Here is a 115,343-nt window from a genome sequence, read left to right as displayed (position 1 = left end):
CAGCCGATCAATCACCGGCTTTGCAGCCACAGTCCAGCCAATACGTAGGCCTGGAGCTAAAGACTTGGAAATACTGCCAAAGTAAATGACGTTACCCGTTTTATCTAGTGCTTTTAAAGGTTGAGGTGGTTTTTGATCAAACCAGACATCTTGATAAGCCGCATCTTCTAAAATCGGGATTTGATGTTTTTGAGCAAAAGCCAGTACTTGCTGCCGGCGTTCTTGGCTCATGACAATACCTGTGGGGTTGTTAAAGGTCGGAATGGTATACATGATGGCACGGGAATCTTGAGACGGTGGCGTCATCTGCCAGTAGGCCATCCCTTGCGGATCCATCGGAATGCCTGATAAATGCGTCTGAGCGGACTGGAAAACCTGCAGTGATTTTACATAAGTAGGGGCTTCCGTATAAATTGTCGCATTTTTAGGAAATAACGAAACGGAGACAAGTTGTAAAGCTTGCAGAGAACCGGAAGTAATCAAAATATTTTCAGGATCCGCATGAATACCAACCCGGGTTAAATGACGGGCAATTTGTTGGCGCAACGCCAAAATACCTGCAGGCTCAGAGTAATTTAAACTAGTGAGTTTAGGGCCTAATTTTGCAAAAGCCTTTTGAAAGAGGGCTTGGGGAAATTGTTCAGGTGCAGGTTCACCGGTACTCAACCGAATAACGGCCTCAGTTTCAAATTGATTAATTTTTTGAATTGCGTGACTATTTGGCTTGAATTGACCGGCTTTAACATATTGGTTCCAGTTAATTCGTTCAGCCAATAAACTTGACCAATGATTCCCAGAGACCGTCATATTCGCGCCGGGGGTACTTGTGATTGAGCCAATCGCCGCTAATTCATCAAGTGCGGTCACGATCGTACTGCGATTAACATCAAATAAGGCGGCTAGTTTGCGCTGCGGTGGAATTTTTGTGCCCACAGGCCAATTGCCGGTTGTAATCTCATGTTGAAAGAAATTAATAATTTGTTGATATAAAGGTTCATTTGCATCTTTATCTGGATGCCAAGTAATCGTTGATAACATTCAAGAAGCCTCCTAGCGGTTGGGTATGAAAATATAATTGGTTGGTAAAATATTAGATGTAATCAATTATAATCTTTTTATGAAGTAAAGCCAATTAGCTTCTATTTAATTTATAAAAAAATAATTGGCTGGTAATGGAGGTATGATTGGATGACTATTTTTTTACAAGGATTAATTTTTGGCGTCGCTTATATTGCGCCGATTGGGATGCAGAACTTATTTGTCGTTTCAACCGCAATTGAACAGCCGATCAAACGAGCATTTAAAGTTGCCCTGATTGTCATTGCCTTTGATATATCATTGGCACTGGCCTGCTTTTATGGCATGGGGAAGCTGTTGCAGTCCACCACATGGTTGGAATTATTAGTGTTACTTGTGGGTGGATTGCTAGTCATTTATATCGGCCTACAACTATTACGTCAAAAAAACGTGACCATGGAAACAACTAATGAGCAATTTTCATATAAATTAGCAATTCTAACTGCATTTTCAGTCGCCTGGTTAAATCCCCAAGCCTTAGTGGATGGTTCTGTTTTATTGGGTGCGTTTCGGGTAACTTTGGCGGATAACGTGGCGCATCTTTTTATTATCGGCGTCATGGTGGCTTCTTTTGTGTGGTTTATAAGTATTACAGGCTTAGTTAGTAAGTTTAAACATTTAGTAAGTCCTAAAATTTTATTATGGATCAATCGAATTTGCGGCGGCATCATCATTTTATATGGCATCAAGCTGCTGGTTAATTTTGTTCAAAAATTGTAATTAAAAAAGTATCGCAAAAATTGAGGGCAGCCTCGAGATTTGCGATACTTTTTTAGTTAGATTAACCTTCGATAGTACTCCGTTTGTTAACAACATCTAAAGCTGGACTATTGTCTAAATCAGACCGTACAACAAGAACATCACAAGTAGATGTCCGAGTTACGAATTCAGTAACAGAACCAATTAATAGACGTTCTACCGCATTTAAACCAGTAGCACCGATCATAATTAGGTCGATTCCTTGTTTTTTAGGGAATTCACGACCAATAATAGTCTTAGGGGCACCGTATTCAATGCTGTAAGAAACATCGTCTAAGCCAGCTTCTTTAGCTGTTTTGATATATTCTTCCATGGTACTCTTGGACGTTTCAGTGACTTGTTCAACCATGGCAGAATCAAAACTAGAAACATTTTGAAAAGCACGGGTATCAATCACGTGAATCAAGAAAAGATGTGCTTTGTTACGTTTAGCGACTTCAACAGCTTTTCGAAAGGCCAATTCAGCTTCATAAGAACCATCGACAGCAACTAAAATCTTAGTGTATTGTTGTAACATAATAATCACCTCTCTATTTTCTTTTACATCTCTATTGTACTGTATTATTGCTCAAATTGATATGTAAAAATTTTATAATTATGACAACATCGAGACTCTGACTGCAAAAAATGCTGTAATGAAACTGGCTAAGAGTAATGTGATCAACTGCAAGTGGGTATCTTGGAAAAGTAAAAGGATAACACCTAAAAGACAAACGGCTATCAATAAATAAGCAGTGACTTTCATCAAAACACGAAGTTCAGGATTTTCGGCGGGAGAAAAGCTCAAAAACGGTTTATCTAAGTGACGTAATAAATAAATGGCTAATGTTAAAACGACTAAAATAAAAAAGGCCATAACAATTGTTAAAATGAACACAAAAAATTCTCCTTTATGACTATCAATAATAAAAGGCTGAAGCAAAACCTAAGTTTTGTCTCAGCCTCGAATAAAGCATAAGCTTTATATGAAAACTACGGATGCCGGTTCTTAATTTCCTTGTGTTGAACCCGCTATTCATTAAAGCAGGCGGCTTGGTTAGTTGCTGAATCAGTTTCCTCGTGAAAAGGCGTACTAGACTATCACAACATAGCCAATCCAATGTAAAATTACTTGATCGGTCAACCATAATTGGAAATCGTCGTACATCTTAGTAATCATACATTTAATGTATCACACTTAAATTGAGCATGCAACAAAGCGGTATAGATAACATAAAAAAATTTATTTAAGGAGCTTTTTTAATTTTTCATATTGAATTTTGAATGCCTGCTCATACTTACCATTTGTCTTAGGTTCATAATATTGTTTCTTTTTTAAGTTATTTGGTAAATATTGTTGAACAACAAAATCCCCTTTAAAGTTATGAGGATATTGATAATCGACACCGCGGCCTAAAGCCTCAGCCCCCTTATAGTGGGCATCTTTTAAGTTTTTAGGAATTTCACCGCTATGGCCGGTTTGAACATCAGTTAAAGCCGCATCTATTGCAGAAATCCCCGAATTAGACTTAGGGGATAAACACAATTCGATCACGGCATCAGCTAAAGGAATTCGGGCTTCTGGTAAGCCTAGTTTTTCAGCAGCCAATACGGCATTAACCGTACGGGCACAAGCCGGTAGATTGGCCATGCCAATATCTTCATAGGCGATGACTAATAAGCGTCGCATGAGGCTGACTAATTCACCGGCCTCAACTAAGCGGGCCATGTAGTGTAAGGCTGCATCGGTATCGCTGCCCCGAATGGATTTTTGAAAAGCCGAAATAACATCATAATGGGCATCCCCATCTGCATCATGGGAAAATGCTTTTTTCTGTAATGTCTCCTCGGCGATCGGTAAATCAATCGTGATCGTCTTTGTTTTTGGGTCTGGTGCAGTGGATAGCACGGCGAGCTCTAAGCCATTTAGCGCACTGCGCAAATCGCCATTTGTGGCACTGGCATAGTGTGCTAAGGCCTGAGGGGTTAAGGTTACGGAATAATGACCCAAACCGTTTTCTTTATCCGTTAAAGCCCGTTTTAAGGCGGTTTTAATATCAGCAGCAGCGAGGGGCTCTAATTCAAAAATCTGAGTTCGGCTGCGGATGGCCGGGGAAATATTAATATAAGGGTTTTCAGTTGTTGCGCCGATTAAAATAATACGGCCGCTTTCCAAATGGGGCAGTAAAAAGTCTTGTTTTGTTTTATCTAAACGATGAATTTCATCCAATAATAAAATGACAGTACCGCTCATTTTAGCCTCTTCAGCGACAATCTGCAGCTCTTTTTTAGTGTTGACCGCTGCATTTAAAGCACGGAAAGCATATTTTGTACTGCCGGCAATTGCGCTGGCAATACTCGTTTTACCAATACCTGGTGGACCGTATAAAATCATTGAGGACAGCATTTTAGCCTGAACCATCCGGTAAATAATTTTACCCGGACCGACTAAATGCTGCTGACCGACAATCGTTTCGATGGATGTGGGCCGCATACGATAAGCAAGTGGTTTTTGCAAATTAAGACTCCTTTCTTAGCATTAGGCTAGTCATGTACAATCAAGGTTGTGCAAGTTATAATAAAAGAAATGTAATATCGGATAAAGCAGGTGGAAGTATGTTGTCAGATTTTGGACAGAAAATTTTGGATAGCCATTTTTTGGCACAGTTGCTGCAGAGCAGTCTCAGTGTTCAAAAAAGTTTAGATCTTGTAAGTGATGATCATGGACAAAAAGTTTTAACGGCGGCTAGTCAGTTACCAGATCTCAAGAAGAATGTTTATATTAAGCGCCGATCAGCGGCAACACAATTGCAGATTAGTACTGATTTTTTCACAGATGTGCAAAAAACGTATGCCCAGTTAAAGGCGATTGACGCCGTAATTGCCCAAAATATTGCTGAAAATACGGTCATTTGGCCGACGAGTTATTTACCCGCTGAAATACAACAGCCACAAAATTATAATACACCTAGATCCGCAGCACAAATCAACGTTCGGTTTGTATTGCCAGAAAATCTATTGCAGTATCTTTTTGAAGGCGACTATCAAGGTCAATATGCAACTTATACAGATTTTAAAAATAATGTCTACATCCATTTGGCCCAAAATATTTATCGTAACTTGTACATATTGGCTTATTTTTTTGGTGCTACCCCCTCAACGCTTCCCGCCAATCAAGGCTTAAAACGGTCAGCATTGCAGGATCAGCGTTTTTTAAATTTAGATACGATCCAAAGCTTTGAAGCCTATTTAACGAGTTTGAAAAAGGCTGCAAGACAAATGGTAACGAGTGCCTTGGATGCGCCTTTATTTTTAAGACCCCAAGCAGGCGATCCTGAATTTCACAAAGGGGTTCAATATTTGCAGCTCAGTGTTTTTGATTTACAGCCTAATCAAGCAGATGGCTTGTTTGAGTATCAGCTGCAGTTTATTCAGTTATTTTTAATCAGCGCTTTGTTAGAAAACACGCCGACTCATGAAGAATTAAAGACAAACCGCAAATTATTCTTTGCGGTAACTGGCGAAGACCCTACAATGCCTAGCGCGCACGTTGAACCGATTAAAAATTATTTGACCCGGCTTAAAAATTTAAATGATCAATATTTAAAGAATACCGATTATGAACAGAGCTTGCAAAAAATGGCCGCGATTTTGCAAACACCAGAAGCACTGCCAGCGACGCAATTGGCACAAGCTTACCAAGACACCGGGGATTATAAGTATGGCCAGCAATTGGCACAAAAAAACAAACGAATTGCCCAGGGGACAAATTATCAGCTACGGGGCTATACCGCTAAAAATTTAGAAACCCAGCAAATTTTGAGTGGCAGTATTAAACAGGGTATTCATTATCGGTTTTTGAATGAAACAAGTGAAATTTTGCAGCTCAAATTAGGTAAACATCAAGAAATTATCAGTCAAGGTCAATGTACTTCCAAAAATCCTCTAGTGCTGCAGTCCCTGTTAATGGATCCAACAGCACTCAGTCAGTTGTTAGCCACAAAACAGATAACCACTATCAAAAGTTTTGTTTCTTCAGACTTATCAGCAGCTAAGGCGATTTTTGAACAGCATTTTGCCCACCAGGCGCTAGTTATTAAGCCGCAACAGACTTTAGAACCCAGTGCCACACAGATTTTTAAGCAGCCTATTGATTTAACCCAGTTCACAGCAGCTTTTTTGGCGGCCACAGATTATGATGAAAATGTATTGATTCAAGCTTATTTGCCAGAGTCTGTTTACGAGTTTTATGTACTAGATCAGCAGGTTTTGTCAATTATTGAAAAAGTACCGAGTAACGTGGTTGGGGATGGGCATAGTGACATTGCGGCGTTGATTGATCAAAAAAATGATGATCAACGTCGGGGGCATTTAGGCCAAAAACCATTGTTGACGCTGGAATTAAGCGCAGCGGTTCAAGCCTATTTGGCAACGCAGCAATTAACGGAGACCAGTGTGCCAGGCCGAGGCATTCAAGTCTTTTTAGATCAGCGCACAGCCGTTGCTGCAGGGGCGGATACGTATAACGTTTTGGATGAAGTGGATTACACTTATCAAACGCTGGCTTTAGAAATCGCCAAAATTTTAGGCTTAAATCAAGGGACCATTGAAATGGTGATTCCCAATATTTATCAAGCTTATCAACCGCTGCAGCAGCAAGCAATCGTCACCGAAGTTTGTGCGACCCCTAGCTTATTACCGCATCTTTTCCCATATATGGGGGCAACCGCTGATTTGACGAATGCTGTACTCAAGAGTTTATTTCCAGAATTGGAGCAAGATAGCCAATGATCACATATGAAGATTTTAATATTTTTGACGACCCGACTTTGGAAGGCCGCTTAGCAAAAATTCGAACACAGCTGGATCCAAAATTTGAGCGCATGGGCACCCAGATGATTGCAAATTTTGAAGCTGATGCCACCCAGAAGTTTTATTTACACATTGCCAAGCATTTACGCCGACATAAAAATCCGCCACCAGATACGTGGTTTGCCATTGGGGAAGGGGCTCGAGGTTACAAGATGCTACCGCATTTTGAAGTCGGATTATGGCCGGATCAATTATTTATTTGGTTTGCGCTATTGGCTGAAGTACCTGAGCGACAGCAATATGGCGCCAAGTTACGTCAGCTGGCCGCTGAGTCTACTTTATGGGCAATGTCAGATTTAGTCATTGCTAAAGATCATACCCAACCTAAAGCTTTGTCGTTGACACCAGCTAACTTTGAACAAGTGGTGCGTCGATTTGAAACTACTAAAAAAGGCGAATTTATGATTGGCCGTTTGATACCTAAAACAGCGGTAATCTTCACAGATGAACAGGCACAGCAACAATTATTGACGCGAACAATGACGGATTTATTTACCATTTACCAAAAGATCAGTTCGAACCCCGCATAACCGAATCTAAAAAAAACCGCCTGATCAGCGTAAGGCTGATTGGGCGGTTTTTGCTTACAGATGTATTAACAAAACGAAATTGCCGTGGTGAGCGATCTTAAGTTTGTATTAAACAGGCGCTTATTAAGTGACGTTTAGGCTGTAGATTTTCTTTCGCTAGGGAACTTGCTGTAAGGATTATTGGATTGTGACGATTGACATATCAACGATACATGTTAATATTAAAAAAACAAAATACAAACATTATTATTGTTGGTGATGCTATCGTCAAAAAGGGGAGTTATACCATGTCAAACTTGGAACGTAACAAAACGAATGTCACTGCTTTTTATGATCTGATGTTCAACCAGTCTGATCCGCGTGCAGCAATCGATAAGTACGTCGGTGAGACCTACATTCAGCATAACCCAGAAGTTGCTGACGGTAAGGAAGCCTTCATCGAATATTTTGAGCGCATGGCTCGCGAGTATCCGGGTAAACAGGTCACTTTTCATAAGGTGATCGCCGAAGATAACTATGTCGTTTTGCATTGCGAGCAGACTTGGCCTGGTGACCAAGACTATGCCGGCATGGATATCTTCCGCTTGGATGACGACGGCAAAATTCTCGAACACTTCGACGTGCTACAGATTGTCCCTGCCGCAGGCAAAAATACTAACGGTATGTTCTAAACGTGCTAATACAACTGGCCGCTATCTCAGCTAAATTGCTGTGATGGTGGTTTTTTTGTTCTGCTCAAAATATTTTTCAGAAAAACTCTTGCGAATTCCTAAATTGGTGTTAATATTAAAAGAACCGGTTAATGTTAAAACAACAGGAGAGAAAATAATATGATCGAATTCAAAGCTATTACCAAAACATATCCCGACGAAACGGCGTTGCAGGCCGTCGACTTACGCGTCGAATCGCGTGAACTGTTTGTATTGGTTGGACCGTCTGGCAGTGGTAAAACCACGCTACTCAAGACGGTTAACCGCTTGGTTGTGCCGACCAGTGGCCAAGTTCTCATCGATGGTGAGGATGTCGCAGCAGGCGACCTACAGACACTGCGGCAACACATCGGCTATGTGCTACAATCCAGTGCCTTATTTCCAAATATGACTGTAATGCAAAACGCTGCAGTACAGTTGGAAGCTCTCGGCTGGGAGAAACGCAAAATCCAGCAGCGTATCGAAGAACTGCTGCAGCTGGTCGACCTTGACCCAATGCTTTATGCCCAGCGCAAACCCGCCGAATTATCAGGTGGTGAGGCCCAGCGTGTCGGGATTGTCCGTGCGTTAGCTGCTGATCCAAAGTTGATGTTGATGGACGAACCGTTCTCTGCGTTAGACCCCGTATCCAAGCGTCAACTACAAGGCCTGATTTTGAAACTACATAAGGAATTGGATACCACTATTATTTTTGTCACTCACGATATGCAAGAGGCCTTGCGCCTTGCCGACCACATGGCGGTACTGCACAATGGTGTGCTGCAACAAGTAGGCGTTCCACAGGCGGTAATCGCCGCACCCGCCAATGCTTTCGTCGCAGATTTCTTCAAAGACGTGATTGCCTCCCAGCGCACGCTGGCCCAAGTGATCGCTGCAGGCTTCGGTCATGCTGCTGATAATGCCGCCACTAAAATATTGCCAAGCACGACGTCTATTTACAGCTGGGCTGCCGCCATCAAAGCTGACCCACATCTGGTCGTTCAGGTCGGTGAACAACAGCTCATGGCGAGTGATCTAATTGGCTACTTGGCGACCTTAGAGAAGGAGGACACACCTTATGTTTAATGAAACTCTGCGCTACGCCCAAAATAATAGCCATGAAATTCTCATTGCCTTAGGCCAGCACATCGAAGTGGCACTGATTGCCACAATCATCACCATCATTATTGCCATTCCGCTGGCGATTGCCTTGATGAACCATCGCCGTGCGGGTGAGTTTGTCCTTCAAGTCGCTAGTATCATTCAAACAATTCCCAGCCTGGCTATTCTTGGCCTCTTGATCCCATTTGTCGGCATCGGCACGGTACCCGCAATTATTGCCTTAGTGCTGTATGCCATCATGCCGGTGTTCCAAAACACTTACGCCGGTTTGACCAACATTGACCCGTTGCTCATTGAAGCCGCTGACGCGATGGGGGTCTCTCGGCGCTATAAACTCCTGCGGGTGCAGATTCCACTAGCGATGCCAATGATTCTGTCTGGGATTCGCATTGGCGTGGTTATGATCATCGGGACCGCTACGCTTGCGGCTTTGATTGGTGGCGGTGGCCTTGGGACGTATATCTTGCTAGGCATTCAAAGCAACAACAACGCTGCTTTACTGATTGGTGCGCTATTAGCGGCAGCTTTAGCACTGGTTGCCAGCTGGCTCATCAAACTGCTATCTCACACTTCCTTGAAGCGTATCCTGATTAGCTTAGCCGCACTGATCGTTATTGGTGGCGGTACTTACGGCGTATACACAATTGCCGCACCAAAAACTGAAACCATCACCATCGCCGGTAAAATGGGCGGCGAACCGGAGATCCTTATCAATATGTACAAGGATCTGATTGAAGACGACGATCCTAACATGAACGTTACCCTTAAGCGTAATTTCGGGGGTACCAGTTTCTTGTTCAAGGCCCTCAAATCTAAACAAATCGACATCTATCCCGAATTTACCGGCACGGTACTCCAGTCGTTGGTTAAGACCAACAAGGCGATTAGTCACGACCCAACCACTGCCTACCAAGACAGTAAAACGGCGCTATCAAAGCAGTTTGACATGACGTTGCTGCGTCCGATGGCTTACCAAAATGGCTATGGCATGACGGTCACTAAAGCCACCGCCGATAAGTACCAACTGAAAACGATTGCTGACCTTGCCAAACACCCAGAGTTTCGCGCGGGTTTTGATCCTGATTTCTACCAGCAAAGCGATGGTTACCCCGGTCTTAAAAATGCGTATGGGCTTAACTTTGGCAATGTTAAAACAATGGAGCCGTCTTTGCGCTACCAAGCATTGGCGCAAGGGGACTTAGAGGTTACCGATGCGTATACCACTGATCCACAGATTAAGAAGTATAACCTGGTGTTGTTGACGGATTCCAAGTCGTTCTTCCCGCCATATCAAGGTTCACCATTGATGTTGACAAGTTTTGCTAAGACGCATCCACAAATCGTGAAGAGTCTCAATCGTATTGCCGGCAAGATCTCGACAAAAGACATGCAACAGATGAACTACCAAGTGACCGTCAAGCATGAAAAGGCCGCTATTGTTGCCAAACAATATCTGCAAGCACATCATTTATTAAAGGCGGACTAATTACCCAACTGGAAGGCATGTAGCGTTCTTAAAGTGCAACTATCAGGCTGAATTTTAATATCTTGACGATAACTAGAAATTAACGTGTAGGTGCTTTAGGCTGGTAATAGAGGATTAAAGATGAAGTGTAACCATGAAATTTTCACACAAATTAAGTGACGCGGTGCATATTCTAGCGTACGTTAAAATTTATGCAGATGGGGACTTGTCTAGTGCCGCAATCGCTGCCAGTTTAGAAGACAATCAGAGTATAATTAGACGCATAATGCCCAAGTTAGTCAAAGCATAAACAAGCCCCGAAAAATACATGGAAGACATGTGTTTTTCGGGGCCTGTTTTATGCTCAGTACGGAAATAGGATATTATAGCGTATTTGCCTTTTAATTGTTGAACTGATTAAAAAGCAGCAAAAAAATAACTGCTTAATGTCAAAAAAAAAACACGCCCAAAATAGGCGTGTATCATACTGAATATTAAAGAATTTGGTTGTAATATTCAACGACTAAGGCTTCGTCGATATCTGGTTCTAATTCATCACGTTCAGGTAAACGAACTAATGAGCCAGTTTTAGCATCAGCATCAAAAGCTGTGTAAGCTGGATGTGCAACTGTTGCTTCAATAGCAGCATTAACAATATCCAAGTTTTGAGAACGTTCACGCAAGCCAATAACTTGGCCAGGTTCAACTTCGTAAGAAGCGATGTCCACGCGTTTGCCGTCAACAGTCACATGGCCGTGACTTACAAGTTGACGTGCTTGAGGTCTAGTTGTTGCTAAACCTAAACGATAAACAACGTTATCTAAACGTCTTTCAAGTAAGATCATGAAGTTAACACCATGCTTACCTTCTTTAATTTTACCGGCACGAACGAAAAGGTTTCTAAATTGACGTTCGTTTAAGCCGTACATCAAGCGTAATTTTTGTTTTTCACGTAATTGCATGCCGTATTCAGAGATCTTACGACGAGAATTGGGACCGTGGTCACCAGGAGCGTAAGGACGACGTGCTAATTCTTTACCTGTACCAGATAAAGAGATACCTAAGCGCCGGGATAATTTCCAGCGAGGGCCAGTATAACGAGACATAAATGAATTCCTCCAATAATTTTGTTGGAGTAAAATAATTCAATACAAGTTCAGTAGCCGTTCAGTTGATGTTACAACCTTCACCTTAGCAGCACCGTAAGGTTACACAGTTGAACGTTATTGAGTACATTTACATGTAGTGCCAACAACTGTTGCCGGATCTACCACTTGCCGCTGCATTATTTTACACAAGGGCTAGTGTAACATCTTTGCTTATGCAATAGCAAGGTGTTTCATCAATATTTTTGCAAATTCGCCTAAAATCTGTTCATCTTCTGCGCTGAAGCGGTCTAATATAGGCGCATCAATGTCTAAAACGCCATATTTGACATTGTCAACGGTCAGCGGGAAAACAACTTCAGAGTTACTCGCGCTATCGCAGGCAATGTGACCTGCAAATTCATGAACGTTTGCGATCCGCAATATTTTATTTTCCGCAAAAGCTGTCCCACAGACACCTTCACCAATTGGGATATGCATGCAAGCGACTTTGCCCTGAAAGGGACCTAAATCCAATGTTTTTTGTGCTGTATTGTAAAGATAAAAGCCAGCCCAGTTAATATCTGGTAAACTTTGCATTAATAATGCTGAGGCATTTGCTAAGTTGGCAATGTTATTTTTTTCATCGGTTAATAAGGCATCTAGCTGTTCAGGCAAGATGGCCAATGGGTTTTCAGTCATTAAATCAATCCTTTTCATATAATAGAAAGCAACTAAAAAAGTTTTTAATACTTAGAAGTGTCACAATCTGGTATAATTTAACGTAGATTTTAATATCAATTTCAAATATATGCAAATTTATAGAATTTTTATTTTGGAGGATGTGCTTTTTATGTTGTACTTTTTGGTAGCAGTTGCAATTCTTGCGCTGGCTGCTTATATCTTAGTGATCTATCAAATTGGGTCAAATCGAAAGAAAATAAAAATATTAGAAACCCGGCAGCTTGAGTTAGCGAATCATCCACAAGATGGTAAGATTCAAAAAATTGATGCCTTAAATTTGAGTGGCGAAAGTTTGAGCAGTTATCAAAAATGGGGGACAACTTATCATACCCTAACGACTGCCGGATTTGACAAAATTAATGAAATTTTAACGACTGCGCAAGATGACAATTCAATGGTTCATTTTCCTACCAGCAAGAAAGTAATTCGGCAGGCGGAATCGGCTTTAGGGGATGCCGAAAAGCAAATGGCTGAGGTTTCAGAAGCCTTTGACAAAATTTTAGAAAAGGCAAAACAAAATGAACAAAAAGTTGCGGCCTTAAAAGCGCGGCATCAGGATTTACGTAAACAGTTGTTAACGCAATCTTTTGCTTTTGGACCAGCTTTAACCGCCTTAGAAAATCAATTAACAACCATTGAAAATGGCTTTGATAATGCGGAAAAGTTAAACCACAGCAGCGATTACTTAGAAGAACAAAATGCTTTAAATCAAGTTGACAAACAAATCGATCAGCTAGAAGCACATATTATCGCCGTTCGGCCGCTGTATGCGCAAGTTGTTAATGACTTTACATCGCAATTAGACGAACAGCAGCAAGGGTTTGATGTGCTGCGTAAACAGCAATTTTTATTTCCGGCTGTAGATGTTCCCGGTGAAATTGCTAAATTGCGGCGCTTTCAAATGACAACGTTACAAATACTAGGACAATTAGATATTGATATGGTCAAAAATCGAAATAAACAAGAAGGCGAGAAAATTGACCATATTTATGAAGTGATGCAAACAGAAATTGACAGTCAGACTTTTGTTAAAGCAGAACAAGATCGGCTGAATCAATTTTTTGCCCACGCCCAACGACAAAATCAGAATTTGTTAAATGAATTAGATCATTTAAATCAAAGTTATATCTTTACTAACGATGAACTGACAACAACCCAAGCTTTGCGTCAAAAGCTGCATGAGCTTCAGAGCAGTTTTGATCAAGATATTCAAGCGGTTGCCGAAAAGAATGCCATTTATTCGGTGGTGGCGGCTGATTTTAAGAAATATCGAGAAACTTTGAAAGAAACTGAAACAACACAAGTCAGTATTCATGAAAAAGTAGCCGCGCTACATAAGGGTGAACAGCTGGCGCTAACAAGTGTGAAAGACTTTGAAGCAACCGTCCGGAACGTAAAACGGCGGGTAAGCCAGTTTAATTTGCCGGGGTTATCCAAAGACTATTTAGATTTTTATTATGTTGTGGTGGATGAAGTAAACCAGTTAAAGCATGACTTGAATCAGGTCAAAATTGATTTAGATCAGATTACAAAACAATTAATGCTGACGCAAAAAGATATTGATTTGTTAAAACAAAAAACAGAAGATTTAATTGACGCCGCCTACTTAGGCCAGCAAATGTTGCAGTACGCCAATAAATATCGCTCTGAAAATACCGACGTCGCCAACGCGGTTAGTGACGCCACCCACCTATTTAATATCGAATATAACTATTCAGCTGCCTTAGACCGTGTTGCCACAGTGATAGAACAACTCGAACCCGGCGCTTATAAGAAAATTGAAGACAGCTATTATCAAAGTAAAAAGAACTCGTTAGTATAAGCGCGTCACAAAAGATGGGGTGATTTAAAGCATAGCCTAACCCCCGCCAACAAAGAGAAGTTGACTCAAAAATTACTTTTGAGCCCACCTCTCTTTTTTTGTAGCGGCTTATTTGTTATAATTTGTAAGTAAATTTTACGATAAGAGGCTAAGATATGATATATTTTGATAATAGTGCCACGACGAAGATTGATCCAGCCGTATTAGACACCTATGTTAAAGTGAGTCAAAATTTCATGGGCAATCCATCTAGCTTGCATGCTGTTGGACAAAAAGCATTTGATTTATTGGAACAATCTCGGCAGCAAGTTGCGAATTTAATGCACTGTCAAATGGACGAAATCTTTTTCACCAGTGGCGGCACAGAAGGCGATAACTGGGTGATTAAGGGCACTGCTATGGAAAAAGCACCTTTTGGCAAACACATTATTACCTCCCAGATTGAACATGGGGCCGTTAAGAATACGATGAAGCAGCTAGAAAAATTAGGTTTTGAAGTAACGTATTTTCCTGTGAATCAAGAAGGCTTCGTTTCTGCCAAAAGTTTAAAGGCAGCGATTCGACCAGATACGATTTTAGTATCTATTATGGCAGTTAATAATGAAATAGGCGCTGTTCAGCCGATTCATGAACTGGCCCAAGTTTTAGAAGATTACCAAACCATTCATTTTCATGTGGATGCTGTTCAAGCGCTGGGAAAAGGTTTAGACGACTTACTCCAAGAACCAAGAGTAGACTTTTTGACTTTCTCTGCGCATAAATTTCATGGTCCTAGAGGCGTTGGGTTTATTTACGCCAAACGGCACCGGCTATTTCAACCATTGTTGACCGGTGGTGGCCAAGAACGGGATATGCGTAGCGGTACAGAAAATACACCAGGTATCGCAGCGATGGCGAAGGCTTTACGGATAGAATTAACGGATGAAGCTGACAAAGTAGCCCGTCAAGCAGCGGTTAAGCGCCGAATCAAAGAACATATTGAACAAAAGGCGAATGTTGTGGTATTCTCACAAGATACGCCGCAATTTGCACCGCATATTTTATGTTTTAGTATTCCTGGCGTTCGGGGTGAAACAATCGTTCATGCCTTTGAACTAAAGGATATTTATATCTCGACAACGAGTGCCTGCTCTTCGAAAAAAGGTGCTGAATCAGGGACCTTAAAGGCAATGGCTGTACCGAACAACATTGCAGAGAGCGCTGTACGGATGAGTTTTGACGAAAAAAATACATTAGCTGAAGCAGATGCCTTTATTGAAGCATTTGATGAGGTTTATGATCATTTTTCTAAGATTTATGACCAAGATTTTAAGAAATAGGAGTGACCAAATTTAATGAAATATACTGAAGTGATGGTCCGTTACGGGGAACTGTCTACGAAGGGGAAAAATCGAAAAGATTTTATCGGACGCTTAAACGGCAATATTACAAAAGCACTGCGTCCATTTCCAGAAATCCGCATTCATCCTAAACGGGACCGGATGCACATCGTTTTAAATGGTGAAGATGCCACAGCAATCATGTCAACGTTAGATCACGTTTTTGGTATTCAAACTTATTCACCAGTCGTTCGTGTGTCCATTGACGATTTTGAACAAGTCAAACAAGTCGCTTTAGAAATGGTGAATGAAGCTGCGCCAACTGCGGGGATGTCTTATAAAATTAACACCCGTCGCTCTTTTCATGACTATGAATTAGATACAAATGATGTTAATTTGGCTGTCGGCGACTTTATTACCGATGCTCGGCCGGATTTAGTTGTTAAAATGAAACAGCCAGACGTCAAAGTTCGGGTGGAAGTTCGCCGGGATGGCTTTTATGTTTCTTACTTGACGGTCCAAGGCGCCTTAGGGTTACCAGTGGGGACTGCGGGTAAGGGCATGTTAATGTTATCTGGTGGAATTGATTCGCCGGTTGCAGCCTATTTGGCTTTAAAACGAGGCGTTGAGATCGAAATGGTGCATTTCTACAGCCCGCCTTATACAACAAAAGATGCGTTGAATAAAGCTAAAGAATTAGCTGGTAAAATTGCAGCTTATGCTGGACCAGTGACCTTTATTCAAGTACCGTTTACTGAAATTCAAGAAACGATCAAAGAAAAAGTACCTGAAGGTTATTTGATGACGGTCCAACGGCGTTTCATGCTGCGGTTGACAGATCAATTGCGGGCGCAACGCCAGGGGTTAGCTATTTTTAATGGGGAATCTGTTGGTCAAGTGGCTTCGCAGACTTTGGAAAGTATGGCGGCCATTAATGATGTCACCACAACGCCAATTTTGCGGCCCGTAGCAACTTTGGATAAGACAGAGATCATTGATATTGCACGCAAGATTGATACTTTTGATCTATCAGTTCAACCGTTTGAAGATTGTTGCACAATCTTTGCCCCACCACAGCCTAAAACCCATCCAGATACGCAAAAAGCCCGGCATTACGAACAAGCATTGGCCATTGAAGATTTGGAACAACGGGCATTAGCCGGTGTAGAAATTACGAAGATACAAGCTGGTGAGAAATTCTTGCATCAAGATGATGCTGTAAATCAAGAAATCTCCGAGTTACTTTAAAGATTTTGAAAAGTCTGTTCAACATGGCGCTTTCTAATAACCATGCTGAACAGACTTTTTTTGTTCTAAAAGCTTTGAAATAGCGGGGATTTAAATGTTTTGATTAGAAATGTTGTCAGCGTTTGCATAAAGTGGTACTATATTATGTGAAATAACTTACAAACTGAGGTAGCCGTTATGAAAAATATCATCGATTTACCTAATGCAACCGCTGAACGAATTCCTATGTATTACCGGTATCTCAAAATGTTAGAAGAAAATCAGGTACAACGGATTAAGTCTCAGGAATTCAGTAAAATTGTTCACGTACCTTCTGCAACGATTCGCCGAGATTTCTCTTGCTTTGGTGAATTAGGCCGCAGTGGTTATGGTTATGACGTTGTTTTTTTGGAAAAAACTTTTGCAAAAGTTTTAAATATTGAACGCTTAGAAAAAATTGCTCTAATTGGTGTTGGTAACTTAGGACTAGCTTTAATTAAAAATAATTTTCGTCGCAACCCGAACTTACAGATTACTATTGCTTTTGAAGTTAATGAAACGTTGACAGATACGATTGTCAGTGGGGTACCGATTTATGGCATGGATTTATTAAAAGAGAAAATTAAAGAAAATGAAATTACCACGGCCATTTCGACCGTGCCTAGTTCTGATGCCAATCAAGTGCTGCAGAATTTAGCTGCGGCTGGTGTTCACGCTGTTTTGAATTTTGCACCGGAACGTTTGGATATTCCTGAAGGGATGACGGTACGTTACATTGACTTAACGTCTGAACTGCAAAATTTGATTTATTTGTCTAATCGCAATCAAGCTAGAATTGAAAATGATATGGTTGACCAATTCTAAAGTTCGCTTTATAATGATGAAAAATGCGATGAACAAGAGTGGTAAATTTTGAAAAAGCTTTAGAGAGAGAAATGCTGGGCTGAAACATTTCTTATTTTTTCAAATTAGAACTAGTAGCTTGGGAGCAGGTGATTTGAATTCAGTAAATTCACCCGGTATATTAGACCGTTATCTGATTGAGTTGGGTTTAGTTAAAACCAAGCTAGGTGGTACCGCGAGAGCATTCGTCCTATGTATATAGGGTGAGTGCTTTTTATTTTTCATTGAATCTAAAAAGGGGTGTTTTGTTTCGTGGAAACTAAGATGTCAACAAAATATGAACCGCAAAAAGTAGAGGCGGGCCGCTATCAAAAGTGGCTGGATGCCAAATTATTCAAACCAAGTGGGGATCAAAAAGCAAAGCCATATTCTATTGTAATTCCACCACCTAATGTCACTGGGAAATTACATTTAGGCCATGCTTGGGATACAACGTTACAAGATATGATTATTCGCCAAAAACGGATGCAAGGCTATGATGTTTTGTGGTTGCCCGGGATGGACCATGCCGGTATTGCCACACAGGCTAAAGTTGAGGCTAAGTTAAGAGAACAAGGTGTTACGCGCTATGATTTAGGTCGAGAAAAATTCATTGATCAAGTTTGGGCTTGGAAAGATGAATATGGTCAAACCATCAAAGATCAATGGGCTAAAATGGGGATTTCTGTAGACTATTCCCGGGAACGTTTTACTTTAGATGACGGCTTATCTAAGGCTGTCCGCAAAGTATTTGTGGATTTATATAAGCAAGGCCTGATTTATCGTGGGGAATATATTATCAACTGGGACCCAGAACTAAAGACGGCTTTGTCAGATATCGAAGTCATTCACAAAGATGATCAAGGTGCCCTTTACCATGTTCGTTATCCATTAGCAGATGGCTCTGGTTCAATTGAAATCGCCACAACTCGGCCGGAAACAATTCCTGGGGATACAGCCATTGCGGTTTATCCTGGCGACGAACGTTACCAAGATATGGTCGGCAAAAAAGTGATTTTACCATTATTTGATCGGGAATTAGAAATTATTGAAGATCATTATGTTGACAAAGAATTTGGGACTGGTGCTGTTAAAATTACGCCTGCCCATGATCCTAATGACTTTTTAGTTGGTAATCGTCATGATTTACAACGGATTAATATTATGAACGACGATGCCACAATGAATGAAAATGCTGGTAAATATGTAGGGATGGATCGCTTTACGGCTAGAAAGGCGATTGTTGCCGATTTAAAGGCAGCTGGCTACTTATTAAGCATTGAACCGATCACACATAGTGTCGGCCATTCAGAACGCTCAGACGCGCAAGTAGAGCCAAGATTATCAACGCAATGGTTTGTTAAAATGCAGCCATTAGCAGATGCAGCTTTAAAAAATCAAGCAACGGATCAACGGGTAGATTTTGTCCCTGCACGATTTGAAAATACATTCACACAATGGATGGATAACATTCATGATTGGGTTATTTCTAGACAATTGTGGTGGGGCCATCGTATCCCTGCTTGGTATCATAAAGAAACCGGCGAAATTTATGTTGGGATGACAGCGCCTGCTGATGCTGAAAACTGGACGCAAGATGCCGATGTGCTGGACACTTGGTTCTCTAGTGCACTTTGGCCATTTTCAACAATGGGCTGGCCTGACACGGATGCACCAGATTACAAGCGCTACTATCCAACTAATACTTTAGTTACCGGTTATGATATTATTCCGTTTTGGGTTGCTCGGATGATCTTCCAAGGGCTGAAGTTTACCGATCAGCGACCATTTAAGAATGTGTTAATCCACGGCTTAATCCGTGATGAACAGGGCCGGAAGATGAGTAAATCTTTAGGCAACGGGATTGATCCAATGGATGTGATTGCGAAATATGGCGCCGATGCACTGCGTTGGTTCCTATCTAATGGTTCTACACCGGGCCAAGATACGCGTTTTTCTTATGATAAAATGGATGCTGCTTGGAATTTCATTAACAAAATTTGGAATGCCAGCCGTTATGTCATCATGAATTTAGAAGACACGCCAGCACCAACAGATTTGCCAGATACAGCACAATTTGATTTGGCAGACAAATGGTTATTTGCACGGCTAAATGCAACGGTTAAAGAAGTGACCCGTTTATTTGAGAAGTTTGAATTTGGGGAAGCCGGCCGAGTGCTTTATAACTTCATCTGGAATGATTTTTGTGACTGGTATATTGAGATGAGTAAAGAAGTTTTAGCTGGTGAAGATGTGGCTGCAAAAGCTCATAAACGTTACAACCTAGCTTATGCGTTAGATCAAATTCTAAAATTAATGCACCCAATTGTACCGTTTGTAACTGAAGAAATTTGGCTGGATATGCCGCATGCAGGAGATTCAATTAGTGTGGCACCTTATCCTACAGTGCACGCTGAATTTGAAGATGCTCAAGCGATTGAACAAATGAGTGTTTTGATTAATGTTATCCGGGCGGTTCGGAATATTCGTTCTGAAGTGAACGCGCCGTTATCATCACCGATTGATATTTTGATTAAAGTCAAAGATGACAGTATTCAAAAAATCTTAGAAGCCAATCAAGAATATATTCAGCGCTTTGCCCATCCTAAAGCATTGACTATTGCCCAAACGGTCCAAGCACCAAAATTGGCTAAGACGGCAATCATTACAAATGCAGAAATTTTTGTACCGTTAGCCGAATTAATTAATATTGATGATGAAATTGCACGGTTGGCAACGGAAGCTCAAAAATTACAAGGTGAAATTGATCGCGTTGTTAAGAAATTAAGCAATGCCAATTTTGTGAAGAAAGCACCTGAAAAGATTGTAAATGAAGAAAAAGCAAAACAAGCAGATTACGAAGCAAAACAAGCAACTGTAAACGCTAGAATTGCAGAACTGAAGGCTAATAACTAAAGTTAGCCTGTTAAAAACAAGCCTCGGTGGACAAAAATTATTTAGTCTGCAGGCTTGTTTTTTTAGGATGACTTTATTTTGCCTACGGAACATAGTAAACTATTACGTAAGTGACAGAATTTGTGAATTTCAGAGGTTAGCAATGGAAACTTATCAAGAGGTTTTGAATTATATCCATAGTAGACCCAAGAAGCATCGGTCTGCGAGTTTAGCAAATATGCGGCGTATTTTGACGGCCCTTGGTGAGCCTCAAACGGCTTTTAAGGGGATTCATGTCACGGGCACCAACGGAAAAGGCTCAGTCACACAAATTTTGAGCGCTTTAATTTTGGATCAAGGCTTTAAAGTGGGGACGTTTATGTCACCATTTATTCAGCGATTCAATGAACGTATGCAAGTCGATTTAAAACCAATCTCGGATGAAGATTTAGTGTATTGGACAAATGAGGTTTGGCAAAAGATTTTATTAATTCGTCAAACAGAACCGACTTTTGAATTAACGGAATTTGAATTGGTAACGGCAATTATGTTCACTTATTTTCGGGCTGAAAAGATTGAAATTGCGGTTATTGAAGTGGGTATTGGCGGAACGCATGATAAGACCAATGTTTTTACCCCGCTGCTATCGGTGATCACCACGGTAGGCTTAGACCATCTACAGTTAATTGGGCCAACTTTAGAAGATGTGGCGATTGAGAAATCCGGCGTTATTAAAGCACAGCGGCCTGTAATTATTGGTAAAGTACCTGAAACGGTCAATAAGATCTTTCAAGATCGGGCCCAGGCTCAGGACAGCCCGCTTTATCAAATGGCACAAGATTTTCAAGTGAGTCAGGTGACTTTGTTGCCAGACTACAGTCAGACATTTAATTTTACCAGCGAAAATTTAAATTTAAAAACGATTAAAATTAGAAACATCGCCCGTTTTGAAGTAGACAATATGGCGGTCGCACTGATGGCATTTTCAGTATTTTGCCAAGAAATGCAAGTGACAGTGCCGGCTGCTGAGATAAAACGTATTTTAAAACAGGTTACTTTAATGGGTCGCTTAGAGGTTATCAATACAGAACCCTTTATTGTTTTAGATGGGGCCCATAATCCACCGGCGATGTCCGAATTATTAGCCAGTATTCAGCGTGATTTTCCGAATACACAAGTGCATGTTGTGGCGGCTTTTATGAAAGACAAAGCTATTGAAGAACTTTTGAAAATACTGCATCAACCGCGGCAGATGACTTTGTATCTAACGACGTTAGCAATGCCTAGGGCTGCTGAAGCAACGGACTTGACAGCTTATATGCGCTCAAGTGATCAGTATTTTGCTACTTGGCAAGATGCGTTTTATGCGGCTTACCACAATCTCGCTTCTGAAAATGAGCTCATTTTAATTTGTGGTTCAATCTATTTAGTCTCTGAAGTAAGACATTTTTTATTGGAAGGTGGACAAACTTAAATGTATAAAGGTATTATTTGGGATATGGACGGCTTAATTTTTAACTCTGAAGCAATCTATTTAAAGGCTAATGTCAAGGCCGGCGAAATAATGGGTACACCTGTTACCGCTGAGGAATATTATGAATTAGTGGGGGCGTCAGAAGAAGAGGCTCATGAATTTAACACCGCTCATTTCAAAGATACCGCGCAGCAGGCTGAATTTTATGCCCTAACAGAAGATTTAGTCTTGGAAATGGTTCAAGCAGGTGAAATGGCTAAAAAACCAGGCTTGGATGAATTGCTGAGTTATTTACAGCAGCAAGGGATTAATAGTATCATTGCTTCTAGCAACAACCAAAAAATGGTCCAGGCATTCTTAGGTTTTTATGAGCTAACGCCACAATTCCAGGCCATTATTACTAGAGAACAAGTGTCTGCTAGTAAACCAGATCCAAGTTTATTTTTAAAAGCACAGCAGGTTTTTGATAAACCGAAGCAAGAATTATTGGTTTTGGAAGACTCTAAAAATGGTATTATCGCTGCCAATGCTGCAGGTATTGATGTGTTGATGATTCCAGATTTAATTCAGCCAGATGCGGCTTTACGCCAAAAAACAGTGGCTGTTTTACCAGATTTAGCAAAAGTTATTGATTATATAAAAAATACAACGGTTAATTAGCGTAATTTAGTGAAAAAATAGGAGTTTTTTCACGATGGTTATGTCTTTAGAAATGATTCAAAAGCCCAGAGAACGGATGATGCTGCATAGCGCAGCTATTTTATCAGATCAAGAGTTATTGATGGTTCTATTAGGTAGCGGTACCCAAGATTTACCAGTAGAACTGCTGAGTGATCAAGTCTTAAAAACAATTGGTGACGTTGGTCAGCTGCAAAATATTTCTTTTGAGGCATTATGTGCGATTAGAGGTATTGGTCCCTCTAAAGCAACGATCTTAAAAGCTGCTGTGGAATTAGGACAGCGGGTTAATTTAGCACAGACTTTAAGGCAGGGGACAGTTTTGTCCAGTGAAGCTTTAGGGGATTGGCTTTTAAAATATTATCGCGGTTTAAAACAAGAACAGCTGATGGTGATCTTTTTAGATCATAAAAATCAGATTATTAGTCATGAAATTATTTTTAAAGGCGGTTTGAACACTTCAGTAGCCCACCCAAGAGAAATTTTTCATAAAGCGGTATTATTGTCTTGTGCGCGTTTTGTGGTGTGTCATAATCACCCCAGCGGCCAACCGAAACCGTCTAAAAATGATATTGCGTTCACTAAGAAATTAGTGGCGTGTGGTGAGCTGATGGGTATCAGCTGTTTGGACCATATTATTGTAGGCCATCAGAGCTACTTGAGTTTGCGGGCAGAAAACATTATATAATTATTAATTTATGTAAGTTTACATCACTGAATTATTTTTTTATTGATAACCTTATGTTATAATGCTACTTGACTTAAAAGAGATATGATATTGAGGAGAGAATCGATTTGTTTGGAATCGGAACAAAAAATATAGGCATTGATTTAGGCACTGCTAATACATTGGTCTACATCGATGGTAAAGGCATTGTTTTAAGTGAACCATCAGTTGTTGCAAAAAACGTTAAAAATGGCGATGTATTGGCCGTCGGTTCTGAAGCAAGAGACATGATTGGCCGGACACCAGGTAGTATCGTTGCCATTCGGCCCATGAAAGACGGGGTTATCGCAGATTATGATACCACCGCTGCTATGATGAAATATTTTATTGAAAAAGTAATTGGTAATAGTAAACCGCTTGTAATGGTTTGTGTGCCAAGCGGTGTCACTGAAGTTGAAAAAAGAGCGGTTATTGATGCCACTAAAATGGCAGGTGCTAAAGAAGCTTACGTGATTGAAGAACCATTTGCAGCAGCTATTGGTGCAGGGTTACCAGTCATGGATCCAACAGGTAGTATGGTTGTAGATATTGGTGGCGGGACAACAGACGTTGCCACGATTTCTTTAGGCGGGATTGTGTCCAGTCGTTCTATTCGGATGGCCGGCGATCGCTTAGATGAAGCCATTATTAACTATATCCGTCAAAACTTTAACCTCTTAGTTGGGGAACGGACAGCGGAACAAATCAAGATCAGTATTGGTTCGGCCTCTGTTGAAAAAGCACGGGATATCGAAGCAATGACGATTCGCGGCCGGGATTTATTATCTGGTCTACCAAAAACTATTGAAATTGAAGCAATTGATATTGCTCGGGCAATTCATGAAATTGTGGAAGAAATCATTGCTGCAATTAAAGAAACACTTGAAGAAACTTCACCAGAAATTGCCGCTGATATTATCGATCATGGGATCGTTTTGACCGGTGGTGGTGCTTTATTAAAGCATATTTCTGAAGTTATTTCTGATTCTACGGGTGTCCCTGTATTTATCGCGCAAGATCCATTGGATTGCGTTGCGATTGGTACGGGTGAATCATTGAAAAATATTGATGTCATGAGACGTCACTAAAAGTAGGCGCGGGGATGAGGGTACTCTAACCCGCTTTTATATTTTTTATTGCTAATAATTCAGCATCGAGGTTTGATATGCCCAAATTTTTTTCAAATAAAAAGCTTATTATTTTATTGATCACAATTGTGGCTATGATTGGCCTTATTGCGGTTAGTATTAACGTTAAGGATCGGCGTAATACACCGCCGGTAATTCAGCAAATTGGTAATGATGCAGCGGGTTTTGCGAGTCAAGTTGTAGCAGCACCAATCAACAGTCTGCACACTGGTTTTACAGCTATGGTTAACTTAGTTAATACATATCAAGATAATGAGCAGCTAAAGAAACAATTAGATGAATTGGATCAAGTTAAAGAAACAAATGCAACTTTAAAAAGAGAAAATAAAGATTTAAAACAGCAGTTAAAGTTAAATTCAACTTTAACGAACTATAAAAAGATTACGGCTGCCGTAATTACACGGTCACCGGCAAGTTGGCAAAATCAAGTTGTTATCAACAAAGGGCAAGTCAATGGTATTGTTAAAAATATGCCAGTTATGACTGGATCCGGTTTATTGGGCCGAATTGTTGAGGTCAATAAAACAAATTCCAAAGTTGAGTTAATTTCCACAAGTAATAAAAATACAAACAGTTTTGCGATTGAAGTTAAGACAGCATCCGGCACTTATGTGAATGGGATTATTTCCGGCTATAATGCTGACAAAAAGGAATTAATCATCAGTCAGTTGAGTAGTACCGATGACATCAAAAAAGGCAATGTGGTTTCAACCTCTGGGTTAGGCGGTTTGACACCGCGGGGCTTATATGTTGGGAAAGTTGCTAATATTCGTAAGGATAACTATGGTTTGACAAACTCAGTTTACGTTAAGCCAGCTGCGAATATTAATGATTTCACAGTGGTCACTGTTATCAATCGCTCAGTTGAAGGAAATTAATATGACAAGAATAACTAATAATCGCTTAAAATGGTTAATCCCTATTATTTGGGTCGTCTTATTTTTACTGGACGGTGTGATTAGTGTAACCTTTCAAGGCTGGTTATTTAACTATCCTTGGAGTGTTTCGATTCAAGCTTTTTTAATTGGTATTGTGATGACAACTTACCGTTTTCCAGAACAAAGATGGCTATTGTGGACGGCCCTTGTAATTGGGTTATTTTATGACAGCTTTTATTCTGGTATCATCGGTTACTATACGTTTTTGATGCCGGCAGCCGTACTTTTTGTAAGATGGGTTACCAATTATTTACCTAATTCAGCACTTTTTCAAGCAACAGTGTATATTTTAGTGCTGATTGGCTTAGAATTTAGTTTATATATTTTAAATGGCTTTTTTGGGGCTTCTACTGATTTTGCGCTATTTATTACCTACAACTTGGGACCCACAGTTGCTGTGAATACGGTTTTATTTGCGGCACTATATTATCCTTATTCCAAATTATTAGGCAAAATATCAGTTTAATTTTTTAGAGGGGAACTAGATGAATTATGGATAGCGTCAGTTTGAAGGGTCGTAAAAATGGCTATGAGATCAATTTAAATGCAAATGCAAATTTTGATGATAATATCACCGATCTACTAAACTTACTGCAAAGACTGTCTCAAAGTGAGCAAGAAGATCATGGAGATTTAGATTTTTTCTTAAATACCGGCCGACGTTTATTGGATGAACCACAGATTCAAAGAATTCAGGCGTTATTTGATAAGTTTCAACATTTTAAGCTGGCGCATTTAGCAGCGGATGTTTTGGACAAAAGCCAAGCTCAGACTCAAGTTCGTAAGCAGGGCATTCATGCAGAAATGTCGGTTATTCGAAGTGGACAAGAAGTTGTTTATGAGAGTGATGTCTTATTTTTGGGCAATCTACATGCCGGTGGTGTTTTAAAAAGTACGGGCAGCATTTTTGTATTGGGCCAGTGTGAAGGTATTTTATATGCGGGCTATCCAGATAATGATATGGCCGTTATTGTTGGCGATATTTCGCAAGCAACACAAGTTCGGATCAGTGATACAATTGAAATTATTGACCCAAAACGGCAGCATTTTTCCAAAGATACAATTGCTTTGATTAATGATTTGCATGTGCTGGATTTTGATACATCGGATCATCTCTTGGCGTTACGGCCAAAGTTATATCGAAAAATGGAGGATAATTTATAGTGGCAACTTCATTGGTAATCACCTCTGGAAAGGGCGGTGTCGGAAAAAGTACAACTGCTGCCAACTTAGGAACAGCATTGGCATTGATGAATAAACGTGTCTGCATGATTGATTTGGATATTGGCTTGCGCAATCTAGATGTAATTATGGGATTAAGCAACCGAATTATTTATGATATTGTCGATGTTGTGATGGGTCGTGCGCGGTTACACCAGGCGCTGATTAAAGATAAGCGTTTTGATGATAAGTTATACTTATTGCCGGCCGCTCAAAATACAGTTAAAAATATTATTAGCCCGATGAATGTGGTCGATATTGTAAACCAATTACGGCCAGATTTTGATTTTATTTTGCTAGATTGTCCAGCGGGCATTGAACAAGGTTTTCAAAATGCAATTGCTGGTGCAGATGGGGCAATTGTCATCTGTACGCCGGAAATTCCATCGGTTAGTGACGCAGATCGCGTCGTTGGCCTATTGGAACAGCGGGAGATGAAATTAGCACCGCGTTTAATTATTAATCGAATTAATCGTAGCTTAATGAACGAAGGCAATACAATGGACGTGGATGAAATTACAAAGCATTTGTCCATTGGCTTATTAGGCATTGTTTTTGAAGACAGCAATGTGATTTTGGCTTCCAATCAGGGCACGCCAATTGTGATGAATCCTGATTATAATGCCAGCCAAGGTTATCGCAATATTGCCCGGCGTATTTTAGGGGAATCCGTGCCATTAATGACGTTGAAAGAACATAAGCCCGGTTTGTTTGAACGACTCTTCGGTAAACGCAGTCGAAAACATTAAAGACTTGACAGTTTTCTCATTATGGTTTAATATTCAAAATATCGTAAGCAAGATTATAAAAATGCATAGATTAGGAAAAGTAATTGTTTGATTAAACCCTCAGAGAGGTATCGGTGGCTGCAAGATACCTAATTGGACAATGAACACACACCTAGGAGCTTGATTTCTGAACTTAATTTGTAAGTTATCACGGTTGTTCCGTTAAAACTAGCAGCTAAGCTGTATGAGGTATCTCTTTTTTAGAGGTATGAAGTTGAGGTGGGACCGCGTGTTTAAACGCCCTCTTGGATAATAATTATCCAAGGGGGCTTTTTTTTATTATTTTTTAGGAGGAAGTGCCATATGGACGGAGTATTAAAATACATGTCAGAAATTTTGCCCTCACTTTTACAAGGGACAAAATTAACACTAGGGTTATTCGCAATGACGTTATTGCTGTCATTGCCTTTAGGGGCGTTAGTTAGTTTAGGATTACGGTCACGATTTAAACCATTACGTTGGATTTTGAAATTTTATGTTTGGCTCATGCGGGGCACACCGCTATTATTACAATTAATTTTTATTTTTTACGGTTTACCAGTGCTGCATATTTACTTTGAACGTTTCAGTGCTGCTGCATTTGCCTTTGTTTTAAACTATGCCGCTTATTTTGCTGAAATATTTAGAGGTGGTTTTCAATCTGTGGATACCGGCCAATATGAAGCTGCGCGGATCTTACGTTTAAATTATGGGCAGACGATTCGCAAGATTGTTTTACCCCAGGTGACAAAAATTGTTTTACCTTCTGTCGGTAACGAAGTCATTAATTTAGTTAAGGATTCTTCGTTAGTTTATGTCATCGGCTTAGGCGATCTGTTACGGGCCGGGAATGTGGCGATGGTTCGAGATGTTACTTTAGTGCCACTGCTGATGGTGGGGGCGATTTACTTAATACTCACCGCCTTGTTTACGTACTTGTTACGCAAAGTCGAACAACACTATAGTTACTATCAATAATTAGGAGGGATCAAATATGTTAGAAGCAGCGAATATTAATAAAAGTTTTAATGGCGTTCAAGTATTAAATGATATTTCATTAGAAATAGATTCTGGCAAAATTTTATGTATTGTTGGTCCCAGTGGTGCTGGGAAAACAACTTTATTACGGATCATTACAGGTTTAGAAAAACCGGATTCCGGCAGTTTTAAGATTGATGGACAGTCCTTTAATCCCCAAGCTAATGAAACGGATGAGGCGATGATTGGGGTTGTTTTCCAAGATTTTAGACTATTTCCACATTTGAGTGTTTTGGAAAATATTACTTTAGCACCACAAATGGTATTACATCAGTCTAAAAAAGCAGCTCAAGAAAATGCGAATAATATTTTAGACCAATTAGGGTTAGCTGATAAAGCAGACATTTATCCATTCCAATTATCTGGTGGACAAAAGCAGCGGGTGGCAATTGCCAGAGCCTTAGCCCTAAAGCCAAAAATTCTTTGTTATGATGAACCAACCAGTGCGTTAGATCCTGGACTACGGGGCAGCGTGGCTCAAATGATTGAACGCTTTAAAGCCCAAGGAATGACTCAAATTGTGGTAACCCATGATATTGATTTTGCCAAAGAGATTGCGGACAAAATTTTAGAAGTCAAACCAAATCAGGAGTTGTAAGTTATGAAACGTTTAAGAAGGGTAATTTGTTTACTGCTAGGGCTGGCGGTTGTTGTAACGTTAACGAGCTGCGGTCGAGTAGATAACAATAAAGACAGCTGGTCTAGTTTGCAAAAACGGGGTAAAATTATCGTCGGCTTAGATGATAGTTTTGTACCGATGGGTTTCAGAGCTAAAAACGGGACTTTAAAAGGCTTTGATATTGATCTGGCCCGAGCTGTTGGGAAGAAATTAAATCTAAAGATGGACTTTCAAACGATTGATTGGAATATGAAGGAAACGGAACTTAAAAACCATACCATTGACTTGATTTGGAATGGGTATACCATTAATTCTGAACGGCAAAAGAAAGTTCTATTCAGTGAAACTTATTTAAATAATCGTCAGATTTTAGTAACTTTAAAGAAAAATAAAATTGATGGTTTTGCGGGGATGAAAGGTAAAGTTTTAGGGGTTCAAAATGGTTCTTCGGGACAGTCGGATTTAGATGGTCAACCTGCTTTGCTGAAGAACTCGATCAAAGATAAAACACCAATTTTATATGAAAACTTTAATGAAGCTTTTATTGATTTAAATGCTGGTCGGATTCAAGGCCTTTTGATTGATCGGGTGTATGCAGATTATTATATTGCCCATCAAAAAGACAGTAGTGCTTATGAAACGAATCCTGGGGAATTTGAAAACGAACACTTTGCGGTGGGGATGCGCAAAAGCGATACAGAATTAAAAGCAAAAATTGATGGTGCTTTAAAAGAGCTTTATGAAGATGGCACGATTCAAAAAATTAGTCAAAAATGGTTTGGTGCGAACGAAACGGTGCCGATCAAATAATTTGGACATAAAAATAGATCTGAAATACCTTAATTAAAGGGTTTCAGATCTATTTTTTAAAATAATTTAATCAATTAGATTTGTTAGATGAACTGTTTCATGATTTACGAAAGTCCTATATAAACTTTTAACAGCTAAATCTGCATCTTCTTTACGGACACCAATGGTAATAGAAACAGGTGAGGCACCGTGGTTGACCATGACAATAGAAACACCAGCTATGGCAACACTAGCTGTAGCGGCGGCCATAGTCCCTACGCGATCCTTAATTCCTTCACCAACAATCATCACCATGGCATAGTCATGCTCGATTTGAAAATCATCTGGTTGAATCGCTGCTTCGATGCGTTCTTGCACCAGCGCCTCTAATTCAGGGGTTAATTGGTTGCTGCGAATGATGACGGTTAAATCATCGATCCCTGAAGGCATATGTTCATAAGAAATATTTAAATCAGCCAAAACTTGTAAGATTTTTAAAGTGAACCCAACTTGTCGGTCCATTAAATATTTTCGAATATAAATCCCGGTAAAACCGTCATCACTGGCAATCCCAGAAACAACATTATCGTAATCAATTTCCTTTGTTTCAGAGATCAAAGTTCCAGGTAAATTAGGATGATTTGTATTTTTTACAACAACTGGAATTTTACCTTCAATAGCTGGAATTAAGGCCTCATCATGGAAAACTGAAAAACCAGCATAGGCTAATTCCCGCATTTCTCTAAAGGTCAGGTGGGTAATTTTACGGGGGTTCTCAACAACATTAGGATTTGCTGCATAAATGGCATCCACGTCGGTAAAGTTTTCATAACGCTCGGCAGCCACTGCCTTAGCAACGATGGCGCCTGTAATATCTGAACCACCTCTAGAAAATGTACAAATATTATTTTTGGCGTTATAACCAAAGAAACCGGGAATAACCAGCGTATCTGTATATTCAGATAATCGAGCCAACTTTTGATAGCTGCTAGGTAAAATCTGCGCATCATTAGCCACATCTGTCACCCGAAGCCCAATTTTTAACGGATCCATATAGTGGGCTTTGATGCCCTCGTGGTTAAATACCGCCGCTACTAATTTGGCATTATTATTTTCACCCGCCGCTTTAAAAGCAGCCATTTGATAAGATCGATTTGGAAAAACCTGTGTGGCTAACTGCCGAATACCAATTTCAATATCGGCAATGTTTTCTAAAGGCACACCAAAATGACCTGCGATGGATTGATACCGCCGAATAATTTTATCTTGAATACCGGTAACGTCACCGTCATTAATAATCACATTACAATATTTAATTAATAAGTCAGTCACTTTTGTATCTTCTTTATTACGTTTACCGGGAGCCGAAACCACGATGATTTTCCGGTTAGGATCAGCCTTTACAATATCAATTACTTTTTGTAGCTGTCCGCCACTTGCTAAAGAACTACCGCCAAATTTTGCAACTTTCATGATTTTAGCCTCACATTTTTATTAAATACTTTGTTTATTCTAATCTGTTCTTTAGAATATCAAAAAAACGTAGGTATATCAATTTCAAATTCTAAAAAAATTCTGAGATTCATTAAAAAATAGAAAATAAAAAGATCAAAACGCTAACTGACGCGTGTTGATCTCAGCATAAAGTCACCTTTTACGGTTGATGCACTAAAAATATTATTTTTTTCAATCTGGCCAATTTAAGTTAAATCAAGCACTTGAAAAATTAAATTAAGAAGACATTAATTGAACGGCTGCGCTAATAATAACACTGCCCAGCATGATGATTAACATCGCCCAGATAACACCTTTAGTGATTTTTGAGAAAGTACTTTTCTCTTGTTTTTTTTCTTTTTTCATCGTTGACCACCTTGTCGAAATTACGCTTGATAGTTTACTATATTAATGGTAAGAATGCAAAAAAAATGAGGAGCATTATTTTGTGAAATTAATTAGTTTAGGCATCCTAATACCAATGATTGGTTTAATCATCAGTATGGGTTTAAAAAAGATTTTTAAAAATTTAACGCATGTTAAAACAGTTGATTTTTTACCGCCGTTTTTAATAGCGGGGGTACAGCTGATTAGTTTAGGCCATGGACAACTATCTATGATTGAAGTGATGATCTTAGTGATTTTGTTGATGGCCATTGGTCTAGCTATCTTTTCAGCGATTAGAGATCATGAATTACTGTTGCCGCGATTTTTCAAAACGTTGTGGCGGTTGATCTTTATTTTGAGTTTATGCTGGTATGTTGGCTTTATTATACTCGTTATCGGCACCCAAATTTCGAACATTTAAAGTTATTTTTAGACAGAATTGGTACCGTAAATATATTAAAATAGAATTGAGACGTAATAATATCTGATAATTAGGTCAGATATTATTATTTTTTTTTAAATCTTAAGGGATTTGAAAGGGAATTCTGTGGTAGACGGTGGGGGATTGTGGTAGACTTAGAAATATGAGTACATAAGGGGTGTCAGCGGTGCTATTAGGGGAATATCACCACAATTTAGATGCAAAAGGCCGTTTGATTATTCCCGCTAAATTTCGTCAAGAACTTGGTACAGAATTTGTTTTAACACGAGGTTTAGATGGGTGCTTATTTGGTTATCCTATGACAGCTTGGGCAAAATTAGAAACAAAGTTGGCGCAACTGCCGCTGACGAAAAAGGATTCTAGACGTTTTGTGCGTTTCTTTTATGCCGCTGCCGCTGAAATGACATTTGATAAACAAGGTCGCATTAATATTCCCAAGTCTTTAATGACTTATGCCGACTTAGATAAAGCCTGTGTTTTAATTGGTGTTGCCAATCGCATCGAAATTTGGAGCGATACAAAGTGGGCCGAATTTGACGAAGAAATGGTTACAGATTTTGATGAAACAGCAGAAAATTTAATGGATCTTGATTTTTGAAGTGATGGGTGAAAGATGACTGAATTTAAACATAAAACAGTATTATTAGAAGAAGCAATTGAAATGTTAAATATTGATCCTGAAGGTATCTACGTTGATGCAACATTAGGTGGTGCGGGGCATACGAGTTTGATTTTAAACGCGTTAAAAGGCGGTCGGCTTTATGCATTTGATCAGGATCAAACAGCCATTACCAATGCGCAACAGAATTTAGCGGCACCGATTGCCGCTGGACAGTTAGTACTCATGCAAACAAATTTTGCAAATTTAAAAAGCGCCTTAGCCAATGTTGGGGTCACTGGTATTGACGGTATTGTTTATGATTTAGGTGTTTCATCACCTCAATTGGACGTGGCGCAAAGAGGCTTTAGTTATCGTTTAGAAGCACCGTTAGATATGCGTATGGATCAACGCCAGGCTTTGACAGCTAAGACGATTGTTAATGAGTGGTCATTTAATGATCTGCAACGGATTATTGCCCGTTATGGGGAAGAACGCTTTGCTAAGCGCATTGCCCGGGCTATTGAAAAATATCGAACAGAACAGGCGATAACGACAACCACAGAATTAGCAGAAATAGTCAAAAATGCAATTCCAGCAGCGACTCGCCGTACGGGTGGGCATCCTGCAAAACGGACTTTTCAAGCATTAAGAATTGCAGTCAATGATGAAATGGCGGTATTAGAAAGCTCTTTAGAACAAGCCATTGATTTGTTAAATCAAGGCGGCCGAATTTCGGCGATTACCTTCCAATCTTTAGAAGATCGGATTGTCGCAGATGCGTTTAAAAAACGGTCACGTTTGCCAGAATTACCTAAGGGCCTGCCCGTTATTCCAGATGATCTGCAGCCAGAATTAAAAATGATTACTAGAAAACCAATTATGCCAGCAGAAGATGAGCTAACTCAAAATCATCGCGCACATAGCGCTCGATTACGGGTTGCCGAAAAAAATTAAAATGTGATTAATCATGGAGTGTGAAAGGCAATGGACAATACTGCGAAACAAAATTACAATGAAGCACAGGTGTTACAGCCTGAGCAACCGCAACAGCAGCCCCAAATTGAGAATAATCCAAAAGCGGCGGGTGCCAAGGTACCGTTATCGCTTTTTGAGCGCCTAGCAATGGTGGTTGGCGGTTTAATTGTGATCGGCCTCATGATTAGTTTAGTGAGTGCTAAAATCGCAGTTGGGACAGCCCAACGCAATTTACAAAGTGTGAACACTGCAGTTTCTGACTTAAAGACTAAAAATGCAGATTTAAAGCAAGAAATTGGCACGTTAAACAGTTCAGATCGACTACAAGCCTTTGCTAAAAAGCATGGCTTAACTTTTAATGAAGAATCTGTAAGGAATATTTCGAAATGAGTAAATCTCCAAAAAAATTACATAAATCTAGTCGTATCCGTAGAAATCGAAAGTTATTTGGTGCAGTCCTACTAGTATTAGTTGTGGGGCTTTTTTTCGTATTCATTGGTCGCTTTTCATATATTGTTAGCTCTGGAAAGTTGAACAATGTCAATCTCTCTAAAAAAACAGAAACGAAGTATAATCGTGATCGGCGTTTAACGGCCGTTCGTGGGAAAATATACGACAGTAATCACAATATTATTGCAGAAGATTCTAATGTCTATAATCTTTATGCAGTTATTGATAAGAATCATGTTTCCACCGACAATAAACCGTTATATGTGACTAACAAACGTAAAACGGCCAAAGTTTTGAGCCGCTATATTCCTTTAAGCGAAGCTAAAATTTATGCGGTGTTAAATGATCAAAAAAGTGGGGCTTATCAAGTTGAGTTTGGTAATGCCGGTAAAGGATTAAGCCTGGAAGTCAAAAAAGAAATTGATGCTAAGAATTTACCAGGTATTTATTTCACTAAGAGCGTTTCTCGGCTTTATCCTAACGGTAATTTTGCTTCAAATATTGTTGGACTTGCCCAAACGGATAACAGTGATTCTGCCAGCAGCGGTACATTGACCGGTGTGATGGGCATCGAAAACTATTTTAATAATATTTTAACGGGGAAAAATGGTTATCGGCAATTTAAGACAGATTCTTTTGGCTATGAACTGCCTAATTCTCAGACAGTTGTGAAAAAAGCAGTTAATGGCTCGGATGTGACGTTAACATTAGATGCTCGATTGCAGTCGTATATGGAATCTGTCGTTAGTGAAGTGGCAGATACGTATGCGCCGACGAGTATGACCGCCATTTTAATGAATGCTAAAAATGGTAAAATTTTAGCCGCTACGCAACGGCCGACTTTTAATCCGAGTACTAAGGTCGGCCTGAATAATTCTTGGCGTAATGCTTTAGTTCAAGATACGTATGAGCCTGGTTCTGTAATGAAATTGCTAAGTTTAAGTGCATCAATTGATTCTGGTAATTACATGCCAAATGCTTATTATCAATCTGGCAGTGTGAATGTCGACGGTAGTATTATTAAAGATTGGAATACTTCTGGTTGGGGTAGCATCCCATTTGGGCAAGCCTTTGCCCGCTCCAGTAACGTTGGGTTCGTGAAAATGGAGCAGCAGATGGGTGCTAAAACTTGGAAGAAATATTTAACAAATTTTGGTATTGGTAAAAAGACCGGGATTAACTTGCCTGGTGAATCTGCCGGCAGCATTGCCTATACTAGAGCTGTGGATCGAGCAACAACCGCGTTTGGTCAAGGGGTTAATGTGACCGCTGTTCAAATGATGCAGGCCTTTTCGGCAGTTGCCAATAACGGTAAAATGGTGAAACCGCAAATCGTATCGGAAATCAGTAATTCCAGTACAGGAAAAGTTCAAAAAGAAAAAACAGAAGTGGTGGGCCATCCCATTTCCAAGAGCACGGCCACACAAGTGCGTAATGAGATGAAAGATGTCATCAACCAAACTTATGGTACTGGGCAAAGTTATGCGATTCCAGGCTACGAAATTGGGGTCAAAACAGGGACTGCACAAATTGCTTCTGGAACAGGATCAGGTTATCTCACTGGTAATAATAATTATATTTTCTCAGTCGTTGGGATGGCGCCGATTGACAATCCAAAATATATTTTATACATCACTGTCCGTCAGCCGCAAAAAATGACGGCACCAGCGGAAACAATTTTATCCAGTGCATTTAATCCGATTTTGAAACGCGCCTTAGAATATAGTACTGGGGCTAGCGTGGCAAATGTGAAGACTTCAGAAATGCCAAATTTAACCGGGCAATCTGTTGAGAGTGCCAAACAAACCCTAGAAGATGGAGGCTTGACTTATAGCCTGGTAGGTTCCGGCAACAAAATTGTTCAGCAATTGCCATTGGCTAAGGAACATGTTTTATCTGGGCAACGGGCCGTGTTATTGACCAATGGGGCGATGACAATGCCAAATATTAAAGGCTGGTCAAAAAATGATGTTTTAAAATTGGCTGAGATTAGCGGTATTAAAGTTAAATTCAAAGGTGACGGCTATGTGGTGAAACAAAGCGTTGCTGAAAATCAGCTATTAAACAGTACAAGTAAGTTAACTGTAAAATTGGCTTCTAAAAATTGATCAAAATTATCTAAATGAGGTTGGGGCAAAGCATTACCTCCCCTTTAAAAAAGGAGATTTTATAGATTTATGAATAGTTTACAGATCATTATCACAATTTTATCGGCGTTTATTTTAACCGTTTTAATAATGCCACGGCTGATTACTTATTTTAGACGTCATAAAGAAGGCCAAATGATTCGAGAAGAAGGGCCTAAATGGCATGAAAAAAAGTCTGGAACGCCAACAATGGGTGGTGTGGCCTTTTTAATCGTTGCCGTGATTGTCAGTATCATCATTGGTATTTGGACCAAACAATTAACCCATAGTTTGTTAATTACATTGTTCATCTTAGTCCTTTATGGATTAGTGGGCTTTTTGGATGACAGTGTCAAGATTTTTAAAAAGCGGAATATGGGCTTAAAAGCTTGGCAGAAATTTTTAGCCCAAATTGCTGGTGGTGTCATCTTTTTAGCTGTCTTTTATATGGATCGATTTGAGCATAGCTTGTTTATTCCAGGCCTTGGAATGATTTCTGCGAATTGGCTGTATATTTTATTTGTTTTATTTTGGCTGGTGGGTTTCTCCAATGCGGTCAATTTGACAGATGGCTTAGACGGCCTTGTTGGTGGGCTAAGTATTATCGCGTTTATGACTTATGGCGTGATTGCTTATCAGCAACAGCAATATGATATTTTAGTCTTAACCTTAGCCTTTATTGGCGGTTTAGCCGCCTTTTTAATCTTCAATCACAAACCTGCTAAAATTTTTATGGGGGATGTGGGTTCACTAGCGATTGGTGGGGTATTAGCTGCCATTTCAATTTTATTACATCGTGAATGGTCCTTATTATTGATCGGTTTAGTTTTTGTGCTGGAAACAGCCAGTGTTATTTTGCAAGTGGCCTCGTTTAAATTAACCGGCAAACGTATTTTTAAAATGACACCGATTCATCATCACTTTGAAATGATGGGCTGGTCAGAATGGCGGGTTGTTATCACATTCTGGAGTACCGGTCTAGTTTGCGCTATTATTTATTTGAGCCTATTTTTATAATTCAATTAAGGAAGTTAGATCATGAAAAAGATTACAACGTATGAGAATCAAAAGGTATTAGTTTTAGGTTTGGCTAAAAGTGGGGTGCATGCCGCACAGCTTTTGAAACGGTTAGGGGCATTGGTGACAGTTAATGATGTCAAGCCTTTTGAAGAAAATCCAGATGCACAAACATTACTAGATGAAGGCATTCGTGTAATCACTGGCGGTCATCCTTTAGAGCTTTTAGATGAAGACTTTAAGGTAATGGTCAAAAATCCGGGGATTCCTTATACAAACCCCATGGTGCAAAAGGCCATTGCTAGAAAAATTAAAATTATTACAGAACCAGAATTGGCTTATGAAGTCAGTGAAGCACCAATGATTGGCGTCACTGGTTCCAATGGGAAAACGACAACAACAACGTTAATTGCGGACATGCTAAACGCAGATAAAACCGCACCAAAAGCTTATTTAGCTGGTAATATCGGTATTCCAGCCTCTGAAGTTGCTGAAAAAGTCACACCAGCTGATGTGATGGTCACGGAATTATCTAGTTTTCAATTATTAGGGGTAGCCGCAATGCAGCCGCATATTGCAGTGCTGACTAATATTTATGAAGCGCACTTAGATTATCATGGCACTCGAGAAAACTATATAAACGCCAAAATGAATATTACTAAAAATCAAACCGCCGCTGACTATTTTGTTGTGAACTGGGACGAAGCAGAGTGGCAGAATTTAAGTCAAAGAAGTAACGCCCAGATTGTGCCATTTTCTCGATTGGCCAAATCAAAAGCGGGGGCCTATGAATTAGATGGAAAACTCTATTTTAAAGGCGAATATATTATGGCTGCTGATCAAATCAAAATCCCTGGCGCACATAATGTGGAAAACGCCTTGGCTGCAATTGCCGTTGCTAAGCTGATGCAAGTTGAAAATGCAGCCATTGTTAAAGTTCTAGAAACCTTTAGCGGTGTGAAACATCGGATGCAGTTTGTCGAAGAATGGCAAGGTGTTCGAATTTATAATGACTCTAAGGCCACGAATATGGAAGCAACTGAAGTCGCCTTAAAGAGCTTTAAACAGCCAATTGTTTTAATTGGCGGCGGTTTAGATCGGGGCTTTACCTTTGAACCACTGGAACCGTTATTTAAAGCCCATGTCAAAGCAGCGGTGGTCTACGGTGAAACGAAACAGCTGATGGCTAAATCGCTGAAAGCTGCTGGCGTAGCGCAAATCGAAGTTTTGGATACGTTAGATGAAGCCGTCAAAGCAGCAATGGCCATAGTAACGGCAGGGGATGTTTTATTATTATCACCGGCAGCAGCAAGTTGGGATCAATTTCATACCTTTGAAGAACGGGGCGACCGGTTTATCGAAGACGTACAGAAAAATATTCAAATAGGACGGGCATAAGCATGCGAGTAATTATTTCAGGCGGTGGGACTGGTGGTCATATTTACCCAGCACTAGCCTTAATTCAGCAACTAATTGACCAAAATATTGCAACGAAAGATGATATTTTATACGTGGGCACCCATAAAGGTCTTGAAAGCCGAATTGTACCTGAACAAGGGCTCAAATTTGAGGCGATTAAAATTCAAGGCTTTAAACGTTCTTTAAACTTAACGAACTTTAAAACCGTTTCACTTTTTATCCAAAGTATTAAACGTTCAAAAGACTTGATTCGCCAGTTTAAACCTGATATCGTTGTGGGCACCGGCGGGTATGTTTCCAGCTCAGTCCTTTATGCCGCAGCGCGCATGAAGGTACCGACGATTATTCACGAACAAAATTCCATCGCCGGGGTGACTAATAAATTTCTAGCACGTTTTGTGGATAAAATCGCAATTTCTTTCCCAGATGCAGCTAAAGAGTTTCCAGAAAAGAAAAAGATTGTTTTAACGGGGAATCCTAGAGCGCAGCAAGTAGCAGGCATTCAAAGCAATCAACGCTTGGAAAGTTATCACTTAGACCCAGCTGTACCGACGTTGCTGATTTTTGGCGGCAGTCGAGGGGCAGAGGCGATTAATCAAGCTTTTGTAGCGGCTTATGGCGAATTAAGTCAGCGGGCTTATCAGGTGTTATTTGTCACTGGACAAGTGCACTACGACAAAATTGCGCAGCAGTTGAAAAAACGGCATAGCAAAAATATTGCAGTCGTGCCTTATATTACAGATATGCCTAGCTTGTTAGTGGATATTACCGGGATCGTTGGCCGAGCTGGGGCTACGAGTATTGCGGAGATTACGGCATTAGGGTTACCAGCCATTTTGATTCCCAGCCCTTATGTTACCCACGATCATCAGACAAAGAATGCAGAAAGTCTCGTGCGTGCCGGCGCCGCTTTAATGTTGCGTGAAGATCAGCTTAGTCAACGCAGTTTGTTACGAAATGCAGATACGTTAATGCAAGATGCTGTTTTACGCAGGAGTATGGCGGCGGCTTCTAAGAAGCTGGGCACACCTAAAGCGGCTGATGATTTAATCAAAGTCATGCAGGAATTAGTGCATAAGAAGTAGGTGGAAAGTTTTATGGCCTTTTTTCGAAAGAAGCAGGCGCGAGCGCAAAAACAAGTTCAAAAAGAACCAACTGAAATTATCAAGCCTTGGCGACGTTATCTTGACAAAAAAGATCAAGCCTCTGAAACTATTCGTCCAGCGCGGCCTGTAGGCGAAGTGCTGCCAAAGTTAAAAGCTACCCGGAAGCGGCATTTAAAACGGAATTTAATCATTGTTTTAGTGCCACTGTGCCTTTTATTAATCTTTGTGGCGTATTATGTTTCACCGATTAGCAAAGTGGGCAATGTCAGCGTTCAAGGGACCGAGGTCATTGCGGATCAAACGATTATTGACCACAGTGGTGTTCAAAAAAATGATCATATTTTAAAATTATTACGTCAGAAAAAGAAGATTTCAGCTGCAATTTTAGCTGGTGTGCCAGGTCTAAAAACGGCTGAATTAAATATTTCAAATTTTAATCAGTTGACGTTTAACGTCACAGAGTATCGTCAAATTGGTTACTTGAATAAAAAAAATCATTATTACAGTGTTTTAAGCAATGGTACGATCTTAAAAGATGTCGTAGCCAAGCCGGTGGGTAATTTGCCGGTTTTAGAAGGTTTTACGGAAGGTAAAAAATTAAATTTCTTAATTAAAACATTTAAAAATTTACCATTAAGTATTCAAAATGATATTTCGGAGATTCATTTAACTCATTCAAAAATTAACCCCTATCAAGTACGGATTTATATGAATGATGAAAATGAAGTTATTGCAGATTTACGAACAATACAAAAGAAATTACCGAATTATCCGATTTATGCAAAAGCATTAAAGCAAAAAGGTGTTATTGATATCGAAGTTGGTGTGTTTGCTTATCCATTTAGTAAAGACACTAAAAAGTAAGGCTTTTTTAAAGGTTTTGCCATATGGTAGAATTTATGAGTGTGTTATGGTTAAAATATTAATAAGTTTACGTAAATCGTTTGTAAGGGGGTTCCATTTCAATGGACAATTCAGGAATATATGTTGGGTTAGATATTGGGACCACATCTATAAAAGTTATTATTGCTGAATCTGTTCAAGGTCAATTAAATATAATAGGTGTCGGGAGCGATCGTTCAAAAGGTATGAACCGCGGTGTTGTGGTGGATATAGACCAGGTTGCAGCGGCTATACAAAATGCCGTTCATCAAGCAGAGCAAAAGGCGAATGTTAGTATTTCTGATGTTTATGCTGGAATCCCTGCCAACATGCTTAGTATCGAGCCATGTCAAGGCATGATTGCTGTGAGTGACGAATCTAAAGAGATTACCGATCAAGACGTGCGTAATGTTGCAGCGGCGGCATTGATTCGTAACTTGCCACCGGAAAGAGAAATAATTGACCTTGTTCCGGATGAATTTATAGTTGATGGCTTCGATGGCATCAAAGATCCAAGGGGTATGATCGGCGTTCGCCTAGAAATGCACGGGATTGTGTTTACATCACCAAAAACCGTCATTCATAATATTAAAAAAAGTATTGCAAAAGCTGGTTTAAATTTAAAGAGTCTGATTGTAGAACCATTAGCGTTAGGCAAAGTTGCCTTGACAGATGGTGAGCAAGATTTTGGAACGATCCTAATTGATTTAGGCGGCGGTCAGAGTACTGCAGCAGTCATTCATGATCATAAATTAAAATTTACACAAGTTGACCAAGAGGGCGGCGAATATATTACAAAAGATATTTCAGTCGTTTTGAATACTTCTTTTGGCAATGCTGAAAAATTAAAGCGTGATTATGGTAATGCGAATACAGACGTCACCTCAGAAACTGAAGAATTTCCAGTAGAAACCGTCGGCCAAACAGATGCTGTTTTAGTCAGCGAGCATTATTTATCTGAAATTATCGAAGCTAGAGCAGAACAGATTTTGACCCGGCTAGGGACAGCCTTAGATCGTGTTAAAGCTTTCGATCTGCCCGGTGGGATTGTGATTACTGGCGGTGTGACGGCTTTACCGGGTATTGCAGATTTAGTGGCAGAAATGTATGATCGCAGTGTGAAATTGTATATTCCAGATCAAATGGGATTAAGACATCCGTCTTTTGCCCAGGCTTTTGGCTTAGTGACTTATGTTTCTAGGTTATCTGAGGTAGACCGTTTGGTGCATACACCAATTTCAAGTGCCACCGCAGATTATGTCAGCAGCACAAGAACGACGCAGACAACCACTACGGCCACAAATCAAACTGTCAAAAAAGCAAAACCTGCAGATCATACGATGAAAGATGATTTAACACCAAATGAAACCGCAACACAACAAAATGCTGACGCGACAGCAAAACCTAAAAAGGAAAAGAAAAAACGCGGTGAAAGTATTCGAAGTTTCTTAAATAACTTCTTTGAATAAAAATACGATACCCAATTATTGTAGGAGGAAATTCTATGGAATTCTCACTAGATTCACAGCAAGATACTGGCGCAATCATCAAAGTTATTGGTGTTGGCGGTGCTGGTGGCAATGCTGTTAATCGCATGATTGATGAAGGCGTCCAAGGCGTTGAATTCATCGTTGCAAATACAGATGTTCAAGCTTTAGAAAGTTCAAAAGCTGAAACTAAAATTCAATTAGGCCCAAAACTTACCCGTGGTTTAGGCGCAGGTTCAAATCCTGAAATCGGTGAAAAAGCCGCTCAGGAAAGTGACGAAGCGATCCAAGAATCACTTAAAGATGCAGATATGGTTTTTGTAACAGCTGGTATGGGCGGTGGTACCGGGACTGGTGCAGCACCGGTTGTAGCCAAAGCGGCTAAAGATCTAGGCGCTTTAACGGTAGGCGTTGTAACGCGACCTTTTAGTTTTGAAGGGCCTAAACGCGGTCGTAATGCGGCTGAAGGCATTGCGCAATTAAAGGAACACGTGGATACATTAGTTGTAATTGCTAATAACCGTTTATTGGAAACCGTCGATAAAAAGACGCCGATGTTGGAAGCTTTCCATGCGGCAGATAACATTTTACGGCAAGGGGTTCAAGGTATCTCTGATCTAATTACAGCACCAGGCTACGTCAACTTGGACTTTGCCGATGTTAAAACGGTCATGGAAGATCAAGGTTCTGCATTGATGGGCATCGGCTCAGCAACTGGCGAAAACCGGACAACAGAAGCCACTAAAAAGGCAATTTCTTCACCATTATTGGAAGCTTCAATTGATGGTGCAAAACAAGTACTGTTAAATATTACCGGCGGCCCGGACTTCTCCTTATATGAAGCGCAAGATGCTTCAGGCATTGTGGCACAAGCTGCAACGAGTGAAGTAAACATCATCTTTGGGGTTTTGATTAATGAGAATTTAGGCGATGAAGTGGTTGTTACCGTGATCGCTACCGGAATTGAAGATCAAAATGAATCTTTTAAAGCAAATACCAATATGTCAAAGCCTAATCCCGCTACTTTTCAAACTAAAAAAGTAGCGACACCAAAACCTAATATCGCACCAAATGGGGCCAATTCAACGAATAATGACCCGAATGCTGCGAATCAAAAACCAGACAATGATCCATTCGTTGGCTGGGATGTTCGACAAGAACCACAAAATAAACGGACAAATACCGCAAATCAAGATTTTAACAATGTTGAAAAAAAGAGCTTTGATATTTTTCAACGGGCTGACGAACCTAGAAGTGATTCTGGAGATGAAAGTGATAGCACGCCACCATTTTTCAAGAGACGTCATAAATAATTTATTTGCTTAGTGTATTGGAGGTCAGATTGTGGGATTTGAAAAAATTAGCCGCTTTTTCGGCATGAGCGATGAAGATTTTAATGAAGATATCAATAATGAACCAGCACAACAACAAGCACCCGTACAAGAAAGTACTGCCCGGGAACGCTCTGAAATGCGCCAAAAAGCACCTGTTGAAAATACGAATGTCGTTTCAATGAATCAAGTCAAGAATAATCAGACAAGCAAAATTGTTTTATTCGAACCAAGAGTTTATTCTGACGCCAAAGAAGTTGGCACGCATTTGTTAAATGGTCGCGCTGTAATTGTTAATTTTACAAGAATTGACGAAAAGCAGGCTAAGCGTATCATTGACTTTTTAACTGGGACAATCTTTGCAATTAAAGGCGAAATTCAACGTGTTGGTGACTGTATCTTTTTATGTACACCGTCTAAATTTGAAATTGACGGTAATATCAGTGACATTATTCGTGATAAGAAAATTAACTAGACCAAAATCAATGATGAGGTGACACGTTGCAATCTTTTCTTTACTTTTTATTTATAGGTATTCGCTTTGCTTTTGATGCGTTTACTTGGTTGATTATTATTTATACCTTGCTTTCTTGGATTCCAAATGCGTATAACACTAAATTTGCAGCCTTACTTAATAGAATTGTCGGGCCTTATTTAGGCGTATTTGATCGCATTATTCCACCAATTATGGGGATTAGCTTTTCGCCAATTGTTGCGATTATCGCATTGCAGTTCGTCGAAAGAGGCTTATTAATGTTTGTAAATATATTTATTTAGGAATTTTTATTTGGAGGGGCACATGGACTCTGGAATATATCAGCATTTTCGTAAAGATGAAGCACCTTTTATTGATCGGATGACCGAGCTGATCAATACCGCTTTAACAGAATATCGGCCTATATTGACGGAGTTCTTGGACCCAAGACAAATTTACATTGTTAATGCCTTGATGCACAGTGATGAAGTCAGCATTCATCAATTCGGCGGCTATCCAGCTGCAGAAAAACAACGTCTAATTATTGCACCAGACTATTTTGAACCGCAAACAAGTGATTTTAACATGACACCAATCTTGATTAAATATCCTGAAAAATTTGCTGAATTAAAACATGGGACTATTTTAGGGACTTTGGTTAACCAGGGAATCGATCGGGATGTTTTCGGAGATATCATTACAGATGGCACGGTTTGGCAGTTCTTTGTAGACACCAAAATTTTAGATTTTGTGTTGGCCCAAATTGATCATATAGGCCGGATTAAAGTTCGCTTGGAAGCAATTGATTTTCCAAATATTATTCAACCGGTTGTTGAATGGGTAGCTGAAAGTTTAACAGTTGCTTCGTATCGATTGGATACCTTGGTTTCTGACGTGTTTAAGGTTTCACGACAACGGGCAAAACAGATTATTGAAGCGAACCAAGTAAAAGTAAATTGGCAGATCGTTCAAAAACCTGATTTTGAAGTACGTTCATTGGACATGATTTCTGTACGACATTTTGGCAGAGTCCAAATTTTAGAAAACCAAGGCGAAACTCGCAAAGGGAAAATTCGCTTAGAAACTAGAACATTGCGCAAGTAATATTTGGAAACTTTTGGAGGCTAGAATTATGGCTTTAACATCGTTAGATATTCACAATAAGGAGTTTAACGTCCGTTTTAGGGGTTATGATCAAGATCAAGTCAACGATTTTTTAGATCAAATTATTAAAGACTATGAAGCATTAATTCGCCGTAATGAGGATTTAGAGCGGGCTTTAAAAGATAATCAAGAAAAGGTCGCTTATTTTACAGACTTAAAAGACGCATTAAATCAATCAATCATTGTAGCCCAAGATGCTGCAGATAAAGTGAAAGTTAATGCGCAAAGAGAGTCTGAGATCATTCAAGATGACGCGGAGAAACAAGCGCGGCAATTATTGAATGAATCTACTGACAAATCCAATCAGATTTTGCAAGATGCTTCTGAAAAAGCCCGGCAAATTACGGTTGAAACAGACGATTTGAAGAAACAAACTCGGATTTTCCGGCAGCGACTGCAAGTTATGTTGGAATCTCAACTAGAGATTGTAAAAAGTCCGGAATGGAATGAACTGTTAAATGACGATCAAATTGCCAATAACAGTCAAATTAACCAACAATTAAATTATAATCGTAATCCACAAAATGATTATGATCGCAATCAATATAATAACTACAGCAACGATAATTTGGCGCAAGACTATAGTTTTAATGATGCCGATGATAATCCTTATACAACTTTTGATCAGGCACAAAATGAAATGCCTGGCAATTCTGAGCCTAATAACGGGCCACAGCAACCTTATGCGCCACATCAAACCGCCTATCAGTTTGATGACACTACCGCTGCTAATGACGCCCAAGGGCAAGCAATAACACCGGATGAGCTTAAGGCAAAGGCACAGACCGCCGATCCTAAAATTAATCCTGGTGATAATAGTCATACGCAAATGAATTTGCCACAACAGGCACAACTGGATTCAGATTATTTTGAACAAAAACCAGATCAAAATCGACCGACGATCATCTTCCCAGATGACGCAACAAGTGGTACAATGAATAACAATAAGCCAAAAGGCAATTGAAGATCACATGATTAGTAAAGACTTTGCAGCGATTCGGTGAATGGTGAGAGACCGAAAAGGAACCTTTACTTTTGCATATCAGCTTCAAAAAAGTCTGCTTTTGATTTGAAATCATAGTAAAATCAAACGGGTCATAGCCGTTAAACTATGCTAAAGGGAAAAATTATTTTCTAAAATTTAGGTGGTACCACGAAGATCTCGTCCTAAGCGGCTAGGTCTTTTTTTGTGGTTTTAAAGCCTATAACTTATTGAGGAGGCGTCACATGCGTATTAAAGATACTTTGAACTTAGGTAAAACTAAGTTTCCGATGCGAGGCAATTTGCCAAATAAAGAACCAGAGCGTCAAGCAATTTGGAAAGAAAACAAGCTTTATGAACAACGACAAAAATTAAATGAAGGTAAGCCAACCTTTATTCTTCATGATGGGCCCCCTTACGCCAACGGGAATATCCACATGGGACATGCTTTAAATAAAATTAGTAAGGATATTATTGTCCGCTCTAAATCTATGAGCGGTTTTAGAGCGCCTTACGTTCCTGGCTGGGATACACATGGTTTGCCAATTGAACAAGAATTGACCAAACAAGGTGTTGATCGTAAGTCAATGAGCATGGCAGATTATCGAGAATTATGTCGCAAATATGCCTTATCTCAAGTAGACAAGCAACGTGAAGATTTTAAACGGCTTGGTGTTTCTGGTGATTGGGATCATCCTTATATTACATTGCAGCACGAATATGAAGCTGAACAAATTCGGGTTTTTGGTAAAATGGCCAATGAAGGCTATATTTATAAAGGTAAAAAACCTGTTTACTGGTCACCATCTTCTGAATCAACTTTGGCGGAAGCTGAAATTGAATACAAGGATGTAAAATCACCTTCAATTTATGTTGCTTTTAAAGTCGTGGATGGCAAAGATTTGTTAGATGATGATACCTCATTTATTATCTGGACGACGACACCTTGGACATTACCTTCTAACTTAGCAATTTGTGCCAATCCTAAATTTGACTATGTTCAAGTTGACGCTGATGGCAAGAAATATGTCATTGCAGAAGGTATGTTGGATCAAGTCAAAGAAACATTAGAATGGCAAGACGTTAAAATCTTAAAGACATTCAAAGGTAGCGACTTGGAGTACATGACGGCAAAACACCCATTTTATGATCGCACGTCATTATTGATCGTAGGGAATCATGTCACTTTAGATGAAGGTACTGGTTTAGTCCATACTGCACCGGGTCATGGGACAGATGACTTCTTTGTCAGTCAAAAATATCATTTACCTGTACTTTCACCAATCGATGGTCAAGGCCGTTATACGGATGAAGCCCCTGGTTTTGAAGGCATGTTTTATGACGATGCTAACAAGAAAGTGACCGATCTTTTAAAAGAAAAAGGCGCTTTGTTAAAACTTAGCTTCTTCACCCATAGTTATCCCCATGACTGGCGGACTAAAAAACCTGTTATTTTCCGGGCAACGACTCAATGGTTTGCTTCGGTAGATGCTTTTAGAGATAAGATCTTAGCTGCCGTTGAAAGTGTCACTTATAAACCTTATTGGGGTAAAACACGACTTTATAACATGATTAAAGATCGTGGCGACTGGGTTATTTCTCGGCAAAGAGCTTGGGGTGTCCCACTACCAATTTTCTATGCTGAAAACGGGGATGCCATTATTACACCAGAAACGATCAAACATGTTGCTGATTTATTTGAAGAATTCGGCTCTAATGTTTGGTTCCAAAGAGAAGCTAAAGACTTATTGCCAGAAGGGTTCACGCATCCTGGCAGTCCAAATGGTGCTTTTACAAAAGAAAATGACATTATGGACGTCTGGTTTGACTCCGGTTCTTCTCATCAAGCTGTTTTGAAACAACGGCCTGAATTAAGCTTCCCGGCAGATCTATACTTGGAAGGTTCTGACCAATATCGGGGCTGGTTTAACTCTAGTTTGATCACTTCAGTAGCGGTCACAGGTCAAGCACCTTATCGGCAAATCTTATCTCAAGGGTTCACTTTAGATAATAAAGGCCGTAAGATGAGTAAATCGTTAGGGAATGTCATTGTCCCTAATGATGTGATTAAGCAAATGGGTGCCGATATTATCAGATTATGGGTTGCTTCGGTAGATTCTAACTCTGACGTAGCTGTCTCAATGGATATTTTCCGGCAGACTTCTGAAGCTTATCGGAAGATTCGGAATACAATGCGTTTCATGTTGGCGAACACAAGTGATTTTGATCCAAAGGCTGATCATATTGCTTATGAAGATTTAGCTGCAGCCGATCGTTATCTAGAAGTTCGGTTAAATCAAGTTATTAAAACTTGTTTAGAAGCCTATGATGCTTACGATTTTGCGACAGTTTATAAAACAATTACAGCCTTTTTGACCAACGATTTATCAGCATTTTACTTGGATTTTGCCAAAGACGTTGTTTATATTGAAGCTGAAAAGAGCTTGAAACGCCGTCAAATGCAACAAGTCATGTATGATGTAGCTGTTGCCTTAACTAAGTTGTTGACACCAATTTTGCCTCATACAACAGAAGAAATCTGGGGTTATTTAAAAGAACCTGAAGATTTTGTACAATTAAGTGAAATGCCAGAAGTACAAACTTTTGACAATCAAGACGCATTGTTGGAAGAATGGACAGACTTTATGACTTTACGGGATGAAGTGCTTAAAGCCTTAGAAGAAGCTCGGAATGCCAAAGTTATTGGTAAATCTTTAGAAGCGCACGTCACAATTTATCCAAACGAACCAACAAAGGCATTATTGGACGTTATCAGCGACAATGTGAAACAATTGCTAATTGTTTCTAAGTTGACAATTGCGGACAGTAAAGCAGATGCACCAAGTGATGCCTTGAGTTTCGAAGATGCAGCTATTAAAGTTACACATGCGCCTGGTGAAGTTTGTGAACGTTGCCGGATGACAAAAGAAGATGTAGGTACCGATGCTAAATTGCCACATATCTGCGGCCGTTGTGCAAGTATTTTACATGAGAACTTCGAAGATGCTGTTGAAGCAGGTTTTGAAGAAAAATAAAGGTTAATTTAAAAATGCAGATTCAGCTGGTAGCAGCTAAGTCTGCATTTTTTAATGAAAAAATTCATTTTGTTTATGAGAACTTTATGATAAACTGGAAGCATTATCTTCTAAGGGGTGCACGTATGCAAATTAAGCTCATTAAAGTTCATGGCTCTGGAAACACATTCTTTTTGCTGGACACAACAAAATTAACACAACCTCTGCCAGAATCAGAAATCGTAAAATTAACCCAACAAGTCACGAATCGACAAACTGGTTTACTTGGCGGTGCGGATGGTATTTTGTTGGTGGAAAATAGTGATCATCCGGGTGTAGTTGGCCGTATGCGGGTGATTAATGCGGATGGTTCTGAAGCCAGCATGTGTGGTAACGGTCTTAGGACTGTGGCCCGTTACTTATCAGAAGCAACACAGCAAGATGAATTTAAAGTTCAAACAATGTATCAAGATTTACATGTTCAAAAGGACGAAGCATTAGCTGAAGGCGTAGCTGCATTTAAAGTGGAAATTTCGCCAGTCAGTTTTGCGGCCCAAGATTTGAAGATGCACTTTGATGGTAAAGATAAGGTGATTGATGAAATTTTACCGGCCTTATCAGATACGTTGCGTTTTACAGCAGTAGCCGTACCAAATCCGCATTTGATCAGCTTTGTAACACCAGAAGTCTTAGCTGGACCGGAATTAAAACGAATTGCGTCTTATTTAAATGGCAAAAATCCTTATTTCCCAGAAGGAGTTAATGTGAGCTTTGTCGTTTTACAAAAGCCGGGGACAATTTTTGTAAAAACTTATGAACGGGGTGTGGGCTTCACCAATGCCTGTGGGACAGCCATGTCAGCTTCTAGCTTATTGACGGCGTTATTGCGCTCTGAATATGCGAGCTTTGATCAAAAGTTGAATGTTTATAATCCTGGTGGTATGGTTAAGACGGTACCGCATGATGATAACGGCCGTTATTGGATTGATCTAATTGGTAATGCGACGTTCCAAGATAGAATTACTCTTGATTTAGACGCTGCTTTACAAGGTGATTTTACCAATGCAGCTGTGACACCAACTACGGAACAGACACAATATTTAGATTTTATCAAAACTATAAAAAGTTAGGAATCGATTATAAGATGATTGGAACAGTAAAGAGTTTTGACCAGCAAAAGGGCTTTGGCTTTATTCAAACTGCAGATGAAGGCGATATTTTTGTCCATTTTGCAGCGATTATGACGCCGGGCTATAAAACCTTAAATGTTGGCGATCAAGTTAACTTTGTGATTGCTGAAGGCTCCAGAGGCCCACAAGCTGCTCAAGTACAGCTTGTTAAAGACGAAGCACCGACTGAATTAGACGACGATGTGCAAGCTTAAGTTAGTAAAGAAATTCAATTCAATTTTGGGTTGAATTTTTTTTGTGCTAAAAGGGTTGACCCTGACAGGATGTGAGCGTTTATAGTACATAGTGTCTTAAAAAATGGTTCAGAGAGGATGAGGGCATTGACCTATACCATCAAACAATTGGCGGATTTGTCAGGCGTTAGTGTGCGGATGTTGCGGTATTATGATGAGATTGGATTATTAACACCAAAACGGCAGGCCAATGGCTATCGGATTTATACGACGGTAGAAATTGATCGACTGCAGCAAATCGGTTTTTATCGGACTTTAGGTTTTGAACTTTCTCAAATTAAAGCATTGATGAATGATTCAAACTATGATCCTGTAAGCGTATTGACTAGCCAATTAACCGCGTTACAACAAGAACGTCAAGTTTTAGATGGCTTAATTGATAATGTTCAGAAATCTTTACGGGCCGCTAAAGGGGCGTTAATTATGACGGATCAAGAAAAATTTGAAGCTTTAAAACAACAGCAAATATCTGAAAATCAACAGCAATACGGTGGTGAAATTGAAGCCACCTATGGGCAGGCAGTCGTTGCTGCCAGCAATGAAAAATTTTTGAATTTATCCCAAGCAGAATATGATCAAATTCAAACATTAACTGAAGCGATTAATGTTCAGTTAAAACAAGCTTTTGAACAAGGAGATCCCGCTAGTACAGCGGCTCAAGCTGTCTGTCAACTACATGAACAGTGGTTACGGCTATACTGGCCGACTTATTCCAAAGCGGCACATTTAGGATTAGCCCAAATGTATTTAGCTGATCCAAGATTTAAAAAATATTATGATAAAATTGAAATGGGCTGTGCGGAATTTTTAGTAGCCGCGTTACAAATTTATTTAAAATAAGCAATTTAAAGTAGCTGTAAACTTATAAAATAATTTTGAAATAAGATAAAAGACAGTAATGAGAAGGTGTGATTTTGTTTTAAGACAAGGTCGCACTTTTTTGTTGTTTATAATTAAAAAAATGCTTATACTTAATAAGTTATTGAATAGATTGGAGGATTTTTTGTGGCACAAGTTCAAAGTTATGTTGACGATAGCGACGTCCAAAAACACCGCTGGCTAATTTTAACGGCAATAGGTATGTTTACATTTATGGCTACATTGGATGGTAGTATTGTGAACATTGCCTTACCAGTGATGAGTAAGGATTTAGCAATTCCTCTCAATCAAGTAGAATGGGTCGTTTCCATTTATTTAATTGTGATCTGTGCGCTATTATTATTGTTTGGTAAAATTGGTGATAGTTTTGGTAAAATCAAAGTTTTCCGCTGGGGGACGTTGCTATTTGTCATTGGTTCGATATTGTGTGGCTTTAACCATAGTCTGTGGTTTTTACTATTTGGCAGAACTGTTCAAGCCATTGGTGCCAGCATGACGATGAGTACAAACAATGGGATTATTACCGAAGTATTCCCCATCAGTGATCGTGGGAAAGCATTGGGTTTAATTGGTTCTTTTGTGTCCTTGGGCAGTATTGCGGGTCCCGGGATTGGGGGTATTATTTTAGCCCATTTACCTTGGGGCTATATTTTCTGGATTAACATCCCCATCGGTGTTTTAACGATGATTTTAGGCCATTATGTTTTACCAGAGGATCGTTTTTTTGATCGTAAGAAAACAGATGTTAAGGGCTTTTTGACTTTTGCAATTGGCATTATTAGTTTCTTTCTAGCTGTTTTTATTGGTCAAGAAATTGGTTTTGGCCAAGTTTTAATTTTAGGATTATGGTTGGTAAGCTTAATTAGCTTTATTTTATTTTATCGTACAGAACGCCAGGCTAAAGATCCTTTAGTTTCATTTCATATTTTCAAAAATCGTAATTTTACAATTAGTCTGATAACGGCATTATTGATTTTTATTGTTAATTTCTTCTTTAACGTGGTCTCACCGTTTTATTTGCAAAACGCCCGGGGCTTAGCACCCAATTATGCCGGTTATATATTTATGATTTTCCCAATTGTTCAAGTCGTTGTGGCACCTTTATCCGGCGCAATTTCTGATAAGATTGGACCTTATTTATTAACGGTTATTGGCTTAGTTGTTATTTTAATCGCGCAAATAGGCTATGCTTTTATTCAGTTACAATCACCATTATGGCTGTTTATGATTTTGATTGGGGCTGTGGGTTTAGGCAATGGTATCTTCCAAGCACCGAATAATGCGTTAATTATGAGTTCAGTAGAAAAGCAAGATCTAGGGATTGCCGGCGGCCTAAATGCGTTAGCCCGAAATATGGGGATGATCATTGGGATTGCGTTGGCAACTACCGTATTATTTGGTGCAATGAGTCAAAAAGCTGGTCGACATGTGACCACCTATGTGGCTAAATCACCAGAATTGTTTATCTATGGCATGCACGTCGTCTTTATTTTAGCCACTGTAATTTGCGCCGTTGCTACAGTTGTCACGATAAATCGCTGGCGCAAAAGTAGAGCGTAAGTGCTTACGCTTTAATAATGCAGATACTCTAGAATTATACGTACAAACAAAAAAGACTAGCCCTCAGAAGTTCTTGAGCTAGTCTTTTAATATTTATTAAGTAGCTGGTTGAGGGTAAAAGCACTACCTATAGCGACAGACGTGGCGGACGAGTTTAACTAATTAACGTTGCGCCGAGTAGGGCCGCTTTGTGGATTTTGACCTTGGGTAATCTGTAATAATTGATCGTGTAAATCTTGTTCCATTCGATCCAATTCTTGTTCAGCATTGACCCGTTTTGCATGACCTTCTTGTTGAATCTTTAAGGTTTCTTGTAATGTTTCAATCAAATCATTTTGCGTCTTTTGCAAGGTTTCAATATCAACAACGCCGCGTTCATTTTCTCTAGCAGTTTCAATAGAAGACATTTTCAACATCTCACTGTTCTTTTTCAATAAATCGTTAGTTGTTTCAGAAACTTGTCGTTGTGCTGTGACGGCATCTTTTTGCCGTAATAAAGTTAAAGCAATGGCGACTTGGTTTTTCCAAAGGGGAATAGCCGTATTAATCGAAGCTTGAATTTTTTCAGCCAAAGCTTGGTTTGTATTTTGAATTAAGCGAATTTGAGGGGCTTGCTGTAAAGTAACTTGTTTTGCCAATTCCAAATCATAAGTCCGTTTTTCCAAACGATCTTTAAATTGATTTAGATCATTAACAGCCTGTACATCCAATTGATCACCGCTTGCTTGTGCCTTAGCTTGCGCTTCAGGAATTAGTTTTTCATCTAATTCTTGGGCCTTTAATTGACCAGCGGCGATATAAATATTTAACGCTTGGAAGTAAGTTTTGTTTTGTTGATAAAGTTCTTCCATCGTTACGTTATCTTTTAACAGCCCATCTTTTTCAACATTTAGCCGAGACCCAATAGAATCAATTTGCGCGCCGATTTTTTGGTATTTACCTTGTACTTCATAAATAGAACGCTTCACCTTACCAAACATCCGCTTGAAAATATTGTTGTCTTCAGCCCGTAGTTCATCAGGATTTGCCTCGTTTAGCCGATACATTAAATCGGTCAATGCATCCCCGATAGCACCAGTATCTTGGGATTGAACTTTATTTAAAATATTTTGTGAGAAGTCACCCAATTGTTTTTGCGCCTGAGCGCCATAGTTGATAACACTAGTTGTATTTGTTTCATCAATTGAATGGGCTAAATCTTGTGCTTTTTGTTGTTCATCGGGGGTTAATTTACGAATTAAGGATTCGCCATTATCTTTAGTAACCGCTTTTTGCGGCATATCAGGGGTTTGATCATTAAACGGATTGCTTAATAGATCGCTCATTAAATCTTGTGAATTTGTCTTAGAGTCTTCAGTATTGGCCATTAATGTTGCTCCTTATTCTTTTCATAGCTGGCATTAACTTTTGCTAATGCTTCATTCATTTTGATGGCATCCTTTTGGGCGTTTGATAAAGAATCTGTCGCAGCAGACATTTCTTGATCCATTTCATCCAAATCATCAGCCACAAATAGACTGTAGTCTTCACGAACTTGGTTTCCTAAACTCTTGATAACATCTAGACTTTTTGCTAAGACTTCCCAAGTATCAGTTGTCTTAACTTCGTGATGCGAGATTTCAATATAACGATCTGTTAAGCTTACTAAAGTTGGTAAGTGGCGGTATAAGAAATCACCAGCACTGGCTTCAGATAAACGTTGCGGTTCTTTGACAATAGCCGCAAACATTGATTTAGAAACCTTTACGAAGTCGATATTTAAGTCAATAGCTTTTAATTTAGGGGTATCCTCAATATTTTTAGATAATTGACGAATTTGAGTTTCTGCTTCGTTCATTGTTTTTCTGAAGAATACAACATCGCTATCAGAAAGGCCAGCTTTTTGATAATGGGCTAACATTTTCCGATCTAATTTGTCCACATCAACGGCCTCTTTTTTAGGGCTACGGGATTGCCGATGTTTTTGTAAGATATGAAAAGGTAAGGTGATTAAAAATACGGACAAGCTCAACGTGCCGACCATGGCCAAAATATGACTTACACCACCACTAACATCAGAAATCATTGAGAAAGCTAAAGTAATTAAGAAGAAACCAGCACAAATGTGCATGACTCTTTTGAGATTTTTATCCATCTTTGTCACTCCTAGATTTGATTACGCTTATTTATAGATTCATTTTAACATAGAGGCAAATCCAAAGAGTATAAGGCTAAAGATTGATTTTTTAGGGACCAGAGTATGTATTCTCATAAAAAAGCGCCGTACTGTAATTTACAAAACTGAAATTGCCTTGTAAGATAAGGAAAGAAGATAACTGGAGGTTAGCCTATGGACTTCGAAGAAAAAGTTCTAAAAACACAACCCTTATATCGGGGATCCATTTTAAATTTAGATTTAGAAGATGTTTTGCTGCCGGATGGCCGGACTGCGAAACGTGAAATTATTCATCATCATGGCGCTGTCGCCATCATGCCAATTGACGATGAAGGTAAAATGCTTTTTGTTAAGCAATGGCGGGCACCAATGCGCCAAGAAACCTTAGAAATACCCGCTGGTAAAATTGATTTAGGCGAGACAGATCCGCAAGCCGTTGCTTTACGGGAATTAAATGAAGAAACCGGTTTTTACACCCCGGATTTGGAGAAAGTAGCCGGTTTTTATTCAACGCCAGGATTTGCGGATGAATATTTACATCTATATTATACAAAAACTTTGAAACCAGTGGCCCATAAACGGTCTTTGGACGCAGATGAGTTTTTAAATGTTTACCATTTAAGTTTTGCTGAAGCAAAAGCGGCACAAAATCGTGGGGAAATTTGTGATGCTAAAACCATTATGGCTTTGTATTATTGGGAAATCCTTCGATTAAAGGGTGACGTTAAAGTTGACTAATATATTTACCAATTTGCGCAATAAAGTCGCGCAAGCAAAAGCAATCCGGCAACGTAAAAAGGCGGATCCAGCTTTTAAAGCAAATGATGATCAAAGAGTGGCCGTTGAAAAAGCATATGCTAAAAAAACATTCAAACAGCGCTGGGCGTTGACCGGTGAGTATGCACAGGAACGTTCCTATAATTTAAAATGGCGGTTGAACTGGGCCTTATTAATTGTCGGCTTTTTGATTGCTGGCACTTATATTGTTTTATTTTTTGCATAGAATTTATAAATTAATATTTGAGAAAAGAGTGTTTTGATGAAGATTGGTGTAATTTGTGCAATGCCTGAAGAAATTGCGCTGTTAGTTGCGCATCTTGAACATAAAACTGAAAAAAACGTGGCAGGTGTCAAAATTTATGAAGGTCAAATTAACCAGCATACATTGATCCTCTGCCAAAGCGGTATTGGTAAAGTTCAAGCCGCAATCACGGCTACCTTATTAGCACAAGTGCCAGAGCTTGATTTATTAGTTAACACCGGATCTGCTGGTGGGATTGGTGCCGGTTTAACAATTGGCGAAGTCGTTGTTTCCACAGGTGTTGCTTATACGGATGTGGATGTTACTGGTTTTGGTTACGAATTAGGTCAGCTGCCGGATCAGCCGTTAATTTTTAAAGCAGATGAAAAATTAAGTTCTGCTTTTGTGGCTGCCGCTGAAACGACTGGCTTAAAAGCGACCGCTGGGCTAATTGTTTCTGGTGATCAGTTTGTCAATGACCGCCAACGGATTGATGAAATCTTGAAACAATATCCGCAAGCTTTAGCAAATGAAATGGAAGGGGCGGCTGTTGGCCAAGTCGCCACTCAATTTAAGATACCGTTTGTCGTGATCCGGGCGATGAGTGATACGGCGGATCAAAACGCGGCAGTGAATTTTGATGACTTCATTATTGAAGCCGGTAAACAATCGGCACAAATGCTATTAAACTTTTTGGCAATGCATTAGTTAGGGGTGTACCTTGGAACATATATATTTAGATAACGCAGCGACCACACCAATGGCACCAGAAGTTGTGGCCACGATGACTGAACAGATGACCAATGACTTTGGCAATGCCTCTAGTACCCATTATTTTGGGCGTCAGGCACGGATGGTATTAGATGCCAGCCGCCATACAATCGCCCAAAGTATTCATGCTAAAGATGATGAAATTATTTTTACTTCCGGTGGCAGTGAAAGCGATAATACGGCGATTATTCAAACCGCTTTAGCGCACCAAGACCAAGGCCGGCATATTATCTCAACGGCAGTGGAACATCCCGCTGTTTTAAAATCCTTAGCTTATTTAGCGGATTTAGGTTTTGAAATTACCTATTTACCAGTGGATGAAACGAATCATATTGATTTGGCCGACTTTAAAGCCGCTTTACGGCCAGATACGATTTTAGTAACCATTATGATGGGCAATAATGAAACCGGTGCTAGAATGCCGATTCATGAAATCGGTCAGCTTTTAAAAGCGCATCCCGCCGTTTTCCATACAGATGCCGTTCAAGCATATGGCTTAGTGCCAATTGACGTTGAGGCAGATCATATTGATTTATTGTCCACATCAGCCCATAAAATTAATGGGCCAAAATTTATCGGCTTTTTGTATGCCCGGGAAGGTTTGAATTTTTTGCCTTTAATTAAAGGCGGCGAACAAGAACACAAACGTCGGGCCGGTACGGAAAATATTCCAGCGATTGCTGGTTTTGCCAAAGCAGTTGCCTTAATTGATGATGAGACACGGCACAAACGGCAATTGAAGTATGCCCAATTTAAACAACAAATTATAGACTATTTAACAAAGCATCAGCTCAATTTTTCAGTAAATGGTACTTTGGAAGCCACAGAATTACAGCACGTTTTTAATCTTTGGATTAAAGGGGTGCCAACAGATGTGTTACAAATGAATCTAGACTTAGCCGGTTTTGCAGTTTCTGGTGGTTCGGCATGTACCGCAGGCAGTTTAGAACCATCTCATGTTTTGACAGCGATGTTTGGTGCCCACAGTCCCCAAGTGGCCCAATCCATTCGGATTAGTTTTGGGGTACAAACCACAACAGCCGCAATTGATGCCTTTTGCCAGGCATTAGTGGACAGCGTCCAAAAATATTTTGAGCAGCAAGCTCGTAAAATCTAGGAGGAATAGAGCATGGCCTTAGCAGCAACAGCGAAAGTTTTGGGTGGCGCAGATACTTATGCCTTAAGCCCTAATGTGAAACGCTATACTTTAAGAGATACGGGATTTATGGAGACAAAAAATGGGAATTTCCAATTAGAACAGCCTTTAAATGGGGTTTCACCTTATGCCGGCGGTTTTAAATTAAAAATTACTGTGTCTAAAGAATTGCAAAAATTGAAAATGTCCGTCACGGATGCCAGCGGTCTGCATCCAATGAATATTTTTAAAGACCTCGAAAAAACCGGGACAATTGTAGAACAATTCAACTATGTAATACAGAATTTATTAGATCGAGAAGTTTTAATTGTAAAATAAGCTTGACACCTTTGTTATAATGAGTGGTACTGGTGTTTGCGACCTTCAAATCGTAGAAGACTAGAATCTATTTGAAATGATGGTGAAATGATGGATAACAGCAAAACACGTGTTGTTGTTGGCATGTCAGGTGGTGTGGACTCATCGGTAACGGCATTGCTTTTAAAAGAGCAGGGCTATGATGTGATCGGTGTGTTCATGAAGAATTGGGACGATACGGATGATTCCGGCGTCTGTACAGCGACTGAAGATTATGAAGATGTCGCTAAAGTTGCCGCTAAAATCGGGATTCCGTATTATTCCGTTAACTTTGAAAAGGAATACTGGGACAATGTTTTTGAGTATTTCTTAGATGAATACCGGCATGGCAGAACACCGAATCCGGATGTTATGTGCAATAAAGAAATTAAGTTTAAGTCTTTCTTGAATTATGCGACCGACTTAAATGCAGATTATATTGCCATGGGGCATTATGCACAAACTTATAAAGATGATCAAGGCACAGTGCATTTGTTAAGAGGCGGCGATGCCAACAAAGATCAGACTTATTTTCTAAGTGCCTTGTCCCAAGAGCAGCTTCAAAAAGCAATGTTTCCAATTGGCGGCATGCAGAAAAAAGATGTTCGGCAATTAGCCGAAGAAGCTGGCTTGGCAACCGCTAAGAAGAAGGATTCTACTGGTGTTTGCTTTATTGGCGAGCGGAATTTCAAGAAATTCTTAAGTGAGTTTTTACCCGCTAAAGCAGGCGTTATGCAGACACCTGACGGCAAGATTATGGGCCAGCACAGCGGTTTAATGTATTATACAATCGGCCAACGTTCTGGTTTAGGGATTGGCGGTAATGGTCAGTCTAATGAGCCTTGGTTTGTCGTGGGCAAAGATTTAGAGAAAAATATTTTGTATGTGGATCAAGGCTTTCATAATGAAAAGCTTTATGCGACGAGTTTAAAAGCCAGCGGTCTTTCATTCATGACCAACGAAACGAAGCCAGAGACGTTCCACTGTACCGCTAAGTTCCGTTACCGTCAGCAGGATGTGGGCGTTACTGTTCATTTATTAGCGGACAATCAGGCTGAAGTTGTTTTTGACGAACCTGTTCGGGCTATTACACCGGGACAAGCCGTTGTTTTTTATGACGGTGAGGAATGCTTAGGCGGCGGCACAATTGATGCGGCTTATCAAGCTGAAAAACAATTACAGTATGTTTAATTAAAAAATAAGTTAACGCTTAACTTTCGGATTTGAAGCAAAGACCTCATTTTGTTTCAAATCCTTTTTTTTGTGTGGACAGCTTGGCTTTTATCACCTTGTTTTTTTGGTATAATAAGAACAATACAGATTACGGGGTCGATCGACCAAAGAGGTTGTGCACATATGACAAAATGTTATTTTATAAGGCATGGTAAAACAGAGTGGAATTTAGAAGGGCGCTATCAAGGGGGGCAAGGCGATTCACCGCTATTGCCGCAAAGTTATCGCGACATTGTCAGTTTAGGGCATTACTTAGAGCCTATTCGGTTTTCGCGAATGTATGTCAGTCCTTTGCCCCGGACAAAAATGACCGCTATTTTTTTAAAAGAAGCTTTAAATCAAGATATGCCAATCATCATTAATGAAAATTTACGCGAATTTAATTTAGGCAAAATGGAAGGCATGCGGTTTACAGAAGTGAAGCAGCGCTATCCTGAAGAACTTCATGATTTTCGAAGTGCTCCGGCGAACTATAATCCCGCCCGCATTCAAGGGGAAACCTTTCAAGAATTGATCGAGCGGATGCAGCCGGTTGTAAAAAAGGCAGTGAAGCTAGATAAAAACGGGGATCAGAATCTATTGTTTGTTAGCCATGGGGCGGCTTTAGTAGCTTTAATTCAATCGTTATTAGGCACACCGATTGCCGATATTCGCAAAAATGGCGGTTTAACCAATAGCAGCGTCACCATTGTCGAAACATTAGATCATGGGCAGACATTTCAGCTGTTAAAATGGAATGATACCCAATTTTTACACCATAAAATCAGTCAATCAGATACGATCTAACAAGGGGGGCTTTAAAATGAATCAAAAAGCAGCTGCATTATTTAATATTGATCAAAAAGAGGCCGCCGTTAAATTATTAGTGCAGGCCATTGACGCACAACCGGATGATTTGGATAATTATTTACAGCTGGGCACTTATCTCACAGAACTAAAAGATTTTGAACAAGCCGAAGAACTTTTACAAAAAGCCTGTCATCGTTTCCCAAATAATGGGGACTTAAACTATGATCTAGGCATTGTTTATTATGAGGCAGAACACTTTGAACTAGCACTGCAGCAGTTTACCCAGTTGATTAAAACACAGCCTAAGTCAGAGAATTTTTTAATGCTAGCACGAATTTACTTTAAACAGCAGAATTATCCTAAAGCTGCCGCCTTTGCGCTGACAGCTCATGAAAAAGCACCAGATACAGCAGCGCCTAGTATTTTGTTAGGGGACAGCTTGTTGAGCATGGGGCAGCTGCAGTCGGCAAAAGACTTTTATTTGCAGGCTCATAAAGTAGACCCGGATAATTTAGACGCATTATTTGGCGCCGGAATGGTCACCTTTATTTTGGATAAGGATGATCGCTTGTTATTGCAAGTTAAAACAAAAAACGCAGCTTATTATGACAAACAGCAGCAGCGACTTAGTGAAATTGAAAAGTTTTTGAGGACAAAGTAAGTTAAATTAAGAAGGGGTAATTTCATAATGAACGAGCCAACCGCTCAGCAGCATTTTGTGACGGGGACAGTCACAAGCATCTTTTTTCAAAATCCAGATAACTTCTACAAAATTTTATTGATTAAAGTGCAATCCCATGACTTACCAGATTTTAAAGATGATGAAATTGTCGTCACAGGTATGTTTGGGGATATTAAAGAAGATCAAGTGTATACCTTCAAAGGGCACTCCGTAGATCATCCCCGCTATGGCTTTCAATTTAAAGCGCAAAATTATGAAACACAAACACCAACTTCTAAAGATGGCTTAGTCGGTTACTTATCTGGCGCACAGTTTAAAGGTATTGGGCCTAAAACTGCCGAAAGAATTGTTGCCAAATTAGGCATAAATGCGATTGATCAAATTTTAAAGGATCCTAGCAATTTAGCCGGTTTAGGCTTAAGCCAGAGCAAACGTAATAACTTAGTTCAAGCTTTGCAAGATAACGTGGGCATGGAAAAGGCAATTATTGGCTTAAATACTTACGGTTTTGGTAGCAGCTTGGCGACACAAATTTATCAAAAGTATAAAGAAAATACCTTAAAAGTTTTATCAGAAAATCCTTATCAGCTTGTTTATGATATTAATGGGATTGGTTTTAAGCGGGCCGATCAGATCGCTGAAAAAGAAGGGATCACCGCTGAAGCACCGGAACGGTATCAAGCAGGTATTTTACAGATTTTAAATGATTTAACGTTCAAAACCGGGGATACTTATACGGACGCCGATCAAGTGCTGGATGAAACGATTGCTCTGCTGGAAAGCAGTCGCCGTGTCCCCGTGGATACCCAACGGCTGATTGATCAAATGACGGTATTAGCTCAAAAAGGGCAGTTGATTTCTCAAGAACACCGCTTATATCCAGATTTTTTATTCCGCAGTGAATGGCAAATTGCAGAACATTTAAATCGATTGTACCAAGCCGATAAAGTGCATTTAGACGATGCCACCTTTTCGGCTTTAATTGAAAGTGCAGAACAGAATTTACAAATTCAATACGATCAGCAGCAAAAAGCAGCGATTCGCCAGGCGTTGGAAAGTTCGGTGAGTTTGTTGACTGGGGGACCAGGCACAGGGAAAACTACCGTCGTCAATGGCATTGTTTATTGCTTTGCCCAATATCATGAATTTTCATTAGATGTGAACGATTATCAAGATACCCCTTTTCCAATTTCATTAGCTGCGCCGACCGGTAGAGCTGCCAAGCGGCTTAGCGAAACCACTGGACTGCCCGCGGGGACGATTCACCGGCTGTTAGGCTTAAATGGCCGTGAAGAACGGGATCAGCTGGCGGTAACGAATGAATTAGAAGGTAAATTACTCGTTGTTGATGAAATGTCTATGGTAGATACCGGTTTGTTTCGGCAATTAGTCAAAGCAGTACCTTCAGGGATGCATTTAGTCTTGGTCGGGGATAAAGATCAGCTGCCTTCTGTGGGACCAGGACAAGTTTTTGCGGATCTTTTATCTGCTAAAGTTATTGCTGGACAAGCGTTAGAACGTATTTATCGGCAAAACGAGCAGTCCTCGATCATTGATTTAGCCCATGAGATTAATGAAGGTCGACTGACAGCAGATTTTTTCAAAAATAAAGCGGATCGTAGTTTCATTCGCTGCCCGGCCAACCAAATTCCTAATGTGATCGGACAAGTCGTGGCTAAAGCCAAAGCTCGAGATTTTACAAGTAAGGATATGCAGATTTTGATCCCAATGTATAAAGGCATTGCCGGCATTGACCATCTGAATCCTCTAGTGCAAGATATTATGAATCCTAAAAAATCAGAGCGGACTAAAGAAATTAGTTTTGGTAACTTTAAATATCGAATTGGTGATAAAGTGCTGCATTTGGTGAATAGTCCGGATCTAAATGTGTTTAATGGTGAAATTGGACAGATTGTTGCCATTAGTTTGGCTAAAGAAAATATCGATAAAGTAGATCAAATTACCATTGATTTTGATGGCAATGAGGTGACTTATAAGCGTTCAGAGTGGGCGCGGTTTACATTAGCTTACTGTACGTCAATCCATAAAGCCCAAGGCAGTGAATTTCCGATGGTAATTTTGCCGTTGGTGGGGCAATTTCACCGCATGTTAAAGCGTAATTTGCTTTACACCGCTGTGACCCGGGCAAAATCGCTTTTGATTATGATTGGGGAACCGGATGCGTTTGAAGCAGCCGTCACCTCTCTGGCCACTAACCGTAAAACCAGTTTGGTTCAGCGGCTACTAGAAACTTTTAAATCGACGCAATTAGCTACGAGTACTGAAGAAACACCACAGGCACCAGCAACCAATCCAGAAACAACTATTTTGACGATGACGCTCATTCAAAATCAAAGTGTGGATCCAATGATTGGGATGCAAGATATCACCCCATACACATTTAATACACAGGCCAAGGAGGCTCGTTAATTTATGATAAATGACCGTGAAGGGTTAGTGATCAGACCGGTTACTGTAAGTGATGTAACCCAGTTTAATGATTTATTGCGGTACGTCTTTCAAGTAACAAATCAAGATTTAATCGAAAGTGGCTATGAAGAAGGCGAATTAGTCCATGCTAAACAGCCTGTTTTAGAAAAATCAGATGTTATTGGTTGGTATAATCAAGAACAGCTGATTTCACAATTAGCGATCTATCCTTGTCAAGTCAATATTCATGGGACAATTTTTAAAATGGCTGGGCTCACTGGGGTGGGTACTTATCCGGAATATGCCGGCCAAGGATTGATGCATGATTTAATTAAAGTTGGGTTGGAACGGATGCGTGAAAACCAGCAGTGGATTTCCTTTTTATACCCTTATAGCATCCCGTTTTATCGCAAAAAGGGCTGGGAAATTATGTCTGATCATTTAACGTTTGATATCCGGGATACGCAATTACCGAAGCAAGTGAAAGTAACCGGCTTTGTGGAACGTAAAGAAATTGATGATCCGGATGTTTTTAAGACTTATGATGCTTTTGCCCACCAGACCCATGGCGCGATGATCCGCGATCAACTAGCTTGGGATGAATATTGGCGCTGGGAAAATGAAGAGGAACGGACAGCGGCCATTTATTACGATGAACATCAACAGCCCCAAGGTTTTATTATTTATTGGATCGCTGAAGAAGTTTTTCATATGAAAGAAATGATTTATTTAAATCAAGATGCCCGCATTGGTCTATGGAACTTTATCAGTGCCCACTATTCCATGGTAGATCACATCAAAGGCCATATTTACAAAGATGAACCGCTGGCCTTTTTATTAGATGATGGGGATATTAAAGAAACCATTGAGCCGTATTACATGGCCCGGATTGTGGACGTCAAAGAATTTTTAAAATCCTATCCTTTTGAAAAAGAAGGCATTGATTTTTACTTTGATTTAACCGATCCTATGGCCGCATGGAATAATGGTATTTTCAGCTTACATGTGGCGGAAGATGGTCAATTAGAAATTGGGGATTTACCAAGGGGTGAGCGGGTACAATGTGACATCCAGACGTTAACCACCATGTTAATGAGTTATCAGCGGCCATCTTACTTGGCAAAAATTGAACGGCTGCAGGCTAGCCATCGGGCAATTAAAAACTTGGAACGGATTATTCCTGTGGAAACACCTTATTTTTCCGATTATTTCTGAATCACTGTCGTATTTTCATGAAAACAACTAAGGGAATTCCCTTAATTTTAAACTTAATTTAGAAGAAAGCCGAAGCAGCAAGCTTGCTGTTTTGGCTTTTTTTTAGGCATTTTGCGGACTTCGTGAAATAATGAGGTTAGTTTGACGCCAGCACTTTTCTATTGAAAATTAGATTTTGATGAGTATTATTAATATTAACTAATTTATAGGCAACATTAAGGTGGTTGAAAAATGAACGCAAACGATAACTTACTTTATGATTCTCGGTATGAGCACGATGCTTGTGGCATGGGTTTTATTACCCAGATTGACGGCCAAAAAAGTCATCAACTTTTGGAAAAAGCTTTAACCATGCTACAGCGGATGAACCATCGTGGCGGGACTGGCGCAGAACCAGATACTGGGGATGGCGCTGGTGTATTATTGCAAATCTCTAATCCTTTTTTTCAAAAAGAAGCGCTGAACCATCATTTTGAACTACCTAAGGCTGGCTTTTATGCCATTGGTCAATTTTTTGTACCGCAAAAGCAATCCGAAAAAAAGGCGGTTATTCAAGCCTTGACGGAAGAAATTCAAAATGATGGCTTGACAGTTTTAGGTCAGCGGGATGTACCTTTTATTTACGAAGCCTGTGGGCCGACTGCACAAAAGACAATGCCCGGCTTTGTACAGATTTTTATTGATAAACCCGGTGATATAGAAGCCGGCCGTAACTTTGAAGATGTGCTCTTCAAGTTAAGACGCCATTTAGAGAAAACTTTTGAAAATGATGAACTCAGTATTGTGAGCTTATCCAGTCAAACTATTGTTTATAAAGGGATGCTTCATGCCTATCAAGTTGGCCTGTTTTATCCCGATTTACATGATCCGGAAATGGTTTCTGCCATCTGCTTAGTCCATTCCCGGTTCTCGACGAATACTTTCCCTAGCTGGGATCGGGCCCAGCCATATCGTTTCTTAGCACATAACGGAGAAATCAACACATTAAAAGGGGCCGAAAATTGGATGACGGCGCATAATGTAGAAATTTATAATGCGGACAATTCTGATTCAGCTAAGTTAGAAAATTGTATGGAATATTTGTATCGTCATGGCCGAGATATTCCAGAAGCCTTATTGATGATGGTTCCAGAGGCTTGGTCAAAAGCTGAAGATTTACCAAAAGCGCAACGGGCCTTTGATGAATACAACGAAAGTTTCATGTCACCTTGGGATGGCCCAGCAGCTTTATGTTTTACCGATGGAACACAAGTTGGTGCTGCCTTAGATCGGAATGGACTGCGACCAGCCCGTTATATTTTAGATGATCAAGGGGTATTGGTTGTGGCTTCTGAATCTGGCGTGGTCGATGTTGAACCTAAAACCGTTGTAAAAAAAGGGATTTTAGGCCCAGCAGATATGATTTTAGTCGATACCGCAACGGGTAAGTTTTACGATACAAAGATGTTAAAAGCCAAATATGCGGCTAAATATCCTTATCAAGCTTGGCTGAAGGAAAATCAATTGACATTAGCGGCATTACCGGCTGCCGAAAGTGCCGCAACTTTGAGTCATGATGATTTGGAGAAACTATGGCGGCGTCATGGGTATACGGATGACATTATTCGAGAAGCAATTTTGCCGATTGCTCAAAATGGCGAAGAACCAATTATTTCCATGGGGTATGATGCGCCCTTAGCCGTTTTAAGTGAACGGCCTCAATCTTTATTCACTTACTTTAAACAGCAATTTGCGCAAGTAACTAATCCGCCGATTGATGCAATTCGAGAAGACTTTGTCATTGGGACTGAAATATTTTTAGGCAGTGATAAAGATATTACCCGACCATTGCCAGAAAATGCGCAAAAAATTAAATTAAACGCCCCAATTCTAACCGCTAGTGAATTTGCAAAGCTTGAGAAATTAAATCAGCCTGGCTTTAAAGCCGCTGAAATTTCGGTGGCTTATGATAAAGATATGCCTTCAGAAAATCGATTGGATCAGGCGTTAGATGACATGTTCAAAGCAGCAGAAAGCCAAATTGATAACGGCGCCACACTGATTATTTTATCCGATCGAGAAGCTTCTGATAAAAAACTCTTGATTCCAATTTTATTAGCCGTTTCCGGATTAAATAACTATTTAGTTAAAAAAGGCAAACGAGGGAAAGCTTCCATCATCGTCAACAGTGGTGAACCATGCGAAATTCATCATTACGCCACCTTGTTAGGTTACGGGGCTTCGGCAATTTGTCCGTATGGTGTTTATGAAACAATCAAGCGCTTTGATATTAATGAAGATGCCATTGATCGTTATGTTAAAGGCAGTATTAAAGGGATCGTTAAAATTATGAGTCGTATGGGGATTTCCACAATTAATGGTTATCAAGGGGCCCAATTATTTGAAGCGATTGGCTTGGATCATAAAGTCGTAGACACTTATTTCTCTGGGACATCCAGCCGCATCGGCGGGATTGGTCTAGCTGAAATTGAAAATGAATATTTCACGCGCTACCAAAAAGTTTACGGACCGAATCGCAAAGATGATTTGGCGTCCGGCGGCAGTTTTAAATATCGGGTGAATGGCGAACATCATCTGTATAATCCTGAATCGTTATTTAAATTCCAAGATGCCATTCGAACAGGCAATTACGACTTATTCAAAGAATATACGCAGGCAATGAATGCAGCTGCGGAAAAAACGCCCACCACTTTGCGGGCTATGTGGTATTTTGATACGTCACAAGAAGCGGTACCTTTAAGTGAAGTCGAACCGGTGGAAACAATTGTCACGCGCTTTAAAACAGGGGCCATGAGCTATGGTGCTTTATCTGAAGAGGCTCATGAAACGATTGCGGAGGCGATGAATCGTTTAGGGGCTAAGAGCAATAGTGGTGAAGGCGGCGAACATGAACGGCGTTTTAAAGTTCAGCCGGATGGCCGGAATTTAAATAGTAAAATCAAACAAGTTGCTTCGGCACGGTTTGGCGTTAATGCGGCTTACTTGATGAGTGCCGAAGAAATTCAAATTAAAATGGCGCAAGGGGCAAAACCTGGGGAAGGGGGTCAATTAGCGGCCAATAAAAACTATCCTTGGGTTGCGGAATGTCGCGGCGCCACACCAGGTGTTCGGTTGATTTCACCGCCACCCCATCATGATATTTATTCAATTGAAGATTTAAAACAACTGATCTTTGATTTAAAACAAATTAATCCTTATGCCAAAATTACGGTGAAATTGGTTGCTAGTACTGGCGTTGGGACAATTGCAACAGGGGTTGTAAAAGCCGGGGCAGATAAAGTCACGATTTCTGGTTACGATGGTGGTACCGGGGCAGCACCACGGACGTCCGTTCGAGATGCGGGTATTCCTTGGGAAATGGGTGTTGCTGATGCCCATCAAACGTTATGGCTGAACAACTTGCGTCAACGGACAACCATTGAAACCGACGGAAAGCTGATGACTGGTCGAGATATTGCCATTGCCGCTTTGCTAGGGGCCGAAGAGTTTAATTTTGGCTCATTAACCCTTTGTGCCATTGGCTGTATTATGATGCGGGTGTGCAGCTTAAACACTTGTCCTACCGGAATTTGTACACAAGATCCAAAGTTGCGGCAGCATTTTGCAGGCAAACCGGAAGATATTGAAAATATGATGCGCTTTTTGGCAGAAGATTTAAGAGAAATTATGGCACAGTTAGGTTATCGGACGGTTGACGAAATGGTAGGCCATACAGAACGGCTAAAATCTAAATTTGTGGCTAAAGGTAAAGCGCGGCATTTGAATTTTGATCGTATTTTGGGCACCTCATTTGGAATTAAGCGCAAACGGACGGATCCCTTTGCGGCAAAATATGATTGGCCAGAATTGGATGATTTTGCTCAGTTAGCCTTACAAAAATCAGGTGAAAGTCTTATCAAACGGCCAATTGATAATACGCAACGAGCAGTCGGCAGCCGTATGGGTGGTTGGATTGCCCAGCATTTTGGCAATCATGTATTAGCCCCTGGCAAAATTAAATATGAATATACTGGTGTGGCTGGTCAAAGTTTTGGGGCTTTTATAACCCAAGGCTTAGAATTAAAACTAATTGGAGAAGCTAACGATTATGTGGGCAAAGGTTTAAGCGGTGGTCGTTTGATCGTTGAAGCACCAACAGATGCTAAAGATTTATACAGCCAAGCAACCGTTGTAGGGAATGTGGCTTGTTTCGGGGCAACGAGCGGGGAAGCCTTTTTCAATGGTCGTGCCGGGGAACGTTTTTGTGTCCGCAACTCCGGTGCCGATGTGGTCGTTGAAGGTATTGGCGATCACGGCTGTGAGTATATGACGGGCGGCCATGTGGTGATTTTAGGCACAACGGGTCGTAACTTTGGCGCCGGTATGTCGGGGGGCATTGCCTATGTTTATGATCCAGTTCATGAATTTGCCCATAATTTAAATTTAGAAATGGTAGATTTAGTGAAGTTGGAATTAGCTGATGAACAACGCCTTAAGACAATGTTAACGAAGCATGTTGACTTTACAAAATCCGCAAAAGCCACTCAGATTTTAGATGCCTTTGAATATGCTAAAAAAGATTTTGTCAAAGTTTATCCAAAAGATTTCCATCGAATTAATGATATTATGGCAGCGTTACGTGAAGACAACAAACAAGTGCCTCAAGCAAAAATTATTGAACAAGCTTTTGAAATTGCCACGGCTCAACATTCATAAGGAGGTTACAATTTATGGCAGATCCATTTGGTTTTATGAAATATGACCGTAAAGATAATCCTTACCGGCCGATTTCAAAACGCATTCAAGATTTTGAAAAAATGGAAGTAGATATTAGTGAATCACAGCGGCGGCAGCAGGCAGCCCGCTGTATGAATTGTGGGGTTCCCCATTGTCACCATGGTATTTTTTATGGTGGCGGTCGCGCAGTGGGGGGCTGTCCTAATGATAATTTAATTCCAGAATGGCAAGATTTAATCTATCGTGATGAAGATAAAATGGCCTTTGATCGCTTAACTTTGACAAATCCATTACCCGATTTTACCGGGTTGGTTTGTCCAGCACCCTGTGAATTGAGCTGCAATGAAGCTTTAAATGGTCAAGGGATCACCATCCGGAATAATGAACATTTTGTGATTGAACAAGGCTTCAAAAATAACTGGGTCAAAACCCAAGGCACACCAGCCAGCCGCAATGATTTTAAAGTCGCTATTGTCGGCAGTGGCCCTGCTGGCTTAGCGGCTGCATGGCGCTTAAATCAATTAGGCTATCAAGTGACTGTTTTTGAAAAGGCGGACAAACCCGGTGGCCTATGTATGTATGGCATCCCGAATATGAAACTGCCAAAAGAAATCATTGCCCGACGGATTACGGTAATGCAGGCGGTGGGGATTGATTTTAGAGTCAATACCGAAGTTGGGCAAACGATCAGTGCTGAAGATTTGAAACGTCAATTTGATCGTATTATTGTTTGTATCGGTGCCGGCACACCCCGGGATCTACAAGTCGCTAATCGGCAATTGACAGGCATTGATTTTGCAGTAGATTTCTTGACCGCCACGACAAAAAAAGTGCTTAAAAATGGGCCTAAAGCAGATCAAAGTTTAGCCGGTAAGCGGGTGTTAGTTCTCGGCGGCGGCGATACGGGCAATGACTGTGTGGCGTCTGCTTTGCGTCAAGGGGCTCGTAGCATTAAGCAATTGGAAATCACACCAGAACCACCAACAACCCGGCCAGATGGGAATCCTTGGCCAGAGTATCCAGCAACTAAGCGGGTAGGTTATGGCCAAAAAGAAGCTGAAGCGGTTTATCAGCAACCTATTACGGAATATGAAAAAACCATCACCGCCGTAGCTGGCGAAGATGGTCGGTTAACACAAGTAACGATTCAAAAAGTTAAAAATTTTCAGCCCCTTGCAGGCACTGAAGAAATTTATGACGTGGATTTAGTATTAATTGCCATGGGCTTTACCGGTCCCCAAAAAGCTATTTTTGAACAATTTGGCATTGAACAAGTTACTGAAGATTATCGGACAAATGATGAACAGATCTATGTTGCCGGTGATGCAAAAAGAGGGCCCTCTTTAGTCATTTGGGCCATTCGTGAAGGCCGGTTAGCCGCTCAAAAAGTTGCGGACTCTTTAGATAAAATTGAAAAACGTCAAGTTATTTGAGCCAAAAAGGATATTGGGTCAAAGTGACTTTAAAATCAAAAGCGTGGTGACCTAATTCTTCACCATCAATTTGACCATACTCCAATTGATTGGTTGTTAATTGGAATTGGCGGCCTTTGAAGTAATGAACGTGCTTATCTTTTAAATGTGTGCCGTCTTTAAAAACACGATAAAACAAAGGCGCTAGCTGATGAAACGGCAGTTTTTCTACTAACACAAGTTCAATACTACGGCTATAAACATTGGCATGGGGTAAGATTGGCACACCGCCGCCGAAGTAAGGTTCATTGCCGAAAGTCACTAGAAAAATATTTTTAAAGGTTTGTTTTTGATCTTTGGTTTTAACCGTAACTGAAAAGCTTTTTTGCTGGCGATAAGCCCGCAGTAAATTTGCTAAATAAGAAAAAGTACCTAATTTTAAGTGATTCAAAACTTTCTTTATTTTAGAATGATTGGTTAAAAAAACGGTTCTGGCATCAATGCCAATGCCGATATTATTGACGAAAATACTTGTATGCCCATTAGTTTGGGTGAACACCCCGATATCTAAATTTTGCGGTGCTTTGGCCTGTTGAATTTGCTGCAGATTTTTAATAGGATCAGCGCTTAAATTTAAACTGCGACTAAAATCATTACCAGAACCACTGGGGATGTAGCCCACCGGAATTAGCGGTGACTGTGTATTTTGGCGGAGGCCTTTAATGACTTGATGCAAAGTACCGTCGCCGCCAATGACTAGAACCAGATGCTGGTATTGATCTTGCTTGGGGATGATTAGCGCCTGGGCAATTTTAACAGCATGGCCGGGATAATGCGTTTTATTCAAGGTAAATTGGATTTGTTGCTGGGTTAAATATTGAACCACTAACTTGGTATTGGTTTTTCCGTGATAAGCACCAGCGATTTCATTAGCGATAATATGAAAGAAATAAGGTTTCATGAGTTAGCTCCCTATAATATAAACGGCAAAATGCCTTTAGATTTAAAATAAACGAATCTTAAGCATTATAGCACAATAAAAAATACGATAACGACCAAATAAATGGTTATTATCGTATTTTTTATTAATTTGCAGAAATAAGCATTGGTAAGATCATTGGATGACGCTCAGTCTGATCAAATAAAAAGTTTTGTAGACTATCAATAATCGCGTCTCTTACTTTCGCTTCAGTAACATGTTCATTTTGTTTAAACGTATTGCGGATAACTCTAAAGATACGGCGTTGAGATTCTTTAATCAGCGGACCAGATTCACGCATATAAACAAAACCACGAGATAATAGATCAGGCCCAGCTAAAATTTCACCGGTTTTATAGTTAATCGTTGCTACGACAACTACAAGACCTTCTTCAGACAAAATCCGACGATCATTTAAGACGACACTGCCAATATCGCCAATACCGCTGCCATCCACATAAACATCCCCAGCAGGGAAGTGGCCGGCACGACGGGCAGTCTCACTAGTTAACGCTAACACATCGCCATTTTCCATAATAAAGACATTGTCCTTAGCCACACCACAAGCTTCAGCTAATTCCGAATGAATACGCTGCATGCGATATTCCCCGTGAACAGGCATAAAGAATTTAGGTTTCATCAAGCGTAGCATCAATTTTTGTTCTTCTTGGCCACCATGACCGGAAGTGTGAATGTTATTGACTTTACCATGAATGACTTCTGCACCAGCTTCAGACAATTGGTTGATCAAATGATTTACTGAAGTGGTATTCCCTGGAATAGGATTACTGGAGAAAATGACAGTATCCCCGGGCTGGATTGTGATTTGACGATGGGTGCCCGCAGCAATCCGGCTTAAAGCCGCCATTGGTTCACCTTGAGAACCCGTACATAAAATCATAACTTTATCAGCAGGGGTACTATTTAAAGTATGTGCGTCAATCAAGACATCATCTGGAATATTTAAATAGCCTAATTCCCGGCCGTTGACCATAGCAGCTTCCATACTTCGACCGAAGACGGCGATTTTACGACCGTGCGCCATAGCAGCATCAACAGCTTGGGCAATTCTAGAAATATTGGACGCAAAGGTAGCAAATATAATTCGACCTTCGATACCTTCAAACAGGTGACGAATGGACTTGCCCACAAAACGTTCAGATTTCGTAAAATTAGGAATTTCAGCATTGGTACTATCAGACATCAGTAATAAGACGCCTTTTTCACCTAAGGCAGCCATGCGCTGTAAGTTTGGCGAAGGCTGATCACCAACAGGTGTTAAATCAAATTTAAAGTCCCCAGTTTCAACGATCACACCTTGGGGCGTCTCAACAGCGACACCCAGCGTATCTGGAATCGAGTGGGTCGTTCTGAAAAAGGATACTTTTGTCTTACGGAATTTTAAAACAGTATCTTCATTAATTTCATGAAGCGTTGTTGTTTTTAACAAGCCATGTTCTTCTAATTTTCCTTTGATCAAAGCTAAAGCCAAAGGACCGGCATAAACGGGAACATTTGGGACTTGTTTTAATAGATAAGGAATCCCACCGATATGGTCTTCGTGACCATGGGTGATGACAAGTGCCTTAATTTTTTGCTGATTTTGGGCTAGATAAGAGTAGTCAGAAATGACATAGTCAATGCCTAGTAAATCATCTTCTGGAAACTTAATCCCAGCATCAATCATGATGATTTCATCTTGAAATTGAACACCATACATGTTCTTACCAATCTCACCGAGGCCACCAATTGCAAAAACGGCTGTTTCATTGTTTTTTACTTTTAATTTCATTTAGTAGAGAACTCCGTTAATTTAAAATCGGGTTCATTTTGTTCGAATTCTAAGAATTTGCCGCTTAATTCTTGGATGAATTCGATATTGTAATCCGTATTCTTTTCGACAAGTGCCCGAGCCTCTACGATGCTGCTGGCTTCTAAATAAATTGAATTTGTTGTTTCTCTTTTTGGTGATAAATGTTTATCCTCTTGGAACAAAACTTTAAAAATCATATAAAATAACTCCCTTATAACAATATTATTTAATTAAAAAATGAATGGAACAAATTAATGTTGCAATTAAAAAAACGTTTTGCAACGCCGATTCCAGATGTTGCGATCAAACAACAATTAGGCTTAATATATCATATTTGAGCTTTAAAGTACATTATTAATACGTGGTAACAGTGGTAATATTCTGCTATTATTAACTTATACCGCTGTTTATAAACAGCTCACTAAGGAGAACGACTCATGGTTATTGTACTTATAACTTTAGTTAGCGTGATTTTGATCATTGCTATTTACTATATTATTAAGCGTATCCGCCGTAATGCCGCATTGCGCATCTTATTACGCCATAGTCAAAAGTTAACGAATAAAACATTGCTGCAGACATTAAATGATGAAACCCAGGACTATCAACAAATCTTTGACTACAAAAATGATTTGACCTCAGATCCTGTACAAGATATTTGGGGCCGCGGGATCATGGTTTTTGAATATAGAATGCTTTTAAAAGCAGATCACGAAGATGATGCGCGTTTGTTTGATCAAAAATTTTTACGTCAGTTTGAAGCGACATTGAATAAACATGCATTGGAAAATGGTATTATTTCATCAATGCCTAAATATCCGCCATTTATCATTAGTGATTCATGGGTATTGACAGGCTGTTTTCATCTAGATATTGCTTTTATGACAAATAAGCCTACTATAGAGTATGTTAAAGATATGCGTAAAGCAGATTTGGAAAAGTTAAATTAAAGCTAACGAGTGTTAATGAAGAGGTTGTTGATAAAATTACTTTATCGCCAACCTCCTTTTATGTGGTATAGGGAGGTTAATTATGAAATTAATGGTTAGGTATGCTTTGAAATATAAAAAGCTGCTACTTTTGAATTTACTTTTTGTTTTTGGATTTGCTCTGATTGAATTGGGGTTGCCTACATTGTTAGGACAAATGATTGATCTGGGTATTAATAAACACAGTTTTAAAAATATTTATCAAATTAGTTTAATTATGTTTATTGTCATTGTCGTGGGGATGGTGGGGCTCATTGGACTGGCTTTCACCGGTGCTCGGCTAACAAATAATATCGTTCGTGATATTCGGGATGATTTATTTGAAGCTGCTCTGAATTTATCCCAGCAAGAATACAAGCAAATTGGTGGGGCTTCTTTGATTACCCGCACAACAAATGATGCGTTTCAAGTGATGAACTTTTTACAGATGGTTTTACGAACCGGTTTTATGACGCCGATGATGTTTATTGTTTCGGCAATTATGATGCTGCGGACCAATGCGGCGTTGTCCGTTTATGTCTTTTTGGCAATTCCCGTCTTATTTTTAGGCATCATGGTTATTGCCCATTATTCAGAACCGATGTCCGTTGCCCAGCAAGGTAATTTGGATAAAATTAACCAAAATATGCGTGAAAATTTATCTGGTGTTCGGGTCATTCGGGCTTTTGTACGAGAAAAATTCCAACAAGACCGCTTTGGCAAAGTAAACACTGCCTATCAAAAGAGCTCTACGCACTTGTACACGTTAATGGCGGTAGCCCAACCTGGCTTTTCTTTTATTTTTAATATTGTCTTTGCCTTAATTCTTTGGCAAGGGACATTAGCAATTAGCGCAGGTAACTTAGAAATCGGCCGTTTAATTGCATTTGTAGAATACATCTTCCACGTTTTATTTTCATTCTTGATGTTTTCTAGCGTTTTCATGCTCTATCCTAGAGCAGCTGTTTCAGCCGGCCGAATTCAAGAGATTATGGATACTGAAAGCGAAATCAAAGCTGTCAAAAAGCCGGTTACAGCTAAAATAAAGGGCGGTATTACTTTTGAAAATGTCGCTTTTTCATATCAAGATTCTGAAGAACCTGTTTTGAGAGATATTAATTTAACGATTAATCCTGGACAAACAACGGCCTTTATTGGGAGTACCGGCAGCGGTAAATCCACGCTAATTCAATTAATTCCACGATTTTATGATACGACATCTGGTCAATTATCCATTGATGCTCAAAATATTCGTGATTATGACATCGCCAAATTAAGAGCACAAATCGGATTTATTTCACAAAAAGCGGTCCTATTTAATGGGACTATCCGTGAGAATTTACAATATGGTCAAGCAAAAGCAGATGATGATGCGCTTTGGTCAGCTTTAGAAATTGCCCAAGCCAAAGATTTTGTTGAAAAATTACCGGATCAGCTAGATACGATTTTATCGGAAGGCGGCAGTAATTTATCTGGGGGACAAAAACAGCGGCTGTCCATCGCACGGGCGATTGTACGACGCCCGGCAATTTATGTGTTTGACGATAGTTTTTCAGCACTAGATTACAAAACAGATTTAGTTTTACGGCAGCGGCTCCATGAAGCAATTACCGATGCAACCATTATTATTGTGGCACAGCGGATTAGTACGATCATGAATGCGGCTCAGATTATTGTTTTGGATCAAGGTACCATTGTTGGCAAGGGCACCCACGAAGAACTATTAGCCCACAATAAAATTTATCAAGACATTGCTTACTCGCAATTATCAAAGGAGGAGTTAGCATGAGCGAAATGATTCGATCCCTCCGACAGCTAAGACCCTTTTTAAAACCGAACCGGCGCAATCTCTATTTATCGCTACTTAATGCGGTCTTATCCATGATTTTTAACGCGTTATGGCCAGTGACTATGGGCTTAATTGTGACTGAAATTACCAATGCATTGACACAACATCGGGCGATTAATTTTAGTTATATTTTACAAATTATTGCGTTGATTTTAGTGTTTGCCTTTGGGTACCAAATAACCATGTTTTTATCGCAATATTTAATGACACTTGCCGTTCAGCGTTCAATGAAGGGCTTACGCCAATCGTTAGATACAAAATTGAACCATTTACCGGTTAATTATTTTGATACCCGGCAATTAGGAAATTTGCTGTCACGCTTCACCAATGATGTGGATGCAATCACCAATGCATTGCAGCAGGGCTTAATTCAAGTTGTCAATTCAGTTGTAGGGATCACGGTTGCCGTGATTATGATGTTTACGATCAATTGGATTATGGCTTTGATTACGTTATGGATGATTCCAGCAACATTAATTATTTCTAGAATTATTTTAGGAAAATCTCAAAACTATTTTGAAGGTCAGCAGAACACACTAGGCCGGTTAAACGGGGTTGTCCAAGAAAGTTTTACTGGTTTTACAGAAATTCAAGCTTATGGTCAAGAAGAAAATACGTTGGATAGCTTCAAAAAAGTGAATCATCAATTGTCAAATTATGGCTTTAAAGCAGCGTTTATCTCAGGTATCTTGATGCCTTTAGTGTCTTTAATTGCTTATTTGACTTATGCGGCTATGGCGACTGTCGGCGGTATTTTTGTATTAAAAGGTGTGATTCCAGTGGGGAATTTACAAGCTTTTATCCAATATATTTGGCAAATTAATCAGCCGTTATCTTCACTAACACAAATTTCTAGTATTTTACAGTCCGGCCAAGCAGCAACTAAGCGGGTGTTTGAGATTTTAAATGAGCCTGATGAACCGGAGCAAGCGACTGAAGCGGTATTGCCAAAACGGGTCCAAGGCGAAGTTAAGTTTGAAAATGTGTCCTTTAGCTACACTAAAGATAAACCACTAATTAAAAACTTGAATTTCACTGTTAAACCGGGTAGTACTGTGGCTATTGTTGGGCCAACCGGAGCTGGTAAAACCACGTTAATTAATTTGCTATTACGTTTTTATGAAATTAATGGCGGCAAAATTCTGTTGGATGGTGTAGATACGAAGCAATTAAGCCGGCAAACTTTGCGGCAGCAATTTGGGATGGTTTTACAAGATACATGGTTATATAAAGATACAATTACGAATAATATTCGCTTTGGCAAACTGGACGCTGAAGAATATGAAGTTGTTGATGCAGCAAAAACGGCAAATATTGACTATTATATTCATACTTTGCCAGCAGGCTATCAAACCGAAATTTCTTCGGAAGCAGATAATATTTCTCAAGGGCAAAAGCAGTTGATGACAATTGCTAGAGCGATTATCGCCAATCCAGCGATTATGATTTTAGACGAAGCCACAAGTTCAGTGGATACGCGTTTAGAACAAATGCTGCAGCAAGCGATGGATAAAATTATGGCGGGTCGTACAAGTTTTGTAATTGCACATCGACTGTCAACAATTCGTAATGCCGATTTGATTTTGGTATTGCAGCATGGCGAAATTATCGAACAAGGCAATCATGAAAGCTTAATGGCCGAAGCTGGTTTTTATGCCCAGCTGTATAATAGTCAGTTCGAAGATGCAGATGCTTTAGAAAATTAGTCAAATAAAAAGCGCCGGATCAAACTTGCTTTCAAGTCTGATCCAGCGCTTTTTTTAGCTGGTTTTATTCTAATAAGACTGTATTTTCAGGTAATTCAAATGGATTTGTTGAATTAATATGATCATAAAACAAAATACCATGTAAGTGATCAATTTCGTGCTGGCAGACAATTGCTGGATAATCTTTTAATTTCAGCTTTAAAATGTTACCGTCAAAGTCTTGGTAGCGAATCGTAATGCGTTCGTGTCTCGGTACATAGCCAGGAATATCACGATCTACAGATAAGCAGCCTTCACCTTCAGATAAAGCCGCATTTTTAACCGAATGGGCAATAATGGTCGGGTTGATTAAGACTGTTTTTAAAACGGGTTCTTCATCGTCACCGCCAGGCACTAAGACTGCGCTCATTTGTTTTGAAACACCCACTTGTGGTGCGGCTAAACCGACACCAGCACGGAGCTGATGTTTTTCAGCGATTTCAGGATTTTGACTATTTTCTAAAAATGTCATCATTTCGGCAGCTAATTTTTTATCTTCGTCAGTTAATGGAAACTCAACTTTTGCGGCTTGTGCACGTAAAACTGAATGACCATCGCGGACAATATCTTTCATTAAAATCAAAATGTACCCCTCCGTAATTTCTTTTCGTTACAAATAGTATCACAAACAAAGCGGCATTGCTATTTTTTCCAGAAAGGTGTTGACTTTTTGATATTAATTGATAAACTAGTATTAGTGACGCTATGCCTATAACAAGAATTTTTAATATATCCCGTTAGGTGAGGCTCCTATATGAATATACGCTGTTGCTCAGAAACATCGAGAGATGCCAACGAGTCAACTGGAACTGTCTAAAAAGGCTTTTTCTAATACAGCTGATTTTAATCTACGTCATATAGTGCTAAAACTAAACGATTGGGAATCTATCAACGACACCCAATCATTTTAGGTGTCTATTTTTATTTTTTACAAAAAACCAAAACAAAGAGAGGTGAGTAGAATGCATACAGATTCTAAACCCGGAGCGACAGACAAAGGTGACCAGCAGAGGAAGTTAGACGTTTTACCCACCTTTAGGCGATTTTAAAATTTAATAGCTGTGGTTGAACAAACAACTTCTTCTGTAAAAACAGAGGAGGATAGAATTATGTTCAAGAACATGTTTGTAATTTCAAAGAATGAATTTACGACAAAGCAAGCCCTAAAAAGACAAACAAGTCATGTTAGCGGCTTGACTATTTCTGAAGTACACAAGCGGATGCACCGCTTTGGCTTAAACCAATTCACAACACTTGAAAAAAGTGCGATTTTAAGAAGCTTGTTTAATGATTTAAAAGCACCAGCTACTTTGATTTTGCTATTTGCAGTCGGTTTATGCAACTTGCTGCACCAAAATATTTTGGCAGCCATTATTTTAAGCTTAGTAGTGTTGACTTTTATCACTAAAGCAACGGCTCTAGTACGTTTTAACCAACAAGTTGTTGCCGCACAAGCAATTTTAGCAGAAGATTTCTTAGTGATCCGCGAAGGCTTAGGCCATCGGGTGAACGCTGCAAGATTAGTACCAGGTGACATTGTTTTCTTAAGTGCTGGTGACGATTTACCAGCAAACATGAACCTGTTTGATGACAGCACTTTACAATTAGATACAAAAACAGCAACTTTCGGTGCAAAGGTTGTCGCTGGTGAAGGCTTTGCGATTGTAATGGCTACTGGCGAAACAATTATCGCACAACCTGAATTACAACTGACTTTTGTAAAAAAAGTTTACCAAGTAATTCAAAACATTTGGATGAGTATTCGAACTTTATCACAAGCAAAAAGCCAAACTAAAGTTGCAACAGTATCAAGTAATGTTAACGCGACACGCGTAACATCTGAAATTGTGACAGCAACAGATGCTCAGGTACAAGCTGTAATCGCTGCAGATCTAAGTGAGCGAGAGCCCAGCCAGGTCACGCAAATCAGTTTAAAGTATGAACAGCCGCGCTCGTAGGGGCAAAGTTAGCAATTCAATAAGCAGTCTAAATTATAAAAATAAAGATCTCCCAAGGCCTTTAATGCTTGGGGGATTTTTTTATGCGAAAGGCTGTGAAATGAGGGGTTAAATCAATACAGAAAACAAATTTTGTATAGAACAGAAAAAAATTGAGGCTGTTTTGGCATGCTATTTGCTGTGAGATAGTTATATTATTCACTAATTAATAACTTATAGGAAAGCTAAGAAATAAATTTTAATGCTTGCAAAAGCGTTTGCATAATGCTAAATTTGTTAGTGTAGAGATAGATAGTGATACAGTTTTCTAGACAGTATTGCTACAGAACTATTAAGAAGGGAACTGAATATCTATGGCAACTAAAAAAAATTCCGAATTGCTAGATTTTGCAGCATTAGTTAATGACCAAGAAAAAGATTTCAAAATGGTGCAAATTCTCAATGAAAAAGGTGAAATCGTTGATAAAGACCATGTACCTGACTTAACAGATGATCAACTCATCGAATTAATGTCTAAAATGGTCTGGGCTCGCGTTTTAGACCAACGCTCTACAGCATTAAACCGGCAAGGCCGCTTGGGCTTTTATGCACCAACTGCAGGTCATGAAGCCAGCCAGATGGCCAGTGTTTATGCAATGGACAAAGCAGATTTTGTACTGCCGCGTTATCGTGACGTTCCAGAATTAATCCAACAAGGTTTACCATTATATAAAGCTTTCTTATGGTCTAGAGGCCATGTGGAAGGCAACAATTATCCAGAAGATTTACATGCATTACCACCACAAATTATTATCGGGGCACAATATGTTCAAGCTGCCGGTGTTGCTTTAGGGCTTAAAAAGAAAAAAGCTGAAAATGTTGTTTTCGCTTATACCGGTGATGGTGGGACTTCTCAAGGGGACTTTTATGAAGGCATGAACTTTGCCGGACACTTTAAAGCACCTGCCTTATTCATCATTGAAAATAATGAATTCGCTATCTCTGTGCCAAGATCTGCGCAAAGTGCTGCTAAAACTTTAGCACAAAAAGCAGTCGCTGCTGGGATCCCAGGGGTTCAAGTAGATGGGATGGATCCATTAGCGGTTTATGAAGTGATGCGCGAAGCACGGAATTGGGCAATTGCTGGTAACGGACCTGTTTTAATTGAAACGATGACTTATCGTTATGGGCCACATACACTTTCTGGTGATGATCCAAAACGTTATCGTTCTGCTGAACTAGATGAATTATGGCATCAACGTGATCCATTAAACCGGTTCAGAACTTATCTAGAAGGCAAAGGTTTATGGACACAAGAAAAAGAAGACGCTTTAATTGAACAATATAAAGCTGAAATTAAAGAAGCGATCAATCAAGCGGATAAGGTTGAAAAACAAACCGTAACGTCATTCTTAAAGAACACTTATGAGGTACAGCCTCAAAATATTGTGTCACAAATTGAAACTTACAGCAAGAAGGAGTCGAACTAATATGGCAAAGAAAACAATGATTCAAGCGATTACTGCTGCGTTGGGTCAAGCCATTGAACAAGACGACAAAGTTCTGATCTTTGGTGAAGACGTTGGTAAAAACGGCGGTGTCTTCCGGGCAACAGAAGGCTTGCAAGAAAAATACGGTGAAGATAAAGTTTTTGATACACCGCTTGCAGAATCTGGTATTGGTGGTTTGTCAATTGGTTTAGCTTTAGAAGGCTTTAGACCAGTACCTGAAATTCAATTCTTTGGTTTTATTTTTGAAACGATGGATTCTATTGGCGGTCAAATGTCTAGAATGCGTTATAAGATGGATGGTACGCGGCAAATGCCAATCACTATTCGGGCACCATTTGGCGGTGGTGTGCATACACCGGAAATGCATTCAGACAACTTTGAAGGTTTAATTGCACAATTTCCTGGGATGCGGGTTGTTATTCCAAGTAATCCTTACGATGCAAAAGGGCTATTATTAGCTTCAATTCATTCTAATGATCCAGTGATGTTTTTGGAACATATGAAATTGTACCGTTCTTTCAGAGAAGAAGTACCAGATGAAGCTTATGAAGTACCTTTGGATAAAGCAGGCATCAGCCGTGAAGGTAAAGATATTACAATCGTAACTTACGGCGCAATGGTACGGGAAAGTTTGAAAGCAGCCGATAACTTGGCTAAAGAAAATATTGATGCTGAAATTATTGATTTGCGGACAATTGCCCCATTAGATATGGCCACTATTTTGGCTTCTGTTAAAAAGACCGGCCGGGTGGTTGTTGTGCAAGAAGCCCAAAAAATGGGTGGTGTCGGTAATACCGTTGTTTCTGAGATTTCTCAAGAAGCCATTCTTTCTTTAGAAGCACCAATTGGTTTTGTAGCGGCACCAGATACGCCGTTCCCATTTGGTGAAGCCGAAGGTATTTGGTTACCAAATGCAAATGATGTGGAAGCTAAAGTTAAAGAAATTATGAGTTATTAGGGCTTAACAGAAAGGAAGAACGTTATGGCATACCAATTTAAATTACCAGAGCTAGGCGAAGGTATTGTTGAAGGTGAAATCGCTAAGTGGGACGTCAAAGTCGGCGATAAAATTAACGAAGATGATACATTAGTTGAAATTCAAAACGATAAATCTGTGGAAGAAATTCCATCCCCAGTCACCGGGACCGTGACCAACATTGTAGCTGCCGAAGGGGATACAGTTGAAGTCGGCGATGTAATTGTCGAAATTGATGCTCCTGGCGTAGCTGGTAATGACGCGCCTTCAGCAGCACCCGCTGAAAAAGCAGCACCCGCTGCAGCACCTACTGCCGGTGGTGCCAAAGTTTATCAATTCAAATTACCAGAATTAGGTGAAGGTATTGTCGAGGGTGAAATCGCTAAATGGGACGTTAAAGTCGGCGATAAGATCAATGAAGATGATACATTAGTTGAAATTCAAAACGATAAGTCTGTGGAAGAAATTCCATCTCCAGTGACTGGGACAATTACGAACATTGTGGCTGCTGAAGGGGATACAGTTGAAGTCGGCGACGTTATCGTTGAAATTGACGCACCTGGGCACAATGATGCTGCTCCCGCTGGTGCTACTGAAGCTGCACCAGCACCTGCTGCTGAAGCACCCGTTCAAAATGCCGCTAGTGGCAGCGCTGCAATTGTACCAACAGCAACAACGAATAATGTTGTTGCTATTAGCGATCCAAATCGCGAAATTTTAGCAATGCCTTCAGTTCGGCAATATGCTCGAGAACATGACGTGGATATTTCACAAGTACCAGCAACTGGCAGTCATGGCCGTATTACGAAACAAGACGTGGATAACTTTATTGCTGGCGGTACTGCTGCACCAGCTGCAGCACCCGTAGCATCTGCACCGGCAGCACCAACTGCACCAGCACCAGCACCAGCACCTGCTGCTGCACCACAGCCATTTAAGTCGACAGAAGCAGATCGTGAAGTCCGTGAAAAGATGTCACCAATGCGTAAAGCCATTGCGAAGTCTGTGACAAAGAGTAAGTATACAGCCCCACACTTTACAATTTTTGATGATGTTGAAGTTTCTAAGTTGATGGCACATCGTAAGAAATTTAAGAATGTTGCCGCAGATCGTGGCATTCACTTAACTTTCTTGGCCTACGTTGTCAAAGCTTTAGTGATTACGATTAAACATAATCCTAATCTAAACGCTTCTATTGATGATGCTACCCAAGAAATCGTGCATAAAAACTACTTTAATATTGGGATTGCCACAGATACACCAAATGGCTTATACATGCCAAATATTAAAGATGCAGATACAAAGAGTATTTTTGAAATTGCCAAAGAAATTTCAGACAACGCCCAAGCTGCTAAAGACAATAAGTTGAAACCAGAACAAATGAGTAACGGGACGATTTCAATTAGTAATATTGGTTCTTTAGGCGGCGGCTGGTTTACACCAGTTGTGAATCATCCTGAAGTGGCTATTTTAGGCTTTGGTAAAATTGCCAAGGAACCTTATGTCACTGATGATGGCCAAATTGCCGTTGGCGCAATGATGAAATTATCCTTGTCTGTAGACCACCGTTTAATTGATGGGGCTTACGCACAAGGGGCAATGAATGAATTAAAACAATTATTAGCTGATCCTGAATTGCTATTAATGGAAGGATGACGATAGATGGTAGTAGGCGATTTTGCAATTGATTTAGATACAGTCGTAATCGGTGCTGGACCTGGTGGCTATGTGGCCGCAATTCACGCCGCTGAATTAGGTCAAAAAGTAACCGTAATTGAAAAAGAATTTGTTGGCGGTGTCTGCTTAAACGTAGGCTGTATTCCATCTAAAGCTTTGATTAATGCCGGTCATCGTTTGCAAGCTGCAACAGATGCTTCTACTTTTGGTATTAAAATGGCTGGTGCTCCAACGATTGATTGGGCACAAACACAAGACTGGAAACAGCACAAAGTTGTTGAACGGTTAACCGGTGGCGTTGGTATGCTGTTTAAAAAGCATAAAATTGACTTGATTATGGGGGATGCCTTTTTAAAGGACAGCCATAGTCTACGGGTCATCCAAAAAGATAGCGCTCAGACTTACACTTTTAAAAATTTAATTATTGCAACTGGTAGTCGGCCAATTGAAATTCCTGGCTTCAAATTCTCAGGTCGAGTTGTCGATTCTACAGGTGGTTTGAGTTTGCCAGAAGTACCTAAAGAATTAGTTGTTATTGGTGGCGGCTATATTGGTTCAGAATTAGCCGGTGCTTATACAAACTTAGGCACTCATGTCACAATTCTTGAAGGTATGCCATCTATTTTGCCAAACTTTGATAAAGACATGGTTTCACTTGTTTTGAACAACTTTAAGAAAAAGGGTACAGACGTTATTACAAGCGCCATGGCCAAAGAAGCTGTTCAGACTGATAAAGATGTCACTGTTAAATATGAAGTAGACGGCAAAGTTGAAAGCATCAAAGCAGATTACGTCATGGTTACCGTTGGTCGGCGGCCAAATACCGATGATATGGGCTTAGAACAAGCGGGTATCAAAGTAGGCGATCGAGGCTTAATTGATGTTGACAATCAAAGCCGGACGAATGTGGCCAATATTTATGCAATTGGCGATATTGTTGCCGGATTAGCTTTAGCCCACAAGGCATCTTATGAAGGTAAAGTTGCAGCTGAAGCCATTTCTGGTAAAAAAGCAGCTGTTGATTATAAGGCAATGCCAGCAGTTTGTTTTGCAGATCCTGAATTAGCAACAACCGGTTTGACTTTAAAAGAAGCTAAAGATAAAGGTTACGATGCTAAATCATCTAAGTTCCCATTTGCCGCTAACGGCCGGGCGATTTCATTAGATGAAACTGATGGTTTTGTGAAATTAATTTCTGATAAAAAAGATGGTACTTTAATTGGCGCACAAGTTGCCGGTGCCGGTGCCAGCGATTTAATTTCTGAATTAACGGTTGCCGTTGAAGGCGGCTTGAATATTCAAGACTTAGCTTTGACGATCCACCCACATCCAACTTTAGGTGAAGCAATTATGGATGCGGCAGATGTCGCAGAAGGTTTCCCAACTAATATTTAATTTCGAAATTAATCTTAAAAATCAGTTGTCGATAAAAATCAGACAGCTGATTTTTTTTGTGTTATCGTTGTATAATAGTAGATTGGTAGAATAAAAGATCAAGAGGGAGTGCTTAAAATCGCTGAGACAAATTATAGCTATCCATTGGATACAAGTTGGACCACCGAAGAAATTATTGTGGTGATTGGTTTTTACAATAATGTTGAAAAGGCAAATGAAAAAGGTATTACAAAACAAGACCTTTTAGCAAGCTATGAACAGTTTAAAAAAATTGTACCTAGCAAAATGCAAGAAAAACAATTGGGGAAACAATTTGAAACTGTGTCCGGCTATTCAATTTATCAGACGGTACAAGCTGCAAAACAATCACAAAACAAAATTATCTTGATGAAGAAGGGACTATAAACGATGGCGACACTAAATACTTGGCGGTTAGCACTAGATATTAAACAATGGGTTGTCACGGCTGCGGAAGCCGTTAAATTACATTTGCATGATGATTTAAAGGTGAATACAAAATCTGGACGCAACGACTTAGTAACAAATATTGATAAAACCACAGAACAATATTTGGTTCAAAAAATTCGGGCACAATATCCCGAAGCAAAAATTGTCGGTGAAGAAGGCTTTGGCGATCAAGTAGAGGATTTGACAGGGCTTGTTTTTTTCGTGGATCCGATTGACGGCACAATGAACTTTGTCAAAGCTCGAGAAAATTTTGCCATTATGATTGGCGCTTATTTAGACGGTAAAGGTATTGTAGGGGTTATTTTAGATGTGATGAAGGATGAACTATTTTGGGGTGGCCCAGAGTTTGGTGTTTATAAGAATAATCTGCCATTGCCCAAACCTAAGAATATAACTTTGTCTGAAGGACTTTTAGGGATGTCTGGGCCATTACTCGTCCATGACGTAAAACACGTTGCAGCGGCCGTTACAGCCAGCTCAGGCGCCAGAATTTTTGGCAGTGCGGGCATTGAATTTACAAAAGTTATTCAAGGCTTTGAAAATGGCTATGTTTCAAAACTCATGCCTTGGGATTTTGCGGCCGGTAAAGTGATGGCTGAAACCTTAGGATTAAAGGTCACAGATATTGACGGTGAGCCTTTAAGTATGTTATCATCTAAAATTGTGCTAATTGGAACGGAACGGACACATGCACAAATACTTGCTTTACAGTAAATTGGTCAAGAAAACATCACTTTTTTTGACTTAGTGCAAGTAATTTGCAGCTGTTTGAAATTAAATGGGATAAAGATATAAAAGATGCGACAAAACGTTACATCAAGGTTTGGCCCGTTTCGTTAGAGCGTAGCGCTAGCATTCTGGCTAAACATGAAAGGAAGTTAAGCAACTTTGAAAACAAGAGACGATATTCGTAATATTGCTATTATTGCCCACGTCGACCATGGTAAGACTACCCTTGTCAACGAACTATTAAAACAATCAGATACATTGGACGAACATATTCAATTACAAGATCGAGCTATGGACTCTAACGCCATTGAAAAAGAACGTGGTATTACAATTTTGTCCAAGAATACGGCAGTTGATTATCAAAATACAAAAATCAATATTTTAGATACACCAGGACATGCGGACTTCGGTGGTGAAGTAGAACGGATCATGCGCATGGTTGATGGGGTTTTATTGGTTGTTGATGCCTATGAAGGGACAATGCCACAAACACGGTTTGTTTTGAAAAAAGCTTTGGAACAACATTTAACACCAATCGTTGTGATTAATAAAATTGACCGTGAAGGCGCTCGTCCAGACGAAGTCGTTGATGAAGTTTTAGAATTATTCATCGAATTAGGGGCTGATGACGAACAATTAGAATTCCCAGTTGTTTATGCTAGTGCGGTTAACGGGACTTCTAGTTTAGATCCTGATATTGCAACGCAAGAACATACAATGAAGCCAGTTTTTGATACGATCATTGATACAATTCCAGCACCAATTGATAATAGTGACGAACCACTTCAATTCCAAGTGGCTATGTTAGATTACAACGATTATGTTGGTCGAATTGGTATTGGCCGTGTTTTCCGGGGTTCAATCAAAATTGGCGACAGTGTTTCCGTATTAAAATTAGACGGCAGTACTAAAAACTTCCGTGTGACTAAAATCTTTGGTTTCTTTGGTTTGAAACGGATTGAAATCAACGAAGCAAAAGCTGGGGACTTAATTGCGGTTTCTGGGATGGATGATATCTTCGTTGGTGAAACTGTCACACCTGTCGATCACCAAGATGCGCTACCAATCTTACGGATTGACGAACCAACACTACAAATGACCTTTTTAGCAAATGATTCACCATTTGCAGGTAAAGAAGGTAAATTTGTAACTGCACGTAAATTGGAAGATCGTTTGAGAAGTCAATTACAAACCGATGTTTCTTTGCGTGTTGAAGATACAGATCAACCTAGTGCCTGGGTTGTTTCAGGTCGTGGGGAATTGCATTTATCAATCTTAGTTGAAGAAATGCGGCGTGAAGGTTTTGAATTACAACTTTCTAGACCAGAAGTTATTTATCGTGAGATTAACGGTGTATTGTCTGAACCTTATGAATCCGTTCAAATTGACACACCGGATGAATATGTTGGTTCCGTTATTGATGCCATGTCTCAACGTAAAGGCGAGATGCAAAACATGGAAAGTACAGGTAACGGCCAAACACGGTTAAACTTCCTAGCACCTTCAAGAGGTTTGATTGGTTACTCTAATGAATTTCTTTCTCAAACGGGTGGTTATGGGATTATGAACCATACCTTTGAAAAATACGGTCCAGTCATCAAGAATTGGACACCTGGTCGGCATACCGGTGCTTTAGTTTCTATTAATGGCGGTCCAGCAACCACTTACAGTTTGCAATCTGTTGAAGATCGTGGTCAATTATTTATTGACGCTCAAACTGAAGTTTATGAAGGGATGATTGTCGGTTCTAGCAGCCGTGATCAAGATATCTCTGTTAACGTTACAAAGGGTAAGAACTTAACAAACACCCGGGCTTCTGGTAAAGACCATGCTGCGGCTATTAAGACGCCAAAAACAATGTCTTTAGAAGAATCCATTGAATTCTTAAATGATGATGAATATTGTGAAGTAACCCCTGAAAACGTCCGGTTACGTAAAAAGATTTTAAATACCGGCGAACGGCAAAAAGCATCTAAGAAACGTAAGATGGCTGCACAAAAAGAAGCCTAAATAAAATTAACTTATAATCAGTCAATGTCAGATTTAAAACAGCTAAATTCAGAGTTAAAACTGAATGGCCGGTTTAGATAAGGCGTTGGCTGTTTTTTTATTTTTAAAGCTATCTTGAAAGAATAGGCTTTGATGTCCCAAAATAGGCGGGGAAATGATATAATGACGTATGTTAAAAATATTAGGCAAAGATAATTTGGAGGCATTTCCATGGATAACCTTAAACAAAAGAACGGTCTGGAGATTCTTAAAGCCGATGGTGAAAAAATTCGGCAAGACTTGACAGGCCAATTCGGTGACTTATGCCTGATGCAATGTCCAATCGTAGAAGAAATTATTGATACACAAATGCTAGTTTATTCTAAAGAAGTAGATTTTGCGAAGCGCTGTGGCTTGATTTCAGAACAGGTTGCTACAGATTTAGTGAATGAACTAAGTGTGGAGATTGAGGATTTGTATCAAGCAATTACACAAAATCAGGCATCACAATTAGATAAAAAGGATTGAAGCAGTCTTGGGGATTCGTAAGAAGTTTTCGTACCTGGATTACTACATCGCGATCCCGTTTTTATTACTGATCGCAGTCGGTATCGTGATGGTTTATTCAGCGAGCTCAGATATTTTATCTGTAAATAAAATAGATCCAACAAGTTATTTACGTCGGCAATTTTTTTGGGCCTTGGCAGGGCTCTTTTTTGCCTTATTAGCATTTCTAAGCAAGCTTTCATTTTGGCAGAATCGACGGGTCGTGATGCTAGGCATTGGGATCACCTTCGCGCTATTAATTTTCTTAGTATTCTTAAAAATTGTGCATCCCAGTTCAGCAATTAACGGGGCAGTCTCTTGGATTCCGTTAGGGCCTATCAATATCCAACCTTTAGAAATTGCAAAAATAACGGTAATCATCTATTTAGCCTTCATCTTTAATAAACGAGGGCAGAATTTAGAACGGGGTCAAATTTTTAACAATTTATTGGGCCCGGTTGTTTTAGTTGGCTTAATCACATTACTGATTTTATTACAGCCAGATACTGGTGGGGCTTCTATTTTAGCGTTAATTATCATGATTATGATATTTTCTGCGGGCATTCCAATTGGTTTTGGATTGTCCTTTATCGTTGCGGTATCCGGATTATTACCGTTACTGATCAACATTTTGAAAAGATTTCCGATTGCAGTTTTGGAAAAAAACTACCGGTATCAGCGGATTTTATCTTTTCTTTACCCTTTTCAACGGGAACAATCTGGGGGCAGTCAGCTAGTAAATTCTTATTTAGCTATTAACAATGGCGGCTGGTTTGGCCGAGGTTTAGGCAATAGTATTCAAAAAAAGGGCTATTTACCAGCACCTTATACGGATTTTATTTTAGCAATTATTTCAGAAGAATTAGGTGTTATTGGTGTCTTAGTCGTTTTAGGATTGCTATTTTTCTTAATCAGCCGCATTGTTTTAATTGGTATGCGGGCCCATACCACCTTTAGAACTTTAGTTTGTTACGGGGTGGCAACGATGTTATTTGTCCAAGCGTCGTTTAATATTGCAGGGGTAATTGGGATGTTGCCAATTACTGGGGTAACATTGCCCTTTATTAGTTATGGGGGATCAAGCATGTTATCTGCCTGTGCAGCCATCGGCTTAGTTTTAAACATTAGTGGGACTGAGAAAGCTGAAAAACAGTTTCAAGAAATGCGTAAGGTACAATAAGGATGCCTTAAACCGCAATGTAGCGTTATACACATTATAATGGTATTATTCTAATAATCGCTTAATGAGACTATCATGACATTAAGTAGACTATAAATTTAAATAAAGGAGCGCGCATTTATGCAAAAAGTATTGGTTGCCAATCGCGGTGAAATCGCTAACCGAATTTTCCGTGCCTGCGAAGAATTAGGCTTAAAAACGGTAGGTATTTATGCAAAAGAAGATGAATTGTCTATTCATCGTTTCAAAGCACAAGAAGCCTATTTAGTAGGAGCGGGTAAAAAACCGACTGACGCTTATCTTGATATTGAAAGTATTATTGATATTGCTAAAAAAAGTGGTGCGGATGCCATCCATCCAGGTTATGGCTTTCTATCAGAAAACGAGCAGTTTGCAAAACGCGTTCGAGAAGAAGGGTTAACTTTTGTTGGCCCAAAGACGGAATTATTACATATCTTTGGTGATAAGATTACAGCAAAAAAAGCAGCGTTAGAGGCAAAAATTGAAACTATTCCCGGTACAGATCATCCAGTGGCTTCATTAGATGAAGTGCGGGAATTTGGGGCAACTTATGGCTATCCTATTATGATCAAAGCCGCATTAGGCGGCGGTGGTCGCGGCATGCGGATCGTTGATGACGAAGCAGATTTAGCCGAAGCCTATGACCGGGCTAAAAGTGAAGCAAAACAGGCTTTTGGTGGCGATGAATTATACGTTGAACGCTTTATCGCCCATGGCAAACACGTTGAAGTTCAAATTTTAGCGGATGAACATGGCCATGTGATGCATTTATTTGAACGGGACTGTTCTGTACAGCGCCGTAATCAAAAGGTCGTTGAAGTGGCGCCATGTGTCATTTTAACGCCAGAACAGCGGGCTGCCGTTTGTGGTGCTGCGGTTAAATTAATGCAACACGTTGGTTACAGTAATGCCGGGACGGTTGAATTCTTGATGGAAAGAGATCATTTTTATTTCATCGAAGTTAATCCACGAGTCCAAGTAGAACATACTATTACTGAATTAATCACCGGTGTAGATATTGTTCAGTCGCAATTAAGTATTGCTGCTGGTGCAGATTTGCATCAAGATTTAGGCTTACCACAACAAGCAGATTTGCACTTTGATGGAGCAGCGATTCAATGCCGAGTGACCACTGAAAATCCAGCGAATAATTTCTTACCAGATACGGGCATGTTGGATACTTATCGTTCACCAGGTGGTAATGGGGTCCGGTTAGATGTGGGTAATGCTTACACGGGCGCTGTTGTAACACCTTATTTTGATTCCTTGTTAGTTAAGGCCAGCGTTCATGCCAGAGATTTTGAATCTGCCTGTCATAAAATGGATCGGGTTTTACATGAATTTGATATTCAAGGGGTCAAGACCAACATTCCATTTATGATTAACGTAATTAAAGATAAAGTGTTCATGTCTGGGGCAGCGTTAACTACGTTTATTGAAGATCATCCTGATTTATTGCGGGTGAAAGTCGTCTCTGATCCATCCCTTGTTTTGATGCATTATGTTAGTGATGTGACGATTAATGGTTACGACGATTTACCACGGCATAAAAAGAAAACAGCCAGCTTGGTAGAAATACCAACATTACCGGCTGACTTACCTAAAGCGACTGGGGAAACGGCAAAGCAGATTTTGGATACAAAAGGGCCAAAAGCAGTTGCGCAATGGTTGTTAGCTCAAGATAAAGTAATGTTGACAGATACTACATTGCGGGATGCGCACCAAAGTTTATTTGCCACAAGAATGCGGACCCATGATATGGTGCGGATTGCGGAAAGTATGGCTGCAGCAATGCCAAACCTATTTTCTTATGAAATGTGGGGCGGTGCGACTTTTGATGTGGCTTATCGTTTCTTAAAAGAAGATCCATGGGAAAGATTGGCTCGGTTACGGAAATTATTCCCGAATACATTGTTGCAAATGCTCTTTAGAGGCAGTAATGCGGTAGGTTATAAGAATTATCCCGACAACGTTATTAAGGAATTTATTGATCTGTCGGCACAAAGTGGGATGGATGTTTTCAGAATTTTTGACAGTCAAAACTGGTTGCCACAAATGGAACCAAGTATTGATACGGTTTTGAAGAATCATAAAATTGCTGAAGTGGCGATGTGTTACACCGGGGATGTGGCTAATCCAAGTTTACAAAAATATGATTTGAATTATTATAAACAATTAGCTAAAGACATCGAGTCCACCGGGGCACATATTTTAGGGATTAAAGATATGGCCGGCTTATTGAAACCACAGGCAGCCTATGAATTAATTTCAACCTTAAAAGATACGATTTCAATTCCGATTCATTTGCACACTCATGATACTGCAGGTAACGGGATCTACACTTATGTTCGAGCAATTGAAGCTGGCGTCGATGTGGTAGATGTGGCGCAAAGTGCCTTATCCGGCGGTACCGCACAACCAAGCATGAGCAGCCTTTATTATGCGTTGGCTCAAGGCGATCGGCAACCCGATTTGAATATGCCGGCCGTTGAAAAAGTAAATGAGTATTTCCAAGATTTAAGACGAGTTTACCAACCATTTTTCACACGAGTTACGAGTCCGCAGACGGATGTTTACGCTACTGAGATGCCAGGCGGTCAATATACAAACTTATTCCAACAAGCAAAAGGGGTAGGTTTAGGCGATCGTTTTGATGAAGTAAAAACAATGTACACCCAGGTGAATACTTTGTTTGGCAATATTATTAAAGTCACACCATCTTCTAAAGTTGTCGGCGACATGGCCTTGTTCATGGTTCAAAATGAATTGACGCCAGAAGCTGTTTTGCAGCGGGGTCAAGATATTGACTTCCCACAATCTGTGATTAACTTCTTTAAAGGAGATTTAGGACAGCCTGTCGGTGGTTTTCCAAAGGCTTTACAAAAGATTATTTTAAAAGATGTGGCACCGATTACGGAACGGCCAGGCAGCTTAGTGAAACCAATTGATTTTGAAGAAATCAAAAATGAATTAGAAATTAAAATTATGCGGCAGCCGACACCAAAAGAAGTGATCAGTTACATCTTGTATCCCGATGTCTTCTTAGATTATGAAAAAAATCATGAGACTTTTGGGGATGTGACGCATTTAGATACGCCAACTTTCTTTGAAGGTATGCGGATCGGTGAAACAACGCATGTCCAATTTAAACCAGGGAAAGAATCCATTATTACCTTGGATGAAATTGGGGAAGCAGACGTAGATGGTATGCGGACGATTTACTTTGAACTAAATGGTCAGCGTGTTCAAATCTCAGTTCAAGATAAGTCTGTCAGTGAAGGTGTCGTCGGCAATCAAAAAGTGGAACCAACAAATCCAGATCAAGTGGGTGCGGTGATGACTGGTACGATTGCCAATGTCTTGGTGAAGACGGGTCAAAAAGTGAAGAAGGGTGAATCCTTAATTGTGACAGAAGCAATGAAGATGGAAACTTCTATCCCAGCGCCATACGATGGGCAAGTCGTTCATATTTATGTGAAGGCCGGCCAACCCGTGGATGCGGATGACTTGTTAATCGAAATGACACCGTCCGATTTAACGCATAATTAGGTGATAAAATGATTTATAATGATCAGATGGTGGCCATAGAAGATGCCGTGGACCAGTTGATTGCAGCTTTAAAAGCATCAGAAGTTTTTAAAACTTACCAAGCAAAGCAAGCTCAATTGGCGCAAGATGCAAAAGCACAAGCGTTGATCCAGTCATTTCATGATTATCAGCATAAATTAGCTGCAATTGAACCTTACGGTAGCTATGTGCCCGAAGCCGCAACTTTAAAAAAACAAACGTTAGCGGCCAAACGTGACATGGACTTGAACCCCAGTGTCGCAGCCTATAAATTGGCTAAGCTGCAATTTGAGACGGTGGTGGACACATTGACGGTGGCCATGACGGATAAAATATCCAGCAGAATTAAAGTTGCAACACGCAATCCCTTTTTTGAAACAAAACGTAAGCCACATAAAATGTAAAAGGATGATTAAATGTTTGAAATTAAACCCAGAATAGGCATCGCCGTATGGGTCTATAATCTACACCAAATTCGGCAGCTGCGCCGTTTTGGCTTGATCTATTACACATCTAAGAAAATGAAATATGTGTATTTATATGTGGATCAGGCGAATGCGGAGGCTGTTAAAAAGTCGATTGAAAAATTACACTTTGTGCGTAAAGTCGAGTTTTCTCATCGGCCAGAAGTTGCGACAGAATTTGGTGATAAAATTGAAAAACGCCCTCAAAAAGACCCGCTGCTTAAAGACGGATCCTTGGCAGCGACTTTAAAAACGACTAAAAGTGAATCTAACCAAGGGAGTCACGCAGATGCGGATCATATCGGGTGAATATAGCGGTCGACGGCTTAAAGCTGTACCAGGTCGTAAAACAAGACCAACGACTGATAAAGTAAAAGAAGCATTATTTAATATTATTGGCCCTTATTTTGATGGTGGCCGGGTTTTAGATTTATACGCGGGGACTGGCGGTTTAGGCATCGAAGCTGTTTCTAGAGGATTATCTGAAGCTTATTTGGTTGATCGACAATATGCGGCAATTAAAACCATTGAAGAAAATGTGGCGGTTACTCGCGCAGCAGATAAATTTCATATTATGAAAATGTCAGCCACTAAGGCGTTAAGTAATTTTGAGTTGCAGAAACTGCAGTTTGATTTAGTTTTACTAGATCCGCCGTATCAAGAACAGCAGATTGTTAAATTATTAAATCAATTACGGGATAAACAACTTTTAAAGCCAGGGGCACAAGTTGTTGCTGAAACTGACGTTACGGTCCTTTATCCTGAAATTGCGGATTATACGCTATTGGGTCAGCACCAATATGGTATTACCGAAGTCAGTGTATTTTGTTATGCTGAATCTAAGTAATTTGTTTTAAAGATATATTCTAAAAATCGAGGGTTTATTAAGATGACACAAAATATTGGCCTTTTTCCAGGTAGTTTTGACCCGTTTACAAATGGGCATTTAGCAACGGTAAAAAAGGCACTGACAATTTTTGATGAAGTATACATTGCAGTTGTAACGAATACAGGTAAAAATGCGTTATTTACAACTGATGAAAAGGTCGCATTGATTCAAACTGCTATTCAAGATATTGATCATGTGAAAGTGATTGCTGCGCCTAAAATGTTAACTGTTAATTTAGCAAAGCAACTGCATGCAAAGGCTTTAATTCGGGGGTTACGTAATGCTAACGACTTTGAATATGAAGCCGGTATTGCCCAAATGAATAAAGTTCAAGATAGCGATGTTGAAACTATTTTCTTTGTGGCCGACCAGAAGTATACCTTTATTTCATCCAGCATGATTAAAGAAGTGGCGAAATTTGGCGGAGATGTCAGTGCTTTAGTGCCTGCCAATGTGGAACAAGCTTTATTAGTCAAATATCAAAAGGTATTGGATTAAATTATGGCACAAACACAACCGCATTTTTATCAAAAACGCTGGTTTAATCGGTTTGTCTGGATTATCGGGACGCTATTTTTAGCCTGGCTGGTGTTATTTCCAACAAATTATTTTTTAGAAAAGCCGGGGACAGCGGAACAAGTTTCCAAGTTTGTAACGGTTAAAGGTCATGAAGATAAAACAAAAGGTAAGTTTTTGTTGACAACCGTCCGAGTTCAGCAAGCAACACCGATTCAGTTAGTGATCGGTCATTTTCAGCCATTTACGGAAACGTTAAGCCGAGAAGCGCTAATGGGCAGTGCCAGTAGTGCGGCTTATGATAAATTGCAAGATTACTATATTGAAAATTCAGAGAATATGGCTATTGCACAAGCTGCTAAAAAGGCAAAGGTAACCTATCAGCAAAAGTTTATTGGTGTTTATGTACTAGATGTGATTAAAAAATCGGATTTCTACAAACATTTACAGCTGGGTGATACGGTAAATGCGGTTAATCAGCGGCAGTTTGAAAGTACGACTGATTTTCAAAAATATATTCGACAGCATAAAGTTGGCGATAAAGTAACGGTGACTTATCAGCGAGATAAAAAGACAAAGCAAGCAACGGGTAAGTTAATCACGTTGCCAGGGACAAAAAAAGCGGGTTTAGGGATCACTTTAACTGATCATACAAAAGTAACGACAAAAATACCGATTAAAATTGATGCTGCAGATATTGGCGGTCCTTCCGCTGGTTTAATGTTTACGCTGCAAGTCTATGACCAATTAACAGGACATCATTTGCGTCAAGGCCGGACGATTGCTGGTACGGGGACGATAGAAAATGATGGTACTGTGGGGGCCATTGGCGGTATTGATAAAAAGGTTGTCGCAGCTTCTGAAGCCGGTGCGACCGTGTTCTTTGCGCCGGATGATCAGCTGACTAAAGCTGAAAAGAAACAATTACCGAACTATCAAAATAATTATCAAATTGCTAAAAAGGCCGCCAAGAAAATTCAAACAAAAATGAAAATTGTGCCGGTTAAAAGTTTAGATGATGCAATTAATTATTTAAAAAAATCCAATTCATAAAAAGCGTCCGCCTATATTTTGCGTAATGTTAGTTAAGTAGAATATAAGGAGGCGTTTTTTTTGAGTTTAAAATTATGGTTGAAGCAATATTATTGGGTGGCATTGGTCGGTTTATTACTAGTAGGTGGCTATTTTTGGCAACATCAAAAAACACAGTCAGCAGGGCTAGAAACAGAAACGGAAAAAATTGCGTTGAAGGAAGCTACTCCGGCGTCGATGTCACAAACAAATACGACGGGTTCTGAAAAACAAGTGACTCAAAAGACAGGCAATACGGTGGTTGTCGTTGATATTAAAGGGGCCGTTAATCATCCCGGAATTTATCATTTAAAAAGTGATGATCGAATTAATGATGCTGTGAAAAAAGCGGGCGGTTTAACCGCTGAAGCGGATGAAAATCAGCTTAACTCAGCACAGAAGGTTCAAGATCAAGATTTAATTTATGTCCCGATAAAAGGTGAAACCCCGCAAACGCCGTCAGCAACAACCAGTGGTGCAGAAAGCACTGCTAAAATTAACCTGAATACGGCAACGGTCACCGATTTACAGCAATTGGATGGTATTGGCCTTAAAAAGGCCGAAAAGATTATTAATTATCGCGAAAATCAAGGCCCTTTCCAATCAGCTGCTGATTTAAGTAAAGTAAACGGGTTTGGTGAAAAAACAGTGGCTCGTTTGCAAGATCAAATTGTTGTTTAAGCCATGGCCCGTCTTTGGCAAGATTTGCATGGGACTTGGTTCTTTATAGCGAGCAGCTGTAGTTTAGTTGCCTTTTTAGTACTCGGCCAGCAGCCATTTCTAGCTGCAATTTTGTTGGGACTTGTATTGTGCCGAATTTATGTCACTAAAAATTTTCAGCTGTTTAAGACATGTTTGAGCTTGAGTATCTTGTTTGCCGGCTATTGTCTTTTACAGCAGCCGATACCTATAAAACAATTGCCAGCCGCACCAGCTCAGATTTTGATTCAAAGCGACACGATTCATGTGGCTGGTGATAGTTTGACCTTTCAAAGCCGTGGTCAATTAAACGGGAAGACTGTTAAATTTGCGGGGATGTATACGTTAGCCACACCGGAAGAAAAACAGTATTTTCAGCAGAATTGGCATAATTTGGAAGCAAAAGTAATTGCTGATTTAGAATTACCAAAACCAGCCACGAACCATGGTCAATTTGATTTTCAAAAATATCTATGGCAGCAAAAAAGAATTCGCTACAGTCTAAGAATCAAGCAATTTCAAAGTTTAAAGCCACAAACTACCGGTAGCTTCAAAGATAAGTTAAGTGCACTACGGCAACGGTTATTGCAATACTTTAATCAAGCACCACCGGCTTTGAGCACTTATTTGAAAGGCTTAATCTTAGGTCAATTTCATGATGATCCCAATTTACGGCAGGATCTAAGCAGTTTAGGGGTGATTCATTTATTTAGTTTGTCCGGGTTGCATGTTTTTATTCTATTGGAAATTATTTTTGTTTTAGGCAGTCGCTGTCATTTACCAAAAGAATATTTGGAATGGGGCTTGCTAGGTTTACTACCAATTTATGGCTTATTAGTGGGGAGCGGCACCGGTATTCGCCGAGCGGTGAGTTTGGTACTCTTAACGATTATCTTAAATAAATGTCAGCGGCCAATACCACCTTTAGATAAAATTAGTTTGGTTTTACTCAGTCAACTGTGGGTCAATCCATATACATTATTTACATTAGGGGGTCTGCTGAGCTATGTTTTAGCGTTTAGCTTAGTTTTTAATCAACATCGGGGTTTAATAGCCCAGCAGTTAATGCTTAGTTTCAGTAGTTTACCGATTATTTTGTATTTTCAATATGAATGGCATCTATTATCAATTTTGTTAAATTTGATGATGATTCCATTATTTGAAATGGTGGTAATGCCCTTAATTTTAATTAGTAGTTTTTTGCCAATGACCGGGACTTGGGCTTTTACACTGAATTCAGGCTTAACCCAGTTAAATCAAAGTTTGCACTGGCTGACAAATCTTGATCAGCTGCAGTTTGTCTTTGGTCGACCACCGCTTATCGTTACTTTGAGTTTAGTTCTTTTGAGTTTTGCGGTTATGAATCAACGCCTACCAAAAATTAAGCAACGGTGGTTAATGGGCTATTTAGGGGTACTTGGCTGTGTCTTTATAGGTTTACATAATCCTATTTATGGACAAGTAACGCTGCTAGATATCGGACAAGGTGACAGCCTGTTAATTACCACACCACTACGACGCAAAGTGATCCTCATCGATACCAGCGGCAAGCTAAATTTACCTAAAAAGCCTTGGCAGCAGCATCAAACGACGAACAATGCACAAAAGATTACCGTGCCTTATTTAAAGATGCAGGGGATTCATCAAATTGATACGATCTTCCTCACGCATCAAGATGCGGATCATCTTGGGGATTTACCAACAATTTTAGCCAAGTTTAAAGTTAAACAGATCGTTTTTGCAGCGGGGTTAGAGGCTAATCCTCATTTTTATAAAAAATTAAGGGGTTATGCGCAAACGATTAAATTAAAAAAGGTATTGGCTGGTGCCACAATCAAAGTCGGCGCTTTAAAATTTTTGGCAGTACATCCCTTTCAGCCAGGAAGTGGTAAAAATGAAGATTCTCTAGTTTTATTGAGTCGGATTCATCATAAAAATTGGCTTTTTATGGGGGATTGTTATCAAGACGGGGAACAGCGCATTTTACAAAATTATCAAGTGCAGGCGGATTATATTAAATTGGGACATCATGGTAGTAAGACATCCTCTAATAAGGCCTTTTTAGAAAATACGCAAGCCAAATTAGCTTTAATTTCTTCCGGTCGGCACAACCATTACGGCCATCCCAGTCCCGAAACAATGGATACTTTAAAACAACTGCAGCTGCCATTTTTAAATACACAAACGTCAGGCATGATTAATTGGACATATGGGCCGTTTAGAGATAGCCGACTGCGCACTTTTGGCCTATAATGAAAAGAGCCTTTGAAATTCTAGGCAAGGAGGTGTGTTGCTAAGATAAAATTGTCTAAGATAGGGCATACTTATCGGCAACTTTAAATGAAAGTTTCAGAATTGCAAAAATCACTTAAAAAAGGCGACGTACAGCCTGTTTATTTAGTATTGGGACAAGAGGATTATTTAATCCAACAAGTCAAAACCGCGTTCATGGCGCTATTAGATGACGCTGAACGGGCAATGAATTTTGCCAGCTATGATATGACGGTAGATCCGTTAGGGGCGGCTTTAGATGATGGGACTTCAGTGCCTTTCTTTGGGGATCGGCGTTTGGTCTTTGTGACCCAGCCCTTTTTTTTGACCAGTGAGACGCCTAAACTACCGATAACCCATGATATTGCGGGCTTAGAGGCTTATTTAGCACATCCATTGCCAACAACAGTTTTTGTCCTATTTGCGAAAGTAGCGAAGTTGGATGGCCGTAAAAAAATTAGCAAGCAACTTCAAAAACAAGCAACCGTAATTGACGTTCAAAAACTGAACGGTCGTGACGTGGATCAGCAGTTAATGCATTTAATTCAAACAAAGGGTTATGATATTGATGCAGCTTCCCGGGAGTTATTGGTTCAGCGGTCTGATGGGGACTTTTCAGCTATTGTAGCGAATTTACAAAAGCTATTTCTAGCGGCGGATGACAAAAAAATCACCAAAACGATGGTAGCAGATTTGGTGTCGCCTACTTTGGAAAATAATATTTTTGATCTAGTTGATTACGTTTTACACAAAAATACACAAGCGGCAATTATGCTATATCGAGATCTACTTTTGAATAAAGAAGAACCGATTAAAATCAATAGTATTTTGTTAAATCAGTTTCGATTACTGCTGCAAGTAAAGATTTTAGCCCAAAAAGGGATGACTCAAGGCAGCTTAACAGAAATCTTAAAGATTCATCCTTACCGGATTAAATTAGCGTTGCAGTCTGTACGCCAATTTTCCATGTCAGATTTGACAGCGGCTTTTTTAGGACTTCAAGAAAACGACTATAAAATGAAGTCCGGTCAAGCCGATAAAGTCTTATTATTTGAATTATTTATGTTAAAATTTGCCAATATTCGTTCATAATAATTGCGTAGTTGGGCCAAAGTGTCCAACTTTTTTTGTGGCCATAACTTTGAATTGCCGAGAACACGGTGTTGTATGAGCTTAGATAATATTTTGACCTGAAATATCTTTAGCGTTATAATTGTGATAGTTTTAACAAACTATATTTCATTCACTGGAGGTTTTTACAATGGGAAATCGGCTACAAGAGAAAGTTGCGATTGTTACAGGTGGTACTTTAGGGATTGGTCTAGGTATTGCCCAGCGTTTCGTGGACGAAGGCGCTAAAGTTGTAATTACAGGACGTCATGAAGATGTCGGTGAAAAGGCAGCCAAAGGTATTGGCGGTACAGATGTTATTCGTTTTATGAAACACGATGCTTCAGATGAAGCTGGCTGGACAAAACTATTTGACGATACAGAAGCCGCTTTTGGCCCCGTAACCACAGTAGTGAATAATGCCGGGATGGCCATCAATAAAAATATCGAAGAAACGACAGCTGAAGATTGGCATAAATTAATGGCCGTCAACTTAGATGCGGTATTTTATGGGACTAAGATCGGTATTTTACGGATGAAAAATAAAAATTTAGGTGCTTCAATTATTAACATGTCTTCTATTGAAGGCTTCATTGGCGATCCAACTTTAGCAGCTTACAATGCTTCTAAAGGTGGCGTGCGGATCATGTCTAAATCTGCAGCACTACATTGTGCTTTAAATGACTATGATGTTCGGGTGAATACTGTACATCCAGGCTACATTAAAACACCATTGGTTGATAATTTACCAGGTGCTGAAGAAGCAATGTCTCAACGGACTAAGACACCAATGGGGCATTTAGGTGAACCTGATGATATTGCTTACATGTGCGTTTACTTAGCTTCTAATGAATCTAAATATGCCACTGGGGCAGAATTTGTTGTTGATGGCGGTTACTTAGCACAATAATCATTAAATAAAAAAAGAACTGAGCTTATTTGGCCATTGGCCTAAGTAAGCTCAGTTTTTTTGACGCTGATTTGAGTGGATTTTAGGGCAAAAAAAAAGAGACTGTTGTCGAAATGCGCCAGTCTCTGAACTAATAAAATTATTTGTTTAATTTAGTTAGTCTTGATTTTGTGTTTGCAGCTTTATTCGCATGAATTAAGCCTTTAGAAGCAGCTTTGTCAACAGCGCTGATTGCGTCTGTATATAAAGCTTGTTTGTCATCGCTACCTTTGTCAGCAGCAACTTCAAACTTCTTAATAGATGTCCGCATTGCACTTGTTTGTGCTGTATTTCTTAAGTTAGCTTTGCGATTTGTTTCGACACGTTTGATAGCTGATTTGATTTGTGGCAAGAAAGTCACCTCCAGCAGATTAATTTACTAATACTTAATTAGTATGCAACGAAGTTATTATACAGAATTGTTGCCATTAATGCAATATAAAGTTGTAAAGTAAATATACTTGATATCAAAAAAAGCTTGTGTTTTTGGTTGCTTTTGTTTATGATAAGTATTGTGTTTGTTGCTACGGTATTCTTAGTTTAGCGAATCACCAACGTTTTACCAAGATAACCGCGAATAACAATTGAAAGGGTGAATAATTTGGCAATTACACAAGAACAAAAAAATGAACTTATTAAGAAATATGCGCGTCATGAAGGCGACACAGGTTCCGCAGAAGTACAAATCGCAGTTTTAACTGCAGAAATCAATGCGTTGACACAACATATGCGGACGCATAAAAAAGACCACCATTCTTATGTTGGTTTAACTAAAAAAATTGGTCATCGTCGTAATTTACAAGCATATTTGCGTAATAAAGATATCGTTCGTTACCGCGAACTTATCAAGAGCTTAGGCTTACGTCGTTAGTCAAAACTGCGGGATCGGATTTGCGATCTCGCTTTTTTTGTATACTTTTTGGATTGGGAGTGTAGAGAATGGATCAAACTAAAAAAACATTTAAGTTGCTTTTTGGCGATCAACCTGTGACTGTTGAAATCGGTGAGCTTGCGCAACAAGCAAATGGTAGCGCTTTAGTCCGCTACGGTGAGACGGTTGTTTTAAGCACAGTTGTAATGGATACAACCCTTGTAGAACGAGATTTTTTCCCGTTAACAATACAATATGAAGAAAAAATGTATGCCGTCGGTAAAATTCCCGGTGGCTTTATTAAGCGTGAAGGTAAACCCAGTGAACACGCAACTTTGACAGCGCGGTTAATTGACCGACCTTTACGGCCTTTATTTCCAGAAGGTTTCAATAATGACGTACAAGTTGTTAATACGGTATTGAGTGTGGATCCAGATGCTTCGCCAGAATTGGCAGCGCTTTTAGGCAGCTCAATTGCGTTAGGTATCTCTGATATTCCATTTGATGGCCCGGTTACTGGCGTTAAAGTCGGCCTTGTGGATGGTAATTTTGTTTTGAATCCAACCGTAACCGAGCTGGAAGATTCAGAGATGGATTTGACGATTGCCGGGACACCAGAGTCCATTAACATGGTAGAATCTAGCGCTAAAGAGGTTGGCGAATCTGAAATGGTCGCTGCATTATTGTTTGGATTTGAAGCCATTCAAAAAATCGGCAATGCCCAACGTGAAATTATTGCGGCGGTGGGCCAACCTAAAATTGATTTTGAACCACCTAAGACAGACGAGAAGTTACAACAAGAAGTGACTGATTTATATGAGGACGCTTTAAAAACAGCGGTGAAAAATCCTAAAAAACAAGAACGGGATGAAAATATTGCCGCAGTTAAGGCATTAGCTCAGGAACATTTTGCAATTGAGTTTCAAGACGAACCAAAGCAGTTGAAAGCTGTCGCTCAATTTTTAGATGATTTAGAAAAAGAAATTGTCCGTAAGATGATTGTCGAAGAAAAAATTCGACCCGATGGCCGCCAATTAGATGAAGTACGGCCATTATCTGCCCAAGTCGGCTTATTACCAAGAGTGCATGGCTCTGGTCTGTTTTCTAGAGGTGAAACCCAAGTTTTATCAGCATTGACCTTAGCGCCACTAGGTGAAGCACAAACTGTAGATGGTTTAGGCGTGGAAGAACAAAAACGCTTTTTACATCAGTATAATTTCCCGCCTTATTCCGTTGGCGAAACGGGTCGTTACGGTGCGCCAGGTCGCCGAGAAATTGGGCATGGGGCATTAGGTGAAAAAGCACTGCGTTATGTGATTCCTTCAGAAGCAGATTTTCCGTATACCATTCGCTTGGTAGCTGAAGTTTTAGGCTCCAACGGATCTTCTTCTCAAGCTAGTATTTGTGCGGGTACTTTGGCATTGATGGACGGCGGTGTGCCGATTAAAGCACCCGTTGCTGGGATTGCCATGGGCTTAGTACAAATGGCCGATCAAAAAGTAATTTTAACGGATATTCAAGGGATTGAAGATCATCTTGGGGATATGGACTTTAAAGTTGCTGGGACAGCCAATGGGATTACAGCTTTACAGATGGATATTAAAACGGATAGTGTTGCAAAGTCACTGTTTGAAGCGATTTTAGCCCAAGCTAAAAAAGCAAGATTACAAATTTTGGATGTCATTCAACGGACAATTCCAACACCAAATCCAACTTTAAGCCCATATGCACCTAAAATTACGACGCTGCAAATTGATCCGGATCAAATTCGGACAGTTATCGGTAAGGGCGGCGAAACCATTAATAAAATTATCGCTGAAACCGACGTTAAAATTGATATCGCTCAAGATGGGCGTGTTGATATTGCCAGCACAGATCAAGCAGGCATTGATGCTGCCGTTAAGATTATCAAGAATTTGACATTAAAAATTGAAGTGGGTGCGGTTTATTTAGGTAAAGTGGTACGGATTGAGTCTTTTGGCGCGTTTGTGCAGTTACCAAACGGTAAAGATGCATTAGTTCATATTTCTCAGTTATCCCCGCATCGTGTGGAAAAAGTCAGTGATGAAGTAAGTATGGGTGATGAAATTTTAGTTAAGGTCACTAAAATTGATGAACGCGGTCGAATTAATGCTTCACGCAAAGCGTTACTAGATGATCCAGTAGCTTAGCTTTACTGTGATTTCAATTAGAAATAAATTACAAAAAATGAAATAATTTATGAATAAATTACTTTTAACGGTTTACCTGCTCTATATTTTTGTGTAAATTAGTGGTAGACTAAAAAACATTAAAAGAATCTAATTTAATTATTATAAGTGAGGTTATTCTATGTCTGGTTATAATGTAGCAGTCGTTGGCGCAACAGGTGCAGTTGGTTCTCGTTTTATTGAATTGTTGGAAAATGAAGCAGCTTTTCCGATTAAATCGGTTAAACTGTTGGCATCTAAACGTTCAGCTGGTAAACAAATTAAATTTAATGACCAGATGTTGACCGTTGAAGAAACAACGCCTGAATCATTTGCGGGTGTTGATTTAGCCCTATTTTCTGCTGGAGGTTCAGTATCCGCAAAATTTGCGCCTGAAGCTGTAAAGCGTGGGGCGGTTGTCGTGGATAATACGAGCCATTTTAGAATGGATCCAGATGTGCCGTTGGTTGTCCCTGAAGTCAACCCTCAAGCGTTAAAACGGCATCATGGTATTATTGCCAATCCAAACTGCTCTACCATTCAAATGGTGGTTGCTTTGGAACCGATCCGTCAAAAATTTGGTTTGGAACAAGTAATTTGTTCCACTTATCAAGCTGTTTCTGGTGCGGGTCAAAGTGCGATTAATGAATTGTACAAGGAATCGCAACAAATCATTAATAATGAACCTGTATCACCACAAATTTTGCCAGTTAAAGGCGACAAAAAACATTATCAAATTGCGTTTAATACACTGGCGCAGATTGATGTCTTTGAAAATGAAGATTATACTCATGAAGAGTGGAAAATGATTAACGAAACTCGAAAAATTATGGAAACAGATGATTTGAAAGTTACAGCAACTTGTGTTCGAATTCCGGTAGCTTTAGCGCATTCTGAGACAGTTTACTTTACAACAGCCGATAAAGATGTTACACCAGATGATATCCGGACTGTTTTGCAAACTGCACCAGGGGTTGTTGTTGAAGATGATCCTAAGCATCAAATCTATCCACAGCCTGTTAATGCTGAAGGTAAAAAAGATACTTTTGTCGGTCGTATTCGTCGAGATATGGACAATAAGGGTGCTTTTCATATGTACGTTGTTTCAGATAATTTATTAAAGGGTGCCGCATGGAACTCTGTTCAAATTGCTGAAACATTGCATAAAATGGACCTAATTCATCCTGCTAACTAGATGGACGTAGCAGCTTTTACGGAGGTAAATGATTTGTTGTTAGATGATGTTTCGATTATTACAGCGATGGTCACACCCTTTACAGATGACAATACAGAAGTTGACAAAACAAGATTGTCACTACTGGTTGAACATCTTTTAGCTACTGGGACAGATGCGCTGTTAGTAGGGGGGACAACTGGGGAAGGGCCCACTTTGTCTCAAACTGAAAAATTAGATTTACTTAAAGAAACAATCGCACTGGTTAAGCATAGAGTGCCGATTATTGCTAATGTGGGTACAAATAACACAAAGCAAACAATTGATTTTATGAATCAAGTTGCTGAAATTGAGGGTGTCGATGCAGCCTTAGTTGTGGTACCTTATTATAATAAGCCCAATCAAGCGGGATTATATGCACATTTTGAGGCAATTGCTAAAAATGGTAAGTTACCATTTTTGATTTATAATATTCCTGGGCGAACTGGCGTGGAAATTGATGTGGCGACGATTTTACGTTTGGCATTACTGCCAAATGTGATTGGCGTCAAAGATTGTACGGGCATTACAAATCTAGGGGCCTTGATCAAAGGTACAGAAAACTTAGATTTCAGTGTCTATACAGGTGAGGATAACTATGCCTTTGCAGCTAAAGCAATGGGTGCAAACGGTGTAATTTCAGTTGTCAGTCATTTATATGGTGATGAATTAGCCCAAATGTATCGATTGATCGAATTGGGTAAAGTTAAAGATGCGGCGAAAATCCAAACTGCTTTAGATCCTAAAATTGCAGCGTTATTTTCAACGCCATCACCTAGTGCGACAAAAGCGATGCTTGCAGATCGTAATTTGCCAGTAGGTGGCGTTCGTTTACCTCTAGTCATGCCAACTTCAACGGAGTTTGCGGCAGTTAAAAATATTATGGATAATTAAAAAGAGGTGAAAAAATGAGTCAAAGTATTAAAGTCATTCCTTTCGGCGGCCTACGTGAGAATGGTAAGAATATGTACGCTGTTGAAGTGGATGACGAGATTTTTATTTTAGATTGTGGTCTAAAATACCCTGAAAATGAACTATTAGGGATTGACGTAGTCATTCCTGATTTTTCATATTTAGAAGCGAATGTTGATAAAATTGTCGGCATTTTTCTAACCCATGGACACGCCGATGCGATCGGTGCTTTGCCCTATTTTTTGAAGGGGCGGGATATTCCAGTTTTCGGTTCCAAATTAACAATCGAACTAGCTAAAATTAACACCGAAAATGACCCTTTAACTAAAAAGTTTAAAGATTTTCATGTGGTTGACGAAAAAACAGCGATTGATTTTGATAAGGCAACGGTTTCATTTTTCAAAACGACCCATTCAATTCCTGGTTCTTTTGGGATTGTGCTTAAAACAGCGTTGGGTCAAATTGTTTATACCGGTGATTTTAAATTTGATCAAGTGGCTAAACCGATGTACCAAACGGACTTTGCCCGCCTGACACAGATCGGTTCAGAAGGTGTCACGTTACTGTTAAGTGATTCTGCCAATGCTGGGTCAACGGTAAATACAGATAATGAATTAAAAATCAGCAAATATGTTGAAGAAACGTTTAAATATCACGACGGTCGTATTATTGTAGCTTCAGTGGCTTCTAATATCACACGAATTCAACAAGTTTTTGATGCGGCTTATCATACTGATCGAAAAGTAGTCTTGACCGGCCTTGATTTGGAACGGACAATTCGTACGGCTATGAGATTAAATTATTTAACGGTTAAAGCCGATGATTTGATTATTCCGGTAAAGGATATTCGAAAATATGATGACGATCGATTGGTCATTGTCGAAACTGGCCGAATGGGCGAGCCTTTAAAAGCGTTACAAAAAATGGCGCAAAAACGCAGCCGGATTCATATTCAAGAACATGATTTAGTTTTCATCACCACTACACCGTCTTATGCTATGGAGACAAATGTTGCCCGGACAAAAGATATGATCTATCGTGCCGGGGCAGAAGTGAAGTCTATTTCTGACGATTTACACGCTTCTGGTCATGGTAATAAGATGGATCTGCAATTGATGATCAATCTATTAAAACCTAAATATTTAATGCCTGTCCAAGGTGAATATCGGCTGTTAGATGCACATGCTGAGGTTGCCCACGAAACAGGGATGCCTTACAAAAACATTTTCTTAGCACAAAATGGGGATGTTTTAGCTATTGAAGCAGATGGGGTTCATTTAGCGCCAGCTGTAGATTCAGGGAATGTGATGATTGATGGCAGCGGTGTTGGTGACATTGGTAATATTGTGTTGCGGGACCGTAAAGTTTTATCTGAAGATGGTATTTTTGTAGCTGTTGTGACAATTAATCGTAAAACGAAGAAGATTGTTGCTAAGCCTAAAGTTATTACAAGAGGCTTTGTTTATATTAAAGCCAATCGTGATTTGATGGCAGAAAGTATTGAAATTGTAAATAGTACTATTCAAAATAATCTGGATCATAAAGAATTTGACTGGAGTACCTTAAAACAAGATTTAAGGGAAGATTTAGGGCATTTTCTTTATGAGCAGACCCATCGTCATCCCGTGATTTTGCCCGTGATTATGGAAATCAATCAAAATAAGATTCGTTCCCAAAATCACAAAAAGGCTGCTAAATCAGCGGATTAATGATTGAGGTGGCATATTGACGGCTGATAAAAATGGCGCTCCTTCTGAAGATTTTCAAAATCTGCTGACAAAAGCAGATCGGTATTTTGAAGCAGAAAATTGGGCTGCTGCCTTAAATTATTATCAAAAAGCTTATGACTTAAAGCGTAGTTTTGGTTTGAATTTTGCATTGGTCAAGACGTTGTTGGCATTGTCAGAAGTAAATACCGCGGTAAAGGTCGCTCAGGAATATGAAGATCTATATATCGAGGATGGTTCAGAAAAGCTGCAGGTATATTGTAATTTATTGGGGGATGATCACCAATTTATTGCAGCGCTGCGACTGCTACCTAATTTGACAACAAAAATGCTGCAGCAGATGACACAAACGGCAATTGAAGCGATGATGGCTGATTATCAGCAAATCGCAAGCGCTAAAATTGAACGGACGATCAAGGCGAGTTTTGAGCTAGTCAATGGCACTAATGAAAAAAATCTGGCGGTGATCGCTGAATTAAAACGGCTGCCACTGTCAGATTATGTAGTGGCTTTGCGTCTGGTGACGACGAATACTTATATTCATCCGTTATATAAAGCAGAGCTACTGAGCTTCATTGCACCGTTGAAGGTGGCAGAAACCATGCCAATGCAATGGTTTGGTGAAGATAAGACTGTTCGACTGGATAAGCTGCCAGAAAGCCATCAAACACCGGCTTTAACGGCGGCTGTAAAAGAAATACAAACTCAGGCACATTTGGATCTATTTTTAGAAAAAACAGCTGTGGAGACGTTGAATCTACAATTCTTATTATTGTATCCATTCAGTGACACGGTGGTTACCGATCCTCAAGCTTGGGCTCAGGTTTTATTACAGCAAATTCAAGCTTTATCCGGTGTAAAAACACAAAATCAAGGGTATACGACTTTGATTCAGTGGCAAAAACGGTTGTCGGATTTGATAGATCAACTAATTTATTGAACTTTTTTAATTTTCTTGGTTTACAAATCTTTTATAACCACGTATAATGCAAAGAGGATATTTTTAAGAATGAAAACTTTAGTTTCTATCTTAAAAGTAGTACAATAAAAGATAAGATTTATCAGCATAAACTTATGTGGACTGCTGATATTTTCTTGTTAAAAATACAGGAGGTTTCTTTTAATGGCTGAAAAAGAACATTATGAAAGAACTAAACCCCATGTTAACATTGGTACAATTGGCCACGTTGACCATGGGAAAACTACATTGACTGCTGCAATTACTAAGGTATTGGCTGCTAAAGGCTTAGCTAAAGCTGAAGACTACGACCAAATCGATGCAGCACCAGAAGAAAAAGAACGTGGTATTACAATCAATACTGCCCACGTTGAATATGAAACTGAAAAACGTCACTATGCCCACATCGACGCTCCAGGTCACGCGGACTATGTTAAAAATATGATCACTGGTGCCGCTCAAATGGACGGTGCTATCTTAGTTGTTGCTGCAACTGATGGTCCTATGCCACAAACGCGTGAACATATCTTGTTAGCACACCAAGTAGGTGTTGACTATATCGTTGTCTTCTTAAACAAGACTGACTTAGTTGATGATGATGAATTAATCGACTTAGTTGAAATGGAAGTACGTGAATTACTTTCAGAATACGATTACCCTGGTGATGATATTCCTGTTCTTCGTGGTTCTGCTTTGAAAGCTCTTGAAGGCGATCCAGAACAAGAAAAAGTTATCTTGGAATTAATGGACGTTATTGATGAATACGTTCCAACTCCAGAACGTGATAACGCAAAACCATTCTTAATGCCTGTCGAAGACGTCTTCACAATTACTGGTCGTGGTACAGTTGCTTCTGGCCGTATCGATCGTGGTGAAGTTAAAGTCGGTGACGAAGTAGAAGTTATTGGTTTGAAACCAGACATCTTGAAATCTACAGTTACTGGTTTGGAAATGTTCCGTAAGACACTTGATTCTGGTGAAGCCGGCGATAACGTTGGTGTATTGCTACGTGGTGTTAACCGTGATCAAGTTGAACGTGGTCAAGTATTAGCTAAACCAGGTTCAATCCAAACTCACACTAAATTTAAAGGTGAAGTTTACGTATTAAGCAAAGATGAAGGTGGCCGTCATACACCATTCTTCTCTAACTATCGTCCACAATTCTATTTCCATACAACAGACGTTACTGGTGTTATTGAATTACCAGACGGCGTTGAAATGGTAATGCCTGGCGATAACGTTACTTTTGAAGTAGACTTAATCGCACCAGTTGCTATTGAAAAAGGGACTAAGTTTACTGTCCGTGAAGGTGGCCGTACTGTCGGTGCCGGCATGGTTAACGAAATCTTAGACTAATCTCTAAGTAGCTTAAATGTGAATTTAAACTTAACCCAGGATGGTAATCATTCTGGGTTATTTTTTTCTTAAAATCCGATGCAAAACGGTTTAAAATACGGTTTTTTAGGAATAAATTAGGCATTTTCATTTACTTTTTAATACAGATAAGTTACTATAGTTTAGTATGCTAAAATGCAAACTTAATTTAATAATATGAATTAATAATTGAAATCCGGAGGGTTATATATGGCTGCAAAATGGGAAAAAAAGGGCACTAACGATGGTGAATTAACCTTTGAAATTGACATTAACAAAATTAACGAAGGTTTAGATAAAGCATTCCAACGTGTACGTAAAAACTTAAACGTGCCTGGTTTCCGTAAAGGTAAAGTACCTCGTCAAGTATTTAACCGTATGTATGGCGAAGCAGCACTTTATGAAGATGCATTAAACATTGTTTTACCTGATGCTTACGATAGTGCTGTTGAAGAAGCAAAACTTGAACCAGTTGATCAACCAGAAATTAATGTTGAAAAAATGGATATGAACGAACCTTGGGTGATCAAGGCTAAAGTAACAGTTAAACCTGAAGTTAAATTAGGCGACTATAAAGATTTGACTGTTTCAAAACAAGATCGTGACGTAACTGCTGCTGATGTTGATGCAGAATTAGAAAAACGTCGTGAAGATCAAGCAGAACTTGTCTTGAAAGAAGACGGCAAGTCTGAAAAAGGCGATACTGTTGTGATTGATTACAAAGGTACTGTCGATGGCGAAGCTTTTGAAGGCGGCTCAGCTGATAATTATTCATTAGAATTAGGCTCTAACTCTTTCATTCCAGGCTTTGAAGATCAATTAATCGGTCATGCTGCAGGCGAAGATGTTGATGTTAAAGTGACATTCCCTGAAGATTACCAAGCAAAAGACTTAGCTGGCAAAGAAGCTATTTTTGCAACTAAGATTCATGAAGTTAAAACAAAAGAATTACCTGAATTAGATGATGAATTTGCTAAAGATGTTGACGAAGAAGTTGATTCTTTAGACGAATTAAAGAAAAAAATCGAAGACGATTTAGTTCAAAAGAAAAATGAAGCTGCAGACGGTGCAATCCAAGACGAAGCTATTGCTAAGGCTGTTGAAAATGCAACAATCGAAGACTTGCCTGAAGCAATGATCGATCAAGAAGTGCATAGCCAAATGAACAACTACTTGGGCAATATGCAACGCCAAGGTATCAGCCCTGAAATGTACTATCAATTGACTGGCACATCAGAAGCTGATTTGCACACGCAATTCGAAAAAGATGCAGATCGTCAAGTTAGAACGAACTTAGTATTAGAAGCAATTGTTCAAGCTGAAAAAATCGAACCTTCAGAAGAAGAAATCGATGCAGAAATCAAAGACTTAGCTGAAGAATATAACATGGAAGAAAAAGCAGTTCGTCAAACATTGACAAACGACATGCTTGCTCATGATATTTCTGTTAAAAAAGCAATTGAAATTGTAACTGATTCAGCAGAAGAAAAATAAAAGCTAATTAGAAGTATTTAGGCAAACGGTGAATCAAATTTTGTCGTTTGCTCTTTTTATCGGACAATATGCTTTACGAACCTCTGTTTCTATGCTATCGTTTTTATAGCGTTAGATGTATTATTTAGTGCTAAAAAAGCCTAAATAATGAAAGGGTTGATAATAAATGTTTGATAATATGGAGACATCTGGACCTGTGAAATGTTCTTTTTGTGGTAAAACACAAGATCAGGTTAAGAAGATCGTTGCCGGACCCGGTGTATATATCTGTAATGAATGTATCGATTTATGTAAAGAAATAATCGATGAAGAGTTTAAAGAAGAAGCTTATAACGATTTAGTAGACGTACCAAAACCACAACAAATTTTGGATGTCTTAAATCAATATGTTATCGGTCAAAATGATGCTAAACGTGCATTATCGGTGGCTGTTTATAATCACTACAAACGTGTCAATCAAATGCAAGTTGCTAAAGATGATGATACAGAACTGCAAAAAAGTAACATTGCCTTAATTGGGCCAACTGGTTCTGGTAAAACTTTCTTAGCACAAACATTAGCACGTATTTTAAATGTCCCATTCGCGATTGCTGATGCTACAACATTGACTGAAGCAGGGTATGTGGGTGAAGACGTTGAAAATATTTTACTCAAACTTTTGCAAAATGCTGATTATGATGTAGAAAGAGCCCAACGTGGCATTATCTATATTGATGAAATCGACAAGATTGCCAAGAAGAGTGAAAATGTATCGATTACCCGGGATGTTTCTGGGGAAGGTGTCCAACAAGCACTCTTGAAAATCTTGGAAGGGACGATCGCTAATGTGCCACCTCAGGGGGGCCGTAAGCATCCACAACAAGAATTCATTCAAGTAGATACAACAAACATTTTATTCATCGTTGGTGGCGCTTTTGACGGTATTGAACAAATTGTTAAAAACCGGATGGGTGAAAAAACAATTGGTTTTGGTGCCAATAGCAATACTAAATTTGATGATAGTGTTAGTGTGATGCAACAGATCATTCCTGAAGATTTAATGCGCTTTGGGATTATTCCTGAATTTATCGGGCGTATTCCAATCATTGCGGCTTTGGAAAAATTAACTGAAGATGATTTGGTTCATATTTTGACAGAACCTAAGAATGCGTTGGTTAAACAATATACAAAACTGTTATCTTTAGATGATGTTCAATTAGAGTTCACAAGCGGTGCCTTACACGCCATTGCCCATGAAGCAATCGAGCGTAATACAGGGGCCCGGGGCTTGCGTTCAATTATTGAAGAAGTCATGATGGATACGATGTTTGATCTGCCAAGTAGAGACGATGTTGAAAAAGCAATCGTTAATAAGGCGTCAGTTGTCGATCACAAACGTCCAGAGTTAGTTTTAGTTGATGGTAAAAAAGCTTCTTAAAACAGCTGGATTTTTAAATTAAGACGGATATCAAAAAACGGTCGTAGACAAGGTTAGTTTGTCGAGGCCGTTTTTTTGATGGCAGGAAAGTTAGGTGGAAAATAATGCAATTTAGTCAAATTGATATGGAAATGAGCGCCGTGGATGAAAAGCAATATCCAACAAAACATTTACCCGAAATTGTTTTATCTGGACGTTCTAATGTAGGTAAATCTTCGTTAATTAATACGTTGTTAAGCCGTAAAAGTATTGCTCGGACTTCTAGTACGCCGGGAAAAACACAAACCTTGAATTTTTATAACATTGCCTCAAAACTCTATTTCGTGGATGTTCCAGGCTATGGGTATGCCAAAGTTTCTAAGAAACAACGGGAACAATTTGGGAAGATCATCGAAACATATTTACAAACGCGTTCAGAGATGAAAGGCGTTATGTTACTGGTGGATGCCCGTCATACACCAACAGAAGATGATTTCAACATGTATAATTATTTAAAGTATTATGAAATTGATACACTCGTAGTAGCAACAAAGGTGGATAAAATTAAGCGAAACCAGCGTGATAAACAAGCTCGGTTAATTATGGACAAGCTGCAATTAGAACCAGAGGACAACTTGATTTTCTTTAGTTCTGAAACCGGTGAAGGCCATGATGATGTTTGGCAATGGATTCAAACACAATCTGGCGTACCTTTAATAGACGCACAGGATTAGGCTATTAAAAAATCTTTGGCACTAACTAAACGGCTTTATTTCGATCTGAGTGACCGAAATAAAGCCGTTATTTTCATATCAAAAAACCCGCTATAAGGTTTCAATGTTAATGGCGGCGGTAAAATGTAGGAAAATGGCAATTTGAAATTGTCGGTTTTCCTACATTTTTTGATATCATAAA

101 protein-coding genes, 2 pseudogenes, 1 riboswitch and 2 other annotated features (1 of these 106 running past the window's edge) are annotated in these 115,343 nt (G+C 39.7%); of the genes and pseudogenes, 88 read left to right on the top strand and 15 right to left on the bottom strand.

All coding sequences use genetic code 11. The features are described 5' to 3' along the window. On the bottom strand, positions 1-1,038 hold the 5' portion of the coding sequence (locus tag EKM93_RS06785) for an aminotransferase-like domain-containing protein (protein WP_125714307.1). It extends 414 nt beyond the left edge of the window; 1,038 of the gene's 1,452 nt are visible here — the first part of the coding sequence; its start codon is at positions 1,036-1,038; its stop codon lies beyond the left edge, outside the window. Positions 1,039-1,188: 150 nt separating this feature from the next. Here EKM93_RS06785 and EKM93_RS06780 point away from each other — a divergent pair, with 150 nt between their 5' ends. Beyond that, the gene (locus EKM93_RS06780) at positions 1,189-1,797 is read left to right on the top strand and encodes a LysE/ArgO family amino acid transporter (protein ID WP_125714305.1); all 609 of its coding nucleotides are present in this window, start codon (positions 1,189-1,191) and stop codon (positions 1,795-1,797) included. Between the two features lie 61 nt (positions 1,798-1,858). Here the strand turns inward: EKM93_RS06780 and EKM93_RS06775 are convergent, their stop codons facing one another. From EKM93_RS06775 to EKM93_RS06765, 3 genes are all read right to left on the bottom strand, one after another. Then, on the bottom strand, positions 1,859-2,353 hold the full coding sequence (locus EKM93_RS06775; RefSeq protein ID WP_125714303.1) for a universal stress protein: 495 nt from the start codon (positions 2,351-2,353) through the stop codon (positions 1,859-1,861). A gap of 78 nt (positions 2,354-2,431) precedes the next feature. Continuing rightward, complete coding sequence (locus EKM93_RS06770; protein WP_125714301.1) at positions 2,432-2,713, bottom strand: hypothetical protein; 282 nt, start codon at positions 2,711-2,713, stop codon at positions 2,432-2,434. 345 nt (positions 2,714-3,058) lie between these two features. Next, positions 3,059-4,333, bottom strand: coding sequence for a replication-associated recombination protein A (locus EKM93_RS06765; protein ID WP_125714300.1), 1,275 nt, complete (start codon positions 4,331-4,333; stop codon positions 3,059-3,061). Between the two features lie 98 nt (positions 4,334-4,431). Here EKM93_RS06765 and EKM93_RS06760 point away from each other — a divergent pair, with 98 nt between their 5' ends. The 6 genes and pseudogenes from EKM93_RS06760 to EKM93_RS06735 all read left to right on the top strand — a co-directional run. After that, the gene (locus EKM93_RS06760) at positions 4,432-6,606 is read left to right on the top strand and encodes a hypothetical protein (protein ID WP_164507018.1); all 2,175 of its coding nucleotides are present in this window, start codon (positions 4,432-4,434) and stop codon (positions 6,604-6,606) included. Further along, positions 6,603-7,217 carry a DUF1054 family protein gene (locus EKM93_RS06755; RefSeq protein WP_125714296.1) on the top strand — a complete coding sequence of 205 codons (615 nt, stop codon included), beginning with the start codon at positions 6,603-6,605 and terminating at the stop codon, positions 7,215-7,217. Before EKM93_RS06760 ends, EKM93_RS06755 begins: the two co-directional genes overlap by 4 nt. Before the next feature lie 287 nt (positions 7,218-7,504). Then, positions 7,505-7,888, top strand: a complete 384-nt coding sequence (locus EKM93_RS06750) for a nuclear transport factor 2 family protein (protein ID WP_125714294.1) — start codon at positions 7,505-7,507, stop codon at positions 7,886-7,888. 159 nt (positions 7,889-8,047) lie between these two features. Beyond that, on the top strand, positions 8,048-8,992 hold the full coding sequence (locus EKM93_RS06745; protein WP_125714292.1) for an ABC transporter ATP-binding protein: 945 nt from the start codon (positions 8,048-8,050) through the stop codon (positions 8,990-8,992). Beyond that, positions 8,985-10,514: an ABC transporter permease/substrate-binding protein gene (locus tag EKM93_RS06740; RefSeq protein ID WP_125714290.1), complete on the top strand. Its 1,530-nt coding sequence runs from the start codon at positions 8,985-8,987 to the stop codon at positions 10,512-10,514. The genes EKM93_RS06745 and EKM93_RS06740 overlap by 8 nt, the downstream gene beginning before the upstream one ends. 133 nt (positions 10,515-10,647) lie before the next feature. Further along, positions 10,648-10,800: pseudogene (locus EKM93_RS06735) on the top strand (Rrf2 family transcriptional regulator); the annotation flags it as partial. Between the two features lie 187 nt (positions 10,801-10,987). Here EKM93_RS06735 and rpsD read toward each other — a convergent pair. Together rpsD and EKM93_RS06725 are read right to left on the bottom strand one after the other, a co-directional pair. Continuing rightward, entirely contained in the window at positions 10,988-11,599 is a 612-nt protein-coding gene (gene rpsD / locus EKM93_RS06730; protein ID WP_125714286.1) for a 30S ribosomal protein S4, read from the bottom strand. 213 nt (positions 11,600-11,812) lie between these two features. Then, complete coding sequence (locus EKM93_RS06725) at positions 11,813-12,280, bottom strand: GAF domain-containing protein (RefSeq protein ID WP_125714284.1); 468 nt, start codon at positions 12,278-12,280, stop codon at positions 11,813-11,815. Positions 12,281-12,431: 151 nt separating this feature from the next. Here EKM93_RS06725 and EKM93_RS06720 point away from each other — a divergent pair, with 151 nt between their 5' ends. The 16 genes from EKM93_RS06720 (at position 12,432) to EKM93_RS06645 (ending at position 29,866) form a co-directional block, all read left to right on the top strand. Beyond that, positions 12,432-14,144: a septation ring formation regulator EzrA gene (locus EKM93_RS06720; RefSeq protein WP_164507017.1), complete on the top strand. Its 1,713-nt coding sequence runs from the start codon at positions 12,432-12,434 to the stop codon at positions 14,142-14,144. Positions 14,145-14,299: 155 nt separating this feature from the next. Then, complete coding sequence (locus EKM93_RS06715; RefSeq protein WP_125714280.1) at positions 14,300-15,463, top strand: cysteine desulfurase family protein; 1,164 nt, start codon at positions 14,300-14,302, stop codon at positions 15,461-15,463. A 15-nt stretch (positions 15,464-15,478) separates the two neighbouring features. Continuing rightward, complete coding sequence (gene thiI, locus EKM93_RS06710; protein ID WP_125714278.1) at positions 15,479-16,711, top strand: tRNA uracil 4-sulfurtransferase ThiI; 1,233 nt, start codon at positions 15,479-15,481, stop codon at positions 16,709-16,711. 177 nt (positions 16,712-16,888) lie between these two features. Beyond that, the gene (locus EKM93_RS06705) at positions 16,889-17,554 is read left to right on the top strand and encodes a redox-sensing transcriptional repressor Rex (protein WP_125714276.1); all 666 of its coding nucleotides are present in this window, start codon (positions 16,889-16,891) and stop codon (positions 17,552-17,554) included. A gap of 19 nt (positions 17,555-17,573) precedes the next feature. Further along, positions 17,574-17,789: a binding site (T-box leader), on the top strand. Positions 17,790-17,857: 68 nt separating this feature from the next. Continuing rightward, on the top strand, positions 17,858-20,488 hold the full coding sequence (locus EKM93_RS06700; protein ID WP_125714274.1) for a valine--tRNA ligase: 2,631 nt from the start codon (positions 17,858-17,860) through the stop codon (positions 20,486-20,488). Between the two features lie 142 nt (positions 20,489-20,630). Beyond that, positions 20,631-21,941, top strand: coding sequence for a bifunctional folylpolyglutamate synthase/dihydrofolate synthase (locus tag EKM93_RS06695; protein ID WP_164507016.1), 1,311 nt, complete (start codon positions 20,631-20,633; stop codon positions 21,939-21,941). After that, on the top strand, positions 21,942-22,601 hold the full coding sequence (locus EKM93_RS06690; protein ID WP_125714270.1) for an HAD family hydrolase: 660 nt from the start codon (positions 21,942-21,944) through the stop codon (positions 22,599-22,601). It abuts the gene before it with no gap. Between the two features lie 34 nt (positions 22,602-22,635). Next, positions 22,636-23,307, top strand: coding sequence for a RadC family protein (gene radC, locus EKM93_RS06685; RefSeq protein ID WP_125714268.1), 672 nt, complete (start codon positions 22,636-22,638; stop codon positions 23,305-23,307). Positions 23,308-23,414: 107 nt separating this feature from the next. Beyond that, positions 23,415-24,413 (top strand): rod shape-determining protein, encoded by a 999-nt coding sequence (locus EKM93_RS06680; RefSeq protein ID WP_125714266.1) that lies wholly within the window; start codon positions 23,415-23,417, stop codon positions 24,411-24,413. Positions 24,414-24,490: 77 nt separating this feature from the next. Continuing rightward, positions 24,491-25,351 (top strand): rod shape-determining protein MreC, encoded by an 861-nt coding sequence (mreC, locus tag EKM93_RS06675; protein ID WP_125714264.1) that lies wholly within the window; start codon positions 24,491-24,493, stop codon positions 25,349-25,351. Position 25,352: 1 nt separating this feature from the next. Next, positions 25,353-25,877 carry a rod shape-determining protein MreD gene (mreD, locus tag EKM93_RS06670; RefSeq protein ID WP_164507015.1) on the top strand — a complete coding sequence of 175 codons (525 nt, stop codon included), beginning with the start codon at positions 25,353-25,355 and terminating at the stop codon, positions 25,875-25,877. 26 nt (positions 25,878-25,903) lie between these two features. Beyond that, positions 25,904-26,575: a septum site-determining protein MinC gene (locus tag EKM93_RS06665; protein WP_125714260.1), complete on the top strand. Its 672-nt coding sequence runs from the start codon at positions 25,904-25,906 to the stop codon at positions 26,573-26,575. Next, positions 26,575-27,381 carry a septum site-determining protein MinD gene (gene minD, locus EKM93_RS06660; RefSeq protein WP_125714258.1) on the top strand — a complete coding sequence of 269 codons (807 nt, stop codon included), beginning with the start codon at positions 26,575-26,577 and terminating at the stop codon, positions 27,379-27,381. The genes EKM93_RS06665 and minD overlap by 1 nt, the downstream gene beginning before the upstream one ends. Positions 27,382-27,438: 57 nt before the next feature. Next, positions 27,439-27,668, top strand: a binding site (T-box leader). A gap of 55 nt (positions 27,669-27,723) precedes the next feature. Next, the gene (locus tag EKM93_RS06655) at positions 27,724-28,377 is read left to right on the top strand and encodes an amino acid ABC transporter permease (protein WP_125714256.1); all 654 of its coding nucleotides are present in this window, start codon (positions 27,724-27,726) and stop codon (positions 28,375-28,377) included. Positions 28,378-28,393: 16 nt separating this feature from the next. Beyond that, a complete protein-coding gene (locus tag EKM93_RS06650) occupies positions 28,394-29,035 on the top strand; it encodes an amino acid ABC transporter ATP-binding protein (protein ID WP_125714253.1) in 642 nt (213 codons plus the stop codon). A 3-nt stretch (positions 29,036-29,038) separates the two neighbouring features. Further along, on the top strand, positions 29,039-29,866 hold the full coding sequence (locus tag EKM93_RS06645; RefSeq protein WP_125714251.1) for an amino acid ABC transporter substrate-binding protein: 828 nt from the start codon (positions 29,039-29,041) through the stop codon (positions 29,864-29,866). A gap of 66 nt (positions 29,867-29,932) precedes the next feature. Here the strand turns inward: EKM93_RS06645 and EKM93_RS06640 are convergent, their stop codons facing one another. Together EKM93_RS06640 and EKM93_RS06635 are read right to left on the bottom strand one after the other, a co-directional pair. Then, complete coding sequence (locus EKM93_RS06640; protein ID WP_125714249.1) at positions 29,933-31,318, bottom strand: aspartate kinase; 1,386 nt, start codon at positions 31,316-31,318, stop codon at positions 29,933-29,935. 258 nt (positions 31,319-31,576) lie between these two features. Beyond that, on the bottom strand, positions 31,577-31,705 hold the full coding sequence (locus tag EKM93_RS06635; protein ID WP_125714247.1) for a DUF4044 domain-containing protein: 129 nt from the start codon (positions 31,703-31,705) through the stop codon (positions 31,577-31,579). A gap of 82 nt (positions 31,706-31,787) precedes the next feature. Between EKM93_RS06635 and EKM93_RS06630 the strand changes: the two genes are divergently transcribed. The 20 genes and pseudogenes from EKM93_RS06630 to EKM93_RS06535 all read left to right on the top strand — a co-directional run bounded on the left by EKM93_RS06630 (position 31,788) and on the right by EKM93_RS06535 (position 53,059). Continuing rightward, positions 31,788-32,147, top strand: coding sequence for a DUF3397 domain-containing protein (locus tag EKM93_RS06630; protein WP_125714245.1), 360 nt, complete (start codon positions 31,788-31,790; stop codon positions 32,145-32,147). A gap of 187 nt (positions 32,148-32,334) precedes the next feature. Then, the gene (mraZ, locus tag EKM93_RS06625; protein WP_125714243.1) at positions 32,335-32,766 is read left to right on the top strand and encodes a division/cell wall cluster transcriptional repressor MraZ; all 432 of its coding nucleotides are present in this window, start codon (positions 32,335-32,337) and stop codon (positions 32,764-32,766) included. 15 nt (positions 32,767-32,781) lie between these two features. Next, on the top strand, positions 32,782-33,723 hold the full coding sequence (rsmH, locus tag EKM93_RS06620; RefSeq protein ID WP_125714241.1) for a 16S rRNA (cytosine(1402)-N(4))-methyltransferase RsmH: 942 nt from the start codon (positions 32,782-32,784) through the stop codon (positions 33,721-33,723). 30 nt (positions 33,724-33,753) lie between these two features. Beyond that, complete coding sequence (gene ftsL, locus EKM93_RS06615) at positions 33,754-34,134, top strand: cell division protein FtsL (RefSeq protein WP_125714239.1); 381 nt, start codon at positions 33,754-33,756, stop codon at positions 34,132-34,134. Further along, a complete protein-coding gene (locus EKM93_RS06610; RefSeq protein ID WP_125714237.1) occupies positions 34,131-36,302 on the top strand; it encodes a penicillin-binding protein in 2,172 nt (723 codons plus the stop codon). Before ftsL ends, EKM93_RS06610 begins: the two co-directional genes overlap by 4 nt. A gap of 69 nt (positions 36,303-36,371) precedes the next feature. Continuing rightward, on the top strand, positions 36,372-37,337 hold the full coding sequence (gene mraY, locus EKM93_RS06605; RefSeq protein ID WP_125714235.1) for a phospho-N-acetylmuramoyl-pentapeptide-transferase: 966 nt from the start codon (positions 36,372-36,374) through the stop codon (positions 37,335-37,337). Between the two features lie 21 nt (positions 37,338-37,358). Then, on the top strand, positions 37,359-38,735 hold the full coding sequence (gene murD / locus EKM93_RS06600) for a UDP-N-acetylmuramoyl-L-alanine--D-glutamate ligase (RefSeq protein WP_125714233.1): 1,377 nt from the start codon (positions 37,359-37,361) through the stop codon (positions 38,733-38,735). Between the two features lie 2 nt (positions 38,736-38,737). Beyond that, entirely contained in the window at positions 38,738-39,841 is a 1,104-nt protein-coding gene (gene murG / locus EKM93_RS06595) for an undecaprenyldiphospho-muramoylpentapeptide beta-N-acetylglucosaminyltransferase (RefSeq protein ID WP_125714231.1), read from the top strand. 12 nt (positions 39,842-39,853) lie between these two features. Continuing rightward, on the top strand, positions 39,854-40,726 hold the full coding sequence (locus EKM93_RS06590; RefSeq protein WP_125714229.1) for a cell division protein FtsQ/DivIB: 873 nt from the start codon (positions 39,854-39,856) through the stop codon (positions 40,724-40,726). Between the two features lie 101 nt (positions 40,727-40,827). After that, on the top strand, positions 40,828-42,213 hold the full coding sequence (gene ftsA, locus EKM93_RS06585) for a cell division protein FtsA (protein ID WP_125714227.1): 1,386 nt from the start codon (positions 40,828-40,830) through the stop codon (positions 42,211-42,213). Between the two features lie 35 nt (positions 42,214-42,248). Then, positions 42,249-43,544: a cell division protein FtsZ gene (ftsZ, locus tag EKM93_RS06580; protein ID WP_125714225.1), complete on the top strand. Its 1,296-nt coding sequence runs from the start codon at positions 42,249-42,251 to the stop codon at positions 43,542-43,544. 31 nt (positions 43,545-43,575) lie between these two features. Then, on the top strand, positions 43,576-44,037 hold the full coding sequence (locus tag EKM93_RS06575) for a cell division protein SepF (protein ID WP_164507014.1): 462 nt from the start codon (positions 43,576-43,578) through the stop codon (positions 44,035-44,037). 26 nt (positions 44,038-44,063) lie between these two features. Beyond that, positions 44,064-44,339, top strand: a complete 276-nt coding sequence (locus EKM93_RS06570) for a YggT family protein (protein WP_225423659.1) — start codon at positions 44,064-44,066, stop codon at positions 44,337-44,339. A gap of 22 nt (positions 44,340-44,361) precedes the next feature. After that, complete coding sequence (locus EKM93_RS06565; protein WP_125714223.1) at positions 44,362-45,141, top strand: YlmH family RNA-binding protein; 780 nt, start codon at positions 44,362-44,364, stop codon at positions 45,139-45,141. Positions 45,142-45,169: 28 nt separating this feature from the next. Beyond that, a pseudogene (locus EKM93_RS13625) lies at positions 45,170-45,661 on the top strand (DivIVA domain-containing protein); the annotation flags it as partial. Between the two features lie 767 nt (positions 45,662-46,428). Further along, positions 46,429-49,218 carry an isoleucine--tRNA ligase gene (gene ileS / locus EKM93_RS06555; RefSeq protein WP_125714219.1) on the top strand — a complete coding sequence of 930 codons (2,790 nt, stop codon included), beginning with the start codon at positions 46,429-46,431 and terminating at the stop codon, positions 49,216-49,218. A gap of 125 nt (positions 49,219-49,343) precedes the next feature. Beyond that, positions 49,344-50,327 (top strand): diaminopimelate epimerase, encoded by a 984-nt coding sequence (gene dapF / locus EKM93_RS06550; protein WP_125714217.1) that lies wholly within the window; start codon positions 49,344-49,346, stop codon positions 50,325-50,327. 14 nt (positions 50,328-50,341) lie between these two features. After that, on the top strand, positions 50,342-50,581 hold the full coding sequence (locus tag EKM93_RS06545; protein WP_125714214.1) for a cold-shock protein: 240 nt from the start codon (positions 50,342-50,344) through the stop codon (positions 50,579-50,581). A 126-nt stretch (positions 50,582-50,707) separates the two neighbouring features. Next, the gene (locus EKM93_RS06540; protein WP_225423658.1) at positions 50,708-51,460 is read left to right on the top strand and encodes a MerR family transcriptional regulator; all 753 of its coding nucleotides are present in this window, start codon (positions 50,708-50,710) and stop codon (positions 51,458-51,460) included. Positions 51,461-51,625: 165 nt separating this feature from the next. Next, positions 51,626-53,059: an MFS transporter gene (locus EKM93_RS06535; RefSeq protein WP_225423657.1), complete on the top strand. Its 1,434-nt coding sequence runs from the start codon at positions 51,626-51,628 to the stop codon at positions 53,057-53,059. A gap of 158 nt (positions 53,060-53,217) precedes the next feature. Here EKM93_RS06535 and EKM93_RS06530 read toward each other — a convergent pair whose 3' ends face one another. Together EKM93_RS06530 and EKM93_RS06525 are read right to left on the bottom strand one after the other, a co-directional pair. Further along, positions 53,218-54,426 carry a toxic anion resistance protein gene (locus EKM93_RS06530; RefSeq protein WP_125714210.1) on the bottom strand — a complete coding sequence of 403 codons (1,209 nt, stop codon included), beginning with the start codon at positions 54,424-54,426 and terminating at the stop codon, positions 53,218-53,220. Then, the gene (locus EKM93_RS06525; protein WP_125714208.1) at positions 54,426-55,193 is read right to left on the bottom strand and encodes a 5-bromo-4-chloroindolyl phosphate hydrolysis family protein; all 768 of its coding nucleotides are present in this window, start codon (positions 55,191-55,193) and stop codon (positions 54,426-54,428) included. The genes EKM93_RS06530 and EKM93_RS06525 overlap by 1 nt, the downstream gene beginning before the upstream one ends. Before the next feature lie 195 nt (positions 55,194-55,388). Between EKM93_RS06525 and EKM93_RS06520 the strand changes: the two genes are divergently transcribed. The 12 genes from EKM93_RS06520 (at position 55,389) to EKM93_RS06465 (ending at position 70,996) form a co-directional block, all read left to right on the top strand. Continuing rightward, positions 55,389-55,952 (top strand): NUDIX hydrolase, encoded by a 564-nt coding sequence (locus tag EKM93_RS06520; protein ID WP_125714206.1) that lies wholly within the window; start codon positions 55,389-55,391, stop codon positions 55,950-55,952. Then, the gene (locus tag EKM93_RS06515; RefSeq protein WP_125714205.1) at positions 55,945-56,217 is read left to right on the top strand and encodes a hypothetical protein; all 273 of its coding nucleotides are present in this window, start codon (positions 55,945-55,947) and stop codon (positions 56,215-56,217) included. The genes EKM93_RS06520 and EKM93_RS06515 overlap by 8 nt, the downstream gene beginning before the upstream one ends. Before the next feature lie 33 nt (positions 56,218-56,250). Next, positions 56,251-56,943 carry a 5'-methylthioadenosine/adenosylhomocysteine nucleosidase gene (locus EKM93_RS06510; protein ID WP_191988490.1) on the top strand — a complete coding sequence of 231 codons (693 nt, stop codon included), beginning with the start codon at positions 56,251-56,253 and terminating at the stop codon, positions 56,941-56,943. 13 nt (positions 56,944-56,956) lie between these two features. Further along, positions 56,957-58,123: a cysteine desulfurase family protein gene (locus tag EKM93_RS06505; protein WP_125714201.1), complete on the top strand. Its 1,167-nt coding sequence runs from the start codon at positions 56,957-56,959 to the stop codon at positions 58,121-58,123. Positions 58,124-58,135: 12 nt separating this feature from the next. Continuing rightward, positions 58,136-58,480 (top strand): DUF1831 domain-containing protein, encoded by a 345-nt coding sequence (locus EKM93_RS06500; protein WP_125714199.1) that lies wholly within the window; start codon positions 58,136-58,138, stop codon positions 58,478-58,480. An 87-nt stretch (positions 58,481-58,567) separates the two neighbouring features. Beyond that, a complete protein-coding gene (gene mnmA / locus EKM93_RS06495; RefSeq protein WP_125714197.1) occupies positions 58,568-59,689 on the top strand; it encodes a tRNA 2-thiouridine(34) synthase MnmA in 1,122 nt (373 codons plus the stop codon). Between the two features lie 165 nt (positions 59,690-59,854). After that, positions 59,855-60,517: a histidine phosphatase family protein gene (locus EKM93_RS06490; protein WP_125714196.1), complete on the top strand. Its 663-nt coding sequence runs from the start codon at positions 59,855-59,857 to the stop codon at positions 60,515-60,517. Positions 60,518-60,533: 16 nt separating this feature from the next. Next, a complete protein-coding gene (locus EKM93_RS06485; RefSeq protein ID WP_164507013.1) occupies positions 60,534-61,181 on the top strand; it encodes a tetratricopeptide repeat protein in 648 nt (215 codons plus the stop codon). Between the two features lie 27 nt (positions 61,182-61,208). After that, entirely contained in the window at positions 61,209-63,632 is a 2,424-nt protein-coding gene (gene recD2 / locus EKM93_RS06480) for an SF1B family DNA helicase RecD2 (protein WP_125714192.1), read from the top strand. Positions 63,633-63,635: 3 nt separating this feature from the next. Continuing rightward, positions 63,636-64,847, top strand: coding sequence for a GNAT family N-acetyltransferase (locus EKM93_RS06475; RefSeq protein ID WP_125714190.1), 1,212 nt, complete (start codon positions 63,636-63,638; stop codon positions 64,845-64,847). Positions 64,848-65,078: 231 nt separating this feature from the next. Beyond that, on the top strand, positions 65,079-69,542 hold the full coding sequence (gene gltB / locus EKM93_RS06470; RefSeq protein WP_125714188.1) for a glutamate synthase large subunit: 4,464 nt from the start codon (positions 65,079-65,081) through the stop codon (positions 69,540-69,542). Positions 69,543-69,556: 14 nt separating this feature from the next. After that, the gene (locus EKM93_RS06465) at positions 69,557-70,996 is read left to right on the top strand and encodes a glutamate synthase subunit beta (RefSeq protein WP_125714186.1); all 1,440 of its coding nucleotides are present in this window, start codon (positions 69,557-69,559) and stop codon (positions 70,994-70,996) included. On the opposite strand, the gene EKM93_RS06460 is transcribed toward EKM93_RS06465, so the two are convergent. From EKM93_RS06460 to EKM93_RS06450, 3 genes are all read right to left on the bottom strand, one after another. Continuing rightward, positions 70,989-71,936 (bottom strand): diacylglycerol/lipid kinase family protein, encoded by a 948-nt coding sequence (locus EKM93_RS06460; protein ID WP_125714184.1) that lies wholly within the window; start codon positions 71,934-71,936, stop codon positions 70,989-70,991. The genes EKM93_RS06465 and EKM93_RS06460 overlap by 8 nt on opposite strands. 124 nt (positions 71,937-72,060) lie before the next feature. Continuing rightward, positions 72,061-73,746 (bottom strand): ribonuclease J1, encoded by a 1,686-nt coding sequence (rnjA, locus tag EKM93_RS06455; RefSeq protein ID WP_125714182.1) that lies wholly within the window; start codon positions 73,744-73,746, stop codon positions 72,061-72,063. After that, on the bottom strand, positions 73,743-73,964 hold the full coding sequence (locus tag EKM93_RS06450) for a DNA-directed RNA polymerase subunit epsilon (protein WP_125714180.1): 222 nt from the start codon (positions 73,962-73,964) through the stop codon (positions 73,743-73,745). Before EKM93_RS06450 ends, rnjA begins: the two co-directional genes overlap by 4 nt. Before the next feature lie 240 nt (positions 73,965-74,204). Here EKM93_RS06450 and EKM93_RS06445 point away from each other — a divergent pair, with 240 nt between their 5' ends. The 3 genes from EKM93_RS06445 (at position 74,205) to EKM93_RS06435 (ending at position 78,290) form a co-directional block, all read left to right on the top strand. Next, a complete protein-coding gene (locus tag EKM93_RS06445) occupies positions 74,205-74,717 on the top strand; it encodes a hypothetical protein (protein ID WP_125714178.1) in 513 nt (170 codons plus the stop codon). Positions 74,718-74,799: 82 nt separating this feature from the next. Next, on the top strand, positions 74,800-76,524 hold the full coding sequence (locus tag EKM93_RS06440; protein ID WP_125714176.1) for an ABC transporter ATP-binding protein: 1,725 nt from the start codon (positions 74,800-74,802) through the stop codon (positions 76,522-76,524). Continuing rightward, positions 76,521-78,290, top strand: coding sequence for an ABC transporter ATP-binding protein (locus tag EKM93_RS06435; protein ID WP_125714174.1), 1,770 nt, complete (start codon positions 76,521-76,523; stop codon positions 78,288-78,290). Before EKM93_RS06440 ends, EKM93_RS06435 begins: the two co-directional genes overlap by 4 nt. Positions 78,291-78,354: 64 nt before the next feature. On the opposite strand, the gene def is transcribed toward EKM93_RS06435, so the two are convergent. After that, a complete protein-coding gene (gene def / locus EKM93_RS06430; protein ID WP_125714172.1) occupies positions 78,355-78,912 on the bottom strand; it encodes a peptide deformylase in 558 nt (185 codons plus the stop codon). A gap of 143 nt (positions 78,913-79,055) precedes the next feature. Then, a riboswitch (M-box (ykoK) riboswitch) is annotated at positions 79,056-79,218 on the top strand. Between the two features lie 220 nt (positions 79,219-79,438). On the opposite strand from def, the gene EKM93_RS06425 reads away from it, so the two are divergent. From EKM93_RS06425 to EKM93_RS06330, 20 genes are all read left to right on the top strand, one after another. Next, entirely contained in the window at positions 79,439-80,287 is an 849-nt protein-coding gene (locus EKM93_RS06425; RefSeq protein WP_125714170.1) for a cation-transporting P-type ATPase, read from the top strand. Positions 80,288-80,640: 353 nt separating this feature from the next. Further along, the gene (pdhA, locus tag EKM93_RS06420) at positions 80,641-81,756 is read left to right on the top strand and encodes a pyruvate dehydrogenase (acetyl-transferring) E1 component subunit alpha (protein ID WP_125714168.1); all 1,116 of its coding nucleotides are present in this window, start codon (positions 80,641-80,643) and stop codon (positions 81,754-81,756) included. A 1-nt stretch (position 81,757) separates the two neighbouring features. Further along, the gene (locus tag EKM93_RS06415; protein WP_125714166.1) at positions 81,758-82,735 is read left to right on the top strand and encodes an alpha-ketoacid dehydrogenase subunit beta; all 978 of its coding nucleotides are present in this window, start codon (positions 81,758-81,760) and stop codon (positions 82,733-82,735) included. Positions 82,736-82,759: 24 nt separating this feature from the next. Next, on the top strand, positions 82,760-84,409 hold the full coding sequence (locus EKM93_RS06410; RefSeq protein ID WP_125714164.1) for a dihydrolipoyllysine-residue acetyltransferase: 1,650 nt from the start codon (positions 82,760-82,762) through the stop codon (positions 84,407-84,409). 6 nt (positions 84,410-84,415) lie between these two features. Continuing rightward, a complete protein-coding gene (gene lpdA / locus EKM93_RS06405) occupies positions 84,416-85,825 on the top strand; it encodes a dihydrolipoyl dehydrogenase (protein ID WP_125714162.1) in 1,410 nt (469 codons plus the stop codon). A gap of 108 nt (positions 85,826-85,933) precedes the next feature. Then, positions 85,934-86,230 carry a UPF0223 family protein gene (locus EKM93_RS06400; RefSeq protein ID WP_125714160.1) on the top strand — a complete coding sequence of 99 codons (297 nt, stop codon included), beginning with the start codon at positions 85,934-85,936 and terminating at the stop codon, positions 86,228-86,230. Between the two features lie 3 nt (positions 86,231-86,233). After that, a complete protein-coding gene (locus EKM93_RS06395; RefSeq protein WP_125714158.1) occupies positions 86,234-87,007 on the top strand; it encodes an inositol monophosphatase family protein in 774 nt (257 codons plus the stop codon). A gap of 174 nt (positions 87,008-87,181) precedes the next feature. Further along, positions 87,182-89,032: a translational GTPase TypA gene (gene typA / locus EKM93_RS06390; RefSeq protein ID WP_125714156.1), complete on the top strand. Its 1,851-nt coding sequence runs from the start codon at positions 87,182-87,184 to the stop codon at positions 89,030-89,032. Positions 89,033-89,242: 210 nt separating this feature from the next. Further along, a complete protein-coding gene (locus tag EKM93_RS06385) occupies positions 89,243-89,539 on the top strand; it encodes a DUF1507 family protein (RefSeq protein WP_125714154.1) in 297 nt (98 codons plus the stop codon). Between the two features lie 7 nt (positions 89,540-89,546). Continuing rightward, positions 89,547-90,737 carry an FtsW/RodA/SpoVE family cell cycle protein gene (locus EKM93_RS06380; RefSeq protein WP_225423656.1) on the top strand — a complete coding sequence of 397 codons (1,191 nt, stop codon included), beginning with the start codon at positions 89,547-89,549 and terminating at the stop codon, positions 90,735-90,737. 120 nt (positions 90,738-90,857) lie between these two features. After that, positions 90,858-94,307 (top strand): pyruvate carboxylase, encoded by a 3,450-nt coding sequence (locus EKM93_RS06375; RefSeq protein WP_125714152.1) that lies wholly within the window; start codon positions 90,858-90,860, stop codon positions 94,305-94,307. An 8-nt stretch (positions 94,308-94,315) separates the two neighbouring features. Beyond that, positions 94,316-94,729: a YlbF family regulator gene (locus EKM93_RS06370; protein ID WP_125714151.1), complete on the top strand. Its 414-nt coding sequence runs from the start codon at positions 94,316-94,318 to the stop codon at positions 94,727-94,729. Between the two features lie 12 nt (positions 94,730-94,741). Continuing rightward, positions 94,742-95,098 (top strand): YlbG family protein, encoded by a 357-nt coding sequence (locus tag EKM93_RS06365; protein ID WP_125714149.1) that lies wholly within the window; start codon positions 94,742-94,744, stop codon positions 95,096-95,098. After that, positions 95,079-95,636, top strand: coding sequence for a 16S rRNA (guanine(966)-N(2))-methyltransferase RsmD (gene rsmD, locus EKM93_RS06360; RefSeq protein WP_125714147.1), 558 nt, complete (start codon positions 95,079-95,081; stop codon positions 95,634-95,636). Before EKM93_RS06365 ends, rsmD begins: the two co-directional genes overlap by 20 nt. Positions 95,637-95,678: 42 nt before the next feature. After that, complete coding sequence (gene coaD / locus EKM93_RS06355) at positions 95,679-96,176, top strand: pantetheine-phosphate adenylyltransferase (protein WP_125714144.1); 498 nt, start codon at positions 95,679-95,681, stop codon at positions 96,174-96,176. Positions 96,177-96,179: 3 nt separating this feature from the next. Continuing rightward, positions 96,180-97,247 carry a SepM family pheromone-processing serine protease gene (locus EKM93_RS06350; RefSeq protein ID WP_125714143.1) on the top strand — a complete coding sequence of 356 codons (1,068 nt, stop codon included), beginning with the start codon at positions 96,180-96,182 and terminating at the stop codon, positions 97,245-97,247. A 60-nt stretch (positions 97,248-97,307) separates the two neighbouring features. After that, on the top strand, positions 97,308-97,946 hold the full coding sequence (locus EKM93_RS06345; protein WP_125714141.1) for a helix-hairpin-helix domain-containing protein: 639 nt from the start codon (positions 97,308-97,310) through the stop codon (positions 97,944-97,946). A 3-nt stretch (positions 97,947-97,949) separates the two neighbouring features. After that, positions 97,950-100,217, top strand: coding sequence for a DNA internalization-related competence protein ComEC/Rec2 (locus EKM93_RS06340; RefSeq protein WP_125714138.1), 2,268 nt, complete (start codon positions 97,950-97,952; stop codon positions 100,215-100,217). Positions 100,218-100,319: 102 nt separating this feature from the next. Continuing rightward, the gene (holA, locus tag EKM93_RS06335) at positions 100,320-101,327 is read left to right on the top strand and encodes a DNA polymerase III subunit delta (protein ID WP_225423654.1); all 1,008 of its coding nucleotides are present in this window, start codon (positions 100,320-100,322) and stop codon (positions 101,325-101,327) included. Positions 101,328-101,496: 169 nt separating this feature from the next. Further along, entirely contained in the window at positions 101,497-102,255 is a 759-nt protein-coding gene (locus EKM93_RS06330) for a glucose 1-dehydrogenase (RefSeq protein WP_125714135.1), read from the top strand. A 139-nt stretch (positions 102,256-102,394) separates the two neighbouring features. Here EKM93_RS06330 and rpsT read toward each other — a convergent pair whose 3' ends face one another. Beyond that, positions 102,395-102,646 carry a 30S ribosomal protein S20 gene (gene rpsT / locus EKM93_RS06325; RefSeq protein ID WP_125714133.1) on the bottom strand — a complete coding sequence of 84 codons (252 nt, stop codon included), beginning with the start codon at positions 102,644-102,646 and terminating at the stop codon, positions 102,395-102,397. Positions 102,647-102,895: 249 nt separating this feature from the next. Between rpsT and rpsO the strand changes: the two genes are divergently transcribed. The 10 genes from rpsO (at position 102,896) to yihA (ending at position 115,162) form a co-directional block, all read left to right on the top strand. Beyond that, positions 102,896-103,165, top strand: coding sequence for a 30S ribosomal protein S15 (gene rpsO, locus EKM93_RS06320; RefSeq protein ID WP_125714131.1), 270 nt, complete (start codon positions 102,896-102,898; stop codon positions 103,163-103,165). Positions 103,166-103,233: 68 nt separating this feature from the next. Then, a complete protein-coding gene (gene pnp, locus EKM93_RS06315; RefSeq protein ID WP_125714129.1) occupies positions 103,234-105,336 on the top strand; it encodes a polyribonucleotide nucleotidyltransferase in 2,103 nt (700 codons plus the stop codon). A gap of 160 nt (positions 105,337-105,496) precedes the next feature. Beyond that, positions 105,497-106,549: an aspartate-semialdehyde dehydrogenase gene (locus tag EKM93_RS06310; RefSeq protein ID WP_125714127.1), complete on the top strand. Its 1,053-nt coding sequence runs from the start codon at positions 105,497-105,499 to the stop codon at positions 106,547-106,549. A 33-nt stretch (positions 106,550-106,582) separates the two neighbouring features. Continuing rightward, entirely contained in the window at positions 106,583-107,461 is an 879-nt protein-coding gene (gene dapA / locus EKM93_RS06305; RefSeq protein WP_225423653.1) for a 4-hydroxy-tetrahydrodipicolinate synthase, read from the top strand. 14 nt (positions 107,462-107,475) lie between these two features. Then, complete coding sequence (locus EKM93_RS06300; RefSeq protein WP_125714123.1) at positions 107,476-109,188, top strand: ribonuclease J; 1,713 nt, start codon at positions 107,476-107,478, stop codon at positions 109,186-109,188. Positions 109,189-109,204: 16 nt separating this feature from the next. After that, complete coding sequence (locus EKM93_RS06295; protein WP_125714121.1) at positions 109,205-110,146, top strand: hypothetical protein; 942 nt, start codon at positions 109,205-109,207, stop codon at positions 110,144-110,146. A gap of 183 nt (positions 110,147-110,329) precedes the next feature. Continuing rightward, a complete protein-coding gene (tuf, locus tag EKM93_RS06290) occupies positions 110,330-111,520 on the top strand; it encodes an elongation factor Tu (RefSeq protein ID WP_125714119.1) in 1,191 nt (396 codons plus the stop codon). A gap of 228 nt (positions 111,521-111,748) precedes the next feature. Beyond that, on the top strand, positions 111,749-113,032 hold the full coding sequence (gene tig, locus EKM93_RS06285) for a trigger factor (RefSeq protein WP_125714117.1): 1,284 nt from the start codon (positions 111,749-111,751) through the stop codon (positions 113,030-113,032). A gap of 166 nt (positions 113,033-113,198) precedes the next feature. Then, the gene (clpX, locus tag EKM93_RS06280) at positions 113,199-114,449 is read left to right on the top strand and encodes an ATP-dependent Clp protease ATP-binding subunit ClpX (protein WP_125714116.1); all 1,251 of its coding nucleotides are present in this window, start codon (positions 113,199-113,201) and stop codon (positions 114,447-114,449) included. A 104-nt stretch (positions 114,450-114,553) separates the two neighbouring features. Further along, positions 114,554-115,162, top strand: a complete 609-nt coding sequence (gene yihA, locus EKM93_RS06275) for a ribosome biogenesis GTP-binding protein YihA/YsxC (RefSeq protein ID WP_125714114.1) — start codon at positions 114,554-114,556, stop codon at positions 115,160-115,162. Positions 115,163-115,343 lie beyond the last annotated feature (181 nt).

The organism is Agrilactobacillus yilanensis, assembly GCF_003946725.1.
Taxonomy (GTDB): domain Bacteria; phylum Bacillota; class Bacilli; order Lactobacillales; family Lactobacillaceae; genus Agrilactobacillus; species Agrilactobacillus yilanensis.
This window is presented reverse-complemented; position numbering and strand designations above follow the sequence as displayed.

Coding starts and splice junctions, on each gene's coding strand:
- EKM93_RS06780 (WP_125714305.1), top strand. CDS start 1,189: ATGACTATTTTTTTACAAGGATTAATTTTTGGCGTCGCTTATATTGCG.
- EKM93_RS06775 (WP_125714303.1), bottom strand. CDS start 2,353: ATGTTACAACAATACACTAAGATTTTAGTTGCTGTCGATGGTTCTTAT.
- EKM93_RS06760 (WP_164507018.1), top strand. CDS start 4,432: ATGTTGTCAGATTTTGGACAGAAAATTTTGGATAGCCATTTTTTGGCA.
- EKM93_RS06755 (WP_125714296.1), top strand. CDS start 6,603: ATGATCACATATGAAGATTTTAATATTTTTGACGACCCGACTTTGGAA.
- EKM93_RS06750 (WP_125714294.1), top strand. CDS start 7,505: ATGTCAAACTTGGAACGTAACAAAACGAATGTCACTGCTTTTTATGAT.
- EKM93_RS06745 (WP_125714292.1), top strand. CDS start 8,048: ATGATCGAATTCAAAGCTATTACCAAAACATATCCCGACGAAACGGCG.
- EKM93_RS06740 (WP_125714290.1), top strand. CDS start 8,985: ATGTTTAATGAAACTCTGCGCTACGCCCAAAATAATAGCCATGAAATT.
- rpsD (WP_125714286.1), bottom strand. CDS start 11,599: ATGTCTCGTTATACTGGCCCTCGCTGGAAATTATCCCGGCGCTTAGGT.
- EKM93_RS06725 (WP_125714284.1), bottom strand. CDS start 12,280: ATGACTGAAAACCCATTGGCCATCTTGCCTGAACAGCTAGATGCCTTA.
- EKM93_RS06720 (WP_164507017.1), top strand. CDS start 12,432: ATGTTGTACTTTTTGGTAGCAGTTGCAATTCTTGCGCTGGCTGCTTAT.
- EKM93_RS06715 (WP_125714280.1), top strand. CDS start 14,300: ATGATATATTTTGATAATAGTGCCACGACGAAGATTGATCCAGCCGTA.
- thiI (WP_125714278.1), top strand. CDS start 15,479: ATGAAATATACTGAAGTGATGGTCCGTTACGGGGAACTGTCTACGAAG.
- EKM93_RS06705 (WP_125714276.1), top strand. CDS start 16,889: ATGAAAAATATCATCGATTTACCTAATGCAACCGCTGAACGAATTCCT.
- EKM93_RS06700 (WP_125714274.1), top strand. CDS start 17,858: ATGTCAACAAAATATGAACCGCAAAAAGTAGAGGCGGGCCGCTATCAA.
- EKM93_RS06695 (WP_164507016.1), top strand. CDS start 20,631: ATGGAAACTTATCAAGAGGTTTTGAATTATATCCATAGTAGACCCAAG.
- EKM93_RS06690 (WP_125714270.1), top strand. CDS start 21,942: ATGTATAAAGGTATTATTTGGGATATGGACGGCTTAATTTTTAACTCT.
- radC (WP_125714268.1), top strand. CDS start 22,636: ATGGTTATGTCTTTAGAAATGATTCAAAAGCCCAGAGAACGGATGATG.
- mreC (WP_125714264.1), top strand. CDS start 24,491: ATGCCCAAATTTTTTTCAAATAAAAAGCTTATTATTTTATTGATCACA.
- mreD (WP_164507015.1), top strand. CDS start 25,353: ATGACAAGAATAACTAATAATCGCTTAAAATGGTTAATCCCTATTATT.
- EKM93_RS06665 (WP_125714260.1), top strand. CDS start 25,904: ATGGATAGCGTCAGTTTGAAGGGTCGTAAAAATGGCTATGAGATCAAT.
- EKM93_RS06655 (WP_125714256.1), top strand. CDS start 27,724: ATGGACGGAGTATTAAAATACATGTCAGAAATTTTGCCCTCACTTTTA.
- EKM93_RS06650 (WP_125714253.1), top strand. CDS start 28,394: ATGTTAGAAGCAGCGAATATTAATAAAAGTTTTAATGGCGTTCAAGTA.
- EKM93_RS06645 (WP_125714251.1), top strand. CDS start 29,039: ATGAAACGTTTAAGAAGGGTAATTTGTTTACTGCTAGGGCTGGCGGTT.
- EKM93_RS06640 (WP_125714249.1), bottom strand. CDS start 31,318: ATGAAAGTTGCAAAATTTGGCGGTAGTTCTTTAGCAAGTGGCGGACAG.
- EKM93_RS06635 (WP_125714247.1), bottom strand. CDS start 31,705: ATGAAAAAAGAAAAAAAACAAGAGAAAAGTACTTTCTCAAAAATCACT.
- rsmH (WP_125714241.1), top strand. CDS start 32,782: ATGACTGAATTTAAACATAAAACAGTATTATTAGAAGAAGCAATTGAA.
- ftsL (WP_125714239.1), top strand. CDS start 33,754: ATGGACAATACTGCGAAACAAAATTACAATGAAGCACAGGTGTTACAG.
- EKM93_RS06610 (WP_125714237.1), top strand. CDS start 34,131: ATGAGTAAATCTCCAAAAAAATTACATAAATCTAGTCGTATCCGTAGA.
- mraY (WP_125714235.1), top strand. CDS start 36,372: ATGAATAGTTTACAGATCATTATCACAATTTTATCGGCGTTTATTTTA.
- murD (WP_125714233.1), top strand. CDS start 37,359: ATGAAAAAGATTACAACGTATGAGAATCAAAAGGTATTAGTTTTAGGT.
- murG (WP_125714231.1), top strand. CDS start 38,738: ATGCGAGTAATTATTTCAGGCGGTGGGACTGGTGGTCATATTTACCCA.
- EKM93_RS06590 (WP_125714229.1), top strand. CDS start 39,854: ATGGCCTTTTTTCGAAAGAAGCAGGCGCGAGCGCAAAAACAAGTTCAA.
- ftsA (WP_125714227.1), top strand. CDS start 40,828: ATGGACAATTCAGGAATATATGTTGGGTTAGATATTGGGACCACATCT.
- ftsZ (WP_125714225.1), top strand. CDS start 42,249: ATGGAATTCTCACTAGATTCACAGCAAGATACTGGCGCAATCATCAAA.
- EKM93_RS06565 (WP_125714223.1), top strand. CDS start 44,362: ATGGACTCTGGAATATATCAGCATTTTCGTAAAGATGAAGCACCTTTT.
- ileS (WP_125714219.1), top strand. CDS start 46,429: ATGCGTATTAAAGATACTTTGAACTTAGGTAAAACTAAGTTTCCGATG.
- dapF (WP_125714217.1), top strand. CDS start 49,344: ATGCAAATTAAGCTCATTAAAGTTCATGGCTCTGGAAACACATTCTTT.
- EKM93_RS06545 (WP_125714214.1), top strand. CDS start 50,342: ATGATTGGAACAGTAAAGAGTTTTGACCAGCAAAAGGGCTTTGGCTTT.
- EKM93_RS06530 (WP_125714210.1), bottom strand. CDS start 54,426: ATGGCCAATACTGAAGACTCTAAGACAAATTCACAAGATTTAATGAGC.
- EKM93_RS06525 (WP_125714208.1), bottom strand. CDS start 55,193: ATGGATAAAAATCTCAAAAGAGTCATGCACATTTGTGCTGGTTTCTTC.
- EKM93_RS06520 (WP_125714206.1), top strand. CDS start 55,389: ATGGACTTCGAAGAAAAAGTTCTAAAAACACAACCCTTATATCGGGGA.
- EKM93_RS06500 (WP_125714199.1), top strand. CDS start 58,136: ATGGCCTTAGCAGCAACAGCGAAAGTTTTGGGTGGCGCAGATACTTAT.
- mnmA (WP_125714197.1), top strand. CDS start 58,568: ATGATGGATAACAGCAAAACACGTGTTGTTGTTGGCATGTCAGGTGGT.
- EKM93_RS06490 (WP_125714196.1), top strand. CDS start 59,855: ATGACAAAATGTTATTTTATAAGGCATGGTAAAACAGAGTGGAATTTA.
- EKM93_RS06485 (WP_164507013.1), top strand. CDS start 60,534: ATGAATCAAAAAGCAGCTGCATTATTTAATATTGATCAAAAAGAGGCC.
- recD2 (WP_125714192.1), top strand. CDS start 61,209: ATGAACGAGCCAACCGCTCAGCAGCATTTTGTGACGGGGACAGTCACA.
- EKM93_RS06475 (WP_125714190.1), top strand. CDS start 63,636: ATGATAAATGACCGTGAAGGGTTAGTGATCAGACCGGTTACTGTAAGT.
- gltB (WP_125714188.1), top strand. CDS start 65,079: ATGAACGCAAACGATAACTTACTTTATGATTCTCGGTATGAGCACGAT.
- EKM93_RS06465 (WP_125714186.1), top strand. CDS start 69,557: ATGGCAGATCCATTTGGTTTTATGAAATATGACCGTAAAGATAATCCT.
- EKM93_RS06460 (WP_125714184.1), bottom strand. CDS start 71,936: ATGAAACCTTATTTCTTTCATATTATCGCTAATGAAATCGCTGGTGCT.
- rnjA (WP_125714182.1), bottom strand. CDS start 73,746: ATGAAATTAAAAGTAAAAAACAATGAAACAGCCGTTTTTGCAATTGGT.
- EKM93_RS06450 (WP_125714180.1), bottom strand. CDS start 73,964: ATGATTTTTAAAGTTTTGTTCCAAGAGGATAAACATTTATCACCAAAA.
- EKM93_RS06445 (WP_125714178.1), top strand. CDS start 74,205: ATGGTTATTGTACTTATAACTTTAGTTAGCGTGATTTTGATCATTGCT.
- EKM93_RS06440 (WP_125714176.1), top strand. CDS start 74,800: ATGAAATTAATGGTTAGGTATGCTTTGAAATATAAAAAGCTGCTACTT.
- EKM93_RS06435 (WP_125714174.1), top strand. CDS start 76,521: ATGAGCGAAATGATTCGATCCCTCCGACAGCTAAGACCCTTTTTAAAA.
- EKM93_RS06425 (WP_125714170.1), top strand. CDS start 79,439: ATGTTCAAGAACATGTTTGTAATTTCAAAGAATGAATTTACGACAAAG.
- pdhA (WP_125714168.1), top strand. CDS start 80,641: ATGGCAACTAAAAAAAATTCCGAATTGCTAGATTTTGCAGCATTAGTT.
- EKM93_RS06415 (WP_125714166.1), top strand. CDS start 81,758: ATGGCAAAGAAAACAATGATTCAAGCGATTACTGCTGCGTTGGGTCAA.
- EKM93_RS06410 (WP_125714164.1), top strand. CDS start 82,760: ATGGCATACCAATTTAAATTACCAGAGCTAGGCGAAGGTATTGTTGAA.
- lpdA (WP_125714162.1), top strand. CDS start 84,416: ATGGTAGTAGGCGATTTTGCAATTGATTTAGATACAGTCGTAATCGGT.
- EKM93_RS06395 (WP_125714158.1), top strand. CDS start 86,234: ATGGCGACACTAAATACTTGGCGGTTAGCACTAGATATTAAACAATGG.
- EKM93_RS06385 (WP_125714154.1), top strand. CDS start 89,243: ATGGATAACCTTAAACAAAAGAACGGTCTGGAGATTCTTAAAGCCGAT.
- EKM93_RS06375 (WP_125714152.1), top strand. CDS start 90,858: ATGCAAAAAGTATTGGTTGCCAATCGCGGTGAAATCGCTAACCGAATT.
- EKM93_RS06370 (WP_125714151.1), top strand. CDS start 94,316: ATGATTTATAATGATCAGATGGTGGCCATAGAAGATGCCGTGGACCAG.
- EKM93_RS06365 (WP_125714149.1), top strand. CDS start 94,742: ATGTTTGAAATTAAACCCAGAATAGGCATCGCCGTATGGGTCTATAAT.
- rsmD (WP_125714147.1), top strand. CDS start 95,079: ATGCGGATCATATCGGGTGAATATAGCGGTCGACGGCTTAAAGCTGTA.
- coaD (WP_125714144.1), top strand. CDS start 95,679: ATGACACAAAATATTGGCCTTTTTCCAGGTAGTTTTGACCCGTTTACA.
- EKM93_RS06350 (WP_125714143.1), top strand. CDS start 96,180: ATGGCACAAACACAACCGCATTTTTATCAAAAACGCTGGTTTAATCGG.
- EKM93_RS06340 (WP_125714138.1), top strand. CDS start 97,950: ATGGCCCGTCTTTGGCAAGATTTGCATGGGACTTGGTTCTTTATAGCG.
- EKM93_RS06330 (WP_125714135.1), top strand. CDS start 101,497: ATGGGAAATCGGCTACAAGAGAAAGTTGCGATTGTTACAGGTGGTACT.
- pnp (WP_125714129.1), top strand. CDS start 103,234: ATGGATCAAACTAAAAAAACATTTAAGTTGCTTTTTGGCGATCAACCT.
- EKM93_RS06310 (WP_125714127.1), top strand. CDS start 105,497: ATGTCTGGTTATAATGTAGCAGTCGTTGGCGCAACAGGTGCAGTTGGT.
- EKM93_RS06300 (WP_125714123.1), top strand. CDS start 107,476: ATGAGTCAAAGTATTAAAGTCATTCCTTTCGGCGGCCTACGTGAGAAT.
- tuf (WP_125714119.1), top strand. CDS start 110,330: ATGGCTGAAAAAGAACATTATGAAAGAACTAAACCCCATGTTAACATT.
- tig (WP_125714117.1), top strand. CDS start 111,749: ATGGCTGCAAAATGGGAAAAAAAGGGCACTAACGATGGTGAATTAACC.
- clpX (WP_125714116.1), top strand. CDS start 113,199: ATGTTTGATAATATGGAGACATCTGGACCTGTGAAATGTTCTTTTTGT.
- yihA (WP_125714114.1), top strand. CDS start 114,554: ATGCAATTTAGTCAAATTGATATGGAAATGAGCGCCGTGGATGAAAAG.